The sequence below is a fragment of the Campylobacter concisus genome (genome assembly GCF_002165785.1).
Lineage (GTDB): Bacteria > Campylobacterota > Campylobacteria > Campylobacterales > Campylobacteraceae > Campylobacter_A > Campylobacter_A concisus_W.
On the sequence record NZ_NDYO01000003.1, the window covers coordinates 1 to 113,684 of the forward strand.

A 113,684-nucleotide genomic window follows, 5' to 3' on the forward strand; every position below is an offset into this window, starting at 1 on the left:
TAGAGCTCCCGAAAAATCAAATTTAAGCCGCCGTATCGATTACTTTACCGTCGGCGGTTCTTATGATATATTTGCCTACTAGCTTAAACATGCTCTTTGAGTAGTCTGCCTTTTGACCCTTTATCATGTTTCCGCGCCTTATGCCCCATAGTTCACCTTTAGCACTTACTCTCATTTCAAATCCTTTTTCTTCAAATTCTCTTACCAGTCTAACTAGCCCAGCCGCTTGCGTTTGCTCCACCGCGCGATTTTCAAGAGAGTCTATCGTTACGTTCATCATTTTTTACTCCTTACAACTATTACAACCGTTACAACTATAAAAGCAGCATCTTCGTAGCCTCTTTGACTACGTCTTCATTTATAGGGGTCTTTGCGTATTCGCTTAGCATCTTCGCCCTTCTTAGCAGCTTTTCGGTCTTTCTGAAATTTCCTTTAGCTAGCGCTTCTATTAGATCAATGCATGGTTTTTGCGTTACGCCGAAGTTTTTACAAACAGCTTCTAGATCGTCTCTTATCTTTTTCTTGTCTTCGTCTACGTAGGAAAGTCCGCCTAGTATCCATTTATTTCCGACTCTCGAGCTTAGCTGTTCTAGCTCGTTTCCGCTCTTTGAAGCTGTTAAATTTATGAGCAACTTGTTAGTACCCACAAGCACCAGAGTAGCACGACTAAAATCGTGCATCCTGCGCAAGCTTTCAAGCGCACGGTAAGGCAAATGCTCGGCCTCGTCTATAATGATTGTTCTGCTTACCTTTTTTAGAGCTTCCGCGCTTTGACGTATTAGCTCATCTATGCTTCCTTTGTCGTTTAGTCCGAGCTCTCTGGCTAAAATTTTAAAAAGACTCTTTGTGGACGTATTTATGGTGGCTTCAATTAGAATGCTGTCCGGATGCGTTCTTACGTATTCGCGAACGGCCCTTGTCTTTCCGCTGCCAGCTACTCCACTTATCATTGCCATATCTCTATCTTGCACCGCCCAGCCGATCACCGCGTGTATGCTTTTGGCGTCCTTGGTTTTTACGAAAGGTAGCTCGTCTTGTAAAACGTCCACTTTTTGGATAAAATTGTCAAGATAGTTCTTAGCTGGCTCTTCTACTTTGTCGGCATACTTGTAGCTAGAGCCTTCCTTTATATATCCCGAGATATACGCGGGATTTATTCCCAACGCCGTAGCAAATTTGTTCTGACTCATACCGCTTGATTTATTAGCTTCGATGAAGTCTTTTATTCTGTCTGCTAACTGCATTTTTCCTCCTTTTAATTTTGTTTTTTTAAATGTTTTAAACGCCGTTTAATAGGACTTTAAACGACCTTGAAAACATTTTTATTCTCCGCTTGCTATCTCTATGGCGTCGTCTACGGAAAATTTCTTTTTAGTAGTTCGCTCTGCGGTAAATTCATTTAATTTGTCGTAATCAAACCCAGCATTTATTATGTTATTTACCTCTTTTTGCCTTTTTATGGTCTCTTTTAGTGTCTCTATCTTGTCGTCGTCTTCGTAGTTAAAGTTTTCAGGTTTTAACGCCTCTTTATGGGCTTCAAGCATTACTTCGAGATCGTAATTAACGTTTAGTCTAGTAAATTCGCTAAATTCAGCACGTTTTATGACAGCGCGGATAGCTTTCATATCGTCTTTAAAGACCTTTTTAACGGCCTTATATGTTTCCGCACTCATAGGACATATCTCTTTATCATTTGCTTCGCAGATGAAATTTCCTTCCAAATCAAACACGAATATCGAGCTTACATCGTCTATGTTTTCGCTAACTAGTACCGGCGTTTTTACGGCCGGGAGAAACGGCGAGCCGAATTCTCTTGCATCGTAACTAATTCCCTTTTTGCCTACCGTTCTAGACTCCAATCCCCCCGCATGTAACATAAATTCCTCTTTTCTTACTCCCTTTAACGGAGTCGTATCGCTATTCCAACGATCCATCGGGCTTGATTTTTTGCGTCCTACGCTCATTATGTCCCATTTAAGCACCTCGGCTTCAAATTTAACCCTTACCTGATCTAGCGTTAGTAGGTATTTAAGGTTGGTCTTTTTGACAAGTCCTAGCTCGTCTTTTGCGGATCTGTCTTTTTTAGGCGTTCTTTGCTCGATTGCCTCTCTCATGGCTAGGTTAAATCCTATATACCCCGGCGTTTGAGAGATGCCCGCATGCTGCATTACCCCAAAGTGTCTCTCTACAAAGCCCTTTTCGTCGCCGCTATATGCTATGGCTCTATCGTAGTCGATATTTAGACCGTTTAGTAGATGCTGGAACTGATCGCTTAGGTAGTCTTTACCGTTGTCGCCCTTTATGTAGTCTGGTTTACCCAGCTTACTAAGTGCTTTCCACATGAGCCTTACAAGGCCCAGGGCATTTGATTTTCTCTCTATACTGGCCACGCATCTGCCACTATATACGTCCACGATGCTAAGGATATTGGCTCGTATAGCCTCTCCTTTTTCTCCGTCTCTTACCATCACGTCAAGTGGTGAGCTATCTATTTGCCAGCATTGATTGCGTCTGGTTATCATCTCGCCCTGATCGCCTAGAGCTGGCTGGAAGTAGCTTTTCGCTTTATCTTCGCCTTTCGTGATCATTATGTATTCAAGCTTGTTAATGGCGTAATAGCCGTCTAGGTATCTTTTTATTACGCCTGCGTCAAAGAGCGGTTTTATCTTTCCAGTTAGAAATTTCGGATAATTATGCACTTCGCCTCTGCGCCTAAAATACTCTTGATGGAGTCTGCGGTAAAGCTCTGTTATATTTAATCCACCTGCGCCGTAAGCACGGAAATTTTCAAGTATAAACTCCTTCATCCACTCTTCAAGCACGCTGGCATTTTTCCTATGTTTGCCTCGTTTGTCTATTAGCGCCGCCGCGCCCTTTTCTTTATAGGCCTTTTGCCATCTAAAAAGGTTTGCCTCACTTATACCGCTGTCCTCGCAAAACTTTTTACATGACACGCCTTGTTTTTTAGCCTCTTCATATTCTTTTAGCACTTTGATTTTTTCATTTATTTCCTCTTTTTCGCCATCGTCCAGCACTGCGTATTCCCTGCTTAAATTCTCTTTTTTACCGTCGCTCGCACTCTCTTTGTTTTTGCTGCCACCCTTGATCTCGCTAAATTTCATCTGTCTAAATCCGCTTTGCTCCGAGCCATCCTCTATGTACACGCATACGTCTTTATCTGCCTTGCCGCTTTTTATCGCTGCATCTATATCCGCGATCTCTACCGCAAACAGTAGCTTTGCTCCACCGCGGCTTCTGATGCCGGCGTCGGATATCTTTATGAATGGATATTTTGCTGAGCCCCTATTTATAGAATTTGCTAAAGCTCTTGGATGTATGCCAAAAATTTCAGCAGCCACAGCAGTTTCGACATAGATCATTTAGCTAGCCTTACTCTCTTCTTGTTCTTTTTTAAGACCACTTGGAAGCTCTTTGATTATGCCCTCACTTAAAAGCACTTCAAACACCTTTCTTGAAGTAGCGAAATTTTTACTACCTGCCACTTGACCACTTATCACCATATATGTGGTTCTCTCACTAAGATTGTGTTTTTTAGCCCACTGTCTTATGCTTATGCAGTTATCGGTGAAGTATTTCTTTATCACTTTGTGCTCCTTTCTTATGATTTTCATTGCTAAGTCGGCTTATTAAATTTTTAGTTATAATCTCGTTTTAAGACCATAAATAAGGATTTATATGCACGAAGCTAAGATGAACTTCGCTTGCCCTAAGTGCAAGCAAGCTACGGCGATATCTATAACCACGTTAAAGTTAGACACCTTTGAGTGTTATCACTGTGGTGAGAAGCTCTATGCTGGTGCATTACCTAAGCTTGCCCATAAGCTTAGTAAAGAATTTCACAAGCTTTTCAAAAAGCATGCCAACGCATACTTTTATACCAGGATAGAGTTTGAAAGAGACTTCCAAGAGATAGATGATGGCGGAAGATTTTTCTTTGATGAGCTTAAAAGTTTTCAGGATAACGATATGCTTATCGCACCGCCTAGATTTGAGATACTAGCTTACCAGTTTAAGTGTATAGACACTAGTGCTAGAATGCTTTTGCACGACGATAGCATAGCTCATCCAAAAGACTATTTTATACCTGCTAATTATCAATTTTCATATAAATTTAGCGAAGTCATGGATGAGCCGTATCTAAATGCGTCGCACAAAGACATACCTAGCGAACAAGATCGCGAATTTTTCGGGCTACATCTACTTGATTACGCCGACTTGATCCACTATACAAGACTTTATAACTCATATCTAAGAGCTTTTTCGCATACTCATCACACGTTTGCTTGTCTTGAGTATTGATCGAGTCTATATGTCTATATAAGACTCTATCGCAGTATTTCACAAGCTCCCTTGAATATCCACCTTGGCTCAAAACCGCGAGCAGTCTCTCTGCACCTTTGCCTAGTCGTTGTCTAACGCTAAAGCTAGACTCGCTCGGCTCGGAACCACAAAATATGACTTTCATTTCTTGCCTTTCTGCCGACTTAACAATGAAAATTTAAAGAACTATTTTTCAAACCTTTGAAAGATTTAATCTCAAATAAGATATAATTTTTCGTAGATTTGAAAGAATTATATAGTATTTTAACCTTATTTGTCAAGGTTAAAATACTATGTTCATATATTTTTTTAATCAAAGGCGGCAAAATGGACGATCAAAGAGATAAAGTTATATTTGAAAATATGAAAAATTTTTTTAAGGTCGATAGTCTCGAAGATGTAGCAGAAAGGCTAGGTTATTCTAGGAGCACGGCCGCTACATGGCGCTCAAAAGGCTTAACCTCAACTGTAAAATTAAAATTCGCCAGCCTAAGCACAGACAAGGTTAATAAACCTTATAAAGATAAAGCGAATTTAAGGTATTTTGAGAATGTAACAGCAAGTGCTGGCTATGGCTCACAAAACGATGAACAAGATTATTCTATAATCCCTGTCGGTAGAGATTTTATGGAACAAGTTTTAAAAATACCATTTAAAAACTATGATGTAATTAAGGTTTTTGGCGATAGTATGGAGCCGTTTGCACAAGATGGCGACGCCGTAGTAGTGGATTTGGATGCAGAGGTAAAAAATGGCGACATAGTTATAGCAAATATCGGCGGAGACGTATATATAAAGAAATTTTTGAGAGACACGATACACAAAGAAGTAAAATTAACATCGTTGAACAGTTTTTATCAAGATATTATTTTAAAGGGTGAGGAAATAAATCAGTTAAAAATAATTGGTAAGGTTAGATGTAAATTTAATATCAATATGAAAATATTTTAAAATATAAAAATAAATTTAAAATGATGATTAATAGTTTAAGCTATTTCTAAACAATATTTAAGATTAAAATAGTTTTTTATTGCGTTTTTACAATGATGATTAAAGATAAACCCATAAATACGCAAATTATTAAAATTAATCATCACTAAGCCCTGATTAATCATCATTTTTCTAAAAATTTGATGATTAATACCTATGTTTTTAAATTTTATCTATGTTCTTGACGGCAAACCTTAAGCGATATATGTCCTTGATGCGTTAAAATCTTGGGACGATTTTTGGGACGCTTTAAAAGGTGTTTAAAAGTCGATTATTTGGTATTTAAAGTCTTTTTGCGATGTTAAATTTTTCCGCTTTTTTGGGACAAAACGGACGATTTGGGATTATAGGGATTTTTCTTGCAGCTGAATTTTTGCATTACAACTGAGAGTGAAACTTTTTAAGGCGCCTATTTTACGCGCTTTCAAAAATCTCGCGCTAAAATTTCTCACTCTCATTTTCTATACCCCCTCACAATAACCCTACAAAAGAAGAAAAGGAATTTTTAAAACAAAAGGCTGATAAGAATAATACAAAACATGTTGGTGGGTAGTCTAAACTTTATATTAATCAGGCAAGCAATTTAGTCTTACCTAATTTTACCTATTACATAAAGCTTTTTAATAAAAATTTATATTATAAATTGACTAAATTTACAAACATACTAAAAGATAAAATAGTAAATTTTGATCTTTAAAATTTAAAAAATCTGTATAAGTTCTTTGTTTTCAAGCTTATATGAGTTGTCGCATTTAGCTGCTAGATCGTTGTCGTGAGTGACTAGAACAAGGGCAGCGCTATTTTCATTTATATAGTCAAATAAAACTTGCATCACTTCATTTGCCGTTTGCTTGTCAAGGTTACCAGTTGGCTCGTCTGCAAAGATGATCTTTGGCTTCTTGGTAAGTACTCTAGCGATACTCACACGTTGTTGCTGACCACCGCTTAGCTCACCAACTTTTTGATTTATCACATTTGAAATTTTAAGTGACTCAAGCTCTTTTTCTTCTATTTTTTCACCAGATAAGATGCTTGCAAGCTCAATATTTTCATAAGCACTAAATCCTTTAAAAAGATAGTGTGACTGGAAAATGATGCCAAAATGAAGCCTTCTAATGGCCAAAAGCTCATTTTGAGAAAGCTCATAGATCGATCTATCTTGATAGATGACCTCACCAAAATTTGGTTTTAAAAGTGTTGAAAGTATGTGTAAAAGCGTTGATTTGCCACAACCGCTAACGCCGGTTATTGCGATGCTTTGTTTTTGATTGAGAGTTAAATTTATATTGTTAAAGAGCGTATAATCATACGCAAAGCCTAGATTAGACGCTCTTAAAATTTCCATTAGCCTATTTGAGCAGCAACTTCTGCAGCAAAGTCATCTACTTTCTTTTCTAAGCCTTCGCCAAGTTCAAAACGAACGTATTTTACGATCTCGATCTTGCCACCAAGCTCTTTGCTTTTCTCTTCGATAACTTGTTCTATAGTCTTTTTATCGTCCATTACATAAAACTGGCCTAAAAGTGTAAGGCGTTGGTCAAGCACTGTGTTATCAGCGTAAAATCTCTCGATCTTGCCAGGAATGATCTTATCCCAAATTTTCTCAGGCTTGCCCTCAGCTTTTAGCTCTTCTTCAATCGCTTTTGTAGCTTTTGCAAGCTCTGCCTCGCCTATCTGGCAGCGGCTAGCGTACTCAGGGATGTGATGAAGTGGCTTGCCTAGACGTTTTAGCTCTTCATTGTCTTTTTCAAGCTCAGCGCGAAGTGCAATAAATTCTTTCTCAACAAACTCTTTATCAAGATCTTTATAGCTTATAACGCTTGGCTTCATAGCAGCTGCGTGCATACATAAATTTCTTATAAATTCTGCTGCCTTGTTTGCAACTTCAGCACTTTCGCAAGCTGCACCGATAAGTACGCCAACGCGGCCATTTGAGTGAACGTAGCCATTTACCACACCCTTATCATCAGCGCTAATAGTCTCAAAGCGGCGAACCACAAGGTTTTCACCGATGGTTGCGATCTGAGTTTTGAAGTAATCTTCAAATTTAACACCATTTAAAGTGCTCGCATTTAGCTCTTCAACTGTTGCTATGCCGCTTGATTGGATGTGAGCTGTTGCGTCTTTTGCAAGTACTTGAAACTGTGGGTTTCTAGCAACGAAGTCAGTTTCAGAGTTGATCTCGCTGATAGTTGCTTTTTTGCATTTTGAGCAAACTTCAACACTTACTAAGCCCTCGCTTGCAAGGCGGTCAGCCTTTTTAGCAGCTTGACCTAGGCCCTTTTCACGAAGGATGTCAACAGCTTTCTCCATGTCACCATTTGCTTCGCCAAGTGCCTTTTTGCAGTCCATCATGCCAGCTCCAGTTGATTCACGGAGCTCTTTTACCATTTGTGCAGTTATTTCCATTATTCTTCGTCCTCGCCAAAGTCTTCTTCGCTCATAGCCTCAGCTACAACTGCGTCTTTCTCATCTTGGCTTACTTCTTCGCCAGCAGCTTGCTCGCCACCATCTTGCTCAAGAAGTGATTTGCCCTCGTTGATCGCCTCAGCCATCTCTTGGCAGAAAAGCTGAACAGAGCGGATCGCGTCGTCGTTTCCTGGAATCGGATAGTCAACAACGTCAGGATCGCAGTTCGTATCGATCGGTGCTACAACTGGAATTTTTAAACGATTTGCTTCTTGAACAGCGATCTTTTCTTTAACTGTATCAACGACAAATATCATATCAGGTAGGCTTTTCATATTACGGATACCACCAAGAGTTGCGATAAGCTTCTCTTTTTTGCGGCGAAGCATCAAAGCCTCTTTTTTAGTTAATAAATTTATCGAACCATCTTCTTCCATAGTCTCGATAACTTCAAGTTTGCGGATAGACTGGCGGATAGTACCGAAGTTTGTCATCATACCACCTAACCAGCGGTGATTTACATAAGGCATTCCACATTTTTCAGCGTACTCTTTGATAGCATCGATAGCTTGTTTTTTAGTACCAACAAATAGCACTGACTTACCTTCAGCAGCTGCGTCACGAACAATGTTGTAAGTGTAGCGGAAATAGCGGATAGTCTTTTGTAGATCTATAATATAGATGCCTTTTCTCTCGCCAAAGATAAATTTTTTCATCTTTGGATTCCAGCGGCGTGTTTGGTGACCAAAATGTACGCCACACTCTAATAAATCTCTCATAGTTACCATGAGTTTCTCCTTGTTTTAGGTATTTTGCCTTGAATTTAGTTTTATCCTCCACGACCATTAATGCTTTCGCACAACCAAATTTAGGATTGTCGTGTGTGAAATAAAACTTGGATTATATTGAAACTTGGCTTTATTGAAGCTAAATTTAAAGATTTCTTTAGCTACAAATAAAGCTCAAATTTCTTTAAATTTACTCGAAAAAGCCTTTTTAACGACCTTTTCGTCCTTGACACAAAACTCGCCTTTTGCGATCACGTCGTATAAATTTAGCTCCTCATCAAAGACACAAAGATCAGCATCATTGCCCACTTTTATCTCGCCTTTTTGGCTTAAATTTAGATATTTCGCCACGTTTTTACTCATCAAAGCCAAAGTATCCTCTATATTTAAAATTTTATTTCTTACCAAAGCTTGCAATACCTCTAAATTTGACGCACATGAGGCACAGCCATATCCCACTAGCTCGCCATTTTCCTTAAATTTAGGCACGCTACCGTTTCCGTCTGAGCTCATCGTTAGGCGCTCTAAATTTAGCCCATTTTCAAGGCTGTAAGCCACCACCTCATGAAGTGGGGCAAATTTACTTCCACCGCTTGTGATATCGATGTTTCCGCCCATTTTTTGAAATTTCAAAGCCTCGTTAAATAGGTCTTTTGTCCTAGCGCAGTGTGTCGGCGAAAAGTAATGAACTGGGAATTCGTAGTATTTTATCACCTTAAAGACGTTGTCAAATTTCTCACTCAGCCCTCCCATGTGCATGTGAAGCACGCCGCCTTTTTTAGAGACTATGCCGCCTATGCGTATCTTGCTTAGGATCTTGATGAGCTCCTCTTTTGAGACGTAGCTACCGCGGTTATCGGTTAGTGCGATCTTTACGCCGATCACTTTGTCGATTAGTATGAGATCCTTTGCGATGTCGCCGGTAAATGTCACACAAGGGCTTGCGTATGAGCCAGTGTGGATGAAGGTTGAGATGCCCTCAAACTCGAGCGCTTTTGCTTTTGAGTAGAGATTTTCCAAGCTTCTAGTAACCCCGTCAGTCCCCAAAACGCCAACAAGAGTCGTCGTGCCATATTTTACGATCTGACTAAGCGTGATCTCAGGCGTTCTTGAGTGATATCCTGCCTAGCCGCCGCCACCCGTGATATGCACGTGCTGATCAATGAGGCCCGGGGCTAAAATTTTGCCTTTTAGGTCGTAAATTTCAAGCCCTTCTACGCTAAAGCTTAGCCCATCACCGATGGCTAAAATTTTACCAACACCTACTAAAACATCGCATTTGCCAAGAAATTTTGGCGTGTATAGATTAGCATTTTTAAGCAAAAGCATATTTTCTCCTTTATTTGCTAAGTTGTACTTTTTCCTCTATCTCCATCAGTTTTATAAAAATTTGCTCGATATTTTCCCTATCCACGGCGCTTAGCTCCATCTTTTTTGAGCTAAGTAGCATCTGTACAAACTCTTCATTCATAAGCTGCTCAAAGCCTAAATTTCTAGCGTTTTGAGCTATTTTTGCCACTAGTGGATTTTTAAAGCTCTCATATCCCATTTTTATCCTTAAATTTGACCGCAAATCCGCAAAATCTACCGCACACGCCGTCTCTTCGGTATGAAAAATATCTCTCGTCGCAGTGCGTACAGACCTCACTAAAGTTTAAATTTTTAACCCCAAGTGCCTTAAATTCATCTCTCAAGGCCGCGTTCATATCAAAATTTCTACCTATTTTATATGCGTTAAATTCCCCAAGATCAAGCTCGCCCACCTCGTAGCAGCTGCCTTTTATATTTGCCCCGATAAAGACACTGATGTCGCCCGCTCTTGAGCTAAATTTCTCGCTCATAAGCGTAACTGCTTTTGTGCAAATTTTTAGCATCACGCCAGCTCTGCCTGCATGAGCCACGCAGATAGCGCCCTGCCTCTCATCTATCATCACAACAGGCGAGCAGTCCGCCACCAAGACGCAGATGCCAACATCACTTAAATTTGTGATCACAGCGTCACACTCTGGTAGCTCGTCTTTTTCATCTTCAAGGATAAAAACCTTGTCCGAGTGGATCTGCTTCATAAATTTAAGCTTTTTCACGCCTAAATTTTGAGCTAAAATTTCTCTATTTTTGATGACGTCTGCTAGGTTGTCACCCACGTGATCGCCTAAATTTAACGAGTTAAATTTACCCTCACTCACGCCGCCAAGCCTGTTTGTAAAGCCAGCAGTGATGCCATTTTTATCAAAAACGATCTCTAAATTTTCACGCATCTTCGCTCGCTTAGTAAAGACTTGAAATTCTCTCGACCTCGTCCCAGCTAAGGCCACCATTTTGCTTAGTCTCAAGCATCCTAGCCACGTAGCGAGCCAGCAAGTCGCTCTCGATATTTACGCGTCTGCCGACCTTGAAAGTGCCAAAAAGGCTATCTCTAAACGTGATGGGAATGATCGTGAGCCTGATACCTTTTGGCAAAATTTCATTTATCGTAAGGCTCACGCCCTCAACGCCAATCGAGCCCTTGTTTGCCATGAGAGCCATCGCCTCCTTTGGCAGGTCGATGTAGAAATCAATGTCATTTTCATGCTTTTTTATAGCCGAGATCACGCCGATAAAGTCGATGTGTCCTTGCATCAAATGCCCATCCACGCGCTCGCCAAGCTTCATCGCAGGCTCGATATGCACTAAGCCACTTAAATTTTCAACCGCGACATTTGCCCTGCTCTCTGCGCTTAGCTCCACGCTAAAGCCATCATCATATAGTTTGGTTACACTTAAGCATGCGCCATTTACTGCTATGCTGTCGCCTAAATTTGGGCGAAATTTAGCCTTTAGCCGTAAAACATTTTGCGAGTAGCTAATGACATCGGCAAGCTCTCTGATTAAGCCATTAAACATATTTTGCCTTTAAATTTTTTAAGGATTTTACTAAAATTTGCCTAAATTTGGGCATCGATAAGCTTGGTATTTTATAAAAAGAAAAAATAAATTTAAAGCCTTGATGGGCAAAAATGCTAGTAAAATTTAGCTTCAAGCTACTCATTTAAAGTGGCTTGCTTGGTATAAATTTAGATCAAATTTGCAATCTCAATGAGCCAGTTTGCCAGCCCTTTTGGCTTTGAGATCATCAAAATATGTCCGCTATCAAGCTCTTTTGTCTTTGCATTTATCTACTTTGTAAAACGCTGCTGCAAGCGAAGTTAGCGGATTTTGCACGGCAACAGCGTTAATGCCAGCTTCTTACAAGTGGCGGATCAACTCAGCGTAGCAAGAGCCATCGACAAATGTGCCATGAACTAAAACAATATTTTTAATCATCTTTTTTAAATTTGTTTGGTTTTGACCTTTTGCAGGCGATGTGTAAGCAAAAGTAGGTAAAATGGCACTTACTGCAAGCAAAGCAGTCGTAGCAAGAAAGTGCCTACGTGATGAAATTTTAGGTATAAATCCCTTTAAAAGGATTGTCAATGATACAAAAAACAAGCGATCTTAATAAATTTTCATAATTAGCTTGTCTGCAAAACTAGCCAAGTCTTGCTAAAGTCGCGCGCCGCTAGGTCGTCCCTCTTTATCCACAGATAAATTCTACCCTCACCGTCCCAGTCCATGTCGCTATCCCAGTCGCTATCTATCTGCAAAAGCAGCTGCCACTGAGCGGCATTTTCACTAAACTCTGCGATGTTTGGGTGGTGATAAGCGCTACCATCGCCGCAGTCAAGGCCATTTGCCACGAGCTCACACTCTAGCTCCATGCCGTCTTGGATGTTGTCAGAGTGACCAAGGAGCTTGTTTTCTTTAGCCTGCCAGCTTGGCTCGATGACCTCGTGATATGCCTCCCACTCCTCCTCGCTAAATTTACCAAATGGCACGAGCGAGCTTTGCAAACTTGGCAAATTTAGTTCGTTTTTAAAGCTAAGAGAGCGTGCGCCAAATGTGAAATTTCCGCCATCCATGTTTTGGCGAGCAAGCTGGTCTTGAGCTGCCTCGACAAAGATCACGGCAAAGCCCTTTTTATCAGCAGGGTCGTAGCCCCAAATGCGTAAATTTATATCATAAAAAAGATAGAGCATGCCACTTTTTGGTAGTAACCCATCGGTGTCAAAATTGCTAACTTCAGCAAAATTTATCTGCGCCACAAAGCTAAGCGCGCCGTTTTCATTTGACGGCCAAGGCACGCTAGCTGGAAGATCTGGCTGCCCACCAAATTTAGACGCTCCAATGGCGATATCACCGTCACTTTTAGCCTGCGTATCTATCTTTATAGCATTTTTAGCCATTGGCTTTAAAAACTCAAAAAGCCCCTCCAGACCGCGCTCTTTGCAGCCTTTATAAATTTCATTTAGATCCATATTTTACCTTTTTAGCAAGCATCGATGTAGATGTGATACTTTTTGCAGTGCAAGCAACGAAACAAATATCCAGCAAAGTCGCCACCCGCTACGAGCACCTCGCGCGCCATTTTGACATCATACTCGTCTCTTTTTGCGTAGTCATCAAAAACCTCGTCTGCGATGCCAAGCTCTAAAAGCTCCTTCGTACCCACATCGCCCAAAAATGCGCAATAATCATCACAGCACACCACCCAGTGCTCGCCCTGCCAGCTCTCATAGCCAGGTGTTCTTCTAAAAAGCTCCTCATCTTTTTTGGCGTCATCAGTGGCGAGTTGGTCGGCGTCTTGCACAAAAGTAGCGTCAAATTTCTTAGCAGCTGCGCCATTTGAGATGCAAGCTGGGCAAAGATAGGTGACGTCTTGCTCGCTGTATATGCCGTTATCATAGTAAATTTCAGTGTTTTCGCCGCGACACTCACAAGTGACACTCATATCATCTTTAAATGCACCAGTTTTTAAAGGCTCTGGGTGATAGCAAAATTTTGGCAAGGTGGCAGCCTTTGCCTTTTGGGCTAAAATTTGCTCTTTACTCTTTGGTCTTGGCACCGCCCATTTGTCGCCCTCATCCATAAACTGCGCAAGATAGCCAAGCGTTTTTAGCTACTTTTTGTCGTTTCTATCGTGTATCTTTAAAAGTAACTCATAAGCGCTCTTTTGCATAGACAAAAGCTGATAAATATCTACTAAAACGTGTTTTGCCTGCGGCTCCTCGCTTGATTCAAGCTCCTCTTTAAACTGATACAAAGCCTCTACGCTTACTGCATTGCCCTTATTTTTGTAGTAATCTTTTGAAAGTTTTATATATTTTTCTTGAAATTTATCCACAAATGACCTTTGTTTAAATTTGCTAAGAATTTTAGCCTTAAACACTTAAAAGTCGCATAGATGAGTTATTAAAATTTAGAAGATTGCGATAAAAATATAAAATTATTTCATTTTTTAAAATTAAAAAAGCGTATTAAATTTAATGCAAAGGAGAGTCACAAGCAAATTTACTTAAATTTCAACTCACTTGTGACTATAAATTTTACTCCTCGTAAGCTCCGATAGAGAGGATTTTGTCTATTCTTTTTGCGACAAGCTCGTTTATATCAAGCTTCTCAAGCTCGGCTAGCTCTGAGATGAAGTAGTTTGCAAGTGCTTTTGCAGCGCCGTCTTTATCTCTGTGCGCTCCATTTATAGGCTCGTCTATCACAGCATCGACTAACGACAAATGCTTTAGATCATCAGCCGTTATCTTCATAGATTTTGTAGCTTGCTCTTGTTTAGCTGGGTCGTTCCAAAGTATCGCAGCACAACCCTCTGGTGAGATGACTGAAAAGACAGAGTTTTTCATCATAGCAAGTCTATCAGCCACGCCAATAGCTAAAGCACCGCCGCTTCCACCTTCGCCGATAACGACAGCTATTATTGGAGTTTTTAAATTTGCAAATTCAAATAAATTTCTAGCTATGGCCTCGCTTTGACCTCGCTCTTCAGCGCCAATGCCAGGATACGCACCTGGAGTGTCTATCAAAAATAAGATAGGTAGGTTAAATTTTTCAGCCAATTTTGCTACGCGTAAAGCCTTTCGGTAGCCCTCCGGATGAGGCATACCAAAATTTCTTTTTAGTTTATTTTTAGTGCCACGACCTTTTTGCTCGCCTATAACGACAGTCTTTTTGCCTCCGATATAGCCGATGTAGCAGACTATTGCTGGGTCATCGCGAAATGCCCTGTCGCCATGGATCTCATAGCCATCAACTAAAAATGAATTTATATAGTCAATAGCATATGGTCTATCTGGATGACGAGCAAGTTGCAAACGTTGATATTCGTTTAAATTTTTATATACTTTTGATATTTCTTTAGATAGGTTTTTATTTAAAATTTCAACAGCATGTTCATCGCCTCTGATCTTAGCATTTGCTATATCTTCATCAATTTGCTTTATGCTCTTTTCAAAATCTAAATAATTTGACATCTTAATCCAACTTTTTAAATATCACGACGCCGTTTGTTCCGCCAAAGCCAAATGAGTTACTCATAACAGCTTTTATGTCAGCTTTTCTAGCTTTATTTGGAACGTAGTCTAGATCGCACTCTGGATCAGGAGTTTCGTAGTTTATCGTTGGAGGGATAATGCCGTCTCTCATTGCCATTATAGATATAACAGCCTCGATCGCACCAGCACCACCTAGACAGTGTCCGGTTTGACCTTTTGTTGAGCTAACTGGTGGACATTTATCACCAAAAACTGCTTTTAGTGCCGCAGTCTCATTCTTATCATTTACAGGTGTTGAAGTACCGTGCGCATTTACATAATCTATCTTTACATCTTTTGCCATATCAAGTGCTTGTTTCATCGCACTTAATGGGCCTTCAAGTGTTGGCGATGTGATATGGTGTGCATCTCCGCTCTCACCAAATCCAACTACTTCAGCGTAAATTTTAGCACCTCTTGCAACAGCCGACTCATACTCTTCAAGTACAAGCGCACCGGCTCCTTCACCCATTACGAAACCATCGCGATTTGCGTCAAATGGCCTTGAAGCCTTACTTGGTTCATCATTTCTAGTTGAGAGAGCTTTCATTGCTGCAAAGCCGCCTATACCTACACCACAAATAGTAGACTCAGCACCGATAACTAGCATATTTGTAGCTTGACCGATCATTATACATTTTACAGCTTGCGATATCGCATGAGTGCTTGCTGCACATGCTGTTACACTAGACAAATTTGGACCTTTAAGTCCGTGGTTTATAGAAACTATGCCACCTAACATATTTACAAGTGCCGATGGAATAAAAAATGGCGAAATTCTCTTTACGCCTTTTTCAAAGTATGTAATTGAATTTTTTTCAATATTTGGCAAACCACCTATGCCAGCTGCCGAGCTAACGCCAAATTTATGAGCATCAAACTCTTTAAAATTTGCATCAGCCATAGCTTCATTAGATGCTTTTATGCCAAGCTGTATGAAACGATCTACTTTTTTCACCTCTTTGCCGTCTAAAATGCTATTTGGATCAAAATCAGTTATCTCGGCAGCAATTTTAACAGGGAATTCACTTACATCGAAGCTCGTGATCTCTTTCACACCTGTTTTACCCTCGCAAATAGCCTTAAAAGAACTCTCTTTGTCAAGGCCAAGTGCGTTTATCATGCCTATACCAGTTACAACGACTCGTTTCAATACATCTCCTTAAATCAAACTGTGTAAATTTAATTATTTACCTAGTTTTTCTATATAATTTACAACGTCTTGAATGCTTATTAACTTCTCTGCTTCGCTATCAGGAATTTCTACTTCAAATTTCTCTTCTAAAGCCATAACTAGCTCTACAACGTCGAGTGAATCTGCACCTAGGTCTTCGATAATTTTAGACTCTAGTTTCACTGCTTGTGGATCTACACTTAGTTGTTCTACAACTACGTCTCTTACGTCTTCAAATACTGCCATTTTAAGGTCTCCTTATAAAAAATGTCTGTTATCTTATAATATTTACGCTTTTATTTATTTTAAATTTCAAAACTTGTCTGAAATTTACCTACATATAAAGTCCGCCGTTTATTTTAAGCGTCTCGCCAGTGACGTAGCTCGCGTGATCGCTCAACAAAAATGCAACCGCTTCGGCTACTTCGCTAGCACTGCCAAAACGTTTTAGTGGGATGTTATCGCTATAAGTTTTCTTCACCTCATCGCTTAGCCCATGCGTCATATCAGTCTCAATAAAGCCTGGAGTTACGCTGTTAAAGCGGATATTTCTACTTGCGCCCTCTTTTGCAAAGCTCTTGCTCATAGCAATCAGTCCGCCCTTGCTAGCTGAATAATTCACCTGTCCTGCATTTCCCATCTCACCAACGATAGAAGCGACGTTTACGACCGCTCCAAAGCGCTTTTTACTCATAACTTTTAAAGCCTCTCTACATCCGATGAAAGCTGAAGTTAAATTTGCATTTATCACATCTGTAAATTCGCTAGTTTTCATGCGAAGCGCTAGCTTGTCATTTGTTATACCAGCGTTATTTACAAGGTAGCTTAGCTCGCCGTCGCTATCAACTATCAAATTTATACCTTTTATAAACTCATCTTCGTCAGTTGCGTCAAATTTTATTACAGCAGCCTTGCCGCCATTTTGCTCTATCTCAGCCTGCAAAGCATCCGCTATCTCAGGTTTTGAACGGTAGTTTATCCATACTTTTAGGCCCATATTTGCAAGTGTTTTTGCGACCTGTGCACCAATACCTCTACTTGCACCTGTTATTAGGACATTTTTCCCGCTAAATTTCATACTTTCTCCTTCATTTTTCTAATTTTTCAACGATTGTAGCTTATATAAGCTTAACGTCTAAATTTTACTACCCTTTTCCCATTTTATCTTCTTGCCAAAACAAAGAACATTACTTGTAAATTTTAGTTTTTCAAGGCTTATGCACCAAATTTTTGGATCCATCGCTTTTGCATAAAAAAATCTTTTAAAGTAAATTTCTCGCTCACTTACGCTAGCCTCGCTCATCACTCCTTGAAACTGCACGCCCTCGATCTTGCCAACAATCTTTGTATCAAGAGCGACCGTACCAGCAACAAGCTTTGAGTTTTTTAAAAATTTGATATGTGAGCTATCATCTGAGCTAGCTAGCAAAAGGCTAAAATTTACCTCATCAAAGGCGTAAAATGCGCTAAAAGAATAAGGCTGCCCCTCATCATCAATGACGCAAACGCTAGCAAGATGCATCTTTTTTAGAAATTTAACTATCCTCTCATCCATCTAAATTCCCCTAAAAATGTCAAGAATGGTTTGAAATTTAAAGATGACTATGGCGATTATTAGCACCCAAAGCATAAAAATAATAAGCTCTATTAGAGTAAATTTATCTTTTGCAACCTTCTTAAAAACAAGCATCGTTAAAAATGCTCCCAAAAAGCCGCCAATGAGCGAAAAGTAGTGGATCGCATTTACTTTTACGAAGCTTGGCAAAAGCCCTTTAAAAAATAGTGAAAACATCAAAATTGAGAGCAAATTTGCAAGTATAAAGTAGTAGCCAACGACTGGCAAAACAGGCCAAAGCCTAGCAAAAACAAAGCTTAAAACAGTTATAAGCATCAGCAAAAATATCCTAGTCCCAAAACAACACATCGCCCGTCCTTTTTTGACGCATTTTACAAAATTTTGCTTTATGAAATTAAAATTTTGCCGATCTAGCCTCAAAAGGATTTAAAAATGCAAACAAATTTTTACTCTCAAGGAAGCTACAACAACATGAGCTTTTCGATGAAGACTAGCTCAGGCGATGAGATAAGCTTTTCTATGTATGACAACAAAAGTTTGGAGTTTTCTAGCCAGAAAAATGGCACTTCAAGCCAAAAAAGCCTAACTCTAACCCACGAATACGGCTATGAGTTTTTATATAAAGGAAACGGCATAGACGAGCAGGATATGAAAGAGATCGAAGAGGCGATGAAACAAATTCGCCCGCAAGTTGATGAATTTATGAAAAACGTCAAAGAGGGCGACAAGATAGCAGGTAGCAGTCAAAGCATAAGCGAGCTTTCAAACAAGATCAAGCAGATGTTGCCTGAGCCAAAAGATCTAAATCACAAAAATTTCATAAATGACAATATGCTAAAGATGTTTGACGAACTTTTAGCTAAAAATGATGCAAATAAAAATCTACTAAATGCTACAAAAAGGCTATTTGATACCTTGCTTGATGAGAGCAACAAACTATCTTACTACGCATAAATTTAGGGCCTTTTGGCTCTAAATTTTAACTAGCGCCTCTCTTTGATAAAAGAGGTGCGACAAAACTATCACAAAATAAAGCTGAAAAAATAGCCCAACAAGTGGCACAAGTGAGATGAGATAAAACAAAAGTGTAAAAACTATAAATTTAACCCCGCCACCTTCAAGCAGTGCTAGCTCAAATTTGTCACTATCAAGCGTGTTTGAGCCAACGTCTATTAGTAAAAGCTTGTAGTAGATGTAAAAAAATGGCACATTGATGATGAAGAAATTTAAGATCGGCACAAACAAAAGCGGTAAGCAAATGAGTAAGATCCCAAGAAATTTCATGATCTCAATCATCATCACCTTTAGCACTCTAGCCGTGCTAACCTCGCTTTTAAGCACGTAGTTGTAGTGTCTTTTGTTTATCTCTTTGGCTACAACCGGCGTTAAAAAGCCAGCTACGATTAGAGCAATCACGATGCTAACAATGATCGTTAAAAAGGTGCTTAAAACATAGAAAAGTATGCTAACTATCCATTTTGTGGCGCTAAAGCTTAAAATTTTAATAGCGATAAAAGAGAGCGCCGAGTTTGGCTCTAAAAAGGTAAAATTTTCGTTTTTGGCGCTATCACTTAAAAGATCAAATATCTCACCGCCGCTCCAGATCGTAAGCCACGTGAGACTAAAAATGCTAAGACAAAGTGGCAAGATGGATAGCGCTATAAATTTGGCTGTAAAAAAGTCTTTAAAACCAAGGCGAAGAAGGTTTATCATTTCACCTTTTTATATTCATGCTCAAGTGCTGCGTAAATTTCACCTATCTTACTAACGCCATTTGACAAAATTTCACTCATCACTTCATTATCTTCGCGTCCGTTCCAATTTTTCTTATAGCTGCCTTCTTTGTAGCCATTATTTTGACGGAAGCGATTTAGCACGTTTTTAGCGATGTAGCATTCGTAAAGCGAGTATAAATTTACTCCACATTTTAAAGACATAGAGAAGTAAATTTTTAAAATATCAAATATATCGTAGTCAAACCCGCTGCACTCATGTATAAGCATCTCAACATCATTCATTATCTCATAAATGCTCTCATCTTCGATCTTTAGTGGCTCTTTACAAAACTCTCCAAAACCGCTTGATTGGCAAATATCATCGGCTAAAGTTTCTATATCTCCAAGCTGTTTTGATTTATAAATTTGCAAAGCTAGGCTCATTATAAAGTGCCAGATATCAACAACTTCTATGCGTAAATTTTGCTCATCAGTCTTAGCATCGATGCTCTTCCAGTGCTTCCAAGCAAAGCTATCAATCAGTTCAGCACATTCCATATATATGCAGCGCTTCCAGCTGATTAATTTATTTTTATTAGTATAACCATTTTCCCAGCCAAGCCCATTTGTCTCATCATTTAGGCTTTGCTGCATCTTTAACATCTCTAAAATAATCGTTCTTTCATTCATTTTAGGCCTTTAAAAATTTTAAAGGATTATAACAAAAAATTATTAAATGCCACGAGGCAAGCTTGACTTAAATCATTTTATGTATAAAATTTAGGAGCTAAAATAAGCAAAAATTTCAAAGGAGAAAAAATGAGAGAAAAAGATCTAGTGGTTTGCAATGTTTGCGGACTAAAAAGCAGTGATGATACAAATGCAGTTTTTATCCACGCTCATAAAAATGGTGAAGAAGTTGACATCTGCACCAGTTGTGTTCCAAGCGTAATCCATGGCTCAGGTATGGTCGTAAAATCAAACGAAGAGATAAAGGCTGAAATTTAAACTTTAGCTATCATTTGAGGATCTTGTCTTACAAGGTCTTCAAATTCTTCTACACTCATAGGACGAGATAAGAAAAGTCCTTGAACTTCGTTACAATCAAGCTCTTTTAAGAAATGAATATCTTCTTCTTTTTCTACGCCTTTTGCGCCAACTTTTATCTTCATCGCCTTTGCTAAATCGATAATTGCAGATACGATTTGTGCATCTATTTTGCTATTTGATGCTTGAGCAACAAATTCACTTGCTATTTTTATACGCTTAACACCGTATTTTCTAATATAAATAAATGAAGTATATCCAGAGCCAAAATTATCTATACAAACATCTATATTATTTTCTTTAAGAATAGAAAAAATTTTATCAAGAGTTTTAGAATTATTTGTCCATATTTCTTCGCCAAATTCTATTTCAAAAAGCTCTGGATTTATATGATGAGAGCGTAAGCTAGAAACAAAATCTAAAACAAATTTTTCTGATTTACTTTGAATCTGCGCAACATTTATACTTATTTTTGGTATCAAGAGTTTTTCTTTTTGCCATCTATCTACATACTCTATGGTCTTTGAAACTAAAAGCGAGCAAATATCGTTTAAGATATCACTATTTACATTGACCTCTTTCATAAATTTGCTTGCTTCCATCAAGCCAAATTTTTCTGATTTCCAATATAAAAAAACCTCTGCGTAGATCATTTTTTCGATTTTTAGGTCAAATATTGGTTGAAAATATACATGAAGGTCTTCTTGCAAATTAGCTTTTTTAAGCGCGATCTCGATACTTGAGCTTAGGTGCATTTCATTGCTAATTTTATCGCTATAAACCATAGGATTTAAAGCTGGATTTTTCTTGGCATAATACATTGCCATATCTGCATTTTTTATAATATTTCTTGGATTTGCCGTGCTATTTTTTGTTGCTACGTCTATGCCTATTATGCACTTAAGCCCAAAGTGATATCTATCTATTTGAATTGGCTTTTCAATAGCATCTTTTAAGGCAATACCAAGATTTAAGCGTTTTGTATGACTATTTATCTCCATTTTTGCTAGTACGATAAATTCGTCCGCACTAATCCTTGCTATGGCTTCTTGTCTATTGCAAACTTCAAGTATCCTTTTTGCAACTAATTTTAAAATTCTATCACCTATTTCATGTCCGTAAGATGTATTTATACTTTTAAAACGGCTTAAATTTATATAATAAACTGCGATTTCCTCATCTTCAGAGATACTTTTGCACATTCTTTCAAGCTCATTTACTATAAAATTTCTATTGCCAAGGTCTGTTAGATAGTCTTTTTCGGACATATCTTGAAGTCTTAAATTTGCGAGCATAAGTTCATTGGTTCGCTCATGCATCGACTTTTCCATCTCTCTATGAAGATTTCTCTCATAATCTAATATTTTTCTGCTTGCAATAGAGCTTTTAACATAGTAATTAACAATAGCATTTACAACTAAAACAAAAAGTGAGATAAGTGCACTAAAAGATGTTAGATCTTCCTGTAACAGCAAAGGTAAAACTATTATTATTGGTAGCCATTTTGATCCTATTGAGATATCTTTATCGGTATTTGTAACATATTCATTTTGGGCTTTTAAATGAAAAGCTCCTATCATTAAAAAGAAGAAAGGAACTATATACAAAAAATCTATTTTATGGCCAAAATTTACATTTGAGATCTGACTATAGAAAATAAATAAATTTAGCATCGTAAATAAAATGCTAGCTGATATAAGGTAAAAGCCGCTAATTTTTATACGAAGCAAACTGCTTGTAAAAATCTCACTTAAAGTAATAAAAAGTATAAGAAAATTTATGGCCACAATAGAGAGAAAAACGATATTTGATCCATTATTTATCATCGATGAAATATCTATTTCGTCAAAAATACCATATATTAAAATTACTATTAAAAAAAAGACACTTATGCTATCCATGATGATGGCTAGCTTTTCTTGGCTAGCTGCAAATTTTGAATACAAAAATATACTAACGCCAGCTAAAATAGATATCATCGGCAACATAAAAAATACATCAAGATACGCATAAGAACTATGAGCACGCAATAATACATCTTGATTTAACACCATTAATGCATCGCAAATAGACCATAAAAAAACACCAAAACATATTGCAAGCCAATGCGTTATTTTGGTTTTTACTTTATCCATTGAAGTATAAATACCAAAAGTTATCATAAAGAAACTAAGCAAAATAGATATTTTTCCAATTAGATTATAGTCTAGTAAAGATGCTAATAGTGCAAATACGAATAGTGCTACAACTGCAACTAAGATCCATTTTCGCATGCCAGTTATAGATGATTTTGATATTAAAAAAATAGTGTCCCTCTCCTAAGAAATAGTCCAAATTATACAAAAATTGACTTTGCTTTTGGTTATAATTTCCCAAAAATTTTAAAATTCACAAAGGTATCTTATGAAGTGCAATATCGTCATAAATGGACAAAATTTAATAGACTATAAATCTTTTATCTTATTTTTCTCAAAGGCGGCAAGAAAGCAGTATTTTATAAACACTTTTATGATATTTACCGAAGCCATCATAGCTGGTTTTGTTGCTGATATGTTATTAAAAAGTAAAATTTTTACTGTTATCGGAGCTGTTTTTGCTATATTTTGGATTATTTTTTATCCTATTTTTTTAAAAAGAAGTCGCATAGCTGCATTAAAGAGAATTGAAATTTCAGATGTTCAAAAGCAAATGAATTTTGAAGTAAATGAGAAATTTCTGGCTTATTATGAAGGCGAACCCAAAGAAAATGAAAAATTTGACCTAAATGAAGTTAGTGAAATTTATGAACTAAAAAATATCTTTATCATTTTTTTAGAAGAAAAGATTCATCTAATAATCCCAAAAGATGAAGCTAGCTCAAAAATGATAAATGAGCTGGCCAAACTTTGCCATAAAGATATTTTAAAATTTGAAAATTTTAGCGCAAAGAGTGTGCTTAAATAGCACTTATTATAAGCTTTTCAAAGTCCTCTGCACTCATTGGCTTACCCCAAAGATACCCTTGCACCTCATCGCATCCAAGCTCTCTTAAAATTTTAAGCTGGGTTTCATCTTCGACGCCTTCAGCAATAGTCTTTAGCTCCACATTTTTAGCTAAAGCTATAACGCTTTTTACTACGTCTTTATCTATATCATTTTTAGCAATATTATCTATCAGCTCTTTAGCGATCTTTAGACGACTCATAGGATATTTTTTGATATAACTCATCGATGAAAAACCGGTACCAAAATCATCTATGGATATGCAAATTCCTCTATTTGAAAGCTTAGATAACGCACTTTGCATCATCTCTTCGGCATTAACGAGGCTGGCCTCAGTGATCTCAACATCTATACAAGATGGATCTATGCCGTATCTATCTATATAGCTTAAAAATTTAGATGCAAAATTTATATTATCAATCTGTTTTGGTGAGATATTTATGCCTATTTTTAGGTTTGTATTATATTTCTCATTCCAAAAGGCCATTTGTTTTATAGCATTTTTTGCCACCCATTTTCCTATCGCATTGATAATCGAGCTTTGTTCGGCTATTGGGATAAATTTTGATTGATCTACCGGACCTTTTATAGGAGAGTTCCACCTAACAAGAGCCTCTGCTCCTACTATTTTTTTACCTTCTATTAGATACTGGGGCTGAAATTTTAGCTCAAATTCTTCATCAAAGCTTATGCTATTTAGCAATATTTCTATATAGTTTCTATCCTGAATCATGCTTTTTATATCACTATAAAAAACATACTTTTCAGATGTATCTTTCTTTGCTGCTTCTAGTGCTGCTTCTGATTGCATGATAAAATCATCAGCCAAAATTTCACTGGTTTGTGTCGAGCTAATCCCTATTTTCGCATCAAGTACAATTTTATAATCATCTATAACGATTGGCTCTGAAATAGCTTTTAGTAGATAATGTAAAAATTCCCTGCAATGTACATTTTCGTTTTGCTTAAGAACAACGATGAAGTCATCTCCGCCAGATCTTGCAAATAAGGAATCGTTTGGTGGCAATATTGACTCAATGTTTAAAGCAAACTTTGCTATTACATCATCACCTATATAGTGCCCGTACGAGTCATTTATCGCTTTAAAATGGTTTATGTCGATACTATAAATATCTATCTTTTCGCCAAGTGCCTTTGACTTTATCATCTCCTCAAGCCTTGCAATAAAATACTGGCGATTTAGAGCATTCGTTAGATAATCATATTTACTGATCCTTTGTAGGTGTCTATTTGTCTCTTCAAGCTCTTTTACTTTACTTTCTATCTGATTATTTAACACTTTTTTGATATGTATTTCACGTTTAATTAAAATATCCATCTTTCTAACATTAGAAAATGTATAAGATAATGCCCCGTATGCAAGCAAAGTAACTAAAATAGAAAATAACCATGTCAAATTTATCTTCCAAGAGTACAAGATCATAATTGTCAAAAATGCGGCAAAAACAAATAGCTTTTGTATTAAAATTTTATCAAAATCATTTCTAAGTGCCCTAAATTTTAGATTTGCCTCGCCCTCTCTTAAATGAAGTGTGGCAACAAACAACATAAAAAATGCACTCTTGAATACAATGTTATATCCAAAAAAGGATATTTCATCTATCCAAAAATCCATTGTAGTGGTAAAAATATCATAAATGCTTATTGCAATAAGTGCTATCAAGCATAAAAATATAGACAGTCTTCTTCTTGAAAATTTAAGTGAAAAAAACGCAACAAATGAAGTACAAAACATAAATAAATCTATGGCGATATAACTTAGATTAAAAAAATCTTTTTGGCTTAAAACTTGAGTTAAGCTTCTATCAAAAATCATAAACCACATAAAGCTAAAATATATCGCAGAAATAGAGACCGAGTCCACAAATACTTGCATTAAAAATAAATTTTTCAAATTTTTAATCAAAATATAAAAAGCAGAAAATGCAAACATAAAATATGAGACTACATATAAGATTTGTATAAAATTGGCTTTAGAAAGAAATTGTTTAAGAAAATCAAGCTTATCATATAGCATCCACATAGTGTCTGATATTACCCAGCAAGTAAGACCTAGTAATATATATATCCAATATGTTTTTAAATTTCTTGTCTCTTTTAGCTTTAAAAAGATAAATAATGTGATCATAAAATCAAATAGAGCAGTAATTATGTCTTCATAAAAACCACTAGCAATAAAATAACTAACAACATATACACAAAAAAGTATCAACATAAATACAAAAGATACTTGATTTTCGTTGCTTATTTTACTTATCATGTTCCGTCTTTATATATCTTTCTCTGCCTTTTTGGCTAAACTTTGCCATCTTTGCCACTCACCACTATCATCGACGTCGTTGCCGATAGCTTCATATCTAGAGTAAAAATGTTCAACAAATTTTCTAGTCTCTTCATCTTTTGGCAGATAGCTCTGCTCATCTTTTTGGCAAAATTTCTCCAAAAATGTGCTCGCATCATCTTTTTTAGCGTATGTTTGCGCTAGATCGAAGTAGTTTTCTAGGCAAATTTCTTTAAATTTAGCGTAAGCTTGCTCGCTCATATCCACGCTTAGTTTGCCATCAAATTTAAGCACTCCAGCCCTAAAAAGTAGGCTAAGATGTATGAGCCCCTCGCAGTAGTACGCCCTAACTTCATCAACCTTTCGCCACGCGATAAGCCCAACCGCACGAGCTATTAGCTCATGAAAGACGGCCATTTTATACTCCGCTTCTTCGTGCAAGAAGAAATTTACTAGCCCACCAGTCGTCGCCTTATACTCTTCGATAAATTTAAAGACGCCGCTTTTATTCATGCTCATCTCCGTATCAAGTCCGATAAAGAGGATGTGGCCAAACTCATGGCCAATGGTTGAAATTTCATAAACTTTTTTCCAAATTTTTGGCTTTAAAAATAAAATTTCCCTACCAAAGTCCAAAAACTCTTTGCTAAAAATTTCCGAACTAAGTTTCATAAACGGTTTTGCCTTTGCACCCTCGTAGACGTGATTTACAAAGGCAAAAATTTTCTTACCACATTTTGCGCTCACACTCTCATCATTTGGCACGACTTGAGCGCTAAAAAGCCCGTTTAGCTCGGCACCGTAATAAATCATTGGCACGCTTATATAAAGCTGCGTTCTAGCGATATTTTCGCCAACTGCCTTATTTGTCTCAGCATTATCAAATTTTATCTTTTCGCAAACACTCTTATAAGTTTTTGCCACTTTTTCTTTAAATTTAAGTTCGTCAATACCCTCGCTATCAACCAGCCTGATGTCCCACTCAAGCGCAACTGCATGCGTATAGGCATCTTCATAGTACTCTAGTGGATGGCCCGGCTGAAGCGCACCTTTTACATCCATCCACGCTATCTCGGCTTCTTGCCAAGCATTTATCACCTTTGCATTGTCCTCTTCACAAAAGGCGTTTTGCAGCTTTTCAAGGTATTTTACGTAAGATTTTTGCTCGTCATTTTTGGCTAAATTTCTTAAAATTTCAAGATTTTTAGTAAAGACATCTTTAAGCTCTCTCACCTCATCTTTAAAGGCAAGTGCGTAAGGCAAAAAGCTAAATTTCCCACCTTCTTTTACTACCGCGCCATACGTTCTATCGGCCCTTACGCCGTTACTATCACACTGAAATAAAGCATTTTTAGTAATAAACTCATTTGCCAGGCTTAAATCTTTAAATTTAGCTTCAAGCTCTTTATTTGTAGTGTCGATAATGCGATCCTGCCATGAGATTTGCCACGCATTTAGACTAAGTCCTAGCTCGTGCATTGCTTCTACAAAGGCTTGATTAAACTGATCTAAAATTTTCTCTTCTTTTGCTTTTTTTATAAGCTCTGAGTGTAGATTTTCATATAAATTTCTAACGTAGTTATACATTAAATTTAATACACGTTTTTGCTCATTCTCGCCTAAATTTAGCTTTTTTAGTTCATTTTGAAGCGGATCTACTTTAAGATCTACTATCCTTCTTGCAAGGGCTAGTTTTTGGCTTGGTGTGCCAACAAGACCACAAATTTTAACAGCCTCATTTATTATCTCATTATCTAAGTTTTTATAAATAGCATTTAACTTGTTTTTTTGCTCTTTTGTAAGTTCGTTTAATCTTTTAAAATCATTCATATTTTTATCCCCTGAAGTTGCAAGATTTTATCATAAAGCCATTAAAATTTGCTACAATCAACCAAAAATTTTAACATCTAAAAGGCAAAAAATGGATATTTTAAAAGATTTTGGTGAGCCACGTATAAAACAAGTCATGCTACCAAAAGATACAAACTCGGCTGGAAATATATTTGGCGGTTGGATAATGAGCCAGATCGACCTTGCAGGTGCACAAGCTGCAAGAGAAATTTCTCCAGAGCGTGTTGTGACGATTTCAATGAAAGAGATCATCTTTAAGCAACCTGTCTTTGTTGGCGATGTGCTAAGCTGCTACGCAAAGATCATCGCAGTTGGCAAAACATCGATAACAACACAGATAGAAGTAACTGCGCTGAGGCTAAATGATGGTGGTTTTAGAGAGACTATACATGTCACAAGCGCCATCGCGACCTACGTCAGTGTAACAAAAGATGGACATAAAAAACCTATAGATGAAAATCTAAAAAAACTTCATGGTTTTTAAAAATTTGGTTGCATTTTATGCAACCTTCTTTTAAAAATTAATACTATTTTTAAAAATTATTGAAATTTAAAAATTAAAAGGCAAAAATTTCAACTTGATTAAATACTTTCTAAGATAAAATCCGAAACTACTTTTGGGAGAATCATGAAAAAGTCACGTTTAGGTCTTTTGCAAACACAAATTTTAGATATCCTAACTCAATCCGAGATTGATAAATTTGAGTACAAAGAGCTACCAAAAACAAGCATAATCTACACCGAAGAGATCAAGATCATCATCTTAAAAAGCGGCTGTGCAAAACTCTCATTTTTTGAAGATGGGGAAGAATTTATCCTTTACCGTTTGGAAGCAAACAATATCGCTGTTCTTGATGATAATTGTGCTTTTGAAATTTTAGAAGACGCAAAAATTTATTCCATAAACTTAAGCGAAATAAGTGAAATTTTATCAAATGTAAATGTTGTAGATGAAATTTTAAAAGCGGCGTTAAACGCCATCATCGTACAACGTCAGATAATAAAATCCATACTTTTTGAAGATGCGAAAGGCAGGATTGCAAATTTTTTGATCGAGTTAGCACGCGAACAGGATCTAAAACAAAATGGCTATCATTATGTCTTTTTGCCATTTTCTTTAAAAGTGCTATCAAGCTTCGTAGGGCTTAAAAGACAAAGTGCCTCAACTGCATTTAATGAGCTTATAAAAGACGACATCATAAGAAAGATCACACCACACGAGTTTTTAATAATTGATTATGAAAAACTTGAAAGTTACACAAACTAAAAATCAGAAATTTTTATAATAGCTAGCAAAGAGTAGTCTTAGAGGATTAGTCTTTGCTAAAAAGCAAAGACTAAAAATTTTTAAGCTTTTTTCTTCATATCAAATTTATTCGCCATAAAGCCAACTAAACCAACAAAGAAAAGTCCGCCGCAGATATTACCAAGTGTAACTGGAACTAAGTTTTTACCGATGAAATTTCCCCAGTTTAAAACTTCTAGCTTTTCAGCCGTGATGCCATGTCCTAGAGCTGCAGCTGCAGCAGCGATATCTCCGCCATTTGCTGCTATATAGTGAGCTTTTGAGATGATGGCTTCGGTGATGATGAACATATTTGCCACACAGTGCTCCATAGAGCAAGCCACAAATGCGCCGATCATCCACATAATGGCAAAGAATTTACCAGATAGATTGCTCTCGCTTGTAGCAGTCCAGACAGACATACAAACAAAGACATTACAAAAAATTCCGCGGATAAATAGCTCATGAAATGGTGCTGTGATCTTGCCAATACCAGCTGGTATAAAGTGCTGCAAGATATAGCCATCATACTTTAGTGGCAAGCCTGAGTAGTAGTACATATATGCTATCAATGCGCCGCCAACGAAGTTAAATATCCAAACGATAGCCCAGTATCCGATAGTCTTACCTAGTTTTAGCTTTCCTTCATATGCGCTAACACCACTTAAAACTGAGCTTGTAAAAAGATGTCCACCATAAAAGACAACCATCATAAGACCACAGCTAAATGTGATACCGCCGATAAAATTTGAAAGGCCAATTGACTGATTTTCAGCCATACCAACTGTTGAGTGAGCCCAGAAAATATCACCCATAGCAATAGCAGCTCCAGCCATGATAGCAAGGAAGATAATACTAGTAAGCGGCATATGAGCCTTATGCTCCATAGAGCTTGAGACCGCTTGAGCGGTTTCTGCCGGATTTAACATCACATTCTCCTTTTTATTTTCAATCTCGCACATGAGCCAGGCTCATCTTTGCGACCAAAGTTTAACACTTTGCAAAATTACTAAAAGCCAAGATTGCTGCTCGCAATTAAAAGCAAGTTTTAGCCACTTCTAGCCTAAAATTTTTACCCAAGTTGCGAGCAAATTTTGCCTTTAGCAACCAAAAAGACTAAATTTAGCTATTTGCTAAATTTAACCGACTAAATTTTTATCAATCTCTACAATTCTTAAAAAAGCTTTTCTTGCACTTTTTTTAGCCTGCTCGCTTAGTCCCTCTTCAAAATTTAAGACATTTTCGAGCAAGACGCTAATACCAAGAAAAAGCGTTTTAGGGCAAATTTTTCGCAAATAGCTTAAAAGCACTGGCGTTGGGAGATTGTGAGTCGAGTAGATGTAGTCTCTATCGTCACTTAGGTCAAAAAACTCTATCTTATCCTCATCAAAGCCGCTCATCGCATCGACTACTATCAAGATATCAGGCGCAAATTCTCTAATAGCTGAGAATTCATTCTCAGGCACATCTTGCCCAAAAAAGACCTTCCACTCTTTTAGCTCAGCTTCTACGATGCGGCCTACTTCATTACCCACATCATCATCGCCACGCATAGGATTACCGATGCAAAGGATGGCCTTTTTCATCAAAAGTCCTTCCTAAGCACGATATATCCTTCTTTTAAATTTGCCAAAATTTCTTTAAGCTTACACTCACAAAGCTGCGGCAAGAGTTTAGCGATATGCTCAGCAAAAATTTCAACTTCAAAATACTTGCTTAAATTTCCGATCTTAAATTTCACATATTCGCCTGAGTTTTTGATCATCTCGTCAAATTCCTCATCGCTTAGCTCTAAAATTTTCTCGCTAAAGTCTATCGTGCCAACGCCATGTCCCACGCAAGTGGAGAAAATTTTTATCTCCTTTAGCTCGCGTGGAAGTTTGTCGTTGTCGTCCATATGCCTTTTTGTAAGCTTATAAACTTGTATCATCTCTTGCTCCAAACCTCGCTATCAACGTCTATCGCAAAGCTTTTATCAGCTTTTGCATATTTTAGATAGACATCATTATGCAAAAGCCCCATGCACTCAGCATATCTAGGATCTTCTTCTTTTTTGATAGCTGTAAGCACAGCCTCTCTTGAAATGCTTGGATCATGGACATCTTTTGAACATTTGATAGCATTCATATATTTTTCAAAAAGGATTCTACCAAAGATATAGCTCATTAGTCTTCTACTTTCAGCTTGCAAGTCGCGCTCAAACAAGATATCGCCTATGACTGACTTCTCAACTGAAGGTGGCAACGTATTATCTTCTTCATAGCTTTTTTTATGAAGCTTTTGATCAATGATGCCAAGAGCCATGCCAAGACCGTAAATAATGCTTGCTGGATGTGGAGGACAGCCTGGGATATAGACATCGACTGGGATTATCTTATCGATGCCACCCCAAACGCTATAAGCGTCGTGGAAAATTCCGCCACTGCTTCCGCATGCACCAAGAGCAACTACGATCTTAGGATCTGGAGTCGCCTCATAAGCACGAAGAAGTGGATAATACATCTGTCTTGTTACAGGACCAGTACAAAGCAAAATATCAGCGTGTCTTGGGTTTGCAACAAGTTTAAAACCAAAACGCTCAGGATCCCACATAGGTGTGATAGCTGCAAAAATTTCTATCTCACAGCCGTTACAGCTTCCGCAGTCGATCCTATAAACGCTAAAGCTTCTTTTGATATTTTTTAGATGCTCTAGCTTTGCAGTTAGATCATTTGCTGTTTTTATGTCCTCTGGGACTTGATATAGACTCATTTTATAGCCTCCTCAATGCCTTTTGTTAGCCTCTCAGCAGATTGATTTTTCTTGCACTCTGGGCAGATGTAAAGGTAGTCTTTTGCCTCTTCAAGTCTGCCTGGGAGTAAATTTGCTGTGCCAAGCTTTTCAAGGGTGAAATTTATAAGCCTTTTTGGCGTAAATGGCTTGCCGCAGCATTTGCAAGTTTGCATCTCAAGTTCGCCTCTTTGTATAAGAGCGCTCTTGTCAAATTTAACCGCAAGCTCAAAGCTATCACTTAGGCGAACAGCTCCAGTTGGGCAAACCTCATCGCAGCGACCGCAAAATATACAACGTCCGCAGTCAAATTCCCAAACAAGCTTTGTTTGCTCCTCGTTCATCTTAAGCTCTATTGCGTTACTAGGACAAGCGATACCGCAAGCTGCACAACCTATGCAAAGATCGTATGTATAGTTTGGCTGACCACGGAAATTTTCAGGAACAATATATGGCTCAAATGGATAGGCGTATGTCGCTTTTCCATATTTTTCTGTGATGTCAAATAACTTCATCATCTTAAATCCTTTTTACTAACCCCGCCATCTTGACAGAATTTTTTAAGGTCTTTCTCTGTTAAAATTTTGCTCTTTTTAGTCCTTACATCGACTAATGTAACACGCTCAGTGCATGAGTAGCAAGGGTCAAGTGAGCAAACGATAAGTGCTGCGTCACTTATGTTGTTGCCTCTAAATTGATACCTTAGGCTTGGCCAGTTGTTATATGTTGCAGCTCTGCATCTCCAGCGATATACTTTTTGAGCGCTGCCTTGCATGATCCAGTGGACGTTCTCGCCGCGTGGTGCTTCGTCGTGACCAAGTGCAAAATTTTCAGGTTTGATCATAGTCACAGGATCAATCATAATCGGAGTTTGAGGCATTAACTCAAAGCATTGGCGGATGATGTGGATAGAGCTTTTTAACTCTTTATATCTAACCATCTCGCGAGCAAAAACGTCGCAACCATGCTCAACTGCTACTTCAAATTCTATCTGTTTGAAGAAATCGTATGGATGATCGTAGCGGTTATCACGTTTAAAGCCAGAGCCTCTCATATTTGGACCAACTGGGCTAAAGTCACGTGCTATTTGGCGGTCTAGGATGCCTACACCTTTCCAGCGTCCGATTTGGCGTTTATCTTCCATAACTGCGTCCCAAATTTCTGAAATTTGAACGTCAAGTTTATTTATGATCTCGATACCTTTTTTGATCTCTTGGTTTGTCATATCACGTCTTAAGCCGCCCATAACGACGTTGCCGTATGTTTTACGGCCACCAGTTACTAGTTGAGCTAGCTCCATAGAGTACTCGCGCACCCTAAAGATGTGCATGAATGCGTTGTAGTTACCAGTAACCTCACAAGCTAGACCGATATTTAAAAGGTGGCTGTGAAGACGCTCGATCTCAAGACAGATGACACGTATAGCTTGTGCTCTTAGTGGAATTTCAAGCTTGATAGCTTTTTCTGCTGCTTCGATACAAGCGATAGCGTGAGCATAACCACAAATTCCACAAACTCTCTCTGCAAGATAGCCCATTTGATCATAGTTCATTCTGTTTTCAGCTAGCTTTTCCATACCGCGGTGTTGATAAAAGAGGCGGTAGTCAGCGTCGATGATCTCGTCGCCGTCACAGAAAAGTCTAAAGTGACCTGGCTCATCTGAAGTAATATGTAGTGGTCCAAGTGGCACATCAACTACTGCATCACCTGTTGGGAACAAAAACTCCGCATCAGGCTCATCTCTGTGATCAACTGGATCAGGGCGGTAGCGATAATCCATCGCGTCTTTTCTAAGTGGATGAAGTCCGTCTGGCCAGTCATCACTTAAAACTAGACGTCTTTTGTCAGGCAAACCTTCGGCTACAAGGCCAAACATATCATAAGCTTCTCTTTCATACCAAACACAAGCTGGCACTAGCGGAGTAACAGATGGAAATGTCGGATCGCTTCCTGGGATAAGCGTTTTAACAGTGATAAAGCACTTATCCTCAGCTGCAAAATCATCCGCTTCAGTCATCTTGCTACCTTCCATTGAGATAGCATAGTAAAGCGCAAAGCTGCCATTTATCTGGCGCTCGTCATTTGGTATCATCGTACTTATAAAGCCGCCAATATCATAATAAAGCGTTTTAACAGCTAGTGGAAGATCATTTCTATCAACCAAAACTGTGATTTGATCGTCTGCTTGACGAGTTACTTCTAAAATTTTTACCTTTGTTTTTAGGATTTCAACAAATTTATCGCCTCTCATTTTAAAGCTCCCATCATTATATTAACACCGTTATTTACTAGCGTATAAAAGCTATCTACGTGCCATACGCCAAAGATTATGATAAGGGCACAGAGTGCTATAAGAGGTAAATTTTCAAACAAACTCATCTCTTTATTATGAACAACCACACCTTTTGGCTCGCCAAAGCTTGCCATATTAAAGTGCGCAAAGTCAGCTATGAAAATAACTGCAAGTGCAATAGCAAATAGCGCAACTGCGATGTATTGACCGCTTGTGATAGCTCCTACAAAGACATTATACTCGCTAACAAATATAGCAAATGCTGGAACACCAACAAGTGAACAAACAGCCGCGCCAAACATTATAGTGGTGATCGGTGCGATCTTAACCATACCGCCCATCTTGCTCATATCTTTGTGGCCGTAAATTCTTGCGATATTGCCTGTTGAGCAAAACGCCAAAGCTTTTGTAAAGCTGTGAGCTAAGCAGTGAAATATCGCTGCAAATAGACCAAATTTACCGCCAACACCAAGTGCAAATGCGATAACACCCATGTGAACGATTGAGTGGTACGCAAACATTCTTTTTACGTTGTGTTGTCTGATTAGGAAAAATCCCGCTACAAAAAGAGTGATAGTTCCTGAAACGATCATTATGCCCTCAACAAAGCTAAAGCCAACAGCTTGAGCAGTGATAGCGTAGTATCTCAAAAGTGCTAGCATCGCACATTTTAAAAGCACACCTGAAAGCAAGGCTGAGATAGGTGCTGGACCTTCAGCGTGAACGTCTGGTAGCCAAGTGTGAGTTGGAGCAAGACCAGCTTTTGTACCAAAACCAATTAGAGCAAATACAAAGATAAGCTTTGCTGCATCTGGGTTTAAATTTTTAGCATTTGCCATTATGCTTGAAAATAGCATAGAAGCTTCGCCATCTCCTAGAGTGCTAAATGTGGCTGAATATAAAAGAACAGTCGCATAAAGTGCAAATGCTAGGCCGATTGAGCAAAGAACGATGTATTTATAGCCACTTTCTGTTGATTTTTGGTCTTTGTGGATAGCGACCAAAAATACTGAAGCAAGAGTTGTTGCCTCGATAGCTGCCCACATAAACGCAACGTTGTTGCAAATAACGCTTAAAGTCATTGTAAAGATAAATACATGGCTTAATGCATAATATTTTTTAAGATCACTTAAGTGGATGTGTCCATCTTCAAGTTCCCATCTCATATAGTGGATAGAGTAGAAATTTACTATAAATCCAGTTACAGCGATAAGCACCAAGAAAACACAGCCTAAGCTATCTAAAAACAAAAATTTATCAAAACTATAAAAAGTTCCGCTACTTAAGACTTTAAGAACATTGTTAAGTAAAGCCACCGATGTCGCAGCAGAAAACAAGACATGAAGTCCGCTTAATACCGCATAATTTTTAGGACTCAAAAACAAGACCAAAGCACCAAGGAGCGGTAAGATAAGTATTAAAGCTAAACTATCCATCTCTAACCCCTTAAATTTGAAGCTTTAGAAGTATCTAAACTATCATAAGCTTTATAAAATCTAATCGCTAGAATGCTCATGATGATAACGGCAAATATCGCATCTGTTAAAATTCCAAGCTCGACTAACTCATGTGAGTTATAAGCCATTAGAGCAAGGCTTAGGTGGATACCGTTTTCAAACAAGCAGTAAGCTAGAATTTGTTTTATAAATGAGTTTCTTAGCATGAAGCCAAAAATTCCCATCATAAAGACCGTTCCAGCTGCGATTAGCATGATCTCTTCTTTGATAAGAGAGAATTTTAAAAATATAGGGTGGATACTCATTGAAAGAGCTAGAGAAAATCCCATAGCGATAACAGGACTTACAAAAAATCCACCAACTGGTTCATCTTCGCTAACTACGCCAAGTTTTTTGATAAGCCAGAATAAAATTCCCGGCACAAGCAAAACTTTGGTAAAAAATGCAACGATCGCCCAAGTTTTGAGCTGCTCGGCGTTAAATTTCTCAGATAGCAAGAAAAATATACTAACTAAAAGTAGTGTCTCGATCGCATAAGCGATGATTGAGAGTTTTAAGCTTCTAAGACCAAAAACCGCAAGCGAAGTCACGATCATGCAAATGGCTAAAATATCAAGTGTTTGCATCTCACACTCCTACTACATAAAGTGTTAGTGCAACAAACGAGATAGCAAGTGCACCAAGTGCATTTTTGCGTAAAGATGAAGTCATTTTAAAGCGTGGTCCAAAGTTGTCTATAAAGACAGCCGCTACGTAAAATACTCCAGTTTTTATCACAAAAACGATAATAGCTAAGAAAGGATTGCTAAAATTCCATGGCTCAAATATAGTTAGGAAAAGTCCGATCATAGCAAACTGTTTTAATATAAGTGATGCTTGAACTAAACCAAGGTCACTACCTGCATACTCGCCAAGTAAGCCCTCTTGAAGCTCTTGCTCAGCTTCAGCTACGTCAAATGGTTTTCTGCCAGTCTCAACGTACATGCACCATAAAAATGCGATAGAAGCTACGGCAAAACTTGGGATTTGATATCCAATAACGCCAGTTTTTACCATCTCTTGGATCTCAATTAAATTTGATGTTTTAGCTGCAAGCATAACTACGATTAGGCACATGATCATAACTGGCTCAACATATACACCCAGCATTTGCTCCCTACCGCCGCCTGTTGCTGCAAATGGGTTGCCGCTATCCATTGAAGCTGCACCAAATACAAATCTAAGCAATGCGCCAAGATAGAGGATCACAAATATATCTGAATATGCTCCAAAAACAGTATCTTTGCTATATGTTATAGGTATAGCAGCTAGCACTGCAGCTGAAGTTGCAAAAAGGAAAAATGGAGCCCATCTAAATACCCAGTGAGAGCACTCAGGCACGGTTCTTCCTCTTCTAAAGAGTTTTATAATATCGCGATATGTTTGAAAGAAATCGCTACCTTGTTTTGATTGAAGTCTAGCTCTTAGTTTTCTTGCCATACCATCAAACAAAGGAGCTACCAAAACGATAACGACTACTTGAAATATCATTAAAAGTATAGTTTGCATTTTCGTCTCCTAAACTAAAAAGTAGCCCACAGCAAGTATGGCACATAAATAAACTAGAATATAAAGTGTATATATGTTTGTATATCCGCTTTGAACGATGCCTAGTTTATCAGCAAATTTCATACACCATTTGATGACTGGCTCATAAAACATTCCCCACCAGATATCTTTTGGATGGTTGTGATACTCAACCGCGTCAAAATAATTTCTAGTAACGATCTTTTTATCAGCTCTAAATAGCCATTGCATGATCTTTCTAAGGTCACCAGTAAATGGACCGCCTGTCATTTGCATACGTGAGCTATATTTAAAGCCGCATGCCCAAGGATCAGTCTCGCGTGGTTTATCTCTGTTTGCTTTCATAACAGCAAGGATGATAAATGGCAAAATCATGGTTGAGCAAAGAACCAAAGCAATTAGTGGAGTTGAGATCATACTGCCTATTGGTGAAGTTACGTTTATAGCACCAAGACTAGCTTTATAGTCACTTATAGCGATAGAATTTACAGCTTGCATGATGTAATCAACTATGTAGTTTGCGCCAAGACCAAAGCCAACGCAGCCTATCATTAGGATGATCATGCCAAGAACCATGCCTATTGGACTCTCTTTAGCATTTTCCCAAATTTTTTGATCTCTTGGAGTACCTGCAAAGATAACAGCGTAAAGTTTGAGGTGCATACCGACCAAAACGCCTGTTAGTGCAAGAGCTACGACACCAAGTGTAAATGCATATCTAACTAATGTTCCCTCGCCCATCGCACCTTGAAGCATACCTTGATATGTAAACCACTCTGAAACAAAGCCGTTTACTGGAGGCAAGGCTGCGATACCCATGATACCTATAAACATACCAAGGCTTGTCCATGGCATTTTTTTAGCAAGACCGCCAAGAATGTCCATATTTTGTGTGTGAGTAGCGTGGATAACCGAACCTGCGCAAAGGAAAAGTAGACCTTTAAATATAGCGTGGTTAACTACGTGGTAGCAACCTGCTAGAAATCCTACTGCTGCAAGTGTTAAATTTCCAGCTGCGACACCATAAATTCCTGTGCCAAGACCTAGTAAAATGATGCCTATGTTCTCGACTGAGTGATAAGCAAGCAAAGCTTTGAAGTCGTGTTGGCAAAGAGCATATAAAACACCAAATAGTGAGCTAGCTGCACCAAGAGCGAGTATTGTAAGACCAAAATATGTGCTAAGTGGCAAGTAAAGTGTAAATTTAACTAGTGTAAATAGAGCAACTTTAATCATAACGCCTGACATAAGGGCTGAAACGTTTGATGGTGCTGCTGGGTGAGCTTGTGGAAGCCAAACGTGAAATGGCCACATACCAGCTTTACTACCAAAGCCAACCAAAAATAGTGCAAATACAGCAGCAGAAGCGCCAAATGGCATTTTAACACCCATAAATGCGCTAAATTCAAAGCTTCCTGCATAGTAAGCTGTGATAAGCAATCCACAGGTGATACAAAATGCACCGATTTGTGCAATGCCAAGATATACCATAACCGCTTTTAAAGTGTTTTTACCATCATTTACTATGATAAGGAATGATGAGATAAGAGTCATAAGCTCCCATAAAACGACAAAGCAAAATACATTATCAGCGCTAATTACTAGAAGCATTGAGAGTATAAATGTATTAAACAAACATGCAAACACACCGACATTTGCTTTTTTGATGTACTCATCTGCATAGCTCATACCATAAACGCTACTTGCAAATCCTATAAAAACAACGACAAAGCTAAAGAAATTTCCAAGTGGATTTAGCGCAAATTTTGGCGAATACAAAAAGCCATCCATAAGAGCAAAGCTATCGCTTACTCCCATATTTGCAACAAAGTGACACATCGCATAAAAGCAGCTTAAAGCACTTAGACCAAAACCAACCTTTACAGCGGCCTTTGGAGCACAATAAAGCAAGATGCTAACGACGGCACTTACAAGAAATAGCATATAAACCGTAGTCATCTTATGCTCCTTGTCCGTTTAAAATTTTAGTAGCAAACTTATTCGCTGCCTCGTAATCTATCCTCTTACCAAGTTTATGTTTGCCCTCTTCTGGATCAATCATAACAAGAGCACTCGTCGGACAGACATCAACGCAAGCTGGTCCGTTCTCACGACCAAAGCACATATCGCATTTAACAGCGATATTTTTTGCGCCTGATTGTGACTCTATCTCAAGGTTGTACTTTGGCTCGACAGCGTAATTTACTGAAGGCATAAGCTCCGCACTTGAGCTTATCGCACCGTAAGGACAAGCGATCGTGCACATCTTACAGCCTATACAAATTTCCTCGTGAAGCTCGATGCAATTATCATTAAATCGCAATGCTCCAGTTGGACACACATTCGCACAAGGACCATCGTCGCATTGTCTGCACTGAGTTGGCATAACGCCAGTAGCTTCTCTTAGCACACTTAGCCTTGCACGTGACAGCTTGCCGCGTTCATAAGCGCTCTTAAAACATGCAGCCATGCAGGTTGCACATCCTATACAGCGTTTATAATCGGCAATCACAAATTTATGTTTTTTCATAAATTCCTCCCATTAAACAAGGCTAAACTGCCCTGCTCACTTTTAAAGTGATGGTTAGTCACCAAAATAGAGATAGTTAAATTTTTATTTAACATCTCAAACGCTCCTTCCTAATTTTTGTAATAATTCTATAACTTACAATGAATAAATTCCGTCATCTATCTGACAAATTTTGTATTTTTAAAACTAAATTTTTATTTTATATATTCTTAAGATTATCTATTAAGTATCGATTTTTAGGTATATTTATTTACTAAAGGATAATATTTATTAATAAAATTTTCCTATAAAGAGTAAAAATATCTTAATTAACTTTAAATTTATAAGTTAATTATTTAAGCTCGGGTTAATTAAATAAAACTGAAATTTAAAAATCTAAAATATAATCCGACCTTTAAATTTAAAGGCTTTTTATGGGAATTTTTATAGTTATAGTTTTGTTTATTGTTGCAGTTTTTGTATTTATGAGATTTGCCCCAGTTTTTGGTGGCGTGCCAGATATTAAAAGCCAAAAGCTGATAAAGGCTTCGCCAAATTTTAACAGCAAAGTTTTTATAAATTTAGAACCAACGATTGATATAGTAAAAAATAATCCGCAAGCATCTATGTTAAATTTCGTCCTGCAAGCGCTCTTTCCACCAAAGGGCAAGCTACCAACTAAGCCTTTGCCAAATTTAAAATTTGACGCAAATGCCTTGAAAAACGGCGAGTTTATCTGGCTTGGGCACGTTAGCCTAATCTGCAAGCTTGATGGCAAAACCATCGTCACAGATCCAGTTTTGCACCGAGCATTCCCTCTCCCACTTGGCGGCAAGCCCTTTGCCTACGAGCACGCCATCACCGCTAGCTACTACCCAGAGGTGATCGACATCGCCCTCATCTCGCACGACCACTACGACCATCTTGACTATAAAACGATACTAGAGCTAAAAGATAGGATAGCCAAATTTCTAGTGCCACTTGGCGTCAAAGCTCACCTCGTAAAATGGAGAGTAAGCGCAGATAAAATTTACGAGTTTGACTGGTTTGGTGATCAAAAAATAGGAAATTTAAACTTTACTTTTTGTCCCTCAAGGCACTTTAGCGGGCGCACATTTAAAAGAAATACCACTCTTTGGGGCGGCTGGGCGGTAGAGGAGGCTGGCTTTAGCTTTTACTTTAGCGGAGACGGCGGATATGGCAAGCATTTTAAAATGATAAATGAGAAATTTGGCGAATTTGATCTAGTTTTTATAGAAAATGGCGCTTACAGCGATGGCTGGCCCTACGTGCATATGAAGCCAGAGGAGTCGGCACAAGCACTAAAAGATCTTGGAGCTAGGCTTGGCGTGCCAGTACATTGGGGCAAATTTGATCTTTCTTATCACGCTTGGGACGAGCCGATCAGGCGTTTTGAAAAGGCAGCGACAAAACTTGAGCTAAACCACGCAACACCAATGATCGGAGAGGTTTTCACCGCGCAAAATCCGCCTAGAAAAAAGTGGTGGGATGAAATTTAGGAATAAAATTTGCTCTAAATTTTAAAATCCAAAAGGAAGTGCAGATGAAAATTTCTGAAAATTTATCAAATTTAAAAAATGTCATCGATAAGGCAGCGAAAAACGACCTTGACTCAAGCGCAACTGGAAGCTTTTTGCAAAATTTAGAAAAAGCGAACAAAGAGACAGAGAAGATCTATGAGAAGCTTGAAAAAGAACTAAAAAGCGATGCGCAAATGTTTAAACAATTTGACTTCATGCAGATGATAACAAAGCTTCAATACGGCAACCTAAAGCCAAATGAACGTGAAAAACTGCTCAATAAAATGAGCAAGATCGCCAAGGAAATTTAGTTTTAAATAGGCTTGATGCGGAGCTAAATTTTACTACTTCTGTGGAATTTGGTGGGTTTTGGTGAGTGATTTGCTTAAAATAAATTTATTTAAATAGCGACCGTTAAAGCTCAGATATATTTCTATTTTCTACTGAAACGCTTGTGTATTCATAGTTTACAAGGTAGTATAGGCATACTACTGCTTTTAGACTTTTGGGCAAATTTTTAAAATTTAATAAACGAGTAATTTCGACTTTGATTTTAGTAGCAAGCCTTGCGAGGCTCAAAATCGGTAGTCAAATTCTTGCGAGTAAATGAAAGTTTTAAAATTTGCAAAATAGTAAATTTCTATTTTTAAAAATATAGACTTTAAATTTAAAAACTTTATTAGAAAGGGAGGGGACTTGAATTACGAAGCCGTACCCTTATCCCCTTTTTTTAATCCCCTGTCTGCTTGCAGTTACGAGACGAAGTCGAAGTAAAAACCCCTCGTACGTTAGAGAGCATGCGATAGCGCTTTGCGCCGCATGCATTTTACATCAAACAAGTGTCAGGTAAATTTTAAAATTTATGAGCGAGCATATCACGCTTCCAAATTCAGCGGCGAGTGATAACGAGACCTGAATTTGGTAAGTTGCTAAGGCGAGTGAATAAGATTTTAAAACTTGTAAGAGTATTTGATCAAATTTACAAAAACGAATTTAAAGAATACCTATTTATATATAAATTTACCAGAGAGAATTTAAGAGCCAAAGAGGCTCTTAAATTTTAGTGTAGTTCGCTCCAAACTTTGCGTTTCCAAAGCCAAGCAAAAATTCCTAATATAAAGAAGTAGATCATGACATAAAGCCCTGTGCTCTCGCGCTCAGCCTTCTTCTTGTCACCTACTTTTTGGATATAAGCTACCACGTCGTCTTCAGCGGCTTTATTTAAACCAACTCTTGGCATTGCGGTACCTGGTAGCATCTTTTGAGTATCGTTTATAAATTTATGTAAATACTCATCGCCTTTTGAACGAATCATCATCGATAGATCAGGTGGATTTGAGCCCATATAAGCAGTAAGGCTTACTTTGTTGCTAAATGCATATTTTTTGTCATATTTTATATCATGACATCTTTGACATGCATCAGCGAAAACCTTTTCTTCAGTGATCTTATTATTTGCCTTTTCATAATCAGCAGATACCTTTTTCAAATAAGCTACTATATCGGCAGTCTCAACATTTATATCACCGCCAGTACCCATAAATGCGGTCATCGGAAATGGATGCTCGTCGTTAAATTTATGAGTTAGTTTTAAAGCCATAGTTGGGTTTTTAATGAGTGCGGCCAAGAATTTATCATCATAAATTTTACCAGCGGTACTAAGATCTGGTGGCACTACACCAAAGCTTTGACTAGCTGTCTCAGCATCCATACCAGCTGGCATACCTGCTGCTTCTATACCGTGGCATCCTGTACATCCAGCTGCTACAAAAGTATCAGCACCCTTTGTAGCGTCACCTTTTGTAAGATCGATAGAGTTAATGTCATTCCAAAATGCTGTATAGTCATCAAGAATTTTTTGTGCTACTTCTACATCTTTTGTAGCCGCGTCTATACTTGCCTTATTTCCGCTAGCCTTAGCAGTCTCAAGTGCTACCTTTTTTTGCTCTAAAAAGTGCTTTGCATAGTCAGTATCTTCTTTTGAGAAGTTATACTCAGCATTTGCAGTATGAGGGTGAAGCTTTGTGTGAGCATAAGGCTCGATACCCCAATATAAAACACCTGAAAGAATAACAACGATGGCAAAAATTTTAAGCTCTTTCATGATTAGCCCCTCTTTCTTTCAAGTATTGTTATAACTGGCAATACAATTATAAATAAGAACAAGAATAGCAACGATGAGTAAAAACCTATCCAGTCGTTGATGCCACCTGTTGGGAGTTTGCCATATATCGATAAAACGATAAGATCGACAACTAAGACCCAAAACCATACGAAAAATAGTGGTCTTTTGTGAGCTGGAGCCACAAGGTCACTTCTATCAAAAAGCGGTATAAGCATAAACGCAACACCTGCAAATGCAAATGCGATAAGACCGATGTTATAAGCAGAAATTCCAGCTATATCAAAGAAGAAGCCACGTAAAATTTCATATTGCCACAAGAAATACCACTCTGGGTAGATGTGTGGTGGAGTTTTTAGTGGATTTGCTGGCTCAAAGTTGATAGGATCCATTGCAAAGTTGAAGTGGTAGCAAACAAGATAGATGACAAATATCATAAAGAATGATACATACATAAAGTCTTTTGCCAAAAATCCTGGCCAAAATGGTATAACTTTAGATTTCGCTCTATCGCCATGTAGATATTCTTGTGCCTCTATTTCAAAGTCTATATCTTCGCTTGTTAAGTTATTAACGTGTGGAACTCTTAAAGAGTAGAAGTGAATAACCAAAACAGCTATCGTTACAAGTGGCAATAAACAAACATGAAGCATAAAAAATCTAGTAAGTGTTGAGTCGCCAACTGCGTAATCACCTCTAATCCACTCAACTAAAGCATCGCCAATAACTGGCACACCGCCAAAAAGCTGAGTGATAACAGTTGCCGCCCAGTAGCTCATCTGTCCCCATGGGAGCATATAACCACTAAATGCCTCTGCTGAAAAGCAGATAAATAGCACCATACCACTTATCCAAATGACCTCTCTACCTCTTTTGTATGAGCCATAGTAAAGTCCAGTAAGTAAGTGAATATACATAATAAGAAATATCGTAGAAGCTGAAACTGCGTGAATATGACGCCAAAGCCAGCCATACTCGACCTCTTGCATGATAGTATAATTTACACTATCAAATGCTAAATTTACATCTGGTTTGTAATACATTAAAAGTAAAAACCCAGTAACAATTAAGAGCATAAAAAGCGTTGTTAAAATAACGCCCATTGCCCAAAGGAAATTTATATTTTTTGGAATCCAGTATTCGCTAACTAGAACCTTTATAAGTTTTGTAAAAGCTAGGCGTTGATCAAGCCAGTCAATAACGCCAGTTGATTTATGAGCTAAAGACATTGCTATCCTCCTAAGCTTTTGCTACTAATTTTTCGTATTCTGGGCTTGTTTCGCCTAGAACTAGCTTGGTTCCATCAATCTTAAATGGTGGTATATCAAGTGGTCTTGGAGGAGGTCCATATGTTTGCATTCCGTCGGCATTAAATTCGCCGCCATGACAGGCACATACAAACATTTGTTTGCTTGCTTTATACTCAGGTATACAGCCAAGATGCGTGCAAAGTCCGATAAGAACTACGTATCTAGCATCCCCTACGACAACATCTCTTTTGTCATTTTTAGCCATATCAGGACTTTTTTTAAGGATGAAAATAGGCTTTTTACGCCACTCAACCTGCCTCATTTCTCCATCTTTGATCGGACTTAGATCAACTGTTGTGAAACCAGCAGCTTTTACACTTGGAAGCGGATCCCAAGTCTTTTTAACAGCCACTAGTGACATAGCGCCGCCGACAGCTGCCACAGCACCAAACGCAAGGCCGATAAAGCTACGTCTTTCTTGCTTTACTGACATTAAATTCCTTTCTATAAATAAATTTTAAACGATTATACTCTCAAAAAATTAAAAAAGTATAATTTCTAAATATAATCTGCAAAAATAATGTTGATTTTAACTTAAACGTAAATCTTGGTTTTAAGATAAAAATTTTTAAGCTTTATGGCTTTTTGAAATAAATCTAAAATCAAAATCAGCCAAGCCTTTTCTCATTCATCTTTATATAAATATGTAAGATATCAATCGCAGCTGGCGTGATACCTGAGATTTCACTCGCAGCAAAGAGCGTAGGCGGAGCAAATTTCTCAAGCTTTTCGACCACTTCATTACTAAGGCCACTAACACTTCTAAAGTCAAAATTTTCAGGAATTTTCACATCCATCATATCTTTCATTTTTTCTATCTGATTTTTTTGCTCATTTATGTAGTGCTGATATTTACACTCGGTTAAAATTTGATCCACACTCGCATCATCTAAATTTGCAAATTTCTGATCAAGCTTTCTTAGTTTCTCAGCCGTAAAGCTCTTGCGTGCGACGATCTTTTGTAGGCTCACATTTTGGCTTATTGGCTCTTCATCAAGGCTAGCTAAAAGCTCTAAATTTTGCTTGCTCGGCGTAATTTGCGTATTGTTAAGGTAAGCAAGGCCATCTTTTAAATTTTGCCTGATAGCTTCAATTTCATTAAAAGTCTCATCATCAAGAAGCCCAAGCTCATGGCCATATCCACCAAGCCTTAAAATGGCATTTTCCTCACGCAAAAGCAAGCGATACTCCGCCCTACTCGTAAACATCCTATATGGCTCTTTTGTCCCTTTTGTGACAAGATCATCGATCAAAACGCCGATATACGCCTCATCGCGGCGCAAGACAAGTGGCTCTTTATTATCAAGTGAAAGCGCTGCATTTATGCCAGCCATTAGCCCCTGAGCGCCAGCCTCCTCGTATCCAGTCGTGCCGTTTATCTGCCCAGCTAGATAAAGACCTTTTACCTTTTTTGTCTCCAAACTATGTTTTAGTTGCGTTGGCTCGACGTAGTCGTATTCGATAGCGTATCCATGCCTTACGATTTTTGCGTTTTCAAAGCCTTTTACAGAGCGTAGCATCTGCACTTGCACCTCATAAGGCAAGCTAGTCGAAAAGCCGTTTATATAGTACTCTGTAGCTTCAAGTGTTTGAGGCTCGATGAAAAGATGGTGTCTGTCGCGGTCGCCAAAGCGGTTTATCTTATCCTCGATACTTGGGCAATATCTTGGCCCAATGCCCTCAATCTGTCCTGTAAAAAGTGGTGCTTTGTCGAAATTTGAGCGGATTATCTCATGCGTGGTTTCGTTTGTATAGGCGATGTAGCATGGCAGCTGCGTTGGGGAAAAATTTTTAGTTCTAAAGCTAAACGCAACTGGTTTTGCGTCACCATCTTGCTTTTCTAAAATTTCAAAATTTATAGTTTTTGCATCGATCCTTGGGCATGTTCCAGTCTTTAGCCTGCCTAAATTTAGCCCAAGCTCTCTTAGACTGCCACTTAGATCCTTTGCACTTAGCTCGCCCACACGGCCAGCTTCTAGCTTGTTAAATCCAACGTGAATTAGCCCGTTTAAAAATGTACCAGTGGTAATTATCACCTTTTTTGCATTATAGATGTTATTTAGATGGGTTTTAACGCCGGTTACTTCGCCATTTTCGCTTAAAATTTCAGTGGCGATCTCTTGAGAAATTTCTAAATTTGGAGTGTTTAAAAGCAAATTTCTCATATAAACGCGGTATCTATCCATATCGATCTGAGCGCGGCTACCACGCACCGCTGGGCCTTTGCTCTCATTTAGCACGCGAAACTGGATGCCAACAGCATCAGTCGTTAGCCCCATTTGGCCACCAAGCGCGTCGATCTCTTTTACAAGATGCCCTTTTGCAAGGCCCCCAATGGCTGGATTACAGCTTGCAGCGCCTATTTGCTCGGCTAAGATAGTGATCAGTAAAGTTTGCTTGCCCATTCTAGCAGCCGCAAGACTTGCCTCAATGCCTGCATGTCCGCCGCCAACGACGATTATTTCATAGTTCATGATAAATTTTTCCTTATTTTTGATGGGCTGATTTTATCCAAAAGCATATAAAATTTAAATTTCTTAGAAATTTTTATTGCCAAATTTAATGTAGAGTTTTTTATTAATAATATTTTAAATATTTTGCTGTTAGATTTACAAAATTTTTAAAATCACAAAGGTATTTCTATGATGAGTTTATTAAAAGTTGCTGGCTTTTTACCCTACCTTGCGATCGCATTTTTAAATGCAAGCGTCGATCTAGCACACAAAATAACCATACAAAATGTTCTTTTAAAAACATACGATGGCGACATACTTTTTATCTTAACAGCTGTCATAAACGCAATGATCTTGCTACCATTTATCTTTTTATTCTCGCCCTCAAGCTTTATAAATGATAAATTCTCAAAGATAAAAGTCATAAGAATTTGTGCTATTTTTGGCCTTGTCATTAGTGTCGCGGTACTTTTTAGCTATCTTGCAGGCGCTTTTGGCGTAGCCTTTGCTTTAACGCTCATACTAGCCGCTCAAAGTGCGATATACTCACCAGCAAAATACGGCATCATCAAAGCTCTAGTCGGCCCTGAGCGCCTTGGCACAGCAAATGGCATCATCCAAGCGCTCACCATCGTAGCGATACTTTTTAGCTCATTTTTATTTTCATTTATATTTGAAAATTTATACATCCAAGGCGAAAGCTCAGAAGAGATCTTAAAAAGCGTCTATCCTATTGGCATCTTTTTAGTCGTTTTTAGCGCGCTTGAAGCATTTTTTGCCTACAAGCTGCCTTATATCAGCGAAACAAACGAACAAAGCGGGGAATTTGAGTTTAAAAAATACATCACCCTTAACTACTTAAGAGAGAATTTAAAAGAGGTAAGGTCAGATAAAAACATCTGGCTAAGTATCGCTGGACTAAGCATATTTTGGGGAATTTCTCAGATCATCATCGCAGCTTTTCCAGCTCATTACAAGGCAGTCTTTAACGACGATAGCTCGCTAGCGGTGCAGGCAATCCTTGCAGTAAGCGCCATAGGCATCGCATTTGGCTCATACGTAGCTGGCTCTATGTCAAAGCTTCACATCGAGCTTGGCATCGTGCCGATGGGCGCTATTGGTATATTTTTCTCGCTTTTATTTTTCGCATTTGGCTCAAATATCAGCGTGGTGAGCCTTAGCTCATTTGCATTTGGCTTTTTTGGAGGCATATTCATAGTGCCGCTAAATGCGATGATCCAGTACTTTGCCCCGCAAAAAACGACCGGTAAGATAATGGCAGCAAACAACTTCTTGCAAAACGTCTCAATGCTGCTATTTCTAGCCATTGGCATAGGCTTAGTATATTTTGAAATTTCAACCACTGGGCTCTTTGTCTTTACAGCGCTTGTTTGCTTAATCGGCAGTTTTTACGCCATTTTGCAGCTCCCGCACCTTTTTACAAGACTACTTTTACTGCCATTTTTAAAGACAAAGTACCGATTTTTCGTTGAAGGCCTGCAAAATTTACCACAAAGTGGCGGTGCGCTACTTCTTGGCAACCACATCAGCTGGATTGATTGGCTCGTGCTTCAAGCAGCCAGCCCAAGGGGCATAAGATTTGTCATGTATAGAACGATCTACAACAAATGGTATCTAAAGCAAATTTTTAAATTTTTCAAAGTGATCCCAATAGGCGCAGGAGCTAGCAAAGAGTCGATCGAGCTTGTGCGTGAGTGCCTAAAAAATGGCGAAGTGGTCGCACTTTTCCCAGAGGGTCACATCAGCTACAACGGCCAGATAAATGAGTTTCAAAAGGGCTTTGAGCTTATCATAAGAGATCTAGAAGAAATTTGCATAGTGCCATTTTATCTTCGTGGCCTTTGGGGCTCGAGCTTTTCAAGGGCTAGTAAATTTTATAAAGACCTCACTTCTAAAAACGGCAGACGCGACATCATCGTCGCCTTTGGCAAGCCAATAACTACATTTATAAACGCTGCGAAAATGAAGCAAAAGGTACTTGAGCTTAGCTTTTCATCGTGGGAGAGCTTCATCTCAAGACAAAAACCACTAACAAACGAATGGCTAAACAACGCAAAAGAGAATAAATTTAAAGAGTGCGTGAGCGACAGCACTGGGCTAAATTTAAGCAACTTGAAATTTATAACAGCCGTTTTAGTCTTTATCAAAATTTTCAAACGCGAGCTAAAAGATGAGAAAAACATAGGCATCTTGCTACCTAGCTCAAGCATCGCAGCTATCGTAAATATGGCGCTTCTAGCCATGGGCAAAGTGAGCGTAAATTTAAACTACACACTAAATGAGACCTCACTAAATCACGCCCTAAGAAAAGCAAATATAAATACGGTGATCACATCTAGCAAATTTCTTGAAAAGCTCGCACTTAAGGGCTTTGATCTAAAAGATGCGATGAGCGGCAAGGCTAAATTTGCAGAAGATCTCTCAGCTAGTGTCTCAAAAAAAGAGAAAATTTTAGCGCTTTTAACTGCATTTTTTGCCCCAACTTGGCTCATAAAACTTTGCTACTTTAAACATGTAAGCTTAGAGGATACGGCTACCATTTTATTTAGTAGCGGCAGCGAAGGCGAGCCAAAAGGCATCGAGCTAAGCCACAAAAATTTACTTGCAAACATTAAGCAAATAAGCGAACTTCTAAATTTCAAAAAAGATGATGTTATTTTAAATTCACTCCCAGTATTTCACTCATTTGGCCTAACAGTCACCACGCTCATGCCACTTTGCGAGGGGATAAAAATGGTAAGCGTGCCTGACCCAACAGACGGAGCGACTATCGGCAAAATGGCTGCAAGACACAGCGCTAGCATCATCTTTGGCACCTCGACATTTTTTAGGCTCTACACCAGAAACAAAAAGCTTCATCCACTGATGTTTCAAAGTGCCAGAATGGTCGTAGCTGGGGCTGAAAAGCTAAAACCTGAGATAAAAGATGAGTTTAGACTCAAATTTGGTATAGAAATTTACGAGGGTTATGGAGCGACCGAAACAGCGCCAGTAGCGGCCGTAAATATGCCAAATATCCTAGAAAAAGAGAGCCTAAAAGAGCTTACATTTAATAGACCTGGCAGCGTTGGTATGCCTCTACCTGGTACCATCATCAAGATAATCGACCCAGAGACGCTTGAAGAGCTAGAAACTGGCACAGACGGACTCATAGTGATCGGCGGCTCGCAGGTGATGAAGGGCTATCTAAACGACGAGGCCAAAACAAGCGATGTCATCACGCATATAGACGGCGTCAGATACTATAAAACTGGCGATAAAGGTCACATCGATGAAAACGGCTTTGTATTTATCGTCGATAGATACTCAAGATTTGCCAAGATAGGCGGCGAGATGATAAGCCTTGGTAGTGTCGAAGAAGAGCTTACAAAGGTGCTTGGAAGCGATGTAGTCTTTAGTAGTGCAAACGTGCCAGATAGCAAAAAAGGCGAAGCGATCGCGCTTTTAGTAAAAAGCGGCACAGAGCCTGAAAATATCGAGCAAATTTTAAAAGAGAGTAGCCTAGCTCCTATAATGATGCCAAGCTATATATTCATCGTTGATGATATACCAACACTTGCGAGTGGCAAGGTTGATTTTAAGGGGGTAAAAGCTCTAGCGGTCTCACTTTTAGCGGAGTGAGACACCGCTCTCCTTTTTCGTGATAAAATAGCGCCAAAATACTGGTCAGATCGTAGTTGCGACTAACATTTGCATAAATCTTAAAAATTTTTCTTTTTTTGCAAATTCTGCTATTGATTTTATTTTTAGAAAGAGTTTTATATAAAAATTTTCTAGCGCTTTTTAAATTTGGTGCAATTCGTGCGATTGTTTGCTAAATTCTGCCTTTACAAAATTTTACTAGCAAGCATAAAAGATAACGCCATACAAATAGTGAACAAAATGGGCTATAACGTAGAAAAAGGTAACAAAGAGCTGCTAATTAAGATAAACTTTGCCCTAAATGAGCTTAGCAAAGAAGGAGCTTTAAGCGAAATTTCGCTTAAATACTTCGGCAAAGACATTTCTAAATAAGGAGAATTAATGAATTTTAAGCCCATTTTTGGCTTGATCGCAGGTGCTTTTTTAGCTTTAAATTTAAATGCTTCAACTATCAAAAAAGGCGAACTTATCGTCGCAACTGAAGGTACTTACTCACCTTACTCATTTTACGATGAAAAGGGCGAGCTAGTAGGATATGACGTAGATATTGCAAGAGCCGTAGCGCAAAAGCTAAATTTAAAAGTTGAGTTTCTAACAGCTCCTTGGGATGCGATGCTAGCTGCATTTGATGCTGGTAAAGCTGATGTTGTGTTTAACCAAGTAAGTATAAACGAAGATAGAAAGAAAAAGTATGGTATGAGCGTGCCTTACACTATGCCATATCCTGTAATAGTCGTGCATAAAGATAATAACGACATCAAAAGTTTTGCTGATCTAAAAGGCAAAAAAAGCGTGCACTCTGCGACTAGCAACTGGGCAGCAATAGCCGAGAAAAATGGCGCAACAGTGGTTGTGGCTGATGGCTTTAGCAAAGGCGTGGAGCTTATCATCTCAAAAAGAGCTGACGATACGATAAATGACAACGTCACATTTTTTGACTACATCAAACAACGCCCAAATGCACCACTAAAAATCGCATACACAAGCAACGAGCCGATGCCAACAGCTGCAATCGTTAAAAAAGGCAACACTGAGCTATTAGAGGCGATAAACAAAGCGCTTGATGAACTAAAAGCCGAGGGTAAGATAAGCGAAATTTCTATGAAATATTTTGGAAAAGATATTTCAAAATAAAGGATCAAAATGAAATTTACAAATTTATTAAAAGTAGTAGCTGTGCTTGCGATGGCTTTAAATTTACAAGCAAAAACTATAAAAGATGGCGTGCTAACAGTAGCAACTGAAGGCACTTACGCGCCTTTTACATTTTATAATGATAAAAATGAGCTAGTGGGATACGATGTAGATATCGCAAGAGCGGTAGCGCAAAAGCTAAATTTAAAAGTTGAGTTTCTAACAGCTCCTTGGGATGCGATGCTAGCTGCATTTGACGCTGGCAAAGCAGACGTGGTGTTTAACCAAGTAAGCATAACTGATGAGAGAAAGAAAAAATATGCTTTTTCAGTGCCTTACACTGTGACATTTGGCGCTATCATCACTAGAAAAGATAATAACGACATAAAAAGCTTTGCCGACCTAAAAGGCAAAAGAAATGCTGACTCAGCTACGAGCAACTGGGCGAAAGTCGCCGTAAAATACGGCGCTGAACACGTCGTAACAGATAGTTTTGCTAAAAGTATGGAGCTTCTTATATCAAGGCGTGTAGATGCTGTCGTAAGAGACAACATCGTATTTTACGACTTCATAAAAGAGCGCCCAAATGCACCTGTAAAGATAGCTGCCTCACTTGATGAGAAAGACTACACAGCAGCAGCTGTTAAAAAGGACAACGCCGAGCTTGCGGAGCAAATTTCAAATGCTCTAAACGAACTTTCAAAAGAGGGCAAACTAGAAGCTATCTCAAAAAGCTACTTTGGCAAAGACGTCTCAAAATAAATTTATAAACCAACAAGGCAAAAATGGAAAATTTAGATAGAGTGATCGAGCTTATTTCAAGCTCAACACTACCGATGATCATCGCACTTTTAAAGGTGACGATCCCGCTTACTTTGCTCTCGTTTTCGCTAGGGCTTGTCATCGCCATTATCACAGCAGTAGCAAGGCTTTCAAATATAAAAATTTTAAAATTTATATTTGCCACCTACGTTTGGATATTTCGCGGTACGCCGCTTCTTGTGCAGCTTTTCATCGTATTTTACGGGCTTCCTAGCATCGGTGTCACGCTTGATACTTGGAGTGCGGCGACTATCGCATTTAGCCTAAACGTGGGCGCTTATGCTTCTGAGTCTGTAAGGGCTGCCATACTTTCTGTGCCAAAGGGTCAGTGGGAGGCTGCCACATCGCTTGGCATGACGCACTATCAAATTTTAAAGCGCATCATCGCACCTCAAGCAGTGAGGATCTCGTTGCCACCGCTTTCAAACACATTTATAGGCCTTGTTAAAGACACTTCACTAGCAGCTTCTATAACGATGGTAGATATGTTTATGGTCGCTCAAAGGATCGCGGCAAGGACCTTTGAGCCACTCATCCTCTACATCCTAGCAGCGCTCATCTATCTAGTGGTTTGCACACTTTTAACCTATCTTCAATCAAGGCTTGAAAAAGCTGTCTCAAGGTATGTCTAATGGCTATAAATTTTAAAAATATAAGCAAATCTTACGGCGATCATTTGGTGCTAGATAACATAAATACAAGCTTTAAAGAGGGGCAAACGACCGTGATAGTTGGCTCATCTGGTTGTGGCAAATCAACGCTTCTTAGGTGCATAAATTTACTTGAAATCCCACAAAGTGGCACTTTAGAGGTAGATGATAGGAGTGTAAATTTTAAAGAGAAGCTAAGCTCAAAAGAGCTTTTAGAAATTCGTAAAAAAACGGGCATGGTCTTTCAAAGCTTCAACCTCTTCCCGCACCTAACAGCGCTTCAAAATGTCACCGAAGCTCCGATCTACGTTCAAAAAAAGGATAAAAACGAGGCTATAAAAGAGGCAAAAGAGCTTTTAGCCAAAGTTGGTCTTAGCCACAAAGAAGATACCTATCCAAACAGGCTCTCAGGCGGACAAGCACAGCGTGTAGCCATCGCTAGAGCGCTAGCTGTAAATCCATACTTTTTGCTACTTGACGAGCCTACAAGTGCGCTTGATCCAGAGCTTGAGGCTGAAGTTTTAAAGGTCATCTTATCTCTTGCAAAAGAGAAAAAGTCTATGATCATCGTCACTCATAATATGAATTTTGCTAGAAAGATAGCTGATAGAATTTTGTTTTTAGATAAAGGCGTGATCGCCTTTGATGGCTTAATAGATGAGTTTTTTAACAGCCAAAATGAGAGGATAAAAAGCTTCATCTCGGCTATGGATATATAAATTTAGCTAGAAAATCTAGCTAAATTTGTTACGCAAAGTATGGTTTTATCTGCTCTATCCAAGCTGAAATTCTACCCTCAGTCTTGTCACTTTGGTTATCAGCATCAAGCGCTAGACCTACAAATTTACCATTTCTTACGGCATCAGAGCCATCAAATGTATATCCATCAGTGCTAACCTCGCCAACTACCTTTGCGCCAGCTTTTACGACCTCATCGTAAAGCTTTGCCATGCCGTTACAGTACTCATCTGAGTAGCTCTCGCTATCGCCCATGCCAAAAACAGCGACCGTTTTGCCACTTAAATTTAACGCTTTAAAGTCAAACGCGTCCCAGTCATCTTGAAGATCGCCACTGCCCCAAGTCGATGTGCCAAGGATGAGCTTATCAAAGCTATTTATCTTTGCTGCGTCCACATCAGAGACGTTTAAAAGCTCGTTTTCAAGCCCCAAGCCCTCGCTTATAAGTTTTGCTGCATCTTCGGTATTTCCCATGCTACTTCCAAAAATTATACCTATCATTTTTATCCTTTTTAAAAAATTTTACTAATAATCGTATAAGGCACGAGCTTTATACACCCTCTTGCAAAGCAGTGCCTAACCTCAACGTGCCGCCTAAATTCCTCATTCCTAGGACAAACGATATATACCATCTCGCACTCACTACCAAGCGCGCAAACGGCTGCATCGATGTCGTCGTTTAAATTTCTCATATCATCAAAGCTCACCCTTTTAAAGCTTGGCATGACGCTGAGTAAATTTTTGCCATCTTTTTTGACCGAGATGACACCGCCATTTAGCACGACCTCTTTGTCCTGATGGCGGAGGCGTATTTTATCATAAACAAACTGGCAAAACATCTGCGCTGCGTCAATGAAAAACTCAAATTCTCCGCTTCTATAAAGCATCTTTATCATCTTTGCAGCTGCCATCTTTGGCTCTTTTGCTACAAATTTTAACCCTTTAAAATCATTTCTCAAATAAGCATTTATAACGACATTTGAAGGTATGCAAAAGCTATCAACTGGTTTGAAATTTAAAAATTTATCACGCAGTAAGAAATTTATCCTAGCCTCAAAAATGTCTTTGAAATTTAGAAATTTAGCGTAAGAAAGCGGGATCTTTAGCTCGCTTTCAACGCCAACATTATAAAGTGCGATGAAAATTTTCGCACGCGAAAGCTTGTCAAGCTTTGCAAAAATACTTGGAGTTATTTCGCCAATATCTGATAAAAGCCCGAATCTCATTGATTATTCTTTGCATCCAAATTCCTTATCTAGCCCAAAGACCTTGCAGTACTCGCAAAATACGCAACTAACGCTTCTTTTTGCACAAACAATTGGAATATTTCTCTTTTTTGCTTGAGTTTTAATAGTCTTCATAGTGTTGTGGTTTAAAAAGCTAGTTAGCATCACCACACACTCGGTATCTTGAGGGATCGGCTTGCGATTTACGCGGTTTTCATTTCTAGCATCCCAGTGTTCTATCTTCTCAGCTCCCAAATCATGTAAAACTGCCTTGATAGGCGTTATCTCATCTGCACCGATAACTAAAACTGACATAATAAGCTCCTAAAATTTATTCATTTTCTGATAATGATTATAAGGAAGCTTAACTAAAATTTTTCTTAGTTATGATATTTATTATCACTTATATGTAGAAATTTGTAACGTTTTACTTAGATATTTAAACATCTAAACTCTTTTAATCTTAGATACCGCAAACAAAAATATGATAAGTCCGCTTGCGGCAAAAAAACTACCGACATTGCCGATATTTTGCTCGCCTAAATGAACTATCGTCTGACGCCCTATTAGCGCCCCTGCTCCGATGCCTATGTTATAAATAGCCGAAAATATCGCCATTGCAGCATCAGTAGCGTTTGAGGCAAGATTTAGCACTTTTATTTGAAAACTCATATTTACACCAGCTATGCCAAGCCCCCAAACAAAGGCCAAAACTAGCATTAAAACTTCATTTTTAGCAATAAAATTTAACAAAAGCAAGCAACATAAAATAAGCATGATAGAAATTGCAAAAAATGCATTTGGAATGAGCTTATAAAATTTAGAGAAAAGCAGGCTTGCGACTACACCAGCGACACCAAATATAAGCAAGAATATTGTGATAAATTTTCCATCAAAGCCACTGATATCTTTTGCAAATGGCTCAATGTAGCTATAGGTGCTAAAATGCGCACTTATGATAATTGCCGTTAGTAAAAATACGACCATCAAAAGGCCATTTCTTGCGAGCTCTGGCAAGCTTTTAAGCGAGCCTGAGTTTTTGCTTGGCAAAAGTGGTAAAATTTTATATAGCCAAGCTCCAACACCAACAGCAAAAATTCCGATCAGTCCAAAGGTCACACGCCAGCCAAGTGCGTCACCTAAAATTCTTCCAAGTGGCAGACCAAGTATCATCGCTAGCGATGTACCAAGAGCTAGCAATCCAAGAGCTTGCGAGCTTTTATTTATCGGTGCTAGCCTAACAGCAAGTGAAGCAGTGATAGCCCAAAAAATGGCATGGGCAATAGCTATCATCAACCGAGCAATAATTAAAATTTTAAAATTCCAAGCAAAGGCACAAAGAGTATGAGCTACAACAAATACGATAAAAACCTTTAAAAGAAGAGATCTTCGCTCTAAATTTGCAGTCAAAAGCATAAGTGGCAAAGAGAGTATAGTGACGCTCCACGCATAAATCGTAATGATAAGGCCAGTATCAGCCGTGCTCATATCAAAGTCTTTTGCAATATCACTTAAAAGTGGTACTGGAACAAACTCAGTAGTGTTAAATATAAAAGCACAAAAAGCAAGAGCTATAACCCTTAAATAGGCCACCCTATGAACACTTATCAAATTTTATCCTTAATTTTTTTCATTACGGTAATGGAATTTTGCTTAAAGTTAGTAATTTAAAAGGCAAAATTCTCAGAATTTATTAATGACATAGATTAATAGTATATTTTGGAAACTAGCTCTATAATAAAAGATTTTTAAAAAACATAAGAAAATTTAAGGCGGAAAAATGGCTAAAATAATGAAAACTATGGACGGAAACGAGGCTGCGGCGCATGCGGCTTACGCATTTACCGAGGTTGCGGGCATCTATCCGATCACCCCTAGCTCGCCGATGGCTGACTACACCGATATGTGGGCGGCTCAGGGCAAGAAAAATCTATTCGGCATGCCGGTTAAAGTCGTCGAAATGCAAAGCGAGGGTGGGGCTGCGGGCACCGTGCACGGCTCGCTGCAAGTAGGCGCGCTAACTACGACATACACGGCTTCGCAAGGCCTTTTGCTAAAAATCCCGAATATGTACAAAATCGCAGGCCAGCTGCTGCCCGGCGTCATCCACGTGAGCGCGCGCTCTATCGCAGCTCAGGCTCTTTCTATCTTTGGCGATCATCAGGACATTTATGCCTGTCGCCAGACGGGATTTGCTATGCTAGCAAGCGGCTCCGTGCAAGAGGTCATGGATATCGCGGGCGTCGCGCATCTAGCGGCGATCAAGGGTCGCGTGCCGTTTTTACACTTTTTCGACGGATTTCGCACGAGCCACGAGATACAAAAGATCGAGGTGCTTGACTATGCGCACTTTGATAGACTGCTAGACCGAGACGCGCTGCAAAAATTTAGAGACGAGGCGCTAAGCCCCGAAAGCCCGAAAACTCGCGGTACGGCGCAAAACGACGATATTTACTTCCAGACGCGCGAGCTAGCTAACCGCTACTACGACGCCGTGCCTGATATCGTGGCCGAGTATCTAAAAGAAATTTCAAAAATCACGGGACGCGATTATAGACCGTTTAATTATTACGGCGATCCGCACGCTACGCGCGTCATGGTCGCGATGGGCTCTGTCACGCAAACTCTAGAAGAAGTCGTCGATCACCTGCGCGCAAAGGGCGAAAAAGTAGGCGTGCTAAAAGTGCATCTATATCGTCCGTTTAGCCTAAAATACCTCTTTGACGTGATGCCTGAGACGGTAGAAAAGATCGCCGTGCTAGACCGCACGAAAGAGCCCGGAAGCCTAGGCGAGCCGCTATATCTGGACGTCAAGGCGGCGTTTTACGGACGCAAAAATCAGCCCGTGATCGTGGGCGGACGCTATGGTCTAAGCTCAAAGGACGTCGATCCTGCTCAGATGCTAGCCGTCTTTGAAAATCTGAATTTAAGCGAGCCCAAAAACGGCTTTACCGTCGGTATCGAGGACGACGTGACCTTTACTTCGCTAAAAGTCGGCGAGAAAATTTCGCTAAGCGACGCAAGCGTGAAAGAGTGCTTATTTTACGGCCTTGGCGCGGACGGTACCGTGGGAGCCAATAAAAACTCCATCAAAATCATCGGCGATAAAACCGAGCTTTACGCGCAGGCGTATTTTGCCTACGATAGCAAAAAATCAGGCGGCTATACGCGCTCGCACCTGCGTTTTGGTAAAAATCCGATCCGCTCGACCTATCTCGTCTCAAATCCGCACTTCGTAGCCTGCTCGGTCGCGGCGTATCTTGAAATTTATGACGTCATAGACGGTATCCGCGAAGGGGGGACGTTCCTGCTAAACTCGATCTGGGACGCCGAGCAGACGGTCGCTAAACTGCCGAATAAAGCAAAGAAAATTTTAGCCGCCAAAAAGGTAAATTTCTACATCATCAACGCCACTAAGCTAGCTCGCGAGATCGGACTAAAAAACCGCACGAACACCATCATGCAGTCGGCGTTTTTTAAGCTAGCTGACATCATCCCGTTTGCCGACGCCCAAAAATACATGAAAGAGTACGCGCATAAAGCCTACGCCAAAAAGGGCGAAGCGATCGTGGAGATGAACTACAAGGCCATCGATATGGGCGCAGACGGGCTAGTTAAGGTCGCGGTCGATCCTAGCTGGGCAAATTTGACGGATGACGCCGCTAACGATGAAAAATACGTCGGCGACGAGTTTATAGAAAAAATCGTCAAGCCTATAAATGCCGCCAGGGGCGATAGCTTGCCCGTTTCGGCGTTTGTTGGCTTTGAAGACGGACACTTTAAATCAGGCACGACGCAATACGAAAAACGCGGTATCGGCGTGATGGTGCCTAAGTGGATCGAGGAAAATTGTATCCAGTGTAACCAGTGCGCCTTCGTCTGCCCGCACGCGGTCATCAGACCGTTTCTCATCGATGAAAACGAGCTCGCTGCCGCGCCGCAAACCGTGCAAGATCATGTCCTAGACGCCAAAGGCAAAGAGGCAAAAGGGCTAAAATATAAAATCCAAGTTAGCCCGCTTGACTGCACCGGCTGCGAACTGTGCGCTCAAAACTGCCCGAGCAAGGAAAAATCGCTCGTCATGGTGCCGCTAGCCGAGGAAATGGACAAAAACGAGCAGGAAAACGCCGATTATCTGTTTAAAAAGGTTACCTACAAAGACGACCTGATGAGCAAAGAAAGCGTCAAGGGCGTGGGTTTTGCGCAGCCGCTGTTTGAGTTTCACGGCGCCTGCCCCGGTTGCGGCGAGACGCCTTATATAGGGCTTGTAACAAGACTGTTCGGCGACCGTATGATAGTGGCAAACGCGACTGGTTGCAGCTCGATTTACGGCGGTAGCGCGCCTTCGACGCCTTATACGACGAACAAAGACGGTAAGGGCGTAGCGTGGGCAAATTCGCTATTTGAAGATAACGCGGAGTTTGGTATGGGTATGAACGTCGCGGTAGAGACGCTGCGCCACCGTATAGAAGACGTAATGCTACGCACCAAAGATACCGCGCCAAACGCTTTAGCCGCGCTATACTCCGACTGGATCGCGCATAAAAACGACGGCGAGAAAACGACGCAAATCGCTAAAATTTTAACCCCTCTTTTGGAGCAAAATTTAAGCGTAGATGGCGTAAAAGAAATTTTAGAATTAAAAAGATATCTCGTCAAAAAATCTCAGTGGATCATCGGCGGCGACGGCTGGGCATACGATATCGGTTTTGGCGGGCTTGACCATGTGCTAGCTAGCGGCGAGAACGTAAACGTGCTCGTGCTCGACACCGAGGTCTACTCAAACACCGGCGGCCAGAGCTCAAAATCAAGCCGCGCGGGCTCCATAGCGCAGTTTACCGCTAGCGGCAAGCCGATGCAGAAAAAAGACCTAGGCTACATTGCGATGACCTACGGAAATATCTTTGTCGCGCAGATCAACTCAAACGCCAGCCAGGCAAACACGATAAAAGCTATTGCCGCAGCCGAGGCCTACGATGGACCTAGCCTCGTGATCGCGTATTCGCCGTGTATCGCGCACGGTATCAAGGGCGGTATGGCCTACTCCGGCGGTCAAGGCGAGCTCGCGACCAAATGCGGCTACTGGCCGACCTACGTCTACGACCCGCGCCTAATCAAAGAGGGCAAGAATCCGCTCAAAATGACCTCAAAAGAGCCTGACTGGTCGCTTTACGAGGAGTTTTTGCTAAACGAGGTTCGCTACAACTCGCTTAAAAAGACAAATCCTGAGCATGCCGACGAGCTGCTGGCTAAAAACAAGGCCGACGCGCAAAGACGCTACCGCCAGCTAAAACGCTTATCTTTAGCCGATTTTAGCGATGAAGTTGAGTCTGGCGCGCCAGAGAGCGCCGAGGATACCTCTGCCGGCAGCGTAGCCGAGTAAGGCACGAATTCTCCCACTTAAATTTATTATGTGGGAGAATTTTCTTTTTTAGATAATTTCACTTAAAAAAATTAAATAACCCATAAACAAAATAAGCAAGTTTCTAAATCCTTAAAGTGAAATTAAGTCGTAAAAAGTCAAAATCGCATATTTTAAAATAAGTAAAAAGGAGCAAAAATGCTTATTACTATAATTGTCGTTGTTATTGCCTTAGCGGCTTATATTATTAAAATATATAATAAACTACAATCAATGATGCAAAACATCAGAGAGAGCTTCGCAAATATCCAAGCTACGCTCAAAAAACGTTTAGATCTATCAAATCAAATAATAGATATAGCTAAAGATTATGCAAGTAGCGAACAAATGATTCAACTTGGCGTTTCTGGAAATGGAATCGCAAAAGTAGCTGCTTTGGCTCAAGCCTTTCCGGAACTAAAGGCTAACGAAACATATCAAATGCTAATGTCGCAGTTAGAAAAAATCGAGAGCGAACTCCTAAATAAACGTGAGAGCTACAATGCTGAGGTTAAAAGCTATAATTCTTATAAAAATGCATTTCCACAAGTCCTAATAGCCTCAAAACTATCTTTTGAATCAGTCGCTTATTTTGACATTAACGATGAGGACTTTAGCGAAAATTTAAAAATATTTAAAAAAGATGATTCGGCTAGAATACAAGAAATTTTAAGTGACTCTAATAAGAAAATCACCGATATTGCAATGAATGCGAAAAAGATGATTAACGATAAAATTTCAAATAATCCAAACCAAAAAGAGTAACTTTTTATAAAATCATAAATGGTTTGAATGGCTAAAATTTTAAAAGAGACAGATGAATCAAATTAGTCCATTTAAACCGATTTTCGATAAAAACTCTAAAATTTTAATCCTCGGCTCCTTTCCTTCCGTCGTTTCTCGTAAATTTGGCTTTTACTACGCAAATCCGCAAAATCGCTTCTGGCGAGTATTGGCCGGGATTTTAAACGCTCCGTTACCAGAAAGCACGGACGAAAAGATAAGTTTTCTCTTAATACACCGCATCGCCATCTACGACGCTGCGATATCCTGCGAGATAAAAGGCTCAAGCGATGCTAAAATGACCGCCGTCGAGCCTGCAAATTTAGAGCCGATCTTTAGCGGAGCGCACATAGCGCAAGTTTACGCAAACGGCGGTAAGGCTTATGAAATTTGTAAAAAATATTTAGAAGACGAGATTTTAAAAGCGACCAAAAATGTAGTGATAAAGCTACCATCAACCAGCCCTGCAAATGCCAAATTTAGTATAGATAAACTTGCAAGCGAATGGTCGGCGATAGCTGAGGCCTTAAAGTAGATCAAAAACTCAAAACAGCTTCGTCTTTGATCTCTATGCTTATTGGTTTCACACTAGTCTTTTAGTAAAATTTATCTTATTGAGTAATTTAACTAGCTATGCTGTCATTTCAAAACAAAAAATTATTTTTATATCGAAATTGATTATTATTTTGATATAATTGCACCACTGACTTAAATTTTTCAGTGGTTCAAGTATTTTTAATACTTGTATTATTTTATAAATTTAAATGAACAAAATCAGGTTTGATTACTAAATTTGTTAAAGCAGTAGCAAAATTTAGTTATGTAGAAATTTAAAAATATTTTTGTGGCATATATTAGAAACATAAAAATAGACATTTTAATCTAAAAGGATAGGTAATGAACAAGCATTTATTTGCACTTTTGGCTTTGGCGGCTTTTAGCAGCCATTCTTTGGCTCATGAGTTTTGGCTATTTGGAAACAGCAAGGACGTAACTAGCGTTGATATCGGCTATGCGGACGATTTTCCGACAGTTGAAAAGATACCAGACAACAAGACCGGACTATTTGAAGCCCCGTACATCATAGCCAAAAATGGCGAAAAGCTTAGCCTAAAACAAAGCGGCGAAAACTACCACTACGAAAGAGGCAAGCTTGAAAACGGCTCTTACCTTATAGCTGGCGAGTACAAGCCTACATTTTGGACAAAAGCTAGCGATGGCACATGGCACATGGGCAAAACCAAAGAGGATATCAAAGACGCCAAATACTGCAAAAAAGCGAGCATGAGCGCAAAAGGCGTCATAAACAAAAACGCAAAGGACGACTCTGTAACAAAGCCTTCCAATCAGCGTTTAGAGATAGTTCCGCTTGAAAATCCGGCAAATTTCAAAGTTGGCGTACCGTTTAAAGTTAAAATTCTATTTGAAGGCAAACCGCTAGAAAGCGCTACGCTTAATGGAACATTTGACGGCTTCTTGAAAGAAAAAAGTGCATTTCACGGCGAAACTGAGCCAGACGGCACGATAGAGGTGTTAGCTCTTAAACCTGGAAAGTGGCTACTACAAGTGGTGCATAAAATGCCGTTTGCCGACTCGAAAATTTGCGATGACGAGACGATCGCAGCAACGCTTGCGTTTGAGCTAAAATAGATCAAATTTGCAATATCGCATCTTAAATTTCTTAAAGGGTGCAGCAAGATGCGCCCTACTCTTTTGCATTTTAAACTAAATTTTCCCAGTAAATTTAGTTTTTACTACGCAAATCCGCAAACCCGCTGGCGACATCGTATAAGATAAAGGGCTCGAGCGACGCCAAAATGACTGCCGTTGTGCCTGTAAATTTAGAGCCGATCTTTAGCAGAGCGCACATAGCGCAGATATTCGCAAACGGCGGCAAAGCCCACGAAATTTGTGAAAAATACCTAAAAGCTCAAATTTTAAACGCAACGGGCAAACCGCCCTTCAAACTACCCTCGACTAGCTCGGCAAACGCAAATTTTGGCTTTGAAAGGCTCGCGCAAGAGTGGGCAGTCGTCGCAGGGGCGCTAAAAGACGGCTAAATTTGACGCAAGTCCTAAAATTTAACTCATCCGAAATAATCGCGCCTTCACCTTAAATTTAGTTTCAAATTTTAAAATTACCCAAATAAAACAAAACAGGAAAAACCGTGAAAATCCTAAAATTTCTATTTCTACTTCCGCTTCTAGCCATCGGTGCTCAGGCGCTGGAGCCAAAAGTCGTAATGAAGCCCGAAGCGAGCCTAAAAAACGGGATTTACTACGTAAAAGGCAAGCCCTACGACGGCACGTTAAAGATGCTTCGTTACAGCGTCGAGGACCTATATGACGTAAATACGATGGGCATGGTCTATCCGAGGCTAAAACCTCTGCCGCCCAAGCTCATACGCGAGATAGACGTACAGGGCGGCACGGCGGTGCGGTACAGGGACTATTTTGATGGCAGGGATAAGCCCTCAAACGAATATCCCCTAAAAAACGGCGTCCGCGAGGGCACGGCGAAGCACTACCACGCAGATAGCGGTGCGCTGATGGGCGAGAGCGAATACAAAAATGACGTCCGCGACGGTCTCTACCGCCGCTACTACTTCGACGAGGGCGGCGCGTTAAAGCAGGAGGGCATTTTCAAGGCGGACAAACGAGAGGGCGTATTTACCGACTATTACGTTAGCGGCGAGGTTAGCGCACGTAGCCCATACGTCGGCGGGCTGCGAAACGGCGAGGACGTCGACTACTACAAAAGCGGCAAAATCAGCGGTGTGCGAACGTATAAAGAGGGCAAGCGAGAGGGCGCGGAGACGTGGTACTACGAAAGCGGAGACGTGAAGGAGACGGGCGAATACAAAAACGACCGCAAAAACGGCGTTTGGAAGCGATTTTACGAAAACGGCAAAACGCGCGTAGTAGAAAATTACAAAGACGGCGAGAAGGACGGCGTCGCGCGCGAATACTACCCAAGCGGCAAGCTACAAGGCGAATACGAGTACAAGGACGGCCGCCAAACGGGCACGGGGCTGGACTACTACGAGAGCGGGGCGCTGGCGGCGAAAGTGATGTTTAAAAACGGGCGCTATCACGGGCTATACGAGGAGTATCACGCAAACGGCAAGCTAAAAGCCAGGGTGATGTTTGAGGACGGGCTAGAGGTCGGCGAGGCGCGCCACTACTACGCAAACGGCAAACTAGAGGACCAGGTCGAGTTTGAGCGCGGTAGGCTCATCCGCGCCAAAAAATACGACGAAGCGGGTAAGCTAATCAGCGACAAGTCTGATAAAAACGGACTGCCGAGGGAGTAAAATTAGCTAAACTTATGCCTTTGAGGTTTAAATTCGCTCTTTAAATTTTAGCTTTTAGCCGCAAATTTAACGTTTATATCGCTTTGGCAGGGGAAATTTGGCGCACAAAGCTCAAAAAGCGGCGAAGCGATAAAAATCCGCGAAATTTTATAAATTTTACCGCGCAAACGGCGCTTAAATTTTACGGCGCAAGATTAAAGCGCTAAAACGTAAAGCGGCGATATTTGCGCGAATTTGACGGCAAAACGCAGGTTTTGGCATTTGCTGACGTAAAACAGAGGCGGTTTGGGTGTCAAGCTAGCATTTAAAAGACGCCGAAGCGACTCTGGCAAAGCACTCCAAAACGTAGGTGCGAGGCTTATGGACGCGAACGGGTAAAATTTGCAGGCGATTTTACCTTGCAAAAAGATAAAGCTTTGCCAAACCGAAAAGCCGTAATTTAATCCGTCCCAGCAAAGTAATCAAAACGCCGCTTTTAGCCGATAAAATTTACACGCAAATTTAGGTCGCTAGCGCGCTAAAATTTGACCACATTTTCGTCGTAGGCTAAAAAATTTATGCAGTTAATTTATGCTCGTTATTTTAGGCGTTTGTAGCCAAATTTAACGCAGCGGGCTAAATTTAAATTTAGAGCAAATTTAATTTAAAATCGTAAAATCGCCGAAATTTAAGGAGCAAATATGAAAAAAATCGGCCTAATCGGCGGGATGAGTTTTGAGTCTACGATAACGTATTACGAGCAAATAAATCGCAAAATAAACGAGCGTCTAGGCGGGCTAAACAGCGCGGAGATACTGCTAAGCAGCGTAAATTTCGAGGAGATCGAGGCCTGCCAGCGCGAAAACAGATGGGAGGACGCGGGCGAAATTTTGGCGCGTCACGCGAGGATTTTGCAAGGCGGCGGGGCTGATTTTATCTTCATCTGCACAAACACGATGCACAGGTGCTTTGACGCCGTGCAAAGCACCGTTGGCGTACCTGTGGCGCATATCGCGGATGCCACGCTAAAAGCGCTAAAAAACGCCGGCGTCGCCAAAGTGGGGTTGCTTGGAACCGTTTATACGATGACGCATGATTTTTACAAAAGCCGGTTGATAGAGGGCGGCGCGGAGGTGCTTTTGCCAAGCGCGGTGGATATGGCGGAAGTAAATCGTGTCATCTTTGAGGAGCTTTGCTACGGCAAAATTGCGCCTAGCTCAAAGGCGAATTTCTTGCGCATCATCGAGGATTTTAGGTCGCGCGGCGCGCAAGGAGCGATACTTTGCTGCACCGAGATAGGCATGCTGGTATCGCAGGCGGATACGGATATGCGACTTTTTGATACGACGCAGATACACATTGACGCGGCAGTTGAGGCGGCGCTGTCGATGCTTAATCAAAACGGTCGCTAGACGAAGGAAATGACTTAGCCGAGCGGTAAGCAAGGTCGTTTAATAAGATCCACTAATTTTAGTTGCTTGCTAAAAATTTTACCGCTTCATAAGCGTTTTGAAAGATTAAATCCGAATGCTCTTTTAGGCTTTGCGTATCCGCGTATCCGCAAGTTAGGCCGATACCCTTGATGCCGGCGTTCTTTGCCGCCATTAGATCCATTTGCATATCGCCTATCATAAATGCGTTTCGCTTATCTTTTCCAAGTTTTGCGAGAGCTAAATTTACGGGCTCTGCGTTAGGTTTTGGATTTAGCACGTCGTCGCGACCTACCACCGCTTTTATAAAATTTAAGACCCCTAAATTTTTAAGCAAGATCTCCGAAAATTTCGACGTTTTCGTAGTAACTACGCCGACGTCGACAATACTAGACGCCAAACCTACGGCGTCTTTTGCAAACGGCAAACTCGAAGCCGAAGGGGAGTTTGTGCGCGGCAGGCTCATCCGCGCCAAAAAATACGACGAAGCGGGTAAGCTAATCAGCGATAAGTCGTGTAAAAACGGACTCCCGAGGGAGTAAATACTAAAATAACTTGCTACTGGCATCATTTGAATTTTTATCAAACCAAATATTTGCATCTTTTATATTTTGAATATTTTAATTAGCTTTAAATCACACTACAATAGTCGCACTTAATATTAAAATTTTATATTTATCTTTTGCATCTTAGTCATAAAAGCAGCAATCTCATTTACAAAATCATCAAAAAAGCATTAAAACCACTGGGCGAAGATAGTTTTATAAAGCTTATGATAGACAAACACTGGATAGAAAGCGATGTAAGAGAAAATAAAGCTGGTGGAGCATTTTTTGTAAGTTTGCCAAAATTTAAGCAACCAAGAATTTTTACCACATACATGAATACTCTTTCGCACTTAATCCAGCAAGCTCATGAGCTTGGGCATGCTTGGCACTACTACTTGATGCGTGATCTTCCGGTTTTAAGCGCAAATTTTCCAATGAGCTTAGCCGAGAGCGCGAGTACATTTAATGAGACTCTTTTACGAAATGAGCTAAAAAAAGATGACTCACTTAGGATAGAAATTTTATGGCAGGAGCTAAAAAGCGCTGCAAATTTTTTACTTCATATAAGCGTTAGATATGAGTTTGAAACTAGCTTTATAAAACTGCGACAAAAAGGTCAAGTCAGCAAAAAAGATGCAAGCGATCTTTTAAAACAAGCTTGGGATAAATTTTATAAAGACAGCACAAGCGATGTTGAAGAATTTTTGCCATATTTTAAGCCACATTTTTATAAAACAGATAACTATATCTACAACTATCCTTATAGTGTCGGTTATCTACTATCACAATTTTTTCTAAGTGAGTTTAAAAAAGATGAAGCAAAATTTTGCAAAATTTATAAACAATTTTTAATAGAGTGCGGAACAAAAAGCGTGGAAGAGCTAATGAAAAAACACTTTAAAAAAGATACGACAAAGTGCGAATTTTGGCTGATTGGCATAGATGAAGCGCTAAAAAATTTAGATGAGTTTAAAAAGGTAGTGGCTGTATAAATTTACTAGTTATCTTAAACGTTTTATTTTTTTTCGAGAAATTTTATAAATTTTTGATGGAGTATCTTCAAAAAAATGATCATCTACTATTTCATCAGCCACGCTCATAGCCCAAGCTTCGTTAAAATTTTGTCCATTTTTGTTTGCACTGCTTGAATAAAGCCAGTCAAATTTAGCTAAAAATTTTTCGTGCTCACACTCTTTTACGACTCTAATAGCCTTTAAATTTGGATACAAAAATGTGGCTTTTCTTGAACGGCGTATAAAATTTTTATACTTTTTTGGCACTCTAACAAGCTCATTTAAAACGCTAAATTTTGCTGTCGTGATAAGGCAAGGCTTATTTTCATCACGCATTTTGGCCTTATTTATCTCTTTATAATCTTTACTCAAAAAGCCAGCTGTCGTATCGGTTTGTGCTAGAAATATCATAATTTTTCTCTTTTTGATAGTGAAAATATACAAGAGATTATTAGAGCAAATCCTAAAAAATCCCAAAATACAAATTTTGTCCCAAGCCAAAAGTAGCCAAAAAATGCTGCGCTTAGCGGTTCTATACAGGCTAATAAACTAGCTTTTGCTGCGCCTATGAGCTTAACACCTATCATATAAAAGCTAAATGCAAAAATGGTGCCAAGCGTAATAACAGCAATAAATGCAAGCCATTGATTTATCCCGTTAAGCCCAGCAAAATCCCAAACTCTCATATAGCAAGCAAGCACTACCCCACCAATAACCATGCCCCAGCCAAGTGTGAGAGTGACTGAATATTTCGCATTTAGCCTTGCTGGAGCAAGGTTATAAATACAAACGCAAATGGCACTAACAAAACACCAGAACAAGGCCTTTGGCGAGATAACTAGCGCTGAGACTTGAGCGTGCGTAGCTAGAAAAAATACGCCAAGCATGGCTAAAAATAGAGCTAAAATTTCAAGTTTTCTTGGGGCGCATTTTTCTTTTATGCAAATGACCATTAAAATTAAAGCAGGAGCAGTGTATTGAATAACAGTCGCTACTGCGGCATTTGAAAGCTCAATGGAGTAAAAGTAGGCATACTGCGTCATCATAAGCCCAAGCAAGGCATAGACTAAAAACTCGCCAAGGAGCTTTATATCTTTAATCGGAGCAAAAACGACACTTGGTTCTTTAAAAGCATAAAAAATCACAATAACAATGCCAGCTAGCATCAGTCTATATGGCACCAAAAAATCAGAACTTATACCAAGTGAAAATAGATACTGCCCACAAACCCCACTAAATCCCCAAAGGATACCGCCAACTAAAGTAAGAAGTATCCCAAGACGATGAGTATTCATTAAATTTACTTATCTTTATGAAGCTGTGCATCTTTGCCGTAATACGGCGAATATGGTCCATAAAGTATGCAGTTATGGCAATCTCTTGAAAATAAATAAGCATCTGCCATCACTGCTAGATCATACGATCTATCTGAGATGGTATTTGCCACTTGTGAAATGACGGCTGAGACTAACATGCCAAGTAGGCTACTTTGACCGCTGCTGCTATCTTCTGCTGCCATAGCACTACCTTGCCAAAGAGTAATGCCGCTTTTTATATCGATAAGCTTTGCTTCAAGGACGACCTTTGTTGAGCTTGAGATGACTGCATAGCTCGTACCATAATCTTTTATGTTTATGTAGAGCACACTATCAGCATGGAAAATTTTATCAAGCTTATTTAGTGGCACGGCTGCGATTTCACTTGGCTCGGTTATGCCATTTAGCTTAAAGGTATCATTTACAAGAGCCACTGGAAATACGTAGTATCCTGCCTCACTTAGTGGCGCGACTGCATTTGCTAAAACAGCTGCTGGACCTGAAATTTCTGTACTATCATTTGTTGGCATAAGCACTAAGATAGAGTGAGGTCTTTTTTGTAAAAATTCTGAGTAGTCATATGGCTCAGGCTCTTTTATAGAGCAGCCCGTAAAAAATACTACCAAAAATGCAAAGGCTATAAATTTAAGGCTATTTTTCATTATTTGCTCCCTCTTTTTGCTCTACTTTTTTTGGAGTTAAATTTTTAGAGCCTTTAATAAAATTTATATACTCCCTTGACTCTGGGAAATTCTCTACTTCTTTGTCAAAATTTGCATTTGCAGCGCCTAGATTTCCGTTGTTTAAGTATAAAAGTCCAAGGTGTGCATATACGCCAGGAGCGATCTTATAGCCCTTTTGTGTTGATATCTGCACCAGATTTTCTAAGCGTGAAATTTGCTCGTTTGTATCACCCTCTTCATTTAGATAGTTATATAGCGAGCTACTATATGATCCGTCCCAATAATAAAGTGATCTTGGGCCGTTTGAATGGCCGCAACCTGCTAAAAATAGTGCAAAAAGCGCAAGGCTGGCAAGTTTTATTTTACTTGCCATGCTCCACTTTCTATGCCATTTACTAGATTATTTACCGCTTCAATAATAGCTAGACTTAAAACCTTGCCATTTAGCGTAGAGTCGTATCCTGCTGTGCCACCAAAACCGATGATCTCTCTGTTTGAAAGGGTGTATTCGCCAGCACCGCTAACCGAATAGATAACCTCAGCTGTTTTGGTATCAACGATATTTAAATTTACCTTTGAATAGGCAGTTTGTTGCTTGCCTTTGCCAAGTATGCCAAATAGCTGATGATCGCCTGTTGTCTTGCGACCAAACTCTGTCACATCACCAGTGATCACGTATCGTGAACCTTTTAAATTTTGAGCCTCTTTGCTTAGCTCGCTCTCTTGTTTTATGACTTTCATATTTGATCTATCAAGAACTAAAAATCTGCCACTTTGCTGTAAATTTGTGATCAAAATGCTTTGAGCTTGGTTGCCAAGCCTATCCTCGCCATCAGCAAATACACCATTTTGGTAAGCTGATTGATTATTAAATCGACCTATCGAAACTGAAATTTTTTGGCCATTGTAAACTGTGCCGTAGCTTGCTACTTTTGGAGTTTCAACAACCCTTGAGCTCTCACTCGCACATCCAGCAAAAAGAGCTGCTGTAAGCAAAACTGTACCAAATTTAAATATATTTTTCATTTTTATCCTTTGCGACAAAATCGCTTGTATATTACTAAATTTCTTTTTAAATAGCTTTAAATTTCATCCATGTACCTTTTAGATATCTAATTGTAAAAAGCACCGCCTTTACAGCCCAGTCAGCAAACATTGCAAACCAAGTACCTATCATACCAAGATCAAATGTGAGTGCAAAGATATAGGCCAAGATGACTCTACAAGCAAACATACAAACTAAATTTACAATCATCGGATATTTAGCGTCCCCAGCAGCACGAAAAACGGTTGGATATGTGTAGGCAAGTGGCCAAACAAGACACATAGCGATACCGTGATACCAGACGATCTGCCTTGTTAAATTTATGGCTTCGCTTGAGAGATTATAAACAAGAAGCAATGGCTCAAGTAAAAGCAAAATCACAGCTGTGCTAAAAAGCTGCACGATATAGATACTTATCATCGACTTTCTTACGTAAAATTTAGCCTGATTAAAGTCGTTTGCGCCAACACACCTTGAGATAACCACACTAAGCCCTGTTCCTATCGCCATACCAGGAAGTACTTGAAACATCACGATCGTCCCTCCCACGGCATTTGCAGCGATACTTGCCGTACCAAAGAGAGAAACTAAGCTTAAAACAATAATGCGCCCCACGTAAAACATCGAATTTTCAAAGCCATAAGGCACTCCGATATTTAAAATCTTCTTGATGATCTCGTAGTCAAATTTATAGACAAAGCTCTTTCTTATGTGAAGTTTTAGCCTTATATCAAGAAGCAAATAGACTATGACAAAGCAAGCGAGCATCTTGGCTATAAGCGTACTTATGGCGATACCTAAAATGCCTGTATGAAATGTGTAGATACTAATGGCAGTGAGCAATACATTTAATAAATTTGCAGCCGCCATAATATACATAGGAAGCTTGGCATTTGACATTGTGCGAAAGATCGCCGCAGCTGCAGCATAGACAGCCAGAAATGGCGCGGAAAAGGCCGATAAAACAAGATATTGGCTAGCATCATGCCTTACTTGCTCGCCAATATCGCCAAAGACATAATCTAGGATAATATCTTTTAAAACTATGATGACTGCTGCAATAAAAAGGGCAAAGATAAAACTAAACCAAACGAGCTGATTTGCTGTGATTTTGGCATTGCCACTTTGTTTATTGCCAAGATACTGGCTAGCAACCACTGAGCCGCCAGTAGCGATAGCAGTAAATATGCTAATAAATAGCGCCATGACAAATTCCACAAGACTAATCGCACTTACAGCGCTTTCACTAACACTTGCTGCCATTAGCGAGTTTGCAAGCCCTAGGCTATACTCTAAAAACTGCTCAACCGCAATAGGGAAAAATAGCTTTGTAAGATCGGCATTTGAGAAAATTTTTGTATTTTGATCTTTGATTTTGTTTACCATGCTTCCCCTAAGATAAACTTAAAAATTTTAATAGATTTAAGCCAAGATCTGCTTTTTTGCAAATCCTGACTTAAAAATTTTAGTGTCTTGAAAGATAATTTGTATCGTAGTTATTGCTTAAAAAGTCTTTGTTTTCCATCATAGTGATGTGAAAATCTTTTGTTGTTTTTATGCCATTTATTATGAGTTGATCAAGAGCTACTTTCATCTTGTGGATTGCTCTGTTTCTATCAGTGTCCCAAACTACCAGTTTACCGATCATACTATCGTAATACGGCGGTATAGAGTAGTCTTGATAGATATGACTATCCATTCTCACGTTGCGGCCACCTGGGCAGACATATTTTGTGATCTTTCCAGGACACGGCGTAAATGTATTTGGATCTTCAGCTGTTATCCTGCACTCAATTGCATGACCTTTTAGCTCGATGCTCTCTTGTGATGGTAGTGCCTCGCCTTCAGCCACTTTTATCATAAGCTCGATGATATCAAGTCCGCTTACCATTTCACTCACTGTGTGCTCAACTTGAAGTCTTGTATTCATCTCGATGAAGTAAAAGTCCAAATTTTTATCAACCAAAAACTCAAACGTACCAGCTCCCTCGTAACCAATCGCTTTTGCCGCTTTTATGGCTGTTTCGTGAAGTCTCTCTCTTGTCTTTTCATCAAGCAAAATAGCTGGGCTTTCTTCGATCAGCTTTTGGTGGCGACGCTGCATAGAGCAGTCACGCTCGCCGATGTGAAGTACATTGCCATGGCTATCGCCAATTACTTGAACTTCGATGTGGCGTGGGTTTAGGATATATTTTTCCATATACATTGTGCCATCGCCAAATGCACTCATCGCCTCGCTCTCAGCAGACCAAAATGCTTTTTCTAAATCCTCTTCACGCTCAACCACGCGCATACCACGTCCGCCACCACCTGCAGCAGCCTTTAATATGACTGGATAGCCTATCTTTTTAGCTAGCTCTTTTGCTGCTTTTGTGTCAGCCACGGCGCCGTCTGAGCCAGGGATGACTGGTACGCCAGCTCTTTGCATGACTTGCTTTGCCTTACTTTTATCGCTCATCAAAGCCATCGCAGCGACACTTGGTCCTATAAATTTGATCTTGTGATGTGAGCAAATTTCAACAAAATTTTGATTTTCACTTAAAAAGCCATAACCAGGAAAAATAGCGTCTGCTTCGCTGATCTCAGCTGCACTTATGATAGCTGGGATATTTAGGTAGCTATCACTTGAGCGCTCTTTACCGATGCAAATGGCTACGTCGGCATATTTTACGTAAAGTGCGTCTTTATCAGCGGTTGAATAGACTACAACGGCTTCTTTACCCATCTCCTTTATCGTTCGCAAAGCACGAAGAGCGATTTCGCCTCGGTTTGCGATTAAAATTCTTTTTAATTCCATTAATTTTTCTCCACGCCAAATAACGGTAATCCAAACTCAACTGGCTGTCCGTCAGAAACTAGCATCTCAGTGATCTGGCAGTCAAACTCAGCCTCGATCTCGTTCATGATCTTCATAGCCTCGATAATACCGACTACATCGCCCTTTCTTACCCTTTGACCTACTTTTACGAATGGAGCCGCACCTGGGCTTGGAGCAGCGTAAAAAGTGCCTACCATAGGAGATTTTATACTATCTTTTGGCGTATTTGATGCTGGTTTTACCTCTGAGCTAACGACTACATTTACAGGTGTTGGTGCTGGAGCTGGTGCTTGTGCTGCTGGTTTAGCAGGCGCGCAATAATCTGAAAATTTTTCAAGCTCTACCTCAAAATCACCACTTTTTATCTTGATATGGTTCATCTCCATATCATTAAAAAATTCGATAAGCTCTTTTATATCTTCTTTTTTCATAGAAATTTCTCCTAAATTTTTATATAAGCGTCTAATTGTAGCGAAAATTAGATAAAAAATTTTTTTATGAAGCAAAAACGAGAATTCAAAGCTACTCTTTTTTGCTAAGTTATTTTTCAGTAATAATTATCTTAATGCCTTTAGTATCAACTAAATTTTCATCGATGATGATCTCATCTATCTTTGCTACCCTTATCACGCCACTTTTTGGATTTTTTATGCTTTTTATCGCTCCGCTTGTGCTTACATCGACACTTGAATACTCAAACGCAAGACTCGTATCCATAAAAATGCAATCTTTTACGACCAAATTTTCCACGTAACAAAGTGCTTGCAAGCTCTTTATCGTGCAGTTTATGAGCGTCACATTTTTTGAGTTCCAAGCCAGATATTCGCCTGAGATTAGACAGTTTTGTGCGGTCACGTTTTCGCAGTTCCAAAATGCATCTTTTGAGATGAGTTTTGAGCTTGCGATGCGGACATTTTTACAACTATCAAAGCAGTAGTTGCCATCAAGATTTAGCCCTTCTATCTCTAAATTTTCGCTATTTGCTCCAAAATAATCACCTCTTGCAAATACGTTTTTTATCTTCACATCCGCGCATCCCCAAAGTGTTTCACTAGCATCTGAAAAATTTACATTTTCTAGTGAAATTTGCGAGCTTTTTCTAAAGCTTTTTGGAGCGTTGATGAGCGCGTCTTTGAAGCTTAAATTTGTGCTGTACCACATACCAGCCCTTGCTAGAGGCTCCAAGTATCCGCCATTTAGCGTGACATCGCTTGCGTACCAAAGTGGATATTTGTAGGCAAAAACGCACTCATTTAGCTTTAAATTTGAGCTGTGTTTTAGCGGCGACTCGCCATCTTCAAAGATACAGTTTGTAAAATTTACACTTTTTGCCCCAAACATCGCACGCTCGCCAGTAAAAATTTCTGCATTTTTCTCTTGCATTTTTGTCCTTTATTAATTTTTGCTGTTAAAATTATACTAATTTTCATCTAATTTATTCGCTTTACTAAATTTACTTTAAAGACGCAAAGCGTTATAATCGCCCAAAAAAGGAGCAAAAATGGGTTTAAAGTCAGACTCTTGGATAAGAAAAATGTCGGTTGAGAAAAATATGATCGTACCGTTTGCCGAGGAGCAAGTCGGACGCGGCGTGGTGAGCTACGGAGTGTCTAGCTACGGCTACGATATCCGCGTTGGTGATGAGTTTAAAATTTTTACAAACATCGGCGGAACCGTAGTCGATCCGAAAAATTTCGACGAAAAAAACGTGGTCGATTTTAAGGGCGACGTCTGCATCGTACCGCCAAATTCTTTTGCTCTAGCGCGCACTATCGAGTACTTTAACATGCCTGATAACGTGCTAGCGATCTGCCTTGGCAAAAGCACCTACGCAAGGTGCGGCATCATCGTAAACGTCACACCTTTTGAGCCTGGATTTAAGGGGCACATCACGATAGAAATTTCAAACACGACGCCACTTCCTGCAAAAATTTATGCGAACGAAGGCATCGCGCAGGTGCTATTTATCGAGGGTGATGAGCCTTGCGAAGTGACGTATGCTGACAAAAACGGCAAATACCAAGCTCAAGAAGGCATCACACTGCCAAGAATTTTGAAGTAGTTTTTATGCCTTTGCGACCTTGCAAAGGCTAAATTTAAACGCTGCTTTTACAATTTCCTCTAAACATTAATTAAAATTTGACGAAATAGAATCTAGAAAAATAAAAAAATTTTTAATAAATTTTAAAAATTTGGCATAGCTTTTGCTTAAATTTTTATAAAATACAATTTAGATTTAGCTATTTATACCCCAAAAATAGTTAGTAAAGGGCGCAATAATGTTTAATGATAAATCAATACTAATCACCGGCGGAACAGGAAGTTTTGGTAAAAAATACACCGAAATTTTGTTAAAAAAATACAATCCAAGAAGGCTAGTTATCTACTCACGCGACGAGCTAAAGCAATACGAAATGGCTCAAGTCTTTAAAGATAAAGCGATGCGTTTTTTCATCGGCGATGTGAGGGACTATAAGCGCTTAAGAACCGCGATGAATGGCATAGACTACGTCATCCACGCAGCTGCGATGAAACATGTGCCAATCGCAGAATACAACCCAATGGAGTGCATCAAAACAAACATTGACGGCGCTCAAAACGTCATCGACGCCTCTTTGGAGTGTGGCGTTAGCAAGGTGATCGCTCTCTCAACCGACAAAGCTTGCAACCCTGTAAATTTGTATGGAGCTACAAAGCTAGCCAGTGACAAGCTCTTTGTTGCTGCAAATAACATCGTTGGAGACAAAAAAACAAGATTTAGTGTCGTAAGATATGGAAATGTCGTTGGTTCTCGTGGTTCAGTCGTGCCGCTCTTTAAAAAGCTGATCGCACAAGGAGAAAAAGAGCTTCCTATCACGCATGAGAAGATGACTAGGTTTTGGATCACGCTTGAACAAGGCGTAAATTTCGTCCTTAAAAACTTTGAGAGGATGAAAGGCGGCGAAATTTTCATACCAAAGATCCCATCAATGACGATGATAGATCTTGCAAAAGCCATTGCGCCAGAGCTTGGCGTAAAGATCATAGGCATTCGTCCAGGTGAGAAGATGCATGAGATGATGATCTCAAGAGATGATGCACATCTTACATACGAATTTGATGACTACTACGTTATTAGTCCATCTATTCAGTTTTTAACAGCGCAGGACTTCTCGACAAATGCTCTTCATCAAAAGGGTAAACCAGTGAGCGAAGACTTTGAATATAGCTCAAATACAAATAAAATTTGGCTCGATAGAGCAGGTCTTCTTGAGATGATAGGAGATGCTAAATGATCCCTTACAGCCGTCAGCAGATCACAGAAGAGGACATAAAGGCGGTCACGGATGCCTTAAAAGACGACATCTTAACAGGTGGCCAAAAGGTCAGTAAATTTGAAGATGAGCTGGCAAAGTATGTTGGCGTAAAGCACGTGATCGCTATGAACTCAGCCACTTCGGCCCTTCACGTAGCCTATCTTAGCCTGGGCGTAAAGGCTGGCGATGAAGTGATCACGACGCCTATCACCTTTGCGGCCACTGCAAATGCGGCTTTGATGGCAGGAGCGCAGGTCAAATTTTGCGACGTAAAAGCAAATGGCAACATCGATGAAGAGAGAATTCCAGCTCTTATCACACCAAAGACAAAGGTGATAACTGCGGTTGATTACGGTGGCAATCCAGTGGAGCTAGATAAGATCATAAATTTAGCCAAAAAACACGGCATAAAAGTGATAGACGACGCCTCCCATGCCCTTGGTAGCGTGCAAAACGGCGTAAAAGTGGGCGTTAAGGCTGATATTAGCATATTTAGCTTTCATCCTGTAAAGCCTATCACTACGCTTGAGGGCGGCGCGCTTGCTACAAACGACGATGAGCTCGCAAGACTTGCAAGACTTTATAGAAGCCACGGCATCACTAAAACAAAGCTTTGGGATAGCGACATGAGCCTGCTTGGATACAACTACAGGATCACAGATGTAGCTTGTGCTTTGGGACTTAGCCAGCTAAAAAGACTGGACGACTTTATCGCTAAAAGAAATGAGATAACTAAATTTTATGATGAGAAATTTAGTGGGTATGAATATTTTAAAACCATAAAGATCCCAGAAAATACAACTAGCTCAAGGCACCTATATCCAGTGCTTTTGGATGAGAAATTTTGGGATAAAAAAGAGCAAATTTTTGAAGCACTTTTACAAAAAGGTGTTGGCGTGCAGGTGCACTATAAGCCAACATATAAATTTAGCTTTTATAAAGCACTTCTTGGCGAAATTTCACTGCCAAATGCGGAAAAATTTTATAGCGCCGAGCTTAGCATCCCATGCCATCACGGAATGAGCATGGATGATGCTAAATTTGTCGCAAGTACGCTTTTTGACGTGCTAAAAAGCTTTAGTGAGCAAAAATGATCTGTATAATACCAGCAAGAGGCGGCAGTAAGAGAATACCTGGCAAAAATATAAAAGACTTTTTAGGCAAGCCCTTAATCGCATATAGCATCGAGGCTGCACTAAATTCTAAAGTTTTTAGCGAAGTGATCGTAAGCACTGATGATGAAATGATCGCAAATGTGGCTAGAGAATTTGGAGCTAGTGTGCCATTTTTTAGGGAGGCGAGCTTAAGCGATGACTACGCGACAAGTACTGACGTGATAAAAGACGCGATAAGACGCGTAAAATCTAGCTTTAGTGACGTCTGCTGCCTTTATGCCACAGCACCGCTTATAACGGCTGAAATTTTAAAAGGGGCCACAGACGAGTTCAAAAAACACGAGTGTAAATTTTTATTTTCAGCGACTGCGTTTGACTTTCCTATACAAAGGGCGATAAAGCTTGATGAAAACGCTAGAGTTAGTATGTTTTATCCGCAGTTTGAAAAGACACGCTCGCAAGATCTTGAGCCTGCATTTCATGATGCTGGGGCATTTTACTTTGGTAAAAAAGAGGCTTGGCTAGAGTGCAGTGCTTTGTTCGCGCCACACTCAAAGGCATATTTATTGCCAAGAAATTTAGTCTGTGACATCGATACGCTAGAGGATTTTGAGTTTGCTAAAAAGCTTTATTTGATAAATAATGGAAAGATTTGATTGAAAGAATTTAAAGGACTCTCGCACCTAAAAACGCTCGTGCGCGCTGATAGTAGTAGCAAGATAGGGCATGGGCACATCAAGCGAGACCTTTTGCTTGCTAAAAAATTTAACAACATCTCATTTGCGTCTTTGAGGCTAGATGGTGACATTTTTGATGAGATAAACTACCCTAAATTTACTCTAGCAAGTGGCGAGATAGATGAGCTTTGCGAGCTTATAAAAGATAATAAATTTGAACTTCTCATCATCGATCACTACGGCTTTAGCTTTGAAGACGAAAGGGCTGTAAAAGAAAAAACTGGCGTTAAAATTTTATCATTTGACGATACTTATGAAAAACATTATTCAGACTATATTTTAAATGTAAATTTATATGCGCAAAAGGCAAGATATGAGAGGCTGGTAGAAAAAAACTGTGAGGTATTTTGCGGAAGCGAGTTTTTGCTAGTTAGAGATGAGTTTTATGAAGAAGCGCAGGTAAAAAGGGAGAAAATTTATGACTACGCTATCATTCTTGGAGGCACTGATATTTCAGGGCTAAGTGCAAAAATTTCAGAAAAACTACTCTTAAAAGGGCTAAAAACAGCCGTCATAACAACTAGCGGAAATAAAAACTTAAGCGCACTAAAAGAGCTATCAAGTAAGAGTGAAAATTTTAGCCTTTTTGTAGATAGTAAAAACGTAGCAAGGCTGATGAATGAGGCCAAAATGCTCATCATAACAGCAAGCTCGCTTGTAAATGAGGCTTACGTTTTGGGAGCTAAATTTAAAGCCATTTGCGTAGCGGATAATCAAAAAGATATCTTTGCTTGGCTAAAAGAAAATGGATATGAAGCTTACTGGGGAGATGAAATTTGCTCGAGCTTATAAATTTTACCTCGCTTAGTGACGAGCAAAAGCTGATGGTTTTAAAGTGGCGAAACGACGAGCGCATAGCTAAATTTATGAAAAATAAAAGCGTTGGCAAAGCGGAGCATTTTGCTTTTTTAGAGAGATTAAAGAGCATTAAAGATAAGATCTATTTTCTAGTAAAGGACGAAAGCGAATTTATAGGAGTGATAAGCTTTGTTGATATCACAAAGCAAAGCTGCGAATTTGGCGTTTACAAAAACCCAGAGCTAAAAGGAGTGGGTAAAAAGTTGCTTGATCTCATAAAAGAGTACGCTTTTTTTACATTAAAAGTTGGCTTGCTAAAGGCAAAAGCTTATAATAACAACGAAAAAGCGCTCGCACTTTATGAAAATTTTGGCTTTAAGATTTATGCAAAAGATGGTGAATTTAGCTATCTTGAGCTTAAAAATAAAACGGACTAACGGATGAAAATAGGAAATTTTGATACAGACAAAGAGGTCTTTATAATAGCAGAGCTCTCCGCTAATCACAGCGGTAGCCTAAAAACGGCGATAGACACGATAAAGGCGGCTAAGCGCGCTGGAGCTGACGCGATAAAGCTTCAGACATATACACCTGATAGTTTGACTCTAAATTCGCGCCTAGACGACTTCGTCATAAAAGGTGGACTTTGGGATGGAAGAAATTTATACGAGCTTTACCAAGAGGCGCTAACGCCAAAAGAGTGGCACGCCGAGCTTTTTAAAGTAGCAAAAGAAGAAGGACTTGCCTGCTTTTCAAGTCCATTTTGCAAGGATGATGCCAACTTTTTAGAGCAGTTTAACCCACCAGCTTATAAGATCGCAAGCTTTGAGGTAACGGATTATGATTTTGTAGAATTTGTAGCCAAAAAAGGCAAGCCCATCATCATCTCAACTGGCATAGCCTATGAAGAAGAGATAAGAGATGTGGTGCAAATTTGTAAAAATGCAGGTAATAGCGATATTGCCCTTTTAAAATGCACTTCAAGCTACCCAGCACCGCTAAATGGTATGAATTTGCAAACGATAGCTGATATGAGAAAGAAATTTGGCGTAGAGGTCGGCTTTTCAGATCATACATTAGGCGTGACAGCTCCAGTTGTTGCGATTAGTTTGGGTGCTAGGATAATTGAAAAGCATTTTATACTTGATAAAAGCGTAAAGAGCGTTGATAGCGCATTTAGTCTTGATGAGAGCGAATTTGCTCTTATGACAAAGTGTGTCAGAGAGGCTGAGGAGCTTTTGGGCAAGGCAACCTACGAGCTAGACGAAAAAGCGGTTTTAAACAGGAGATTTTCACGTTCACTTTATGCGAGTGCAGATATAAAAAAAGGTGAAATTTTTAGCGAGCAAAATATAAGGAGCGTGCGTCCGGGGTACGGCCTGCACCCTAAATTTTTAAAAGAGCTGATCGGCAAAAAAGCAAAAAGAGATATAAAATTTAGCGAGAGATTAACAAAGGAGGATTTGATATGAACAATAAAAACGATAAGGCATCCAATAAAAAGGCAAAACTATCTAAAGATAATGTATCAAATATCCAAAATCCTATCTTTCAAAAAAACCTTCAAGCACTATTTCAACAAGATGAAATTCTAGCAGCAAGGCTTTGGTCTATTGCTGGAAATGAAGACTATGAAATTTTTATAGGAAAAGATCCGATTGATATAAATTTAATAAACAAGCATACTTTTAAATATATCTATGAAAATCCTGGAGCAGACATTTTAAAGCTGCTTGAAGATATAGAAAGTGACTATAAACGTTATCCGATACTATTTTTTTATGGACTGGGCAATGGCGTACTCTATAAAGCATTAGCAAAAAATGAAACGCATCAAAAAATCGTAGTCATAGAGCCAGAGATCGAGATCATATATCTTGTTTTAAATGTTATTGATCTATCAAGCGAACTAGAAAGTGGACAGATAATACTTTTTTATTCAAAATTTGCTAGCTATACACATTTTTATTATTTGGTTACGGAAGCGAAACTAAACTCATATGCAAAAACCTATGATAATCTTATGATCCATATGCCCTTTTATGATCAGTTTGAAGAGGACTACATAAGAATAAACAAAGAGATTACAAGAGCATTTTCTCAAATAGTAGTTGCTCACGGCAATAGCATAGACGATCTTTTATTAGGCACAAGACAAAATTGCGAAAATTTAGTGCCTATGATTAGCAATTATTGCTACACAAGTCTTATTAAAAAAAGATATGGTCTTATGGATACAGCTATAATTGTATCAACTGGTCCAAGCCTAGATAAACAGCTTAATACGCTTAAAAAATTTGCTCCATATGTTACCATTATAAGCGTTGATGCCTCTTATCCAATCCTTGCAAGGCATGATATCAAGCCTGATTATGTAATGTCGATTGAAAGAATAGAACCAACTTCTAGTTTTTTTGAGAAAAAGCATCCAAATATTGATGATAATATACACTTTGTTGTTGCCTCGGTTACACACAAGCAAACCATTAAAAATATTTTGCCAAGAAAACTAGTGCTGACCATGAGACCTCAACAAGAGGAGTATATGTTTGGTCTAAAAAGATATGGATATTTGGGCGTAGGACATAGTTGTGCAAACATGGCCTACCAGCTAGCCTATGTCTTAGGACATAAAAATATCGTTTTCATAGGACAGGATCTAGCATTTGGTAAAGATGGGGCGAGCCATGCAAAAGGTCACGCCTTTGCGCAAGCGGATGAAAATATATTTGTTAAAGCTTATGGCGGAGAGGGAGAGGTTAAAACAACATATGTTTGGACTCTATTTAAAAACCAGTTTGAAAATGATATCGCCCAATCAAGCCTAGAGAATATAAAATCATATAACTGTACCGAAGGTGGTGCCAGGATAGAGGGAACTATAGAAAAGCCGTTTTTGGAAGTAATTCATGAGCTTTGCAAAGGCAAAGAGATAAAAAAACTGCCCAATATCAAAAAAGATAGTGAAACAACAGTCAATAAAAATCTTTTAAAAGCCTATAAAGTTATACTGGCAAAAATAAAAGCTCAAAGTGAAGTCAAACACCAGATAGAAAAAGTCTTTTTAGAAGTAGTGCCTAGTATAGATAAGTTACTTAAGCTTAACAAAGAAAACAAAATAGCAAAAAAGCACTTTAGCGAACTTCTTAAAATAACAAAAAAAATAGATAAGCTAAAAGATGTAATTGCAAAACGTAATTACCAAAAATATGTAGATAATATATTGCAAATTTCAGTCTACTATCAAGAACTTGAGCTTGCAAAAATTTCTGTAGCGCCAAGTGACACAACCATCCAAAAGACTAACAAACTTCTTATGTGGGTAAATATGCACAAATACTGGATGTTCTCCGCAGCTGGCGGCCTAAATGCTGATATTGAAGTTACTAAAAAAGCTTCAAAAACTCTTGTTGCTGAGCTTAAAAAAAGAAAACTAATAACTAAAAATGAGATAGGAAAAGCAAAAGAAAATTTTATACTGAGTATATAAACTAATTTGTAAGTAGAATTATTTTACTTACAGTCTTTTTATTTGGCTTACTAGTTTTAGTAAGCCTCTGTCACGATTATAAATTTATAACACAACCCATTATTAAACCACTAGAGCAAAGACAAAATAGATACATTACTATTTATTTTTAGTAGATAAAGCCCCAAAGTTAAACTCTGGGGCGTGGGTTTGCGTATTGTAAAAGCATTAACACTCTTAAGGCTTTGTTACTGCGACAAAGCCTCTATCTAAAACCTTAATGAAACTATTGTAGAAGCTTCATTACGTTTTGTTGTACGCTATTTGCTTGACTCATAGCATAAGCACCTGATTGAGCCAGGATGTTATGTTTTGAGAAGTTAGCAGACTCGCTAGCAAAATCAACATCTCTAATTTGAGATTCTGCTGATTTTACGTTAACTTGAGTTACAGTTATGTTATTAACTGTAGCTTGAAGTTGGTTTTGAACTGAACCAAGGTCTGAACGAACTTGATCAAGTGTTTTTTGAGCAGACTCAGCGATACTCATAACAGCCATCGCACCGCGAAGTGTCATAACACCAGCAGACTGAGCTACTGATAAAGCTCCACTCATTCTTTGGAAGCCCATAGCTGTTGCTAGGGTTTTATCTATTTGACCTCTTATATCTCTTAGTGATACTGATTGTTGAGCACCACCATTAGCAGAGAATGCTAGAGATAGTTTAGCAACACCACCAGCATTTAGCTTGATATCTCTACCGTCAAGACGAACTAGGTTTAGTCTACCTACAAATCCAGTTAAAGATGTACCTTTAGCAGCTGCACCTTTACCGCCAAGACCCTTTGAGATGTCTTTACCAGAAGCTACGATAGCACGGCCATCACGGCTTGTTAGTACCATTTTACCTGTTTCAGCATCAACAGAAGCTTCAACACCAGTTTGGTCTTTTACAGAGTTGATAGCATTTACAAGTGCACCGTTTGCATCATTTGCTTTAACCTCTAGATCACCAATTTTAACACCGTTGATTGTTAAAGACTGAATTAAACCACCGCCAATAGCAGCGCTTGCTTTCCAAGTAACGTCAGCTGTAGCTCTAACACCAGTTTTATCAGCAACTTTGTTGATATTCTCAGCTAGAGCACCAAGGCCTTTACCGATACCTGTTGAGATAGTAGCGCCTGTAACACCTACATCGTTTACACCATCAACGTTTAAGAATTTAAGGTTTACTTCACCCATAGCTGTAAGTAGTCTTGAACTCTCAAAACGTGTAAGACCAATCTTATCAGACGTAGTCGCACCAATACTTGCTTTAACAGTTTGGTTTGAGTAAGCACCTATTTGGAATTCTTTATTAGAGAATGTTCCGTTTAGTAGTTGCTGACCGTTAAATGAAGTAGTGTTACCGATATTGTCAAGCTCTTCCATTAGACGAACGATATCAGCTTGCAATGCTTGGCGTGATTGAGTTGTTTGGCCGTCTTGAGCTGATTGAGTAGCTTTTGTCTTGATAGTATCAAGAATTTTTAGCTGCTCGTCCATAGCTTTATCGGCAACTTGAATGATACCAATAGCATCATTACCGTTTGCAATAGCTTGACCTAAAGCTGAAGCTTGACTTCTTAAGCTATCTGCGATAGATAGACCTGAAGCATCGTCTGCAGCTGTTTGAATCCTAAGACCTGAGCTAAGTTTGTTAAGTGACTTAGATAGGTCAGTGTTGTTGCTAACTGCGTTAGCGTGCGTGTTAAGTGCGTTTACGTTTGTGTTAATACGAAAACTCATTGTAAATCCTTTTAATTTTTTAGTTACGACTTCTTGTCGCACAAAAACTATATCGTGAAATTTTCTAAAAACTTTATAGGCATGAATGAAAAAATTTTTAAAATAATGAAGACGGATTTGATTTTTTATGACTTGATACTTTAAAAATTATTTTTGCTACAATTACGCCAAAAAAATTAAAGGCTATATATAAATGAAAAGCTTAATCATCGTAGAATCCCCCGCAAAAGCAAAGACGATAAAGAATTTCCTAGACAAAAATTACAACGTCATCGCCTCAAAAGGTCACATCAGAGACCTGCCAAAAACAAGCTTTGGCATCAAGATAGAGGATGATAAATTTACCCCAGAGTATCGCGTCAGCAGTGATCACTCCGCTATTGTAAAAGAGATAAAAGAACTCGCCAAAGCTGCAGATGAAATTTATCTCGCGACCGATGAGGATAGAGAGGGTGAGGCGATCGCGTTTCATATCGCAAACGCCATCGGCAAAGAGCCAACCAGTCTACCTCGCATCGTCTTTCACGAGATCACCAAAAGCGCCATACAAAACGCTCTAAAAAGCCCAAGACGCGTCGATATGAATAGCGTCAATGCCCAGCAAACAAGGCGATTGCTTGACCGCATCGTTGGCTACAAGCTAAGTCCGCTTTTAAATTTAAAGATACAAAAAGGCTTAAGTGCTGGCAGGGTACAAAGTGCGGCACTAAAGATAATAGTTGACCGCGAGCGTGAAATCCAGGCATTTAAGCCAGTTGAATACTACACCATTGACACCGTTTTCAAAAAAGATCTAGACGCTGAGCTAGTTAAATTTGAAAACCAAAAGATCGAAAAGCTCACTATCCAAAATCCGGACCGCGCGAAATACATCATCGAAAATTTACAAAATGAGAAATTTAGCGTCCGAGAGATCGAGAGCAAAGATAGAAAGATCCAGCCAAGCCCGCCATTTATGACCTCAACTCTTCAGCAAAGTGCGAGCAACCGCCTTGGCTTTAGCCCTAAAAAAACCATGATGATCGCGCAAAGCCTCTATGAGGGTGTGCAAACAAACGAGGGCTTCATGGGTGCGATCACATATATGAGAACGGATAGCTTAAATTTAGCCAAAGAGGCTGTCGCGGCCGCTAGAGAGCATATATTGCAAAACTACGGCAAAGAGTATCTGCCAGCCAAAGCGATAAGCTACACGACAAGCTCAAAAGGCGCGCAAGAAGCCCACGAAGCGATTCGCCCTACAAATTTAAACTTCACACCGCAAATTGCGGCTAAATTTTTAGAAAAAGATGCGCTCAAACTATACACGCTCATCTACAATAGATTTTTGGCCTGCCAAATGAGCGCATGTGTGAGCCAAACGCAAAATGTCTATGTCGCAAGTGAGAAAGGCGAGTTTAAGATAAGCGGTAGAAAGGTGCTATTTGACGGCTTTTATAAGGTTTATGGCGAGCTTGATAAGGATAAAATTTTGCCAAATTTAAAAAAGGGCGACGAGATGAGCTTGCAAAGCATAAAAAGCACGCAAAATTTCACCGAGCCACCAGCCAGATACTCAGAAGCTGGACTTGTTAAGAAGTTAGAGAGTCTAGGCATCGGCCGCCCAAGTACCTACGCACCGACTATTACACTGCTAACTTCAAGAGACTACGTGAGAGTCGAGAAAAAGCAGCTCATACCAAACGAGATCGCATTTAGCATGATAGGCGTTTTAGAGGAGCACTTTAGCAATATCGTTGATAGCGAATTTACCTCACATCTTGAAGAAAAGCTCGATGAAATCGCACTTGACAAGGCCGACTGGCAAAAGGTGTTAAGCGACTTTTACTATCCATTTATGGAAAAAATTAGCGCTGGCAAAACTGGCATAAAAAGCCTAAAAACAGCCACTCCGATCGGCGAGAAGTGCCCAGAGTGCGGAAGTGAGCTAGTGCTTAGAAAGGGCAGATACGGTGAGTTTATCGCTTGTTCAAATTTCCCAAAATGCAAATACTCAAGAAACGTCGCAAAAGATAATGAAAAGAGCACAGAAACTGACACTGCAACGGCTGCTAAGCCAAAACGTGAGCTTAAAAAGCTTGATGTGCCATGTCCAAAATGTGGCGGCGAGATCGTCGAGAGATTTAGCAGGCGCGGTAAATTTTATGGATGTGCCAACTATCCAAAATGCGACTTCGTCTCAAACTACGAGCCAGTTGAGCAAAAATGCGACGAATGTGGCGGCGATATGATCAAAAAAGAGCTTAAAAAAGGCACATTTATAGAGTGCACAAAGTGCAAGAAAAAGACGCTTATTTCTGAAAACTAAAAACTTTTAGCCAAATTTGAGTCCTTGAGCCTAAATTTGGCTTTTATAAATTTGGAATTTAAATGCCTGGCACCACCGCTAAGCTTAGCCAGCATAAAGGGCAAAAACCTCGTCACCAACTACACTCAGTTAGAGGGTAGCTCCACATCGTAGCACTCACTTTTTGGACTTTTTGGCGAGCTTAGCGCTTTGCTAAATTTAAAAAACTGGTCTTTTAAGAGAGAGCGGAAATTTATAAGAGAAAGTAATGTCATAAGATTTAAGCTTTTCGCATAGTTTTTAATAAGTTTATATCGTGGAGCAATTTTAAAATTTCACTCACTTGCAAGAATTGACTGCTAAAATTTAGCTTCACTTACCGCTTAACTCAAATTTTAAAGCCAAAATTACTCGTTCTTTAAATTTTAAAATTTATCTGACACTTGCCATATATACGAACGCATGCAGTGCAAAGTGCTATCACATGCACTTCTAACATGCGAAGGACCTAGATGATTTAAAGGGGGATAAGAGGACGGCTCTTTGCTTCGCTAGCTCGCAGCTGCAAGCAGACCGTAACTCAAGCCCCCTTGTCCCCTTTGAATAAAAATAAATTTATACATTTCATCAAACTATTTTTGTAAATTCATAAACCGCCCTACTTAAATTTTAAACCTACCAAAGCTATAATACGCCCCAAAAAGGATGAAAAATGAAAACAATTATGCTCTGTGCGATATGCTCAGTCACTCAAGGAAACTGCGCTGAGGACTGCGCTTACTGCACACAAAGTGCCAAAGCTGGTGCCGATATCTCAAAATTTAAAGAAAAAAGCGTGCAGCAGGTGGTTGACGAGGCCAAAATGGCTTATAAAAACCACGCTCTTGGCTTTTGTTTGGTCACAAGCGGCGCTAGACTAAATGACAAAAAGACCGACTATATCGCATCTTTAGCAAGAGCCGTGAGCAAAGAAGTGCCAAATTTGATGCTCATCGCATGTAACGGCATGGCAACTTACGAGCAGCTTAGTGAGCTTAAAAAAGCTGGCGTTTTTAGTTACAACCACAACCTTGAAACAAGCCGAGAATTTTTCCCAAAAATTTGTAAAACACACACTTGGGACGAGAGATATCAGACAAATTTAGATGCAAAAAGAGTAGGTCTTATGCTTTGCACTGGTGGTATTTACGGCGTTGGCGAGAGTGAGGCTGATAGAGTGAGCTTTAGAGCTAGCCTAAAAGAGCTTGAGCCATTTTCCTCGCCGATAAATTTTTTCATTAAAAATGAAGCATTGAGTCTTGATCTGCCTCCTCTTAGTGCGGATGAAGCCCTAAGAATAGTGCGTGAGACCAAAAGAGATCTACCAGAAACTAGGGTCATGATAGCTGGCGGTAGGGAGAAAATTTTAGGCGATAGACAATACGAGATCTTTGAAAATGGCGCCGATGCGATCGTCATTGGCGACTATCTCACCGCAAAAGGTGAGAAAGCTAGCAAGGATATTGAGGAGCTTACAAAGCGCGGTTTTAGCTTCGCAAGTATCTGTCATTAATGCTTGCAAATTTACTTTTTGCAGGGCTTGGAGGCTTTATCGGAGCTGGGTGCAGGTTCTTAGCTGGCGAGCTACTAAAATTTAGCCACTTTCCGCTAATCACACTTGGCGTAAATGTGCTTGGCAGCTTCATTATCGGCATTTTGTTTTGTCTAAATTTAAGCCAAAGCGTGAGGGTGTTCTTGGCCATTGGCATACTTGGTGGCTTTACAACATTTTCAAGCTTTAGCCTTGATAGTGTGAAATTTTTACTAGAAGGCGAGCTGGTAAAAGGCTTTTTAAATATATTCTTAAACCTTATCCTTTGCCTGCTTGCAAGCTATCTTGGCATTTTACTTGGTAAGAATTTATGAATTTAAGTAAAACTGTTTGCAAAATTAAAATTCACTAGAGTTTATAGCCGCATGCAATATGTAGCGCCGTCACATGCGCCTCTCTACATAGCTTCTACCTTTGGCATCTGCAGCATAAAATTTCTAGCTTCGCTTAAAAGCACCGGCTTAAGCGCATATGATGATGTTTGTCGGTCGTAAATTCTCTCATACGAAAGCATCAAAACTCCATCTTTTCTAAGCAAAAAGTGGATTATTTCTATATTTTTGCTCTTAGTTTCATCTTTTATGAGGGCTAAAATTTGATCATTTTCTTCACTAAAAAGCACGTTTTTATCTTGCTTAAGAGCTATTTTTAGCTCTTCTAGCTCACTTTTTGTCTTGACATCTTTGTCAAACTTTACCTTAAAAGCGGCAAAGTGCTCATCCATGTTTTCATTTTTTAAAAAGTAAAAACTCTCATTTTTAACCACTTGTTTTTTATAAAATGTGCTGCCATCAAATCTAAAACTCTCAACTAAATTTAGCTCATCTGCCAAAGAAAAGAGACCAAAAAACAGCAAAACAAAAAGGCTAAATTTACGCATATAATTTCACTCCAAATTTCTAAAAATAGCCGCCATTTTGCCCAAATTTTGCTTAGCTTAATCAAAAAATAACAAAGCTTTTTATACAATCAGGCATTTTTATTTTAAGGATCTTTTTGCAGTTACACCAAGCAAGCGAACTTAGCATCCTTGTCGTTTTGGCATTTATCGTCTTTGCTTCGCCTTATATTTCTAAAATTTTACGCATACCAGTTGCTCCTGCTGAGATACTACTTGGAGCGGTTGCTGGCTACATCCGAGTTGTCGGCGACAACGAGATGTTTAAGCTCATCAGCGAAGTTGGCTTTTTCTTTTTGATGTTTCTAGCTGGCATGGAGATCGATCTTAGGATGCTCATAAACATCGACCGTAAAATTTTGCGACTTGGGCTCATCTACCTTGCGCTCATCTACGCTCTAGCCACGGCCCTGACGCTAGGACTTGAGCTTAGCCTGCTTTACATCATCATCATCCCGATAATGGCCGTTGGTATGGTATTTACGCTATTTAAGGAGTATGGCAAGCAGCAAGAGTGGCTAAATTTAAGCATGCTAATAGCAACTATCGGTGAGCTTTTAAGCATCACGCTTCTAACGTTTACCGCTGCTTACTTGCAGTTTGGAGCGAGCATAAATTTATGGCTAACGATTGGCTATTTGATCCTATTTTTGGCTATCAGCGTGCTTAGCTTTAAAATTTTGGACGTGCTTTTTTGGTGGTATCCGGGGCTTAAAGTGGTGCTCATGCCACACTACGACAAGGACGAAAAGGACATCAGGCTTTGCATCGCGGTATTTTTCACGATGATAGCTTTGATGCTATATCTAAATTTAGAGGTCGCCTTTGGTGCGTTTATCGCAGGTATGTTTATCACGACATTTTTTGATCACAAAAAGGACCTGCCACACAAGCTTTCAAGCTTTGGATTTGGCTTTTTGGTGCCGATATTTTTCATCCACATAGGCTCGACTTTTAAGCTTTCAAGACTAGGATCTAGCGAAGTGATAAAGGATGCTATTTTTATATTTTTAGCGATGCTTGGCACCAGAGTTATATCTAGTTTGCTCTTTTTGGGCAAGCTTGGCTTTAGAGGGATATTTTTATTTTCCGTTTCGCAGTCTATGCCGCTCACTCTTTTGATCGCAGTTGCTACTATCGCACACAAATCAGGCGAGATAAGTGACTATTCTTACTCATCTTTCATCCTGGCAAGCCTCGCACAAGCTATAATAGGAGCTATAATCATCAAAATTTTAATGCAATCAAAAAGCAAGGAGTAAAAATGTCATCAAATACAGCCACACTAATCGACAACCGAACTGGCAAGAGCTATGAATTTCCTATCCTAAAAGGCACGATGGGGCCAGACGTCATCGACATATCGACCTTTTTTAGCGATACTGGGATGTTTACCTTTGACAGGGGCTACACTTCAACTGCGATGTGCCGCTCAGCCATAACCTACATCGACGGACTAAAGGGCGAGCTCATGTATAGGGGCTACGACATCGCCTATCTGGCTGAAAATAAGACATTTTTAGACGTTGCCTACCTGCTTTTAAACAAAGAGCTACCAACGAGCGAGCAATACAGGGGCTTTAAAGATGAGCTTAAAAAAAGAAGCTTCATACATGAGGGCATGATGAAGCTATTTGATGCATTTCCAGATAAGGCGCACCCTATGGCGATCTTGCAGGCAGCAGTCTCAGCGCTAAGTGCCTTTTACTCAGACCACCTAAATATGGACAAACCTGAAGAGTATCACGAAATGGCTATGCGTATCATCGCCAAGATCCCAACGATAGCGGCCTTTAGCTACCGCTACTCACGCGGCCTTCCTATCATATATCCAAATTTGGATCGTGGCTTTACTGAAAATTTCCTCTACATGATGAGGGGCTATCCATACGAGCACGTTGATCTTAAGCCTATCGAGATAAAAGCACTTGACACGGTCTTTATGCTCCACGCTGACCACGAGCAAAACGCCTCGACCACGACGGTTAGGACCGTTGGCTCTACGCATGCTCACCCATACGCATGTATAAGTGCAGGTATAGGCGCCCTTTGGGGCTGGGCTCACGGCGGTGCAAACGAGGGTGTCATCCGCCAGCTTGAAGAGATAGGCTCAGTCGCAAATGTTGATAAATACATAGCAAGAGCAAAGGATAAAAACGATCCATTTAGGCTAATGGGTTTTGGGCACAGGGTCTATAAAAATTTTGACCCTCGTGCAAAAGTACTCAAAAAAATGAGAGATCAGCTGATGGATGAGATAGGCATTAACTCAGAGCTTATCAAGATCGCCAACCGCATCGAGGATATCGCGCTAAATGACGACTACTTTGTAAGCAGAAATTTATATCCAAATGTTGATTTTCACTCAGGACTCATCCTAAAAGCGCTTGGCATACCAAATAATATGTTTGCCGTCATCTTCGTGATCGGCAGGACTCCAGGCTGGATCAGCCAGTGGATCGAGCTAAAAGAGCAAGATACGATAAAGATCGTCCGCCCAAGACAGCTTTATGTTGGAGAGGCAAACAGAACACCAAAATGAGTGAGCTTTTAAATTTAGCTAAAAAAGCAGCCGTTAGTGCTGGAGCGCAAATAATGAAATTTTACTCTGCAGATAATACGGCTCTTAAAGTCTGCCTAAAAGATGACAGCTCACCGCTAACTAGCGCTGATCTAGCTGCAAATGAAGCGATAATAAAAATTCTAAGCAAAAGCGGGATAAAAATTTGCTCTGAAGAGAGCATCCTGAAAGAAAACGACAAAGACGAGTTTTGGCTCGTAGATCCTCTTGATGGCACGAAAGAATTTCTAGCTAGAAACGGCGAATTTTGCGTTTGTATAGCGCTTATAAAAAAAGCTAGACCGGTGCTTGGCGTGATATTTATCCCAGTTAGTAAAGAGCTTTTTTATGCTGATGAAAATGGCGCTTTTAAAGAAATTTTAGATGATAAAGATGAAATCATAAAGAGAGTTGATTTAAATAAAAAAGATAAAAATTTAGACAATCTAATCTTTTCAAGTAGAAGAGGCGATGCCAAAGAGATAGAATTTATAGGGCAGAGCCTAAATTTTGAGCAAAGGTGCATCGGCTCAGCCATAAAATTTTGCCGTTTGGTTGAATTTGGCGGAGCTTATTTGAGATTTGCGCCAAGCTACCTTTGGGACAATGCTGCAGGAGAGGCGCTCGTAAATTTTTGTGGCGGAAAAGTATTTGACGCTAATAGCGGTAAAGAGATGAGCTACGAGCTTGCTGATTTAAAAAGTCCATTTTTCATAGCTCTCTCAAAAAATACACTAAATCTAAAAGATAAAATCACACAACTATATAAACAAAGTAAAACTTAAACCTTAAATTTCTTCTAGCAGATAAAGCAGACTAGCTATTTTCGCTGTACCTATCACGTAGTTCATTATGTTTGCTGCGACCTTGTCTTTTTTAAGCACTTTGCCATTTATGTCAAATATATCTTCGTTATTCTCTTTGATAAATTTTAAGGTTTTTGCTGCGACATCTTCTAAGCTATTTTTACCATCAAGTAACAAAAGTATGTAATAATCGATATTGTTAAGCTTTCTTGAGATACTAAATTTATTAGCAAAAACAACATCGGCATTATTTTTATGATTTAAAAAATATCTGACATAATTTATTAAATTTTGACTAAGCCTTGAGTAGCCGGGCTTATACTCGATATTTTTTTGCTCATCTTTTAAAATCATTGCATCAGACGAGTTTGTTAAAATTCTTACAAAGGCGCTATAAACCATGAGCTTATCTTCTGGCAAAATTTCTAAAATCTGAGAAAGGTTTATGCTAGCTGGATACATCTTATAAAAGACCTCGCAAAGCCATGATATATCTTGTGGCATAGCACCATAACTATCTTGCCACTGGTTATCTTTCTTTATAAAATCTGCCACAACGTGAATTTTATTAATATCGCTTGGGCCTATTTGTTTATTGGCTATGCTCTCATAAGTCTTGCTATGGACTATTAGGCTTTGTCTAAATACTTTGTTGCTAATCATATCCATGAATTGCTCTAGATCGATTCTGTCCTTAAACTTGTTATTTTTGTATTCATCTACTACGGCTGTGCCAACATCTGGGGTAAAAATATCATCAAGCGTATATTCACAAAGATAAGTAAGATCATTTTTAGCGAGCATGGCATTAAAATCTTTAAAATAAAACGGATCATTTGTATATTCTAAAAACTCATGAGCTATGTAAAAGTCATCTTTTGAGAGCACATGTTCTGTTACAAAAAGAAGCATCTTAAGGGGTATTTTTCCCTCATAAATTTCTTCATTTCTTGTTAGCAAATATTCTTTATAGACTAAAAGTGCTTCTTTGGCTGCTTTTAACCTCTCTTGCATGCTCTCTTTATCTTTTGCGGCAAGTAGCATTATATCTCTTACGATATCTTTTACTTTCCAGCCAGGATAAACATTATAAGAGATAAATGCCACGCCATTTGCACTTAAATTTTCTCTTACGACTTTTAATATAGCTTCTTTTACAAAGTCAGGCACCCAGCTAAAAACGCCATGAGCGATGATATAGTCAAATTTCTCATCACTTTTAAATTCGCAAATATCGCCGTGTATAAGCTCTAAATTTGTAAGCCCCATCTCTTTAATGATCTCTTGCCCTCGCCTTATCTGCTCGCCGCTAAGATCTATGCCAACTACTTTTGCATTTTTGTTATTTACTGCAAATGGGATCAAATTTCCACCAAAGCTACATCCTATCTCTAAAACTCTTGCATTTTCGCATGGCGGTGGAGTTATGCCAAGAAGTGTAGCACAAGCTTCAAGCCTATATGGCGACGATTGGGCAAAAGCTATTGATTTATAAGTTAGCTCATCATAAGACTTCTCGATTTTGCTATTTTGGCTCATTTTAGCTCCTAGTAGTCTTTTTCTTTGATTTTTTCTAGCATATTTTTAGCATCATTTTCTGGATCATCCACTATATATGCACGTCTTACCTTACCATCTTTTATGATAAGTGTTTGGCGAAAGTAAAATTTATGGCCATTTGATGCAGAAAAAACCGGAAGTTCAAGTGCCCTTTCAAGCATAAACTCACTATCGTTTAAAAACATAACACCAGTTGAAGTCTCTTCTTTAAATTTCTTTTGAGCTTCGATATCTTGTGAGCTAATGGCCACTACCATAAAACCAAGATCGTTAAAATCTTTTAAAAATTTCTTATAGTTTATCGCTTGTTTAGTGCAGCCCTTCATACCCGCAGTATTTTGCAATTGCTCGCTTAAAAGCTCAAAGTCCTCGCCTATCTTTGGATAGATGAAAATAACGCAATCATGAGTCCTTGTAAAGGTAGAAAAATCAAATTCCTTACCATCTAAGGTATTTAAACATATATTTGTAGGCACATTTATCATATTTCATCCTTTAAAATTTTTGACTATTATAACTCTATAAGCTTTGTCTTAAGCTTTTTTTGAATTTAAAAGATAAACTATAAAAAGGACAAAAAAGCTAATTATTAACATCAAAAGTGCATAGACATGAGCCTTGGTGTAATCAAGCATTTCAACTGCTTCAAATATCGCAATACTTGCAACCTTGCTCTCTCCAGCTACGCTACCACCTATCATTAAAACAACACCAAACTCACCCATAGTGTGAGCAAAACTAACGACAGTAGCTGTTAATAAATTTGATCTAATACTTGGCAAAATCACCCTAAAAATAGTCGTGAGCTTATTTTTACCAAGACTATAGCTCGCTTCAAAAAGGCTCTTTTTTAGGCTATTGAGCCCAGCATAAATCGGTCCAAACATAAATGGCAATGAATAGATACAACTTGCCACAACAAGACCTGTGAAATTAAAAACTAGCCTAACCCCAAAAATTTCTTCGATAAATTTACCAAAGGCGGAATAAGGTGAAAGAAAAATGAGCAGATAAAAGCCAAGAACGCTTGGCGGCAATACTAGCGGTAGTGAGATTATCGACTCTAAAAATGATTTGCCAAAGAATTTTTTCTGTGACATAAAATAAGCAAGTGCAATGCAAGCAAAAAACAAGATAAAAGTAGTTATAAAAGATAGTTTTAACGATAGCCAGAACGGTTCGTAATCGATATTTTTAAGCTCGTCTATCATGCTTTTTCCAAATTTACGCTAAACGCTTTTGTACTAACTACCACCATGTCGCCTGCTTTTAGATTCATTGCCTCGTTGTTGCTTAACACAACTTCACAAATTTGGCGGTTTATTAATACATTTGCCACGTAAATAGCATCACGTTTTTTTATCTCTAAAATTTTAGCGTTAAAGGCAAATTTCTGCGATCCTGCACTCTTTAAAAATATCTCACTAGCTGCGCCAGATCTTGAAATTCTGCCATTTTCAAGAACGAAGACTTTATTGCAAAGCTTATAAATTTCTGCGATATCATGGCTCACTAAGACAATACTCATCTTAAATTCATCATGAAGCGCCAATAAATAGTTTTGCAATTTCTCACGCATAGCATTATCAAGCGCGCTTAGCGGCTCATCAAGTAGTAAAATTTCAGGCCTTCGCATGACGGCACGGACAAGTGCTACGCGTTGTTTTTGGCCGCCAGAAAGGGTGCTAATCTTTGCATTTTTGAGACTTGTTAGACCGCAGATATCAAGAAGTTTATTTGCTAGGCTTACGTCATCTTTTGCAAAGAGTAAATTTTTAAAGACATTCATATTTTCAAACAATGCATAATCTTGAAATAAAAAGCCGATATTTCGCTTTTGCGGAGCCAAATTTATCTTATCGTCAAAGAAAATTTTATCTCCAACCTTTATGAATCCGCTTTGTGGTGTTTCAAAACCGGCAATCAATCTTAAAATAGTGGTCTTTCCGCCACCACTTGCTCCGTAAAGTGCGACAAAATCGCCATTTTCAAAGCTAAGGTCTGCCTCAAGCATAAATTTGCCATCGCCGCCATTTAGCTCTTTTTTACAAGAAATTTCTATCATTTTTGTGTACTTATGTGAATGCTTGTAGATTTTATATAGGCAAAGACTTCATCGTTTTCACCTACGTTCATGGTTTTTAATGCGTGATTTGAGATAATAGCTTCAAAGTAAATTTCGTCACACTTTAAGCTAATAACACTTAAAATTTCACCAAAATTTATAGCTTCAATCACGCACTTTAGCTCGTTTTCAAGCGAGCTATTACTTAGTTTGTCTTTTGACAAGATAACATCGGAGCTTTTAAAACCTAAGTCAATCTCATCATCTAAGACGAATTTGCTAGCCTCATTCAAGACTAGCATAAATAAATTTGCCTCTAAATTTAGACCCTTTAGCTCAAATAAGCTAACGTCATCTTTAGTTAAAATTCCAACGATCTTTGCTCTTATCATTTAGCTGGAACGTTGTAACCAAATTTCTTGAAAATTTCTCTTGATTTATCACCTAAGATAAACTCGTAAAATGCTTTTGCATCATCATTTTTTTCAGCATGTTTTAGAAGAACGATACCTTGATCGATCGGAGTGTATAGCTCTTGTGGAACAAGGATGTAATTAACGTCCTCTTTGTATTTTGACATTTTCTCATCAAAAAGTGCGCTAGCTGCGATAAAACCTACATCAGAAGCACTTAATGCTTGAGATAGAGTTTCAGAAATTTTTTGAGCATAGACGATATTTTTTTCTACTTCGTCATAAAGCTTTGCGTTTTTAAGAGCCTCTATACTAGCTTTGCCGTATGGTGCAGTTTGTGGATTTGCGATAGAGATCGCTTTTAAGCCACGAACAACTTCGATACCTTTTTTGAAATCAACATTTCTAATAGAAAAAATAGCAACAGCTCCTTGTGCATAAACTTTTGGAGCAGCTACTGCAAATCCTGTGTCATAAGCTTTTTGAGCAAAGCCCATATCAGCAGCCATGAATATATCAGCTGGAGCTGAGTTTTGGATCTGAGTAACAAGACCGCCGCTTGCGCCAAGAGTTAGGTTGATTTTAGCATCTGGATGAAGCTTGTTAAACTCTTTTATAAGCTCTGGAAATGCGTATGTTGTGTTTGCTGCAGCATATACATTTACTTCAGCACCAAATGCGTTTATGGCAAGCAAAGCCGCCACACATAAAAATTTAAAAACTTTTCTCATTTATACTCCTATAATGATTTGAGATGATTTTACTATTGCTAAAAGTGTATCGCCAACACCTATTTTCATCTGGATAGCACTATCTTTTGTAATGATGGCAGTTAAAGTCTGTTCATCACTTAGTTTTAAAGTGATTTCAGCATTTACAGCACCTATCTTTGCTTCGATCACCTCGCCTTTTAATTGATTTTTTGTGCTTATTTTTATATCTAGATCCTTAGCCAAAAGGACAGCTGGAGCTTTAAAAATATAAATAACTTTTTGTCCAACTTTTAGGCCTAAATTTTTCTCACTTTCAACCGTGATGTTTGACTCAAGCGTGCAGCCATTACTTAGTTTTGCAATTATTTGAGAATTTACCGCACCGCGGTTTATGCCAATAATCTCGCATGAGAGCTGATTTCTAGCACTTAAGTTCATATTCATTCTTTGAAGATTTACAATATCTACATCCTCAAAATCTACTTTTTGACAAATTTTTTGTAAAAAATCCTTTTGAGTCTCAAGAATGGCATCATAAATTTTTATCAGTTTATTGGCATACTCGCTTAGCTCAGAGCCACTATTTTTTTTATTTCCATCAGCTCTAATAATAAGCGGCTTGCTACTTTTGTTATTTATCGTATCAAGACAGTCCCAAGCATTTTTATATGATATACCAACCAATTCCGCTGCTTTTGTGATACTTTTTGTCTCTTTTATGGCCTTTAATAATGTAATATGTTTAGCTAAAACCTGTGTATCTTCGCCTAAAAATAGTTCTAAATTTATATCTGCTTTCAAAATTTTTACCTTTACTATATTAGAGAATAATTTGTGAAGTATATCTAATTATATTAATCCTTAAGCTTAAAGATTTAAGCCAATTTATAAATTTCTCTTAATTTCTTGTAAAGTTTTTAAAAGATAAAATCGAGCTACATTTTATAAATAAAAATAAGGCTTAGTATGAAATTTTTGCTTTCTATCTTTTTTAGTTTGCTTTTAGCCTGTGCCAATACGGATATAAATACGAATAGTGAAAGCGACGAATTTGATGTTGAATTTGAAGCAAGAAAAAATGTTTTTGACCCACTTAGTGGCTACAATAGAATTATGACGCATGCAAATGACTTTATCTATGTAAATATGCTAACTCCGGTGGCAAAAGGCTATGCCTACGTTGTACCAAAAACAGCTAGAATAATGGTTTCAAATTTCTTTGACAACCTGCTTTTCCCAGTTCGCTTTGTAAACAATCTACTTCAGTTTAAATTCCAAAATGCTGGTGAAGAGACATTAAGATTTTTAGCAAATACGATAATTGGCTTTGGCGGACTAACAGACGGAGCAAAATACTACAATCTTAAGCCTCACGATGAAGATTTTGGACAAACGCTTGGATATTGGGGGCTTGGCAGCGGTTTTCATATCGTTTGGCCACTTATTGGGCCATCAAATTTAAGAGATACTGGTGGCATGGTCGGGGATTATTTTGCTGATCCTATTAGCTACGTTGATCCTATACTTTTATCAACTGGTATCAAGTCATATAGAGCGTTTAATAGCTTTTCGCAAGATCCAACTGCTTATGAAAAACTAAGAAAAGATGCTATTGATCTTTATCCATTTTTACGCGATGCTTACGAGCAAAGACGCGACAAGCTTATCAAGGAGTAAATATGAAAATTTTAAAAATTCTAACTATGATTTTACTTTTTACAACTAGCCTTTTTGCTATTTCAAAAGAGCAGATCAAGCCTGAAGTAGAGATGAAAACAACAAAGGTTATTGAAATTTTAAAAGACACAAATTTAGACAATAATGCGAAGACAAAAGAAATTTTTGCTCTTCTTGATCCATTTTTTGACTATAAACAAATGGCAAAGATAAGCCTTGGTAAACGTTACAACAGCTTAAATAGCGATGAGCAGGCTAAATTTGACGCAGCATTTGAGCAAAAACTAAAAAGCTCATACATAGATAAACTTTTAGGATACAAAGATCAAGAGATACGTATAACTGGCGAGAGTGAACCACAAAAAAATAGGTACTGGCTAACATCTGAGCTTGTAAACGACGGAAAAATTTATGAGTTTGTATATAAATTTTATGACGCAAAAGAGCGTGGCTGGCTCATTTACGATCTTGATATCGTTGGTGTAAGCATCATTCAAACATACAGAAGTCAGTTTGGTGATGTGCTAAATAACGCTGATTTCAATACTCTTTTACAAAAGCTAAACGAAGCTGTTTTGCCTGATCAAAATAAAACTAACCCTTAATGCGACAAATTTTTAAATTTATCATTGCTAAAAACAAGCTTATTATTGCTCTGATTTTAGCTTTAAGCGTAGTTTTTGGCTATCTTAGTACCAAGCTTAGCGTTGATGCGTCAGCTGAAACGCTACTGCTTGAGCATGATCCTGACTTAAAAGCTTATAGGGAGATAGCCAAACGCTACGACTCACCCGGATTTTTAGTGGTCGCTTTTACTCCAAAAGATGATCTTTTTTCACCTAAAAATTTGGAACTTATCAAAAATTTAGGCGATGAACTAGCTAAAAACGATATGGTAAATAGCGTCATCTCTATAATAAATATTCCGCTTTTAAATAGTGTAAAAGGCGGGATTACTGGTATCTTAGATCATACTCCAACACTGCAAGATAAAGATATAAATATTTCAAAAGCAAAGCTCGAGTTTGCAAAAAGTCCGATTTACAGCGGAAATTTGATAAGCAAAGATCTAAAAACCACAGCAATTGCTCTAAATTTAAAACAAGATGAGAAATTTAATGAGCTTGTAAATGAGAGAAATTTGCTTAGCCAAAAAGAGTCAAACAGTACTATCACACAAGCTGAGCGACTTAAGCTAGAGGCTCTTGCCTATGAGTTTAAAGCCTACCGAGATGAGCTTAGAAAAAGCGATCACGAAAACCTTGAAGCCATAAAAGCAACCATAGCTAAATTTAACGCAAATGACGAGCTATTCTTAGGCGGTGCAAATATGATCGCTGATGATATGATAGGCTTTATAAAGAGCGATCTTTTGGTCTATGGCTTAAGCGTACTTGCTCTTCTTAGCTTTAGTTTGTGGCTATTTTTCAGGCAGATTAGATGGATAGTTTTGCCGATGTTTATATGTGCCGTAAGTGCCATTTTTACGACCGGAATTTTTGGTATATTTGATTGGGAAGTGACGGTCATTAGCTCAAACTACATCGCACTTCAGCTCATCATTACTATTTCAACTGTGATTCATCTTGTCGTTAGCTACCGAGAATTTTACGCAAAGCATCCAAAATATAGCCAAAATCAGCTAATTTATCTAACGCTTCGTGATAAATTCTCTCCATCTTTTTGGGCGATATTTACCACGGTTATTGGCTTTAGCTCGCTTATGAGTGCTGACATAAAGCCAGTTATCATGCTTGGCATTATGATGAGCACTGGCATTAGCGTTTCGCTTGTGCTTGCGTTTTTGCTATTTGGCGCGATAAATGTAAATTTAAACAAATTAGCTCCCATTAGAACCTTTGAAAATAGCTTTAAATTTACAAAATACTGCGCGAATTTAGCCCTAAACTCAAGAAAGATTATCTACGTAGTTTGCGTGCTTGTTGTCTATTTTGGCATTTATGGTATCAGCAAGATAAAGGTTGAAAATAGTTTCATTGGCTACTTTAAAGAAAGCACAGAAATTCGCCAAGGAATGCAAGTTATTGATACCAAACTTGGCGGCACGATACCAGTTGATGTGATAGTGAAATTTAAAGAGCAAAAACAAGAAAAAAATGCCGAGCAAGATGAGTTTGAAAATGAGTTTGAAAGCAACGCCAAGGATGCAAAATACTGGTTTAATAGCTATCACACAAGGGTTGCTGAGAAGATTCATGATTATCTAAAAGAGCAAAAATTTGTCGGACATGTAAGCTCGCTAGCAACCCTTATAAAAGCCATAAAAGAGCTAAATAACGGCGCGAGTGATGATTTTTTATTAGCTGCGATGTATGAGAAATTGCCACAAAATTATAAAAATATCTTATTAAGTCCCTATGTAAGCGTTGAAGATGATGAGCTTAGATTTAGTATAAGGATCGTCGATAGCGACTCTAAACTTAGACGAAATTTATTTCTAAAGGAGCTTAGAGAAGGGCTTGCACAGCTTACTAAAAATGACAATGTAAGCATAGAAGTTGCCGGCATGATGGTGCTTTATAACAATATGCTTCAAAATTTACTTAGCTCGCAAGTTGATACTTTTGGACTAACTGTCGCTATACTTTTTGTCATATTTTGCTTTATCTTTAGGAGCATAAAGCTAGCAACCATTGCGATAGTTTCAAATTTAATCCCGCTTTGCACACTCTTTGGCGTGATGGGATTTTTTGGCATTCCGCTTGATGTGATGAGTATCACGATCGCAGCCATTAGCATTGGTATTGGCGTTGATGATATCATCCATTACATCCACCGCTTTAAAGAAGAAATGCTTACAAAAAGTGTTTTTGAGAGCATTAAAGTCGCGCACGCAAGCATCGGATATGCGATGTATTACACATCATTCACTATTTTTCTTGGCTTTAGTGTGATGATAACTAGCAATTTTATCCCAACTATCTATTTTGGCTTACTAACCGATCTTGTTATGGTTTTTATGCTTCTTGGCGCACTAATCATCTTACCAAGCCTCATTGCAAGCTTTGTAAAAAAGAGCGATATTTAAGCTAAATTTATTTGATAACTTTGATGAACGAGTAGACATCGGCCACGCCGTCAATGTGCTTAGCATACCAAATAGCATGTTTTTCTTGCTCAATGTTATCAACTACGCCGCTAAATACAACATCACAGCCAACTATGCTAACTCGCACATTTGTACCCTCAACTATACTGTCTTTAAAAAGATTTTGCTTTAAGTTTGCAAGAATTTTTAGACTATCGCATGGATATTCTGGTTTTTTGATACGAAGATAGGTATAAATTTTCCGCACTCCATCTGTGCTTTTGGCCAGTTCTACCAGCTTATCTTCTAGCTCTTTACTATCGGCAAGTCCGATCAGATAAGCATCTCCGTAAAAGACCTCAATCTCGATATCAATATTACTAAGACCTTTTGAAAATAAAATTTTGCTTTGCAATTTGCTTTGTATAAATTTATCTCTTGTGATCGAGTAAATACCACGTTTATCGCGTGAAATAGAGTATGCATCATATACATTTAGCGGCGCAGTTGCTGGAGAAAGAACTGAGGAACAAGAGCAAAAAAATAGAGTAAAAAATACAAAAACGCTAAATTTTAAAATCAGAAATCCTTTTGTAATTTCAAAAAGTTTATAGAAAATGGGCTAAAATTTATCTAAATCTGCTAGAATAACGCACACGGAGGATAAAGTAATCTGGTGATGCTCACGGGCTTCAAACCCGATGACTGGGCGGTTGACCGTCTGGTGGGGAGTTCGATTCTCTCATCCTCTCGCCACTCTCATTTTAAATTTTGCTTTTATCAAGCAGATTTATAATCCCAAATAAAATAAAGCTTAATACAACCAAAACAAGGCTTAAGACGAGTGCTTCATCGCTTTTACCATCGTATACGGCATTATAAATGGCAAGAGAGATAGTGTCTGTTTTGCCTATGATATTACCACCCAAAATTAGTGTTATTCCAACCTCGCCAAACCCACGCGAGATCGCTAAAATAAAAGCCGTCGCTACGCTTTTTGCAACACATGGAAAGAGCACGAAAATAGCTGTTTGAAATTTATCTTTTCCAAGGCTATATGCTGCTTCGCTTAGGCTTTTTGAAAGTGAGCCAAGAGCAGAAGCGACAGGTTTTACAAATAGTGGCAACGAAGCTATAAAAGCAGCTAAAACAAGAGCCTTAAAGCTAAAAATAATTTCTAAATTTAAAGCCTTGCCGACGATGCCATTTTTACCAAGCAGATAAAGCAGTAAAAATCCAGTCGCAATGGGCGGAAAGATGAGTGGAAAAGTTACGATCATCTCTAAAATAGCTTTAAATTCGGCCTTACCAAAAGCTAAATAATAAGCCAAAGCCAGCCCAAAAATGATAAGCAAAGCCCCTTGGCATAAAACGACCTTTATGCTTAAAAATAGCGGATCAAACAGCCAAGAGAGCTCTTGCAAGCTTAGCCTTATCTTATGCCAAATTTAGTGTAAATTTCTTTTGATCTCTCGCTTTTTAGCTCATTTAAAAATTTTTCACAATCAGCCTTTTTGTAGCATCCTTCAAGCTTTGCAGCTACGATGTTTGCTGGAGCATAAAGTGCTTTGTCTATCAAGATAAAACTACCAAATTCGTCTTTGTGTGCGTTTAGTTCGGTCTGATTAATAAATCCAGCATCAACTTCGCCGTTTAATATGTAAGTAACGACCTGTGGCACACCAGCAACTGCTAAAATTTTATCCTTTAGCTCGCTGCTTAAATTTGCTTTTTGCATAAATTCATTCGCTCTTTTGCCATAAACTGTCTTTACAGTATCTGGCATAGCGATCTTAGAAAGCCCTTTTAGCTCATCAACTTTTTCTATTTTCACACCTTTTTTGGTAGCCAGCACCAAAGCACCTGAGCCTAAATTTACAAATTCTAAAATTTTTAGATCAGACTTTTTCAAAAAGTCTTCATCGCCCACGATCACGTCAGTTTTGCCCTCTTTTGCCTGCGCCATGATCGCTGTGATGTTTGCAAAAGAAGTGTCGATATTTACGCCATCTTTTTTGAGATTTTGCACGACCGCCTCGACTATCTTTTTATATCCGCCACCCGCACTAACTAGCAAATTTTCATTGCCAAATGCAAAAATTACAACCATTAGAAGTAAGAACTTTTTCATATTTTTCCTTTAAAAGTAAAATTTCAAGATTTTATAAAATATACTCTTATACATTCTTAAAATATATTTTTATAATTTTCACTTTTCTACCAAAATGCTATAATCACGATAAAAAAGGACAAATATGAACGAACTTGAGCTAAAGATGCAAGGCAAGATAGATAGGCTAACAGATAAGACTTTTAGGCTAGATCCAAGGATCGGCGAGGGCTACTTCACCGCAAAATATTTTCTAAAAGTAAATGAGATAATTAAGCAAAATTTACCAGATCAGCACGTGACGATGCAGTTTTTCCAAAGGCGCGATGATATCGTGCTTTGCGGCATTGACGAGGTTTTAGCCATCATCAATAAATTTGCCAAAAATCCAAGTGAGCTTGAGATTTACGCACTTGATGATGGCGATATCATAAACGCAAACGAGCCAGTTTTAAAGATAAGTGGCAAGTATGAAAATTTCGGCTTTTTAGAAAACGTCATCGATGCGACGCTTACTAGAAGAAGCTGCGTGGCGACAAACTCAAGAGATGTGATAAGAGCGGCAAATGGCAAGGATGTTTTTAGCATGGCGGATAGACAAGACGACATCTGCACGCAGCCAGGCGACGGATACGCCTCGTTTGTAGGCGGCATCAAAAAGGTCGCCACAGATGCTCAGGGCGAGCTTACTGGGCTAAAAGGTGGTGGTACCATGCCTCATGCGCTTATTCAAATGTGCGGCGGGGATATAGTAAAAGCCTCAGAAATTTATGCTAAGACCTTTGAAAATGAGAAGATCACGGCCTTAGTGGACTATAACAACGATGTGATTATAGACGCATTAAGAGCCGCAAATGCCTTAAAAGAGAGACTTGGCGCGGTTAGAGTCGATACTAGTAAAAATTTGATAGATAAGTATTTTGAAAACAAAGATACGAGCAAATTTGACCCACATGGCGTTTGCAAGGAGCTTATATTTGCTCTAAGAGAGGCGCTTGATAAAGCTGGTTTTAAATACGTTAAAATCGTCGTTAGCTCAGGCTTTAGCCCTAAAATTATAAAAGAATTTGAAGCTTATAACACACCAGTTGATACTTATGGCGTTGGAAGTTATCTTGTTAAAAATGACATTTGTGGCTTTACAGGCGATTTAGTCGAGCTAAACGGCAAAGATGAGGCTAAATTTGGTAGGAAAAATTTTGCTTCAGACAGGCTAAAGAGAGTGAAATTTTAAGAGAAAAGATGAAATTTATAAAAATTTTAATGTTTTTGTCGCTTTTGTTAACTGCTTGCACCTCCGCAAACTATGCTAACGCTTTTGAAAAGGTTGGCATCCTTGAAGACGGAGTTTATCGCTTTAGTCAAAATGGCCTCGGGGTCAAAAAAGATCTGCTTGTAAAGGTGATCTCGGTGCAAAACGCAGAAATTCCTCACAAAAAGATCATCTCCATGCTAAATATCCCTAAAAAATCTAAAATTACGGACTTTAAAACAAGCGATACAGGCGTAATAGTGTGGCCATTTTACGAGATTGAGGGCAAATTTTTAACGACAATAATCGTTGAAAATATAAAAAAAGAAGATAGCGATCAAAAACTATTTAAGATGTTAGAGCTTAAGCATCCATTTTACTCAACGCTACTAGCACGAAGAAAAGGTGCTAAAGACGCCATAGACGTGAAATACGTGCTAAATTTCAAAGAGGCAAGGCTAGTAAAATCGTTTAAAAACCGCCCTTAAAACTTTATTTTAAATAAATTTCATTAAAATGGTGTAATCAAAAAAAGGATCATCTTTGCATAATCTAAAAACCATAAACGTCGCTCACTCGCCGGACGCTGACGATATTTTCATGTATGCCGCGGTCAAATTTGGCTGGGTTAGCAGTAAAAATTTAGCCTTCACATCAAAGGCGCTTGATATAGAAACGCTAAATGAAGAGGCGCTAAAGGGAACTTACGAGGCAACGGCGATCAGCTTTGCGCTCTATCCAAAAATTTGCGATGAATTTGCACTTTTACGCTGTGCGGTGAGCTTTGGCAAAGGATATGGCCCAAAGCTTATCAAGCTAAAAGATAAGCAGCTAAAGCGAAATTTCAAGGTTGCACTCTCAGGCAAAAACACGACAAACGCCCTGCTCTTTCGCATAGCCTATCCAGAAGCGAGAATAGTTTATAAAAATTTCTTAGAGATCGAAAATGCCGTGCTTAGCGGCGAGGTCGATGCTGGCGTGCTCATACATGAAAGTATCTTAAATTTCTCTGACAAACTCTGCGTCGAGCGTGAAATTTGGGATATCTGGAGCGAGCTAAACGGCGAAAATTTACCGCTTCCACTTGGCGGCATGGCGCTTAGACGAAGCCTACCCATAACCGACGCGATCGAGTGTGAGAGAGTGCTTAGCGAGGCCGTTAGGATCGCCACTTCGCACAAGCCATTTTTATCTCACATGCTAATGGAGCGAAATTTAATAAGAGTTGGCAAAGACGAGCTAAAAACGTATCTAAATTTATACGCAAATGACGAGTCAATAAGCATGAACGAAACGCAGCTAAAAGCGCTAAATAAGCTCTATCAAATAGGCTACGATAAAGGCTTTTTTGAAAAGCCAATCGACGTAAACGACTATCTTATCCCAACTGAATATAACGAAGTAAGGTTTAGCTGATGCAAAGTACGCTTGTCTCGCTTGGAGTTGAAACTTTTAAGATCGCCCTTTACATCAGCCTTCCGATGCTGCTAAGTGGCCTAATCGCAGGTCTTATCATCTCCATTTTCCAAGCGACCACGCAGATAAACGAAACCACGCTAAGCTTCGTGCCAAAAATTTTGCTAGTCGTCGTTGTCATCATATTTTTGATGCCTTGGATGATCTCGATGATGGTTGAGTTTACTACTCGTATGTTTGATTTTATACCGGAATTTATCCAGTGACGAGGCTCGTTGATTTTTCTAAATTTACCTCGGTTAGGATAGGCGGCGTGCATGAAATTTTCGAGGTAAATAGCCTTGCAGATCTAAGCTCGCCTCACTTTTTAGGCGCTGTGATGATAGGCGGGGGCAACAACCTTCTTATCTCGCCAAATCCCCCAAAAATGGCGATGCTTGGCAAGAGCTTTGACTATATAAATTTAGAATGCTTAGGTGATAAAATTTACCTTGAGATAGGTGCTGCGACAAAATCCGCCAAAATTTACAACTTTGCTAAGCAAAATAACATCGCCGGCCTTGAGTTTTTAAAAAATATCCCAGGCACACTTGGCGGACTTATCAAAATGAACGCTGGACTGCTTAAATTTAGCATAAGCGACAATCTCACGCATGTGCGTTTGGCTCGTGGTTGGGTGAGCAAAGAGGAGATAAGCTTTAGCTACCGCCACAGCGGCATAGATGAGGTCATTTTGGGGGCTAAATTTGAGCTTTGTAGTGGCTTTGATGCGAGCATATCTGAAGCTATAAGTGCCAAGAGGGCAAATCAGCCAAAAGGAGCTAGCTTTGGCAGCTGCTTTGTAAATCCAGAGGGGCACTTTGCAGGGGCTTTGCTTGAGGCGGTCGGGCTAAAAGGATACGCTATTGGCGGAGCGAAATTTAGCGAAGAGCACGCGAATTTTTTGATAAATTTTAACCACGCAAGCTTTGAGGACGCCACTAGCCTTATAAATTTGGCAAAGGCTAGAGTTTTAGAGAAATTTGGCGTAGGGCTTAAGACTGAAGTTTGCATTTTATAAGGACGATGATGAGTGAGTTTTTGAGCGAAGTTTTTACCCTTTCATTTTTATTTATAGCTATTGGGTTTTACGCCATTTATAGGGCTAAAAAGGCGCAAAGCGAGCATGAGAAAAATGTGGCTAGTTATGATAAAAACTTACTAAATTTTGCCAAAATTTTAGGCGTTCAAAATCACATCGATCTAGTTAAATTTGATGAAATTTTGGCTCAAGCCTTAAAAGAAAAACTAATTTTTAAATTTAATAAATCCACCTCGCAAGAGGAATTTCTCTCTTTTATAAAAGATGAAAATTTCAAAACAAAACCCCAATTTTCGCAAAACAGTATCGATGAAGCTTTTTTAAACCTTTGCTCAAGCTCGCTAGTAGAGCCGCTTAAGCTTGCTATTTTGAAAAACGAAGATCAAATTTATGGATTTTTGTTTGAAAAAGAGCAGCTTTTTGCTCTTATTGATAGCGCTGCACTGCTTGGTGAAAATATTATAATTTGCGAATAAATCAAGTAAAATTCATCTCTTTTTAGATAGAATCAAGCCAAATTTCAACTTATAAGGTAAAAAATGGCAAAAGAAAAAGATAGTGACAAAAAGATAGCTATCCCAGAGAGCGAAGCGGACAAGAAAAAAGCGCTTGAGCTTGCGCTAAAGCAGATCGATAAAGCTTTTGGCAAAGGTACGCTTTTAAGACTTGGCGACAAAGAGGTTGAGGCGATCGAGTCGATACCGACTGGCTCGCTAGGACTTGATCTAGCTCTTGGCATAGGCGGCGTTCCAAAAGGCAGAATCATCGAGATCTACGGACCAGAGAGCTCTGGTAAGACTACTCTCACACTTCACATCATCGCTGAAGCTCAAAAAGCTGGCGGAATTTGTGCGTTCGTCGACGCAGAACACGCCCTAGACGTAAAATATGCTTCAAATTTAGGCGTAAATACTGACAATCTTTACGTCTCTCAGCCAGACTTTGGTGAGCAGGCACTTGAGATCGTTGAGACGCTTGCAAGAAGTGGCGCGATCGATCTTATCGTGGTTGATAGCGTCGCTGCTCTTACTCCAAAGAGCGAGATAGACGGCGATATGGGCGATCAGCACGTTGGCCTGCAAGCAAGGCTTATGAGTCAGGCGCTTAGAAAGCTAACTGGAATTTTAAGCAAGATGAAGACAACTGTTATCTTCATCAACCAAATTCGTATGAAGATCGGCATGATGGGATATGGCACGCCAGAGACGACAACTGGCGGTAATGCACTTAAATTTTACTCATCTGTAAGAATAGACGTAAGAAAGATAGCCACACTTAAACAAAATGACGAGCCTATCGGCAACCGCACAAAAGCAAAAGTCGTTAAAAACAAGGTCGCGCCTCCATTTAAAGTGGCTGAATTTGACATCATGTTTGGCGAGGGTGTGAGCAAAGAGGGCGAGATCATCGACTATGGCGTAAAGCTCGACATCATCGACAAATCAGGCGCATGGTTTAGCTACAAGGCCGAAAAACTAGGCCAAGGTAGAGAAAACGCCAAAGCCTACCTAAAAGAGCACCCAGAAATTTCTGACGAAATAGTAGCAGCGATAAAAGGCTCAATGGGGATTGACCACCTAATAAGCAGCGGCGCAAAAGACGAAGACGACGACACAAACGAAGCAGGAGATGAATAATGGTATTTATTGAAGATGTAGAAGCACACGAGGTTTTAGATAGTAGGGGCAACCCAACAGTCCGCGCGACAGTTAGACTAAGCGACGGCACTGAGGCAAGCGCGATCGTACCAAGCGGCGCAAGCACTGGCAAGCGTGAGGCACTCGAGCTTCGTGATAAAGACGAGAGATACGCTGGCAAAGGCGTGTTAAAGGCTGTTTCAAACGTAAATGAAAAGATCGCAGAGGCGATCATCGGCCTTGATGCCTACAACCAAAAAGCAGTCGATGAAGAGATGCTTGAGCTTGATGGCACACACAACTATTCAAATTTAGGCGCAAACGCAGTTCTTGGCGTATCTATGGCAGTAGCTCGCGCAGCTGCAAAGAGCCTAAATATCCCACTCTACCGCTACCTTGGCGGTGCAAACGCTAGCATACTGCCAGTGCCGATGTTTAACATCATAAATGGCGGCGCACACGCAAACAATAGCGTTGATTTTCAAGAATTTATGATCATGCCATTTGGCTTTAGCACATTTAGTGAGGCACTAAGAGCTGCAACTGAAATTTATCACAAGCTAAAATCTATCCTAAACGCAGCTGGACACAGCACGGCTGTTGGTGACGAGGGTGGTTTCGCTCCAAATTTAAAAGACAATGAAGAGCCACTAAAGCTCATCTCACAAGCTGTAAAAGAGGCTGGATATGAGCTTGGTAGTCAGATAAAGCTAGCGCTTGATGTAGCTTCAAGTGAGCTTTATAAAGATGGCAAATACGAGCTTGAGGGCAAGAAATTTAGCAGCAACGAGCTCATTAGCTACTATGAAAAACTTTGTGAAAAATATCCGATATTTTCTATCGAAGATGGCCTTAGTGAAGACGACTGGAGCGGCTGGGCTGAGCTTACAAAAAGGCTTGGAAGCAAAGTGCAGCTAGTAGGTGACGATCTTTTTGTCACAAATGAGAAAATTTTACGCGAAGGCATCGAGAAAAAGATCGCAAACGCTATCTTAATCAAGCCAAATCAAATAGGCTCAGTCACTCAAACTATGCAAACCGTCCGCCTTGCTCAAAGAAACGGCTACCGTTGCGTTATGAGTCACAGAAGCGGCGAGAGCGAAGATGCGTTTATCGCTGACTTTGCAGTCGCACTAAACACTGGCGAGATAAAGACAGGTGCTACTTCAAGAAGCGAGCGTAACGCAAAATACAACCGCTTACTTGAGATCGAACTTGAGGCTGGAGAGTTTTTAGGGGATAATATTTGAGCGAAATTTTAGACGAATATGGCAACACTGATGGCATATTTCATAAAATTTTAAAATACATTAGACCAACATTACGCTATGTCATAGCCACCATTTGTGTGGCTATGTTCGCTTTTTATGTAGGCAATATGATGTTTGGCAAACGCTCACTTGATGTTATGCTAAGCCTTCAAAGTAAAAAAGAGAGGCTTAGCGAAGACGTGGAAATTTTAAAAAAAATGAATGCACGTCTGCAAAAAGATTATTTTGAATTACAAGGCCTTGAGCCAGACTTTAATAAAAAGTAGGAATGATGAAAAAATTTTGGTTAGTTTTATCTATATTTGCAGCAAGCGTCTTTGCTAGAGAGAACCCATTTATACCTATTAGCGAGCTAAATACAAGCGTTATGACAACAAATATCATAGAAAAATTTGATAGATTTGATTCTCTTTCGTTTAAATTTCCAAGCGATGCGGCACTTTTACTAGATGTCACCATAAGATATAGAGCAAATGACGGTACTATAAAGGAAAAAAGACTAGCTGATATAAATAAAACTATCGATTACAGCGATGAATTTGCTTTAAATAAGGTAAAAAATCCAGAACCAGTCGTGGCAAAAAAGCTAGATGTTTCAGTCACAATGGCAAATATGCCTAGCCAAAAAGTAAGCACTCCTGTGATAATAGAAAAAAATGAAACTAAAATTTCAAATAAAGATAGAAATAAAACCTCAGATATGCCAACTCCAAATGTTGTAGTGATCGATCTTAGCACAGATAAAGCAAAAGAAACTAACATAAAGCCTGAACAAAAGGTAGTCGAGATAAAGATTGAGCCTAGCACAAAGCCAGTTGATAGTGTAAAAAATGGAAAAGATGTTAAATTTCTAGGTTTTATAAGCTTTCAAGCCAACGACAAAGAGCTAAAAATCGCTACAAAAGCTAAAAATTTAAAGCATTTTACTTATGAGAAAAATAAGATTGTTCTTGACTTTGCAAGGCCGCCAAGAAGCTTTAAAACTAAGAGCTTAAAACTTGAAAATGAAAATTTTAAGAATGTGATCATAGGCTGGCACGATAAATATTTCAGAGTGGTTTTAGAGCTTGATAAGATGCATAAATATAAGCTTGAAGCCGCTGAAAATGGATATTTACTTAAGCTTTTATAGTTGAATTTTAAAAAGAGTAGATTTTATAAAATTTCAAATATAATACTTTTCAAAATAAAATTTTAAGGCTATTGGTTTGAAATATCCACTTGATTGTAAAGATAATTTTGAAAACTCATTTATTTTTTGGCTCACCCGCTACGTCAAATTTAAACTTAGCTCACTTTCGAATAAAGAGCTTAGGGATCCAAAGGCACTTGCAAGTGTGAATTACGCTCTAAGCCGCGAGGTAAAGAACATTGATCAGCTTGATGGCTTGGTAAAAGGCGCGAGAAATGCAGGACTTACTGGCATAAATACCTACTTTAACCCGCTTAAAAAAATATATGAAACGATGAAATTTTACGAGCTTAGCAGCCTAAAGCAGATCGATGAAGAGCTGTTAAGCGAAATACTAGCTAGCACGACTGGCGGGCTAAGCGATGCTAGCAAGAAAAATTACCGCATCTCAGTGATAAATTTCTTTGCGTTTTTAGACAAACAAAACGAAGAGGATGGCAAGGCCCATGTTTTTGATATAAATTTAAAAAACTGGGGCGGAGTGAGCGGCAACAAAGGGCAAAAGTTGCCCGAGTTTATGGGTGAAGATGAGGTCAAGAAATTTCTAGATGCGATCGAGCAGAGCGACTTTAAACAAAACTCAAATCGCAATAAGCTCATAATAAAAACGATAATTTTTACTGGCATTCGTGTAAGTGAGGCCCTAAACTTAAGGCGAAAAGATATCACTGAAGATGGTGATCTTTTTATCATTAGAATTTGTGGCAAAGGTAATAAATACCGCATCGTTATGATAAAGCGCCACCTAATAGAAGCTCATCTAAATGCGATTGCAATAAACTACATCAACAAAGAAGGTTATCTTTTTATAAACAAAAAAGGCACCAGGCTGACGCAAGCCTACGTAAGCCGCATAGTAGAGCAGATCCTTTTTAAGGCTGGTATTAGAAAAGAGAAAAATGGCGCTCACATGCTGCGCCACACCTTTGCCACGATGCTTTACAAAAAGCAAAAAGACCTGGTTTTAGTGCAAGAAACGCTTGGGCATGCAAGCTTAAATACCTCAAGAATTTATACCCACTTTGATAGCGACAAACTAAAACTTGCTGCAAAAGTGGCTGAGGATTTAGCGGGAGAGTAGATTTCGCTTCTTGCGCCAAAAGCTATAATAAATAAAAAGCTTTATGAGAAAACTTATACGTGATTTATAAATTTAGATAAGTCCACCTAGTAGTGAGATTTGTTGGGATTTAAAAACGTCTTTCATATAAATACAATAAAAAATGATGGCAAAATTTAAGAACAAATAGTAACTAAGAAATAAAAAATTTAAAGCTCTAGTTGATATTTGAGATTAATAAAACCCTTTAAATTTATATCCCAAACCAACAATAGCCATTTTTATAAATCGATCATCAGATTTAAGGGCTAGTAAATTTTACCAGCCTGCTAAACATCAAAGTTTATTTGCTACTTTAAAGAGTCTTACAGCCTGCTCTGCTGTCATCTTTAAATTTCT

Annotated in this window: 121 protein-coding genes and 1 tRNA gene (1 of these 122 running past the window's edge); 53 read left to right on the plus strand and 69 right to left on the minus strand. The window is 39.0% G+C overall.

From position 1 onward, the window contains the following. Positions 1-22: 22 nt before the first annotated feature. The 4 genes from B9N62_RS01970 to B9N62_RS01985 form a co-directional block, all read right to left on the minus strand. Positions 23-280 (minus strand): hypothetical protein, encoded by a 258-nt coding sequence (locus B9N62_RS01970; protein WP_087584145.1) that lies wholly within the window; start codon positions 278-280, stop codon positions 23-25. A gap of 34 nt (positions 281-314) precedes the next feature. After that, the gene (locus tag B9N62_RS01975) at positions 315-1,244 is read right to left on the minus strand and encodes an AAA family ATPase (RefSeq protein ID WP_087584146.1); all 930 of its coding nucleotides are present in this window, start codon (positions 1,242-1,244) and stop codon (positions 315-317) included. Positions 1,245-1,322: 78 nt separating this feature from the next. Beyond that, on the minus strand, positions 1,323-3,380 hold the full coding sequence (locus tag B9N62_RS01980) for a DDE-type integrase/transposase/recombinase (RefSeq protein ID WP_087584147.1): 2,058 nt from the start codon (positions 3,378-3,380) through the stop codon (positions 1,323-1,325). Then, on the minus strand, positions 3,381-3,605 hold the full coding sequence (locus tag B9N62_RS01985) for a hypothetical protein (protein ID WP_021086766.1): 225 nt from the start codon (positions 3,603-3,605) through the stop codon (positions 3,381-3,383). 91 nt (positions 3,606-3,696) lie between these two features. Here B9N62_RS01985 and B9N62_RS01990 point away from each other — a divergent pair, with 91 nt between their 5' ends. Together B9N62_RS01990 and B9N62_RS01995 are read left to right on the plus strand one after the other, a co-directional pair. Beyond that, a complete protein-coding gene (locus B9N62_RS01990; protein WP_087584148.1) occupies positions 3,697-4,320 on the plus strand; it encodes a hypothetical protein in 624 nt (207 codons plus the stop codon). 348 nt (positions 4,321-4,668) lie between these two features. After that, positions 4,669-5,292, plus strand: coding sequence for a S24 family peptidase (locus tag B9N62_RS01995; protein ID WP_087584149.1), 624 nt, complete (start codon positions 4,669-4,671; stop codon positions 5,290-5,292). Positions 5,293-6,031: 739 nt separating this feature from the next. Here the strand turns inward: B9N62_RS01995 and B9N62_RS02000 are convergent. The 18 genes from B9N62_RS02000 to B9N62_RS02075 all read right to left on the minus strand — a co-directional run bounded on the left by B9N62_RS02000 (position 6,032) and on the right by B9N62_RS02075 (position 18,024). After that, complete coding sequence (locus tag B9N62_RS02000) at positions 6,032-6,676, minus strand: ABC transporter ATP-binding protein (protein ID WP_087584150.1); 645 nt, start codon at positions 6,674-6,676, stop codon at positions 6,032-6,034. Beyond that, the gene (gene tsf, locus B9N62_RS02005; RefSeq protein WP_087584151.1) at positions 6,676-7,740 is read right to left on the minus strand and encodes a translation elongation factor Ts; all 1,065 of its coding nucleotides are present in this window, start codon (positions 7,738-7,740) and stop codon (positions 6,676-6,678) included. Before tsf ends, B9N62_RS02000 begins: the two co-directional genes overlap by 1 nt. Further along, positions 7,740-8,528, minus strand: a complete 789-nt coding sequence (gene rpsB / locus B9N62_RS02010) for a 30S ribosomal protein S2 (protein ID WP_002941277.1) — start codon at positions 8,526-8,528, stop codon at positions 7,740-7,742. Before rpsB ends, tsf begins: the two co-directional genes overlap by 1 nt. A 174-nt stretch (positions 8,529-8,702) precedes the next feature. Continuing rightward, the gene (locus tag B9N62_RS02015; RefSeq protein WP_307772218.1) at positions 8,703-9,548 is read right to left on the minus strand and encodes an amidohydrolase family protein; all 846 of its coding nucleotides are present in this window, start codon (positions 9,546-9,548) and stop codon (positions 8,703-8,705) included. Between the two features lie 105 nt (positions 9,549-9,653). Next, complete coding sequence (locus B9N62_RS10700) at positions 9,654-9,857, minus strand: hypothetical protein (protein WP_257640162.1); 204 nt, start codon at positions 9,855-9,857, stop codon at positions 9,654-9,656. A gap of 10 nt (positions 9,858-9,867) precedes the next feature. After that, complete coding sequence (locus B9N62_RS02020; RefSeq protein WP_087584152.1) at positions 9,868-10,077, minus strand: acetyltransferase; 210 nt, start codon at positions 10,075-10,077, stop codon at positions 9,868-9,870. Continuing rightward, on the minus strand, positions 10,067-10,786 hold the full coding sequence (pgeF, locus tag B9N62_RS02025; protein WP_087584153.1) for a peptidoglycan editing factor PgeF: 720 nt from the start codon (positions 10,784-10,786) through the stop codon (positions 10,067-10,069). The genes B9N62_RS02020 and pgeF overlap by 11 nt, the downstream gene beginning before the upstream one ends. A gap of 10 nt (positions 10,787-10,796) precedes the next feature. Further along, positions 10,797-11,411: a riboflavin synthase gene (locus B9N62_RS02030; protein WP_087584154.1), complete on the minus strand. Its 615-nt coding sequence runs from the start codon at positions 11,409-11,411 to the stop codon at positions 10,797-10,799. Between the two features lie 342 nt (positions 11,412-11,753). Next, positions 11,754-11,981, minus strand: coding sequence for a hypothetical protein (locus B9N62_RS10445; RefSeq protein ID WP_180382145.1), 228 nt, complete (start codon positions 11,979-11,981; stop codon positions 11,754-11,756). Between the two features lie 38 nt (positions 11,982-12,019). After that, complete coding sequence (locus tag B9N62_RS02040; RefSeq protein WP_087584156.1) at positions 12,020-12,862, minus strand: YwqG family protein; 843 nt, start codon at positions 12,860-12,862, stop codon at positions 12,020-12,022. 11 nt (positions 12,863-12,873) lie between these two features. Beyond that, positions 12,874-13,473, minus strand: a complete 600-nt coding sequence (locus B9N62_RS02045) for a CbrC family protein (RefSeq protein WP_257640163.1) — start codon at positions 13,471-13,473, stop codon at positions 12,874-12,876. Positions 13,474-13,503: 30 nt separating this feature from the next. Further along, positions 13,504-13,728, minus strand: coding sequence for a hypothetical protein (locus B9N62_RS10705; protein WP_257640164.1), 225 nt, complete (start codon positions 13,726-13,728; stop codon positions 13,504-13,506). 202 nt (positions 13,729-13,930) lie between these two features. Further along, entirely contained in the window at positions 13,931-14,866 is a 936-nt protein-coding gene (gene accA, locus B9N62_RS02050; protein WP_087584157.1) for an acetyl-CoA carboxylase carboxyl transferase subunit alpha, read from the minus strand. A gap of 1 nt (position 14,867) precedes the next feature. Then, positions 14,868-16,079, minus strand: a complete 1,212-nt coding sequence (locus tag B9N62_RS02055; RefSeq protein WP_087584158.1) for a beta-ketoacyl-ACP synthase II — start codon at positions 16,077-16,079, stop codon at positions 14,868-14,870. Positions 16,080-16,112: 33 nt separating this feature from the next. Further along, positions 16,113-16,346, minus strand: a complete 234-nt coding sequence (gene acpP, locus B9N62_RS02060; protein ID WP_021091725.1) for an acyl carrier protein — start codon at positions 16,344-16,346, stop codon at positions 16,113-16,115. An 88-nt stretch (positions 16,347-16,434) separates the two neighbouring features. Continuing rightward, positions 16,435-17,178, minus strand: coding sequence for a 3-oxoacyl-ACP reductase FabG (fabG, locus tag B9N62_RS02065; protein ID WP_087584159.1), 744 nt, complete (start codon positions 17,176-17,178; stop codon positions 16,435-16,437). 57 nt (positions 17,179-17,235) lie between these two features. Further along, positions 17,236-17,655, minus strand: a complete 420-nt coding sequence (locus B9N62_RS02070; protein ID WP_087584160.1) for a hypothetical protein — start codon at positions 17,653-17,655, stop codon at positions 17,236-17,238. Continuing rightward, a complete protein-coding gene (locus tag B9N62_RS02075; RefSeq protein WP_257640165.1) occupies positions 17,656-18,024 on the minus strand; it encodes an L-arabinose ABC transporter in 369 nt (122 codons plus the stop codon). An 84-nt stretch (positions 18,025-18,108) separates the two neighbouring features. Here B9N62_RS02075 and B9N62_RS02080 point away from each other — a divergent pair, with 84 nt between their 5' ends. Then, entirely contained in the window at positions 18,109-18,630 is a 522-nt protein-coding gene (locus B9N62_RS02080; RefSeq protein WP_087584161.1) for an ATP/GTP-binding protein, read from the plus strand. Between the two features lie 18 nt (positions 18,631-18,648). On the opposite strand, the gene B9N62_RS02085 is transcribed toward B9N62_RS02080, so the two are convergent. After that, entirely contained in the window at positions 18,649-19,389 is a 741-nt protein-coding gene (locus B9N62_RS02085) for an EI24 domain-containing protein (protein ID WP_087584162.1), read from the minus strand. Then, positions 19,386-20,081, minus strand: a complete 696-nt coding sequence (dut, locus tag B9N62_RS02090; RefSeq protein WP_087584163.1) for a dUTPase — start codon at positions 20,079-20,081, stop codon at positions 19,386-19,388. Before dut ends, B9N62_RS02085 begins: the two co-directional genes overlap by 4 nt. A gap of 129 nt (positions 20,082-20,210) precedes the next feature. Between dut and B9N62_RS02095 the strand changes: the two genes are divergently transcribed. Then, entirely contained in the window at positions 20,211-20,399 is a 189-nt protein-coding gene (locus B9N62_RS02095; protein ID WP_021091806.1) for a hypothetical protein, read from the plus strand. Here the strand turns inward: B9N62_RS02095 and B9N62_RS02100 are convergent. After that, positions 20,396-22,600: a bifunctional diguanylate cyclase/phosphodiesterase gene (locus B9N62_RS02100; RefSeq protein ID WP_257640166.1), complete on the minus strand. Its 2,205-nt coding sequence runs from the start codon at positions 22,598-22,600 to the stop codon at positions 20,396-20,398. The genes B9N62_RS02095 and B9N62_RS02100 overlap by 4 nt on opposite strands. Before the next feature lie 241 nt (positions 22,601-22,841). Here B9N62_RS02100 and B9N62_RS02105 point away from each other — a divergent pair, with 241 nt between their 5' ends. Beyond that, complete coding sequence (locus B9N62_RS02105) at positions 22,842-23,381, plus strand: hypothetical protein (protein WP_087584165.1); 540 nt, start codon at positions 22,842-22,844, stop codon at positions 23,379-23,381. On the opposite strand, the gene B9N62_RS02110 is transcribed toward B9N62_RS02105, so the two are convergent. Together B9N62_RS02110 and ciaB are read right to left on the minus strand one after the other, a co-directional pair. After that, a complete protein-coding gene (locus B9N62_RS02110) occupies positions 23,374-25,701 on the minus strand; it encodes a putative bifunctional diguanylate cyclase/phosphodiesterase (protein WP_087584166.1) in 2,328 nt (775 codons plus the stop codon). The genes B9N62_RS02105 and B9N62_RS02110 overlap by 8 nt on opposite strands. A gap of 9 nt (positions 25,702-25,710) precedes the next feature. After that, the gene (gene ciaB, locus B9N62_RS02115; RefSeq protein ID WP_087584167.1) at positions 25,711-27,552 is read right to left on the minus strand and encodes an invasion protein CiaB; all 1,842 of its coding nucleotides are present in this window, start codon (positions 27,550-27,552) and stop codon (positions 25,711-25,713) included. Between the two features lie 91 nt (positions 27,553-27,643). Here ciaB and B9N62_RS02120 point away from each other — a divergent pair, with 91 nt between their 5' ends. Next, positions 27,644-28,057, plus strand: a complete 414-nt coding sequence (locus B9N62_RS02120; RefSeq protein WP_054197151.1) for an acyl-CoA thioesterase — start codon at positions 27,644-27,646, stop codon at positions 28,055-28,057. 144 nt (positions 28,058-28,201) lie between these two features. Then, complete coding sequence (locus B9N62_RS02125; RefSeq protein ID WP_087584168.1) at positions 28,202-28,840, plus strand: Crp/Fnr family transcriptional regulator; 639 nt, start codon at positions 28,202-28,204, stop codon at positions 28,838-28,840. An 80-nt stretch (positions 28,841-28,920) separates the two neighbouring features. Here B9N62_RS02125 and B9N62_RS02130 read toward each other — a convergent pair whose 3' ends face one another. The 11 genes from B9N62_RS02130 to B9N62_RS02180 all read right to left on the minus strand — a co-directional run bounded on the left by B9N62_RS02130 (position 28,921) and on the right by B9N62_RS02180 (position 39,473). After that, on the minus strand, positions 28,921-29,787 hold the full coding sequence (locus B9N62_RS02130; RefSeq protein WP_087584169.1) for a formate/nitrite transporter family protein: 867 nt from the start codon (positions 29,785-29,787) through the stop codon (positions 28,921-28,923). 210 nt (positions 29,788-29,997) lie between these two features. Continuing rightward, complete coding sequence (locus B9N62_RS02135; protein WP_021091859.1) at positions 29,998-30,444, minus strand: hydrogenase 3 maturation endopeptidase HyCI; 447 nt, start codon at positions 30,442-30,444, stop codon at positions 29,998-30,000. After that, positions 30,444-30,788: a formate hydrogenlyase maturation HycH family protein gene (locus tag B9N62_RS02140; protein ID WP_021091884.1), complete on the minus strand. Its 345-nt coding sequence runs from the start codon at positions 30,786-30,788 to the stop codon at positions 30,444-30,446. The genes B9N62_RS02135 and B9N62_RS02140 overlap by 1 nt, the downstream gene beginning before the upstream one ends. Further along, positions 30,785-31,609 (minus strand): NADH-quinone oxidoreductase subunit B family protein, encoded by an 825-nt coding sequence (locus tag B9N62_RS02145; RefSeq protein WP_021091627.1) that lies wholly within the window; start codon positions 31,607-31,609, stop codon positions 30,785-30,787. The genes B9N62_RS02140 and B9N62_RS02145 overlap by 4 nt, the downstream gene beginning before the upstream one ends. Then, entirely contained in the window at positions 31,606-32,145 is a 540-nt protein-coding gene (locus tag B9N62_RS02150; protein ID WP_054197155.1) for a formate hydrogenlyase complex iron-sulfur subunit, read from the minus strand. The genes B9N62_RS02145 and B9N62_RS02150 overlap by 4 nt, the downstream gene beginning before the upstream one ends. Beyond that, complete coding sequence (locus B9N62_RS02155; protein ID WP_087584170.1) at positions 32,142-33,878, minus strand: hydrogenase large subunit; 1,737 nt, start codon at positions 33,876-33,878, stop codon at positions 32,142-32,144. The genes B9N62_RS02150 and B9N62_RS02155 overlap by 4 nt, the downstream gene beginning before the upstream one ends. After that, complete coding sequence (locus B9N62_RS02160; protein WP_087584171.1) at positions 33,875-35,356, minus strand: hydrogenase 4 subunit F; 1,482 nt, start codon at positions 35,354-35,356, stop codon at positions 33,875-33,877. Before B9N62_RS02160 ends, B9N62_RS02155 begins: the two co-directional genes overlap by 4 nt. A gap of 2 nt (positions 35,357-35,358) precedes the next feature. Further along, positions 35,359-36,003, minus strand: a complete 645-nt coding sequence (hyfE, locus tag B9N62_RS02165) for a hydrogenase 4 membrane subunit (RefSeq protein WP_021091711.1) — start codon at positions 36,001-36,003, stop codon at positions 35,359-35,361. A 1-nt stretch (position 36,004) separates the two neighbouring features. Next, complete coding sequence (locus B9N62_RS02170; protein WP_084041928.1) at positions 36,005-36,925, minus strand: respiratory chain complex I subunit 1 family protein; 921 nt, start codon at positions 36,923-36,925, stop codon at positions 36,005-36,007. Positions 36,926-36,934: 9 nt separating this feature from the next. Continuing rightward, entirely contained in the window at positions 36,935-38,902 is a 1,968-nt protein-coding gene (locus B9N62_RS02175) for a proton-conducting transporter transmembrane domain-containing protein (protein ID WP_087584172.1), read from the minus strand. A gap of 1 nt (position 38,903) precedes the next feature. Continuing rightward, complete coding sequence (locus B9N62_RS02180) at positions 38,904-39,473, minus strand: 4Fe-4S dicluster domain-containing protein (RefSeq protein WP_021091760.1); 570 nt, start codon at positions 39,471-39,473, stop codon at positions 38,904-38,906. A 413-nt stretch (positions 39,474-39,886) separates the two neighbouring features. On the opposite strand from B9N62_RS02180, the gene B9N62_RS02185 reads away from it, so the two are divergent. From B9N62_RS02185 to B9N62_RS10710, 3 genes are all read left to right on the plus strand, one after another. Beyond that, positions 39,887-40,972: an MBL fold metallo-hydrolase gene (locus B9N62_RS02185; protein ID WP_087584173.1), complete on the plus strand. Its 1,086-nt coding sequence runs from the start codon at positions 39,887-39,889 to the stop codon at positions 40,970-40,972. Positions 40,973-41,016: 44 nt separating this feature from the next. Beyond that, positions 41,017-41,304, plus strand: a complete 288-nt coding sequence (locus B9N62_RS02190) for a hypothetical protein (RefSeq protein ID WP_087584174.1) — start codon at positions 41,017-41,019, stop codon at positions 41,302-41,304. A gap of 627 nt (positions 41,305-41,931) precedes the next feature. Next, positions 41,932-42,057 carry a hypothetical protein gene (locus B9N62_RS10710; protein WP_257640167.1) on the plus strand — a complete coding sequence of 42 codons (126 nt, stop codon included), beginning with the start codon at positions 41,932-41,934 and terminating at the stop codon, positions 42,055-42,057. Here B9N62_RS10710 and B9N62_RS02195 read toward each other — a convergent pair. The 4 genes from B9N62_RS02195 to mnmG form a co-directional block, all read right to left on the minus strand. Beyond that, positions 42,054-43,097 carry a c-type cytochrome gene (locus tag B9N62_RS02195; protein ID WP_087584175.1) on the minus strand — a complete coding sequence of 348 codons (1,044 nt, stop codon included), beginning with the start codon at positions 43,095-43,097 and terminating at the stop codon, positions 42,054-42,056. The genes B9N62_RS10710 and B9N62_RS02195 overlap by 4 nt on opposite strands. Before the next feature lie 2 nt (positions 43,098-43,099). Beyond that, the gene (locus B9N62_RS02200; protein WP_087584176.1) at positions 43,100-44,344 is read right to left on the minus strand and encodes a cytochrome b; all 1,245 of its coding nucleotides are present in this window, start codon (positions 44,342-44,344) and stop codon (positions 43,100-43,102) included. A 10-nt stretch (positions 44,345-44,354) separates the two neighbouring features. Continuing rightward, entirely contained in the window at positions 44,355-44,858 is a 504-nt protein-coding gene (gene petA, locus B9N62_RS02205; protein WP_021091707.1) for a ubiquinol-cytochrome c reductase iron-sulfur subunit, read from the minus strand. Between the two features lie 175 nt (positions 44,859-45,033). Next, positions 45,034-46,899 (minus strand): tRNA uridine-5-carboxymethylaminomethyl(34) synthesis enzyme MnmG, encoded by a 1,866-nt coding sequence (gene mnmG, locus B9N62_RS02210; protein WP_087584177.1) that lies wholly within the window; start codon positions 46,897-46,899, stop codon positions 45,034-45,036. 168 nt (positions 46,900-47,067) lie between these two features. On the opposite strand from mnmG, the gene B9N62_RS02215 reads away from it, so the two are divergent. From B9N62_RS02215 to B9N62_RS02240, 6 genes are all read left to right on the plus strand, one after another. After that, the gene (locus B9N62_RS02215) at positions 47,068-50,520 is read left to right on the plus strand and encodes an acyl-[ACP]--phospholipid O-acyltransferase (protein WP_087584178.1); all 3,453 of its coding nucleotides are present in this window, start codon (positions 47,068-47,070) and stop codon (positions 50,518-50,520) included. A gap of 180 nt (positions 50,521-50,700) precedes the next feature. After that, on the plus strand, positions 50,701-50,913 hold the full coding sequence (locus B9N62_RS11000) for a transporter substrate-binding domain-containing protein (protein ID WP_234402276.1): 213 nt from the start codon (positions 50,701-50,703) through the stop codon (positions 50,911-50,913). A gap of 9 nt (positions 50,914-50,922) precedes the next feature. Beyond that, entirely contained in the window at positions 50,923-51,675 is a 753-nt protein-coding gene (locus B9N62_RS02225) for an amino acid ABC transporter substrate-binding protein (protein WP_084041921.1), read from the plus strand. Between the two features lie 9 nt (positions 51,676-51,684). Continuing rightward, on the plus strand, positions 51,685-52,437 hold the full coding sequence (locus tag B9N62_RS02230) for an amino acid ABC transporter substrate-binding protein (protein ID WP_087584179.1): 753 nt from the start codon (positions 51,685-51,687) through the stop codon (positions 52,435-52,437). A 23-nt stretch (positions 52,438-52,460) separates the two neighbouring features. Continuing rightward, entirely contained in the window at positions 52,461-53,129 is a 669-nt protein-coding gene (locus tag B9N62_RS02235) for an amino acid ABC transporter permease (RefSeq protein WP_087584180.1), read from the plus strand. Further along, a complete protein-coding gene (locus B9N62_RS02240) occupies positions 53,129-53,866 on the plus strand; it encodes an amino acid ABC transporter ATP-binding protein (RefSeq protein WP_087584181.1) in 738 nt (245 codons plus the stop codon). The genes B9N62_RS02235 and B9N62_RS02240 overlap by 1 nt, the downstream gene beginning before the upstream one ends. Before the next feature lie 28 nt (positions 53,867-53,894). Here B9N62_RS02240 and fldA read toward each other — a convergent pair whose 3' ends face one another. The 4 genes from fldA to B9N62_RS02260 all read right to left on the minus strand — a co-directional run bounded on the left by fldA (position 53,895) and on the right by B9N62_RS02260 (position 56,722). Beyond that, positions 53,895-54,386, minus strand: coding sequence for a flavodoxin FldA (gene fldA, locus B9N62_RS02245; RefSeq protein ID WP_087584182.1), 492 nt, complete (start codon positions 54,384-54,386; stop codon positions 53,895-53,897). Between the two features lie 11 nt (positions 54,387-54,397). After that, positions 54,398-55,111: a UDP-N-acetylmuramate--alanine ligase gene (locus B9N62_RS02250; RefSeq protein ID WP_087584183.1), complete on the minus strand. Its 714-nt coding sequence runs from the start codon at positions 55,109-55,111 to the stop codon at positions 54,398-54,400. Between the two features lie 3 nt (positions 55,112-55,114). Further along, positions 55,115-55,426, minus strand: a complete 312-nt coding sequence (locus B9N62_RS02255; RefSeq protein WP_002939277.1) for a DUF2325 domain-containing protein — start codon at positions 55,424-55,426, stop codon at positions 55,115-55,117. Positions 55,427-55,558: 132 nt separating this feature from the next. After that, the gene (locus B9N62_RS02260; RefSeq protein WP_087584184.1) at positions 55,559-56,722 is read right to left on the minus strand and encodes a sugar transporter; all 1,164 of its coding nucleotides are present in this window, start codon (positions 56,720-56,722) and stop codon (positions 55,559-55,561) included. A 169-nt stretch (positions 56,723-56,891) separates the two neighbouring features. On the opposite strand from B9N62_RS02260, the gene nifJ reads away from it, so the two are divergent. The 7 genes from nifJ to B9N62_RS02295 all read left to right on the plus strand — a co-directional run bounded on the left by nifJ (position 56,892) and on the right by B9N62_RS02295 (position 65,999). After that, positions 56,892-60,494 carry a pyruvate:ferredoxin (flavodoxin) oxidoreductase gene (nifJ, locus tag B9N62_RS02265; RefSeq protein ID WP_087584185.1) on the plus strand — a complete coding sequence of 1,201 codons (3,603 nt, stop codon included), beginning with the start codon at positions 56,892-56,894 and terminating at the stop codon, positions 60,492-60,494. Positions 60,495-60,671: 177 nt separating this feature from the next. Beyond that, the gene (locus B9N62_RS02270; protein WP_087584186.1) at positions 60,672-61,277 is read left to right on the plus strand and encodes a LemA family protein; all 606 of its coding nucleotides are present in this window, start codon (positions 60,672-60,674) and stop codon (positions 61,275-61,277) included. Between the two features lie 52 nt (positions 61,278-61,329). After that, entirely contained in the window at positions 61,330-61,830 is a 501-nt protein-coding gene (locus B9N62_RS02275; RefSeq protein WP_087584187.1) for a DNA-deoxyinosine glycosylase, read from the plus strand. A 362-nt stretch (positions 61,831-62,192) separates the two neighbouring features. Then, positions 62,193-62,945, plus strand: a complete 753-nt coding sequence (locus B9N62_RS02280; protein ID WP_087584188.1) for a DUF4198 domain-containing protein — start codon at positions 62,193-62,195, stop codon at positions 62,943-62,945. A gap of 167 nt (positions 62,946-63,112) precedes the next feature. Further along, positions 63,113-63,355 carry a hypothetical protein gene (locus B9N62_RS02285; RefSeq protein ID WP_257640168.1) on the plus strand — a complete coding sequence of 81 codons (243 nt, stop codon included), beginning with the start codon at positions 63,113-63,115 and terminating at the stop codon, positions 63,353-63,355. Positions 63,356-63,462: 107 nt separating this feature from the next. Next, entirely contained in the window at positions 63,463-64,608 is a 1,146-nt protein-coding gene (locus B9N62_RS02290; RefSeq protein WP_087584189.1) for a toxin-antitoxin system YwqK family antitoxin, read from the plus strand. A 680-nt stretch (positions 64,609-65,288) separates the two neighbouring features. Beyond that, the gene (locus tag B9N62_RS02295) at positions 65,289-65,999 is read left to right on the plus strand and encodes an aspartate/glutamate racemase family protein (protein WP_087584190.1); all 711 of its coding nucleotides are present in this window, start codon (positions 65,289-65,291) and stop codon (positions 65,997-65,999) included. 58 nt (positions 66,000-66,057) lie between these two features. Here B9N62_RS02295 and B9N62_RS02300 read toward each other — a convergent pair whose 3' ends face one another. Next, positions 66,058-66,483 (minus strand): HAD family hydrolase, encoded by a 426-nt coding sequence (locus B9N62_RS02300; RefSeq protein WP_307772219.1) that lies wholly within the window; start codon positions 66,481-66,483, stop codon positions 66,058-66,060. A 306-nt stretch (positions 66,484-66,789) separates the two neighbouring features. Here B9N62_RS02300 and B9N62_RS02305 point away from each other — a divergent pair, with 306 nt between their 5' ends. Beyond that, the gene (locus tag B9N62_RS02305) at positions 66,790-67,557 is read left to right on the plus strand and encodes a M3 family metallopeptidase (RefSeq protein WP_087584248.1); all 768 of its coding nucleotides are present in this window, start codon (positions 66,790-66,792) and stop codon (positions 67,555-67,557) included. Positions 67,558-67,566: 9 nt separating this feature from the next. On the opposite strand, the gene B9N62_RS02310 is transcribed toward B9N62_RS02305, so the two are convergent. The 9 genes from B9N62_RS02310 to B9N62_RS02350 all read right to left on the minus strand — a co-directional run bounded on the left by B9N62_RS02310 (position 67,567) and on the right by B9N62_RS02350 (position 74,823). Then, positions 67,567-67,989: a Sua5 YciO YrdC YwlC family protein gene (locus tag B9N62_RS02310; protein ID WP_087584192.1), complete on the minus strand. Its 423-nt coding sequence runs from the start codon at positions 67,987-67,989 to the stop codon at positions 67,567-67,569. Further along, positions 67,986-68,873: a DMT family transporter gene (locus tag B9N62_RS02315; protein ID WP_087584193.1), complete on the minus strand. Its 888-nt coding sequence runs from the start codon at positions 68,871-68,873 to the stop codon at positions 67,986-67,988. Before B9N62_RS02315 ends, B9N62_RS02310 begins: the two co-directional genes overlap by 4 nt. Positions 68,874-68,878: 5 nt before the next feature. Next, positions 68,879-69,556, minus strand: coding sequence for a DUF799 domain-containing protein (locus tag B9N62_RS02320; protein ID WP_087584194.1), 678 nt, complete (start codon positions 69,554-69,556; stop codon positions 68,879-68,881). Further along, a complete protein-coding gene (locus tag B9N62_RS02325) occupies positions 69,546-69,950 on the minus strand; it encodes a DUF4810 domain-containing protein (RefSeq protein ID WP_087584195.1) in 405 nt (134 codons plus the stop codon). The genes B9N62_RS02320 and B9N62_RS02325 overlap by 11 nt, the downstream gene beginning before the upstream one ends. Continuing rightward, on the minus strand, positions 69,935-70,603 hold the full coding sequence (locus B9N62_RS02330; protein WP_087584196.1) for a CsgG/HfaB family protein: 669 nt from the start codon (positions 70,601-70,603) through the stop codon (positions 69,935-69,937). Before B9N62_RS02330 ends, B9N62_RS02325 begins: the two co-directional genes overlap by 16 nt. A gap of 46 nt (positions 70,604-70,649) precedes the next feature. Further along, positions 70,650-72,008 (minus strand): MATE family efflux transporter, encoded by a 1,359-nt coding sequence (locus B9N62_RS02335; protein ID WP_087584197.1) that lies wholly within the window; start codon positions 72,006-72,008, stop codon positions 70,650-70,652. A 79-nt stretch (positions 72,009-72,087) separates the two neighbouring features. Next, the gene (locus B9N62_RS02340) at positions 72,088-73,419 is read right to left on the minus strand and encodes an acetyl-CoA carboxylase biotin carboxylase subunit (protein WP_087584198.1); all 1,332 of its coding nucleotides are present in this window, start codon (positions 73,417-73,419) and stop codon (positions 72,088-72,090) included. Beyond that, complete coding sequence (gene accB, locus B9N62_RS02345) at positions 73,419-73,871, minus strand: acetyl-CoA carboxylase biotin carboxyl carrier protein (RefSeq protein ID WP_087584199.1); 453 nt, start codon at positions 73,869-73,871, stop codon at positions 73,419-73,421. The genes B9N62_RS02340 and accB overlap by 1 nt, the downstream gene beginning before the upstream one ends. Positions 73,872-73,980: 109 nt before the next feature. After that, positions 73,981-74,823, minus strand: a complete 843-nt coding sequence (locus B9N62_RS02350; protein ID WP_087584200.1) for a DUF3737 family protein — start codon at positions 74,821-74,823, stop codon at positions 73,981-73,983. 118 nt (positions 74,824-74,941) lie between these two features. On the opposite strand from B9N62_RS02350, the gene dcd reads away from it, so the two are divergent. The 8 genes from dcd (at position 74,942) to B9N62_RS02390 (ending at position 82,876) form a co-directional block, all read left to right on the plus strand. Further along, complete coding sequence (gene dcd, locus B9N62_RS02355; RefSeq protein WP_021091674.1) at positions 74,942-75,502, plus strand: dCTP deaminase; 561 nt, start codon at positions 74,942-74,944, stop codon at positions 75,500-75,502. A gap of 217 nt (positions 75,503-75,719) precedes the next feature. Beyond that, complete coding sequence (gene pseB, locus B9N62_RS02360; RefSeq protein ID WP_087584201.1) at positions 75,720-76,715, plus strand: UDP-N-acetylglucosamine 4,6-dehydratase (inverting); 996 nt, start codon at positions 75,720-75,722, stop codon at positions 76,713-76,715. Continuing rightward, positions 76,712-77,830, plus strand: a complete 1,119-nt coding sequence (gene pseC, locus B9N62_RS02365) for a UDP-4-amino-4,6-dideoxy-N-acetyl-beta-L-altrosamine transaminase (protein WP_087584202.1) — start codon at positions 76,712-76,714, stop codon at positions 77,828-77,830. The genes pseB and pseC overlap by 4 nt, the downstream gene beginning before the upstream one ends. Continuing rightward, positions 77,827-78,507, plus strand: a complete 681-nt coding sequence (pseF, locus tag B9N62_RS02370) for a pseudaminic acid cytidylyltransferase (RefSeq protein WP_087584203.1) — start codon at positions 77,827-77,829, stop codon at positions 78,505-78,507. The genes pseC and pseF overlap by 4 nt, the downstream gene beginning before the upstream one ends. After that, positions 78,508-79,380, plus strand: a complete 873-nt coding sequence (gene pseG, locus B9N62_RS02375) for a UDP-2,4-diacetamido-2,4,6-trideoxy-beta-L-altropyranose hydrolase (RefSeq protein ID WP_087584204.1) — start codon at positions 78,508-78,510, stop codon at positions 79,378-79,380. It begins immediately after the preceding gene. Continuing rightward, the gene (pseH, locus tag B9N62_RS02380; RefSeq protein WP_087584205.1) at positions 79,365-79,823 is read left to right on the plus strand and encodes a UDP-4-amino-4,6-dideoxy-N-acetyl-beta-L-altrosamine N-acetyltransferase; all 459 of its coding nucleotides are present in this window, start codon (positions 79,365-79,367) and stop codon (positions 79,821-79,823) included. Before pseG ends, pseH begins: the two co-directional genes overlap by 16 nt. A gap of 3 nt (positions 79,824-79,826) precedes the next feature. Beyond that, positions 79,827-80,858: a pseudaminic acid synthase gene (gene pseI, locus B9N62_RS02385; RefSeq protein WP_087584206.1), complete on the plus strand. Its 1,032-nt coding sequence runs from the start codon at positions 79,827-79,829 to the stop codon at positions 80,856-80,858. After that, positions 80,855-82,876 carry a motility associated factor glycosyltransferase family protein gene (locus B9N62_RS02390; protein WP_087584207.1) on the plus strand — a complete coding sequence of 674 codons (2,022 nt, stop codon included), beginning with the start codon at positions 80,855-80,857 and terminating at the stop codon, positions 82,874-82,876. The genes pseI and B9N62_RS02390 overlap by 4 nt, the downstream gene beginning before the upstream one ends. A gap of 265 nt (positions 82,877-83,141) precedes the next feature. On the opposite strand, the gene B9N62_RS02395 is transcribed toward B9N62_RS02390, so the two are convergent. Then, entirely contained in the window at positions 83,142-84,647 is a 1,506-nt protein-coding gene (locus tag B9N62_RS02395; RefSeq protein ID WP_087584208.1) for a flagellin B, read from the minus strand. A 193-nt stretch (positions 84,648-84,840) separates the two neighbouring features. Here B9N62_RS02395 and topA point away from each other — a divergent pair, with 193 nt between their 5' ends. From topA to crcB, 3 genes are all read left to right on the plus strand, one after another. After that, positions 84,841-86,955 carry a type I DNA topoisomerase gene (gene topA, locus B9N62_RS02400; protein WP_087584209.1) on the plus strand — a complete coding sequence of 705 codons (2,115 nt, stop codon included), beginning with the start codon at positions 84,841-84,843 and terminating at the stop codon, positions 86,953-86,955. 691 nt (positions 86,956-87,646) lie between these two features. Beyond that, positions 87,647-88,486, plus strand: coding sequence for a biotin synthase (locus B9N62_RS02405; RefSeq protein ID WP_087584210.1), 840 nt, complete (start codon positions 87,647-87,649; stop codon positions 88,484-88,486). Then, a complete protein-coding gene (crcB, locus tag B9N62_RS02410) occupies positions 88,486-88,839 on the plus strand; it encodes a fluoride efflux transporter CrcB (RefSeq protein WP_087584211.1) in 354 nt (117 codons plus the stop codon). The genes B9N62_RS02405 and crcB overlap by 1 nt, the downstream gene beginning before the upstream one ends. A gap of 83 nt (positions 88,840-88,922) precedes the next feature. On the opposite strand, the gene B9N62_RS02415 is transcribed toward crcB, so the two are convergent. Next, positions 88,923-89,405 carry a hypothetical protein gene (locus B9N62_RS02415; protein ID WP_087584212.1) on the minus strand — a complete coding sequence of 161 codons (483 nt, stop codon included), beginning with the start codon at positions 89,403-89,405 and terminating at the stop codon, positions 88,923-88,925. A gap of 116 nt (positions 89,406-89,521) precedes the next feature. Here B9N62_RS02415 and B9N62_RS02420 point away from each other — a divergent pair, with 116 nt between their 5' ends. The 3 genes from B9N62_RS02420 to B9N62_RS02430 are packed head-to-tail and all read left to right on the plus strand — an operon-like array spanning position 89,522 to position 92,768. Continuing rightward, positions 89,522-90,685, plus strand: coding sequence for a cation:proton antiporter (locus tag B9N62_RS02420; RefSeq protein WP_087584213.1), 1,164 nt, complete (start codon positions 89,522-89,524; stop codon positions 90,683-90,685). Positions 90,686-90,687: 2 nt separating this feature from the next. Then, positions 90,688-91,965, plus strand: coding sequence for a citrate synthase (locus B9N62_RS02425; protein ID WP_087584214.1), 1,278 nt, complete (start codon positions 90,688-90,690; stop codon positions 91,963-91,965). Then, positions 91,962-92,768 carry a 3'(2'),5'-bisphosphate nucleotidase CysQ family protein gene (locus B9N62_RS02430; protein ID WP_087584215.1) on the plus strand — a complete coding sequence of 269 codons (807 nt, stop codon included), beginning with the start codon at positions 91,962-91,964 and terminating at the stop codon, positions 92,766-92,768. Before B9N62_RS02425 ends, B9N62_RS02430 begins: the two co-directional genes overlap by 4 nt. A 3-nt stretch (positions 92,769-92,771) precedes the next feature. On the opposite strand, the gene B9N62_RS02435 is transcribed toward B9N62_RS02430, so the two are convergent. From B9N62_RS02435 to B9N62_RS02465, 7 genes are read right to left on the minus strand one after another with little or no spacing between them, the layout of a single operon-like run. Beyond that, the gene (locus B9N62_RS02435; protein ID WP_087584216.1) at positions 92,772-94,328 is read right to left on the minus strand and encodes a class I SAM-dependent methyltransferase; all 1,557 of its coding nucleotides are present in this window, start codon (positions 94,326-94,328) and stop codon (positions 92,772-92,774) included. An 8-nt stretch (positions 94,329-94,336) separates the two neighbouring features. Next, positions 94,337-94,834, minus strand: coding sequence for a redoxin family protein (locus B9N62_RS02440; RefSeq protein ID WP_087584217.1), 498 nt, complete (start codon positions 94,832-94,834; stop codon positions 94,337-94,339). A gap of 48 nt (positions 94,835-94,882) precedes the next feature. After that, entirely contained in the window at positions 94,883-95,560 is a 678-nt protein-coding gene (modB, locus tag B9N62_RS02445) for a molybdate ABC transporter permease subunit (protein WP_087584218.1), read from the minus strand. Then, a complete protein-coding gene (locus tag B9N62_RS02450) occupies positions 95,557-96,414 on the minus strand; it encodes a sulfate/molybdate ABC transporter ATP-binding protein (protein ID WP_087584219.1) in 858 nt (285 codons plus the stop codon). The genes modB and B9N62_RS02450 overlap by 4 nt, the downstream gene beginning before the upstream one ends. Further along, positions 96,411-96,806, minus strand: coding sequence for a TOBE domain-containing protein (locus B9N62_RS02455; protein ID WP_087584220.1), 396 nt, complete (start codon positions 96,804-96,806; stop codon positions 96,411-96,413). Before B9N62_RS02455 ends, B9N62_RS02450 begins: the two co-directional genes overlap by 4 nt. Beyond that, positions 96,803-97,558, minus strand: coding sequence for a molybdate ABC transporter substrate-binding protein (gene modA, locus B9N62_RS02460; protein WP_087584221.1), 756 nt, complete (start codon positions 97,556-97,558; stop codon positions 96,803-96,805). Before modA (B9N62_RS02460) ends, B9N62_RS02455 begins: the two co-directional genes overlap by 4 nt. Then, on the minus strand, positions 97,559-98,341 hold the full coding sequence (locus tag B9N62_RS02465) for a TOBE domain-containing protein (RefSeq protein ID WP_087584222.1): 783 nt from the start codon (positions 98,339-98,341) through the stop codon (positions 97,559-97,561). Between the two features lie 165 nt (positions 98,342-98,506). On the opposite strand from B9N62_RS02465, the gene B9N62_RS02470 reads away from it, so the two are divergent. From B9N62_RS02470 to B9N62_RS02480, 3 genes are read left to right on the plus strand one after another with little or no spacing between them, the layout of a single operon-like run. Continuing rightward, on the plus strand, positions 98,507-99,217 hold the full coding sequence (locus tag B9N62_RS02470) for an MlaA family lipoprotein (RefSeq protein ID WP_087584223.1): 711 nt from the start codon (positions 98,507-98,509) through the stop codon (positions 99,215-99,217). A gap of 2 nt (positions 99,218-99,219) precedes the next feature. Further along, on the plus strand, positions 99,220-99,822 hold the full coding sequence (locus B9N62_RS02475) for a Tgt2/MlaC family protein (protein WP_087584224.1): 603 nt from the start codon (positions 99,220-99,222) through the stop codon (positions 99,820-99,822). Beyond that, positions 99,822-102,266 (plus strand): efflux RND transporter permease subunit, encoded by a 2,445-nt coding sequence (locus B9N62_RS02480; protein ID WP_087584225.1) that lies wholly within the window; start codon positions 99,822-99,824, stop codon positions 102,264-102,266. The genes B9N62_RS02475 and B9N62_RS02480 overlap by 1 nt, the downstream gene beginning before the upstream one ends. Before the next feature lie 7 nt (positions 102,267-102,273). Here the strand turns inward: B9N62_RS02480 and B9N62_RS02485 are convergent, their stop codons facing one another. Continuing rightward, positions 102,274-102,849 carry a BON domain-containing protein gene (locus B9N62_RS02485; protein WP_087584226.1) on the minus strand — a complete coding sequence of 192 codons (576 nt, stop codon included), beginning with the start codon at positions 102,847-102,849 and terminating at the stop codon, positions 102,274-102,276. A gap of 75 nt (positions 102,850-102,924) precedes the next feature. Between B9N62_RS02485 and B9N62_RS10450 the strand changes: the two genes are divergently transcribed. Further along, positions 102,925-103,022, plus strand: a tRNA-Sec gene (locus B9N62_RS10450). An 8-nt stretch (positions 103,023-103,030) separates the two neighbouring features. Here the strand turns inward: B9N62_RS10450 and B9N62_RS02490 are convergent. Continuing rightward, the gene (locus tag B9N62_RS02490; protein WP_087584227.1) at positions 103,031-103,690 is read right to left on the minus strand and encodes a molybdate ABC transporter permease subunit; all 660 of its coding nucleotides are present in this window, start codon (positions 103,688-103,690) and stop codon (positions 103,031-103,033) included. An 8-nt stretch (positions 103,691-103,698) separates the two neighbouring features. Next, a complete protein-coding gene (gene modA, locus B9N62_RS02495) occupies positions 103,699-104,397 on the minus strand; it encodes a molybdate ABC transporter substrate-binding protein (protein ID WP_087584228.1) in 699 nt (232 codons plus the stop codon). A gap of 124 nt (positions 104,398-104,521) precedes the next feature. On the opposite strand from modA (B9N62_RS02495), the gene B9N62_RS02500 reads away from it, so the two are divergent. From B9N62_RS02500 to B9N62_RS02550, 11 genes are all read left to right on the plus strand, one after another. Continuing rightward, the gene (locus B9N62_RS02500) at positions 104,522-105,610 is read left to right on the plus strand and encodes a nicotinate phosphoribosyltransferase (protein WP_087584229.1); all 1,089 of its coding nucleotides are present in this window, start codon (positions 104,522-104,524) and stop codon (positions 105,608-105,610) included. Positions 105,611-105,618: 8 nt separating this feature from the next. Beyond that, the gene (locus tag B9N62_RS02505; protein ID WP_087584230.1) at positions 105,619-106,116 is read left to right on the plus strand and encodes a chemotaxis protein; all 498 of its coding nucleotides are present in this window, start codon (positions 105,619-105,621) and stop codon (positions 106,114-106,116) included. 112 nt (positions 106,117-106,228) lie between these two features. Then, positions 106,229-107,044, plus strand: coding sequence for a menaquinone biosynthesis family protein (locus B9N62_RS02510; RefSeq protein ID WP_230853817.1), 816 nt, complete (start codon positions 106,229-106,231; stop codon positions 107,042-107,044). After that, positions 107,041-107,310 (plus strand): flagellar biosynthesis protein FliQ, encoded by a 270-nt coding sequence (gene fliQ / locus B9N62_RS02515; protein WP_223155459.1) that lies wholly within the window; start codon positions 107,041-107,043, stop codon positions 107,308-107,310. The genes B9N62_RS02510 and fliQ overlap by 4 nt, the downstream gene beginning before the upstream one ends. Beyond that, positions 107,307-108,104 carry a UDP-N-acetylmuramate dehydrogenase gene (locus B9N62_RS02520; protein WP_087584232.1) on the plus strand — a complete coding sequence of 266 codons (798 nt, stop codon included), beginning with the start codon at positions 107,307-107,309 and terminating at the stop codon, positions 108,102-108,104. The genes fliQ and B9N62_RS02520 overlap by 4 nt, the downstream gene beginning before the upstream one ends. An 8-nt stretch (positions 108,105-108,112) precedes the next feature. Continuing rightward, positions 108,113-108,601, plus strand: coding sequence for an addiction module antitoxin (locus B9N62_RS02525; protein ID WP_087584233.1), 489 nt, complete (start codon positions 108,113-108,115; stop codon positions 108,599-108,601). Positions 108,602-108,664: 63 nt separating this feature from the next. Continuing rightward, the gene (recA, locus tag B9N62_RS02530) at positions 108,665-109,762 is read left to right on the plus strand and encodes a recombinase RecA (RefSeq protein ID WP_002940852.1); all 1,098 of its coding nucleotides are present in this window, start codon (positions 108,665-108,667) and stop codon (positions 109,760-109,762) included. After that, complete coding sequence (gene eno, locus B9N62_RS02535) at positions 109,762-111,012, plus strand: phosphopyruvate hydratase (protein WP_087584234.1); 1,251 nt, start codon at positions 109,762-109,764, stop codon at positions 111,010-111,012. The genes recA and eno overlap by 1 nt, the downstream gene beginning before the upstream one ends. Positions 111,013-111,116: 104 nt before the next feature. Next, positions 111,117-111,299, plus strand: coding sequence for a hypothetical protein (locus tag B9N62_RS10945; RefSeq protein ID WP_180378667.1), 183 nt, complete (start codon positions 111,117-111,119; stop codon positions 111,297-111,299). A 5-nt stretch (positions 111,300-111,304) separates the two neighbouring features. Then, positions 111,305-112,165 (plus strand): AMIN domain-containing protein, encoded by an 861-nt coding sequence (locus B9N62_RS02545; RefSeq protein ID WP_087584235.1) that lies wholly within the window; start codon positions 111,305-111,307, stop codon positions 112,163-112,165. A gap of 76 nt (positions 112,166-112,241) precedes the next feature. Then, complete coding sequence (locus tag B9N62_RS02550) at positions 112,242-113,306, plus strand: tyrosine-type recombinase/integrase (RefSeq protein ID WP_087584236.1); 1,065 nt, start codon at positions 112,242-112,244, stop codon at positions 113,304-113,306. Between the two features lie 315 nt (positions 113,307-113,621). On the opposite strand, the gene B9N62_RS02555 is transcribed toward B9N62_RS02550, so the two are convergent. After that, positions 113,622-113,684, minus strand: partial view of a glycerate kinase family protein gene (locus tag B9N62_RS02555; protein WP_087584237.1) — the 3' portion only. The gene runs 1,071 nt beyond the window's last position; the window shows 63 of its 1,134 coding nt (coding positions 1,072-1,134); its start codon lies beyond the right edge, outside the window — the gene reads right to left on this strand; it ends in the stop codon at positions 113,622-113,624.

Excerpts from the sequence above, each read along its gene's own strand:
- B9N62_RS01970 (WP_087584145.1), bottom strand. The coding sequence starts at position 280 with ATGATGAACGTAACGATAGACTCTCTTGAAAATCGCGCGGTGGAGCAA.
- B9N62_RS01975 (WP_087584146.1), bottom strand. The coding sequence starts at position 1,244 with ATGCAGTTAGCAGACAGAATAAAAGACTTCATCGAAGCTAATAAATCA.
- B9N62_RS01980 (WP_087584147.1), bottom strand. The coding sequence starts at position 3,380 with ATGATCTATGTCGAAACTGCTGTGGCTGCTGAAATTTTTGGCATACAT.
- B9N62_RS01990 (WP_087584148.1), top strand. The coding sequence starts at position 3,697 with ATGCACGAAGCTAAGATGAACTTCGCTTGCCCTAAGTGCAAGCAAGCT.
- B9N62_RS01995 (WP_087584149.1), top strand. The coding sequence starts at position 4,669 with ATGGACGATCAAAGAGATAAAGTTATATTTGAAAATATGAAAAATTTT.
- B9N62_RS02000 (WP_087584150.1), bottom strand. The coding sequence starts at position 6,676 with ATGGAAATTTTAAGAGCGTCTAATCTAGGCTTTGCGTATGATTATACG.
- tsf (WP_087584151.1), bottom strand. The coding sequence starts at position 7,740 with ATGGAAATAACTGCACAAATGGTAAAAGAGCTCCGTGAATCAACTGGA.
- rpsB (WP_002941277.1), bottom strand. The coding sequence starts at position 8,528 with ATGGTAACTATGAGAGATTTATTAGAGTGTGGCGTACATTTTGGTCAC.
- B9N62_RS10700 (WP_257640162.1), bottom strand. The coding sequence starts at position 9,857 with ATGCTTTTGCTTAAAAATGCTAATCTATACACGCCAAAATTTCTTGGC.
- B9N62_RS02020 (WP_087584152.1), bottom strand. The coding sequence starts at position 10,077 with ATGGGATATGAGAGCTTTAAAAATCCACTAGTGGCAAAAATAGCTCAA.
- pgeF (WP_087584153.1), bottom strand. The coding sequence starts at position 10,786 with ATGCGTGAAAATTTAGAGATCGTTTTTGATAAAAATGGCATCACTGCT.
- B9N62_RS02030 (WP_087584154.1), bottom strand. The coding sequence starts at position 11,411 with ATGTTTAATGGCTTAATCAGAGAGCTTGCCGATGTCATTAGCTACTCG.
- B9N62_RS02040 (WP_087584156.1), bottom strand. The coding sequence starts at position 12,862 with ATGGATCTAAATGAAATTTATAAAGGCTGCAAAGAGCGCGGTCTGGAG.
- B9N62_RS02045 (WP_257640163.1), bottom strand. The coding sequence starts at position 13,473 with ATGGATGAGGGCGACAAATGGGCGGTGCCAAGACCAAAGAGTAAAGAG.
- accA (WP_087584157.1), bottom strand. The coding sequence starts at position 14,866 with ATGTCAAATTATTTAGATTTTGAAAAGAGCATAAAGCAAATTGATGAA.
- acpP (WP_021091725.1), bottom strand. The coding sequence starts at position 16,346 with ATGGCAGTATTTGAAGACGTAAGAGACGTAGTTGTAGAACAACTAAGT.
- fabG (WP_087584159.1), bottom strand. The coding sequence starts at position 17,178 with ATGAAATTTAGCGGGAAAAATGTCCTAATAACAGGTGCAAGTAGAGGT.
- B9N62_RS02070 (WP_087584160.1), bottom strand. The coding sequence starts at position 17,655 with ATGGATGAGAGGATAGTTAAATTTCTAAAAAAGATGCATCTTGCTAGC.
- B9N62_RS02075 (WP_257640165.1), bottom strand. The coding sequence starts at position 18,024 with ATGTGTTGTTTTGGGACTAGGATATTTTTGCTGATGCTTATAACTGTT.
- B9N62_RS02080 (WP_087584161.1), top strand. The coding sequence starts at position 18,109 with ATGCAAACAAATTTTTACTCTCAAGGAAGCTACAACAACATGAGCTTT.
- B9N62_RS02085 (WP_087584162.1), bottom strand. The coding sequence starts at position 19,389 with ATGATAAACCTTCTTCGCCTTGGTTTTAAAGACTTTTTTACAGCCAAA.
- dut (WP_087584163.1), bottom strand. The coding sequence starts at position 20,081 with ATGAATGAAAGAACGATTATTTTAGAGATGTTAAAGATGCAGCAAAGC.
- B9N62_RS02095 (WP_021091806.1), top strand. The coding sequence starts at position 20,211 with ATGAGAGAAAAAGATCTAGTGGTTTGCAATGTTTGCGGACTAAAAAGC.
- B9N62_RS02100 (WP_257640166.1), bottom strand. The coding sequence starts at position 22,600 with ATGATAACTTTTGGTATTTATACTTCAATGGATAAAGTAAAAACCAAA.
- B9N62_RS02105 (WP_087584165.1), top strand. The coding sequence starts at position 22,842 with ATGAAGTGCAATATCGTCATAAATGGACAAAATTTAATAGACTATAAA.
- B9N62_RS02110 (WP_087584166.1), bottom strand. The coding sequence starts at position 25,701 with ATGATAAGTAAAATAAGCAACGAAAATCAAGTATCTTTTGTATTTATG.
- ciaB (WP_087584167.1), bottom strand. The coding sequence starts at position 27,552 with ATGAATGATTTTAAAAGATTAAACGAACTTACAAAAGAGCAAAAAAAC.
- B9N62_RS02120 (WP_054197151.1), top strand. The coding sequence starts at position 27,644 with ATGGATATTTTAAAAGATTTTGGTGAGCCACGTATAAAACAAGTCATG.
- B9N62_RS02125 (WP_087584168.1), top strand. The coding sequence starts at position 28,202 with ATGAAAAAGTCACGTTTAGGTCTTTTGCAAACACAAATTTTAGATATC.
- B9N62_RS02130 (WP_087584169.1), bottom strand. The coding sequence starts at position 29,787 with ATGTTAAATCCGGCAGAAACCGCTCAAGCGGTCTCAAGCTCTATGGAG.
- B9N62_RS02135 (WP_021091859.1), bottom strand. The coding sequence starts at position 30,444 with ATGAAAAAGGCCATCCTTTGCATCGGTAATCCTATGCGTGGCGATGAT.
- B9N62_RS02140 (WP_021091884.1), bottom strand. The coding sequence starts at position 30,788 with ATGATACAAGTTTATAAGCTTACAAAAAGGCATATGGACGACAACGAC.
- B9N62_RS02145 (WP_021091627.1), bottom strand. The coding sequence starts at position 31,609 with ATGAGTCTATATCAAGTCCCAGAGGACATAAAAACAGCAAATGATCTA.
- B9N62_RS02150 (WP_054197155.1), bottom strand. The coding sequence starts at position 32,145 with ATGATGAAGTTATTTGACATCACAGAAAAATATGGAAAAGCGACATAC.
- B9N62_RS02155 (WP_087584170.1), bottom strand. The coding sequence starts at position 33,878 with ATGAGAGGCGATAAATTTGTTGAAATCCTAAAAACAAAGGTAAAAATT.
- B9N62_RS02160 (WP_087584171.1), bottom strand. The coding sequence starts at position 35,356 with ATGGATAGTTTAGCTTTAATACTTATCTTACCGCTCCTTGGTGCTTTG.
- hyfE (WP_021091711.1), bottom strand. The coding sequence starts at position 36,003 with ATGCAAACACTTGATATTTTAGCCATTTGCATGATCGTGACTTCGCTT.
- B9N62_RS02170 (WP_084041928.1), bottom strand. The coding sequence starts at position 36,925 with ATGCAAACTATACTTTTAATGATATTTCAAGTAGTCGTTATCGTTTTG.
- B9N62_RS02175 (WP_087584172.1), bottom strand. The coding sequence starts at position 38,902 with ATGACTACGGTTTATATGCTATTTCTTGTAAGTGCCGTCGTTAGCATC.
- B9N62_RS02180 (WP_021091760.1), bottom strand. The coding sequence starts at position 39,473 with ATGAAAAAACATAAATTTGTGATTGCCGATTATAAACGCTGTATAGGA.
- B9N62_RS02185 (WP_087584173.1), top strand. The coding sequence starts at position 39,887 with ATGGGAATTTTTATAGTTATAGTTTTGTTTATTGTTGCAGTTTTTGTA.
- B9N62_RS02190 (WP_087584174.1), top strand. The coding sequence starts at position 41,017 with ATGAAAATTTCTGAAAATTTATCAAATTTAAAAAATGTCATCGATAAG.
- B9N62_RS02195 (WP_087584175.1), bottom strand. The coding sequence starts at position 43,097 with ATGAAAGAGCTTAAAATTTTTGCCATCGTTGTTATTCTTTCAGGTGTT.
- B9N62_RS02200 (WP_087584176.1), bottom strand. The coding sequence starts at position 44,344 with ATGTCTTTAGCTCATAAATCAACTGGCGTTATTGACTGGCTTGATCAA.
- petA (WP_021091707.1), bottom strand. The coding sequence starts at position 44,858 with ATGTCAGTAAAGCAAGAAAGACGTAGCTTTATCGGCCTTGCGTTTGGT.
- mnmG (WP_087584177.1), bottom strand. The coding sequence starts at position 46,899 with ATGAACTATGAAATAATCGTCGTTGGCGGCGGACATGCAGGCATTGAG.
- B9N62_RS02215 (WP_087584178.1), top strand. The coding sequence starts at position 47,068 with ATGATGAGTTTATTAAAAGTTGCTGGCTTTTTACCCTACCTTGCGATC.
- B9N62_RS02225 (WP_084041921.1), top strand. The coding sequence starts at position 50,923 with ATGAATTTTAAGCCCATTTTTGGCTTGATCGCAGGTGCTTTTTTAGCT.
- B9N62_RS02230 (WP_087584179.1), top strand. The coding sequence starts at position 51,685 with ATGAAATTTACAAATTTATTAAAAGTAGTAGCTGTGCTTGCGATGGCT.
- B9N62_RS02235 (WP_087584180.1), top strand. The coding sequence starts at position 52,461 with ATGGAAAATTTAGATAGAGTGATCGAGCTTATTTCAAGCTCAACACTA.
- B9N62_RS02240 (WP_087584181.1), top strand. The coding sequence starts at position 53,129 with ATGGCTATAAATTTTAAAAATATAAGCAAATCTTACGGCGATCATTTG.
- fldA (WP_087584182.1), bottom strand. The coding sequence starts at position 54,386 with ATGATAGGTATAATTTTTGGAAGTAGCATGGGAAATACCGAAGATGCA.
- B9N62_RS02250 (WP_087584183.1), bottom strand. The coding sequence starts at position 55,111 with ATGAGATTCGGGCTTTTATCAGATATTGGCGAAATAACTCCAAGTATT.
- B9N62_RS02255 (WP_002939277.1), bottom strand. The coding sequence starts at position 55,426 with ATGTCAGTTTTAGTTATCGGTGCAGATGAGATAACGCCTATCAAGGCA.
- nifJ (WP_087584185.1), top strand. The coding sequence starts at position 56,892 with ATGGCTAAAATAATGAAAACTATGGACGGAAACGAGGCTGCGGCGCAT.
- B9N62_RS02270 (WP_087584186.1), top strand. The coding sequence starts at position 60,672 with ATGCTTATTACTATAATTGTCGTTGTTATTGCCTTAGCGGCTTATATT.
- B9N62_RS02275 (WP_087584187.1), top strand. The coding sequence starts at position 61,330 with ATGAATCAAATTAGTCCATTTAAACCGATTTTCGATAAAAACTCTAAA.
- B9N62_RS02280 (WP_087584188.1), top strand. The coding sequence starts at position 62,193 with ATGAACAAGCATTTATTTGCACTTTTGGCTTTGGCGGCTTTTAGCAGC.
- B9N62_RS02285 (WP_257640168.1), top strand. The coding sequence starts at position 63,113 with ATGACTGCCGTTGTGCCTGTAAATTTAGAGCCGATCTTTAGCAGAGCG.
- B9N62_RS02295 (WP_087584190.1), top strand. The coding sequence starts at position 65,289 with ATGAAAAAAATCGGCCTAATCGGCGGGATGAGTTTTGAGTCTACGATA.
- B9N62_RS02300 (WP_307772219.1), bottom strand. The coding sequence starts at position 66,483 with ATGAGCCTGCCGCGCACAAACTCCCCTTCGGCTTCGAGTTTGCCGTTT.
- B9N62_RS02305 (WP_087584248.1), top strand. The coding sequence starts at position 66,790 with ATGATAGACAAACACTGGATAGAAAGCGATGTAAGAGAAAATAAAGCT.
- B9N62_RS02310 (WP_087584192.1), bottom strand. The coding sequence starts at position 67,989 with ATGATATTTCTAGCACAAACCGATACGACAGCTGGCTTTTTGAGTAAA.
- B9N62_RS02315 (WP_087584193.1), bottom strand. The coding sequence starts at position 68,873 with ATGAATACTCATCGTCTTGGGATACTTCTTACTTTAGTTGGCGGTATC.
- B9N62_RS02320 (WP_087584194.1), bottom strand. The coding sequence starts at position 69,556 with ATGAAAAATAGCCTTAAATTTATAGCCTTTGCATTTTTGGTAGTATTT.
- B9N62_RS02325 (WP_087584195.1), bottom strand. The coding sequence starts at position 69,950 with ATGGCAAGTAAAATAAAACTTGCCAGCCTTGCGCTTTTTGCACTATTT.
- B9N62_RS02330 (WP_087584196.1), bottom strand. The coding sequence starts at position 70,603 with ATGAAAAATATATTTAAATTTGGTACAGTTTTGCTTACAGCAGCTCTT.
- B9N62_RS02335 (WP_087584197.1), bottom strand. The coding sequence starts at position 72,008 with ATGGTAAACAAAATCAAAGATCAAAATACAAAAATTTTCTCAAATGCC.
- B9N62_RS02340 (WP_087584198.1), bottom strand. The coding sequence starts at position 73,419 with ATGGAATTAAAAAGAATTTTAATCGCAAACCGAGGCGAAATCGCTCTT.
- accB (WP_087584199.1), bottom strand. The coding sequence starts at position 73,871 with ATGAAAAAAGAAGATATAAAAGAGCTTATCGAATTTTTTAATGATATG.
- B9N62_RS02350 (WP_087584200.1), bottom strand. The coding sequence starts at position 74,823 with ATGCAAGAGAAAAATGCAGAAATTTTTACTGGCGAGCGTGCGATGTTT.
- dcd (WP_021091674.1), top strand. The coding sequence starts at position 74,942 with ATGGGTTTAAAGTCAGACTCTTGGATAAGAAAAATGTCGGTTGAGAAA.
- pseB (WP_087584201.1), top strand. The coding sequence starts at position 75,720 with ATGTTTAATGATAAATCAATACTAATCACCGGCGGAACAGGAAGTTTT.
- pseC (WP_087584202.1), top strand. The coding sequence starts at position 76,712 with ATGATCCCTTACAGCCGTCAGCAGATCACAGAAGAGGACATAAAGGCG.
- pseF (WP_087584203.1), top strand. The coding sequence starts at position 77,827 with ATGATCTGTATAATACCAGCAAGAGGCGGCAGTAAGAGAATACCTGGC.
- pseI (WP_087584206.1), top strand. The coding sequence starts at position 79,827 with ATGAAAATAGGAAATTTTGATACAGACAAAGAGGTCTTTATAATAGCA.
- B9N62_RS02390 (WP_087584207.1), top strand. The coding sequence starts at position 80,855 with ATGAACAATAAAAACGATAAGGCATCCAATAAAAAGGCAAAACTATCT.
- B9N62_RS02395 (WP_087584208.1), bottom strand. The coding sequence starts at position 84,647 with ATGAGTTTTCGTATTAACACAAACGTAAACGCACTTAACACGCACGCT.
- topA (WP_087584209.1), top strand. The coding sequence starts at position 84,841 with ATGAAAAGCTTAATCATCGTAGAATCCCCCGCAAAAGCAAAGACGATA.
- B9N62_RS02405 (WP_087584210.1), top strand. The coding sequence starts at position 87,647 with ATGAAAACAATTATGCTCTGTGCGATATGCTCAGTCACTCAAGGAAAC.
- crcB (WP_087584211.1), top strand. The coding sequence starts at position 88,486 with ATGCTTGCAAATTTACTTTTTGCAGGGCTTGGAGGCTTTATCGGAGCT.
- B9N62_RS02415 (WP_087584212.1), bottom strand. The coding sequence starts at position 89,405 with ATGCGTAAATTTAGCCTTTTTGTTTTGCTGTTTTTTGGTCTCTTTTCT.
- B9N62_RS02425 (WP_087584214.1), top strand. The coding sequence starts at position 90,688 with ATGTCATCAAATACAGCCACACTAATCGACAACCGAACTGGCAAGAGC.
- B9N62_RS02430 (WP_087584215.1), top strand. The coding sequence starts at position 91,962 with ATGAGTGAGCTTTTAAATTTAGCTAAAAAAGCAGCCGTTAGTGCTGGA.
- B9N62_RS02435 (WP_087584216.1), bottom strand. The coding sequence starts at position 94,328 with ATGAGCCAAAATAGCAAAATCGAGAAGTCTTATGATGAGCTAACTTAT.
- B9N62_RS02440 (WP_087584217.1), bottom strand. The coding sequence starts at position 94,834 with ATGATAAATGTGCCTACAAATATATGTTTAAATACCTTAGATGGTAAG.
- modB (WP_087584218.1), bottom strand. The coding sequence starts at position 95,560 with ATGATAGACGAGCTTAAAAATATCGATTACGAACCGTTCTGGCTATCG.
- B9N62_RS02450 (WP_087584219.1), bottom strand. The coding sequence starts at position 96,414 with ATGATAGAAATTTCTTGTAAAAAAGAGCTAAATGGCGGCGATGGCAAA.
- B9N62_RS02455 (WP_087584220.1), bottom strand. The coding sequence starts at position 96,806 with ATGATAAGAGCAAAGATCGTTGGAATTTTAACTAAAGATGACGTTAGC.
- modA (WP_087584221.1), bottom strand. The coding sequence starts at position 97,558 with ATGAGAAAAGTTTTTAAATTTTTATGTGTGGCGGCTTTGCTTGCCATA.
- B9N62_RS02470 (WP_087584223.1), top strand. The coding sequence starts at position 98,507 with ATGAAATTTTTGCTTTCTATCTTTTTTAGTTTGCTTTTAGCCTGTGCC.
- B9N62_RS02475 (WP_087584224.1), top strand. The coding sequence starts at position 99,220 with ATGAAAATTTTAAAAATTCTAACTATGATTTTACTTTTTACAACTAGC.
- B9N62_RS02480 (WP_087584225.1), top strand. The coding sequence starts at position 99,822 with ATGCGACAAATTTTTAAATTTATCATTGCTAAAAACAAGCTTATTATT.
- modA (WP_087584228.1), bottom strand. The coding sequence starts at position 104,397 with ATGAAAAAGTTCTTACTTCTAATGGTTGTAATTTTTGCATTTGGCAAT.
- B9N62_RS02500 (WP_087584229.1), top strand. The coding sequence starts at position 104,522 with ATGAACGAACTTGAGCTAAAGATGCAAGGCAAGATAGATAGGCTAACA.
- B9N62_RS02505 (WP_087584230.1), top strand. The coding sequence starts at position 105,619 with ATGAAATTTATAAAAATTTTAATGTTTTTGTCGCTTTTGTTAACTGCT.
- B9N62_RS02510 (WP_230853817.1), top strand. The coding sequence starts at position 106,229 with ATGTATGCCGCGGTCAAATTTGGCTGGGTTAGCAGTAAAAATTTAGCC.
- B9N62_RS02525 (WP_087584233.1), top strand. The coding sequence starts at position 108,113 with ATGAGTGAGTTTTTGAGCGAAGTTTTTACCCTTTCATTTTTATTTATA.
- recA (WP_002940852.1), top strand. The coding sequence starts at position 108,665 with ATGGCAAAAGAAAAAGATAGTGACAAAAAGATAGCTATCCCAGAGAGC.
- eno (WP_087584234.1), top strand. The coding sequence starts at position 109,762 with ATGGTATTTATTGAAGATGTAGAAGCACACGAGGTTTTAGATAGTAGG.
- B9N62_RS10945 (WP_180378667.1), top strand. The coding sequence starts at position 111,117 with ATGTTCGCTTTTTATGTAGGCAATATGATGTTTGGCAAACGCTCACTT.
- B9N62_RS02545 (WP_087584235.1), top strand. The coding sequence starts at position 111,305 with ATGAAAAAATTTTGGTTAGTTTTATCTATATTTGCAGCAAGCGTCTTT.